This is a genomic window from Colwellia sp. KU-HH00111 (genome assembly GCF_040362745.1).
Classification (GTDB): Bacteria; Pseudomonadota; Gammaproteobacteria; order Enterobacterales; family Alteromonadaceae; genus Colwellia.
Genome location: NZ_BAABWO010000011.1, coordinates 1 through 115343 on the forward strand (window position 1 = coordinate 1; position 115343 = coordinate 115343).

Annotated in this window: 95 protein-coding genes, 2 tRNA genes and 3 pseudogenes (1 of these 100 running past the window's edge); 56 read left to right on the forward strand and 44 right to left on the reverse strand. The window is 38.1% G+C overall.

What is annotated here, in order from left to right:
* Positions 1–100: 100 nt before the first annotated feature.
* A tRNA-Asn gene (locus ABXG98_RS16790) sits at positions 101–176 on the reverse strand.
* 144 nt (positions 177–320) lie between these two features.
* A tRNA-Asn gene (locus ABXG98_RS16795) sits at positions 321–396 on the reverse strand.
* A gap of 485 nt (positions 397–881) precedes the next feature.
* On the opposite strand from ABXG98_RS16795, the gene ABXG98_RS16800 reads away from it, so the two are divergent.
* Both ABXG98_RS16800 and uvrB read left to right on the forward strand, forming a co-directional pair.
* Positions 882–2270: an MATE family efflux transporter gene (locus ABXG98_RS16800; RefSeq protein WP_353539857.1), complete on the forward strand. Its 1389-nt coding sequence runs from the start codon at positions 882–884 to the stop codon at positions 2268–2270.
* Complete coding sequence (uvrB, locus tag ABXG98_RS16805) at positions 2267–4294, forward strand: excinuclease ABC subunit UvrB (RefSeq protein ID WP_353539858.1); 2028 nt, start codon at positions 2267–2269, stop codon at positions 4292–4294. The genes ABXG98_RS16800 and uvrB overlap by 4 nt, the downstream gene beginning before the upstream one ends.
* 67 nt (positions 4295–4361) lie before the next feature.
* On the opposite strand, the gene ABXG98_RS16810 is transcribed toward uvrB, so the two are convergent.
* From ABXG98_RS16810 to queC, 3 genes are all read right to left on the reverse strand, one after another.
* The gene (locus ABXG98_RS16810) at positions 4362–4574 is read right to left on the reverse strand and encodes a hypothetical protein (protein WP_353539859.1); all 213 of its coding nucleotides are present in this window, start codon (positions 4572–4574) and stop codon (positions 4362–4364) included.
* A gap of 177 nt (positions 4575–4751) precedes the next feature.
* Positions 4752–5702, reverse strand: coding sequence for an ion transporter (locus tag ABXG98_RS16815; protein WP_353539860.1), 951 nt, complete (start codon positions 5700–5702; stop codon positions 4752–4754).
* A gap of 22 nt (positions 5703–5724) precedes the next feature.
* The gene (gene queC, locus ABXG98_RS16820; RefSeq protein ID WP_353539861.1) at positions 5725–6384 is read right to left on the reverse strand and encodes a 7-cyano-7-deazaguanine synthase QueC; all 660 of its coding nucleotides are present in this window, start codon (positions 6382–6384) and stop codon (positions 5725–5727) included.
* A gap of 90 nt (positions 6385–6474) precedes the next feature.
* On the opposite strand from queC, the gene queE reads away from it, so the two are divergent.
* Positions 6475–7146, forward strand: coding sequence for a 7-carboxy-7-deazaguanine synthase QueE (gene queE / locus ABXG98_RS16825; RefSeq protein WP_353539862.1), 672 nt, complete (start codon positions 6475–6477; stop codon positions 7144–7146).
* 25 nt (positions 7147–7171) lie between these two features.
* Here queE and alr read toward each other — a convergent pair whose 3' ends face one another.
* Complete coding sequence (alr, locus tag ABXG98_RS16830) at positions 7172–8254, reverse strand: alanine racemase (RefSeq protein ID WP_353539863.1); 1083 nt, start codon at positions 8252–8254, stop codon at positions 7172–7174.
* A gap of 184 nt (positions 8255–8438) precedes the next feature.
* Between alr and murQ the strand changes: the two genes are divergently transcribed.
* Both murQ and ABXG98_RS16840 read left to right on the forward strand, forming a co-directional pair.
* Positions 8439–9365 carry an N-acetylmuramic acid 6-phosphate etherase gene (gene murQ / locus ABXG98_RS16835; RefSeq protein WP_353539982.1) on the forward strand — a complete coding sequence of 309 codons (927 nt, stop codon included), beginning with the start codon at positions 8439–8441 and terminating at the stop codon, positions 9363–9365.
* Positions 9366–9375: 10 nt separating this feature from the next.
* A complete protein-coding gene (locus ABXG98_RS16840) occupies positions 9376–10590 on the forward strand; it encodes an exo-beta-N-acetylmuramidase NamZ family protein (RefSeq protein ID WP_353539864.1) in 1215 nt (404 codons plus the stop codon).
* Positions 10591–10663: 73 nt separating this feature from the next.
* Here ABXG98_RS16840 and ABXG98_RS16845 read toward each other — a convergent pair whose 3' ends face one another.
* A complete protein-coding gene (locus ABXG98_RS16845) occupies positions 10664–11116 on the reverse strand; it encodes a hypothetical protein (protein WP_353539865.1) in 453 nt (150 codons plus the stop codon).
* Positions 11117–11316: 200 nt separating this feature from the next.
* Here ABXG98_RS16845 and ABXG98_RS16850 point away from each other — a divergent pair, with 200 nt between their 5' ends.
* Entirely contained in the window at positions 11317–11709 is a 393-nt protein-coding gene (locus tag ABXG98_RS16850) for an OsmC family protein (RefSeq protein WP_353539866.1), read from the forward strand.
* Between the two features lie 146 nt (positions 11710–11855).
* Complete coding sequence (locus tag ABXG98_RS16855; protein WP_353539867.1) at positions 11856–12518, forward strand: response regulator transcription factor; 663 nt, start codon at positions 11856–11858, stop codon at positions 12516–12518.
* Between the two features lie 23 nt (positions 12519–12541).
* Here ABXG98_RS16855 and ABXG98_RS16860 read toward each other — a convergent pair whose 3' ends face one another.
* On the reverse strand, positions 12542–16066 hold the full coding sequence (locus tag ABXG98_RS16860) for a hybrid sensor histidine kinase/response regulator (RefSeq protein WP_353539868.1): 3525 nt from the start codon (positions 16064–16066) through the stop codon (positions 12542–12544).
* Between the two features lie 246 nt (positions 16067–16312).
* Here ABXG98_RS16860 and ABXG98_RS16865 point away from each other — a divergent pair, with 246 nt between their 5' ends.
* The 9 genes from ABXG98_RS16865 (at position 16313) to ABXG98_RS16905 (ending at position 26760) form a co-directional block, all read left to right on the forward strand.
* Positions 16313–17353 (forward strand): DcaP family trimeric outer membrane transporter, encoded by a 1041-nt coding sequence (locus ABXG98_RS16865; RefSeq protein ID WP_353539869.1) that lies wholly within the window; start codon positions 16313–16315, stop codon positions 17351–17353.
* Positions 17354–17475: 122 nt separating this feature from the next.
* A complete protein-coding gene (locus ABXG98_RS16870) occupies positions 17476–18273 on the forward strand; it encodes an ABC transporter ATP-binding protein (RefSeq protein WP_353539870.1) in 798 nt (265 codons plus the stop codon).
* Positions 18273–20258 carry a long-chain fatty acid--CoA ligase gene (locus ABXG98_RS16875; RefSeq protein WP_353539871.1) on the forward strand — a complete coding sequence of 662 codons (1986 nt, stop codon included), beginning with the start codon at positions 18273–18275 and terminating at the stop codon, positions 20256–20258. Before ABXG98_RS16870 ends, ABXG98_RS16875 begins: the two co-directional genes overlap by 1 nt.
* Positions 20255–21148 carry a branched-chain amino acid ABC transporter permease gene (locus tag ABXG98_RS16880; protein ID WP_353539872.1) on the forward strand — a complete coding sequence of 298 codons (894 nt, stop codon included), beginning with the start codon at positions 20255–20257 and terminating at the stop codon, positions 21146–21148. Before ABXG98_RS16875 ends, ABXG98_RS16880 begins: the two co-directional genes overlap by 4 nt.
* A 45-nt stretch (positions 21149–21193) precedes the next feature.
* Complete coding sequence (locus ABXG98_RS16885) at positions 21194–22267, forward strand: branched-chain amino acid ABC transporter permease (protein WP_353539873.1); 1074 nt, start codon at positions 21194–21196, stop codon at positions 22265–22267.
* A gap of 176 nt (positions 22268–22443) precedes the next feature.
* Complete coding sequence (locus tag ABXG98_RS16890; protein WP_353539874.1) at positions 22444–23703, forward strand: ABC transporter substrate-binding protein; 1260 nt, start codon at positions 22444–22446, stop codon at positions 23701–23703.
* 208 nt (positions 23704–23911) lie between these two features.
* Entirely contained in the window at positions 23912–24733 is an 822-nt protein-coding gene (locus tag ABXG98_RS16895; protein ID WP_502901568.1) for an ABC transporter ATP-binding protein, read from the forward strand.
* A 116-nt stretch (positions 24734–24849) separates the two neighbouring features.
* Positions 24850–26100, forward strand: coding sequence for a phenylacetate--CoA ligase family protein (locus ABXG98_RS16900; protein WP_353539875.1), 1251 nt, complete (start codon positions 24850–24852; stop codon positions 26098–26100).
* Positions 26101–26265: 165 nt separating this feature from the next.
* Complete coding sequence (locus ABXG98_RS16905) at positions 26266–26760, forward strand: PaaI family thioesterase (RefSeq protein WP_353539876.1); 495 nt, start codon at positions 26266–26268, stop codon at positions 26758–26760.
* A 16-nt stretch (positions 26761–26776) separates the two neighbouring features.
* Here ABXG98_RS16905 and ABXG98_RS16910 read toward each other — a convergent pair whose 3' ends face one another.
* The 4 genes from ABXG98_RS16910 to ABXG98_RS16925 form a co-directional block, all read right to left on the reverse strand.
* Positions 26777–27553, reverse strand: a complete 777-nt coding sequence (locus ABXG98_RS16910) for a substrate-binding periplasmic protein (RefSeq protein WP_353539877.1) — start codon at positions 27551–27553, stop codon at positions 26777–26779.
* 100 nt (positions 27554–27653) lie between these two features.
* Entirely contained in the window at positions 27654–28580 is a 927-nt protein-coding gene (gene rlmF / locus ABXG98_RS16915) for a 23S rRNA (adenine(1618)-N(6))-methyltransferase RlmF (protein WP_353539878.1), read from the reverse strand.
* The gene (locus tag ABXG98_RS16920) at positions 28580–29056 is read right to left on the reverse strand and encodes a DUF2947 domain-containing protein (RefSeq protein WP_353539879.1); all 477 of its coding nucleotides are present in this window, start codon (positions 29054–29056) and stop codon (positions 28580–28582) included. The genes rlmF and ABXG98_RS16920 overlap by 1 nt, the downstream gene beginning before the upstream one ends.
* 202 nt (positions 29057–29258) lie before the next feature.
* On the reverse strand, positions 29259–29765 hold the full coding sequence (locus ABXG98_RS16925; protein ID WP_353539880.1) for a GNAT family N-acetyltransferase: 507 nt from the start codon (positions 29763–29765) through the stop codon (positions 29259–29261).
* Between the two features lie 193 nt (positions 29766–29958).
* On the opposite strand from ABXG98_RS16925, the gene ABXG98_RS16930 reads away from it, so the two are divergent.
* The 14 genes from ABXG98_RS16930 to ABXG98_RS16995 all read left to right on the forward strand — a co-directional run bounded on the left by ABXG98_RS16930 (position 29959) and on the right by ABXG98_RS16995 (position 48420).
* On the forward strand, positions 29959–30666 hold the full coding sequence (locus ABXG98_RS16930) for a TetR/AcrR family transcriptional regulator (protein WP_353539881.1): 708 nt from the start codon (positions 29959–29961) through the stop codon (positions 30664–30666).
* Positions 30659–32146 (forward strand): efflux RND transporter periplasmic adaptor subunit, encoded by a 1488-nt coding sequence (locus ABXG98_RS16935; protein ID WP_353539882.1) that lies wholly within the window; start codon positions 30659–30661, stop codon positions 32144–32146. The genes ABXG98_RS16930 and ABXG98_RS16935 overlap by 8 nt, the downstream gene beginning before the upstream one ends.
* Positions 32143–35301: an efflux RND transporter permease subunit gene (locus tag ABXG98_RS16940; protein WP_353539883.1), complete on the forward strand. Its 3159-nt coding sequence runs from the start codon at positions 32143–32145 to the stop codon at positions 35299–35301. The genes ABXG98_RS16935 and ABXG98_RS16940 overlap by 4 nt, the downstream gene beginning before the upstream one ends.
* 21 nt (positions 35302–35322) lie before the next feature.
* Positions 35323–35772: a cytochrome c gene (locus ABXG98_RS16945; RefSeq protein ID WP_353539884.1), complete on the forward strand. Its 450-nt coding sequence runs from the start codon at positions 35323–35325 to the stop codon at positions 35770–35772.
* A 147-nt stretch (positions 35773–35919) separates the two neighbouring features.
* Positions 35920–38997 (forward strand): D-2-hydroxyglutarate dehydrogenase YdiJ, encoded by a 3078-nt coding sequence (gene ydiJ, locus ABXG98_RS16950; protein ID WP_353539885.1) that lies wholly within the window; start codon positions 35920–35922, stop codon positions 38995–38997.
* A 77-nt stretch (positions 38998–39074) separates the two neighbouring features.
* Entirely contained in the window at positions 39075–39332 is a 258-nt protein-coding gene (locus tag ABXG98_RS16955; protein ID WP_353539886.1) for a hypothetical protein, read from the forward strand.
* Positions 39333–39471: 139 nt separating this feature from the next.
* Complete coding sequence (pheS, locus tag ABXG98_RS16960; protein WP_353539887.1) at positions 39472–40467, forward strand: phenylalanine--tRNA ligase subunit alpha; 996 nt, start codon at positions 39472–39474, stop codon at positions 40465–40467.
* 12 nt (positions 40468–40479) lie between these two features.
* Positions 40480–42903, forward strand: a complete 2424-nt coding sequence (gene pheT, locus ABXG98_RS16965; RefSeq protein WP_353539888.1) for a phenylalanine--tRNA ligase subunit beta — start codon at positions 40480–40482, stop codon at positions 42901–42903.
* A 3-nt stretch (positions 42904–42906) separates the two neighbouring features.
* Positions 42907–43200, forward strand: coding sequence for an integration host factor subunit alpha (locus ABXG98_RS16970; RefSeq protein WP_353539889.1), 294 nt, complete (start codon positions 42907–42909; stop codon positions 43198–43200).
* A 166-nt stretch (positions 43201–43366) separates the two neighbouring features.
* Entirely contained in the window at positions 43367–45154 is a 1788-nt protein-coding gene (locus ABXG98_RS16975; RefSeq protein ID WP_353539890.1) for an ABCB family ABC transporter ATP-binding protein/permease, read from the forward strand.
* 8 nt (positions 45155–45162) lie between these two features.
* A complete protein-coding gene (locus ABXG98_RS16980) occupies positions 45163–45780 on the forward strand; it encodes a DUF1415 domain-containing protein (protein WP_353539891.1) in 618 nt (205 codons plus the stop codon).
* Between the two features lie 9 nt (positions 45781–45789).
* Positions 45790–46449 carry a LysE family translocator gene (locus ABXG98_RS16985; protein ID WP_353539892.1) on the forward strand — a complete coding sequence of 220 codons (660 nt, stop codon included), beginning with the start codon at positions 45790–45792 and terminating at the stop codon, positions 46447–46449.
* Between the two features lie 87 nt (positions 46450–46536).
* A complete protein-coding gene (locus ABXG98_RS16990; protein WP_353539893.1) occupies positions 46537–47370 on the forward strand; it encodes a hypothetical protein in 834 nt (277 codons plus the stop codon).
* Between the two features lie 117 nt (positions 47371–47487).
* Entirely contained in the window at positions 47488–48420 is a 933-nt protein-coding gene (locus ABXG98_RS16995) for a glucosaminidase domain-containing protein (protein ID WP_353539894.1), read from the forward strand.
* 4 nt (positions 48421–48424) lie between these two features.
* Here the strand turns inward: ABXG98_RS16995 and ttcA are convergent, their stop codons facing one another.
* The 12 genes from ttcA to ABXG98_RS17055 all read right to left on the reverse strand — a co-directional run bounded on the left by ttcA (position 48425) and on the right by ABXG98_RS17055 (position 59855).
* The gene (ttcA, locus tag ABXG98_RS17000; RefSeq protein WP_353539895.1) at positions 48425–49318 is read right to left on the reverse strand and encodes a tRNA 2-thiocytidine(32) synthetase TtcA; all 894 of its coding nucleotides are present in this window, start codon (positions 49316–49318) and stop codon (positions 48425–48427) included.
* A gap of 150 nt (positions 49319–49468) precedes the next feature.
* On the reverse strand, positions 49469–50407 hold the full coding sequence (gene uspE, locus ABXG98_RS17005; protein WP_353539896.1) for a universal stress protein UspE: 939 nt from the start codon (positions 50405–50407) through the stop codon (positions 49469–49471).
* A gap of 158 nt (positions 50408–50565) precedes the next feature.
* A complete protein-coding gene (fnr, locus tag ABXG98_RS17010; protein ID WP_353539897.1) occupies positions 50566–51285 on the reverse strand; it encodes a fumarate/nitrate reduction transcriptional regulator Fnr in 720 nt (239 codons plus the stop codon).
* Positions 51286–51363: 78 nt separating this feature from the next.
* Positions 51364–52083: a sulfite exporter TauE/SafE family protein gene (locus tag ABXG98_RS17015; protein WP_353539898.1), complete on the reverse strand. Its 720-nt coding sequence runs from the start codon at positions 52081–52083 to the stop codon at positions 51364–51366.
* Positions 52080–52292 (reverse strand): cbb3-type cytochrome oxidase assembly protein CcoS, encoded by a 213-nt coding sequence (ccoS, locus tag ABXG98_RS17020; RefSeq protein WP_353539899.1) that lies wholly within the window; start codon positions 52290–52292, stop codon positions 52080–52082. Before ccoS ends, ABXG98_RS17015 begins: the two co-directional genes overlap by 4 nt.
* 48 nt (positions 52293–52340) lie before the next feature.
* Positions 52341–54800 carry a heavy metal translocating P-type ATPase gene (locus ABXG98_RS17025; RefSeq protein WP_353539900.1) on the reverse strand — a complete coding sequence of 820 codons (2460 nt, stop codon included), beginning with the start codon at positions 54798–54800 and terminating at the stop codon, positions 52341–52343.
* Between the two features lies 1 nt (position 54801).
* A complete protein-coding gene (locus ABXG98_RS17030; protein WP_353539901.1) occupies positions 54802–55308 on the reverse strand; it encodes a FixH family protein in 507 nt (168 codons plus the stop codon).
* Between the two features lie 187 nt (positions 55309–55495).
* A complete protein-coding gene (ccoP, locus tag ABXG98_RS17035) occupies positions 55496–56536 on the reverse strand; it encodes a cytochrome-c oxidase, cbb3-type subunit III (protein ID WP_353539902.1) in 1041 nt (346 codons plus the stop codon).
* Positions 56529–56732 carry a cbb3-type cytochrome oxidase subunit 3 gene (locus tag ABXG98_RS17040; RefSeq protein ID WP_353539903.1) on the reverse strand — a complete coding sequence of 68 codons (204 nt, stop codon included), beginning with the start codon at positions 56730–56732 and terminating at the stop codon, positions 56529–56531. The genes ccoP and ABXG98_RS17040 overlap by 8 nt, the downstream gene beginning before the upstream one ends.
* A 4-nt stretch (positions 56733–56736) precedes the next feature.
* A complete protein-coding gene (ccoO, locus tag ABXG98_RS17045; protein ID WP_353539904.1) occupies positions 56737–57393 on the reverse strand; it encodes a cytochrome-c oxidase, cbb3-type subunit II in 657 nt (218 codons plus the stop codon).
* A gap of 11 nt (positions 57394–57404) precedes the next feature.
* Positions 57405–58829 carry a cytochrome-c oxidase, cbb3-type subunit I gene (ccoN, locus tag ABXG98_RS17050; protein WP_353539905.1) on the reverse strand — a complete coding sequence of 475 codons (1425 nt, stop codon included), beginning with the start codon at positions 58827–58829 and terminating at the stop codon, positions 57405–57407.
* Between the two features lie 357 nt (positions 58830–59186).
* Positions 59187–59855: a Crp/Fnr family transcriptional regulator gene (locus ABXG98_RS17055; protein WP_353539906.1), complete on the reverse strand. Its 669-nt coding sequence runs from the start codon at positions 59853–59855 to the stop codon at positions 59187–59189.
* A 157-nt stretch (positions 59856–60012) separates the two neighbouring features.
* On the opposite strand from ABXG98_RS17055, the gene ABXG98_RS17060 reads away from it, so the two are divergent.
* A complete protein-coding gene (locus tag ABXG98_RS17060; protein WP_353539907.1) occupies positions 60013–60501 on the forward strand; it encodes a hypothetical protein in 489 nt (162 codons plus the stop codon).
* A gap of 51 nt (positions 60502–60552) precedes the next feature.
* Here the strand turns inward: ABXG98_RS17060 and ABXG98_RS17065 are convergent, their stop codons facing one another.
* Together ABXG98_RS17065 and gloB are read right to left on the reverse strand one after the other, a co-directional pair.
* Complete coding sequence (locus ABXG98_RS17065; protein ID WP_353539908.1) at positions 60553–62199, reverse strand: lytic transglycosylase; 1647 nt, start codon at positions 62197–62199, stop codon at positions 60553–60555.
* 77 nt (positions 62200–62276) lie between these two features.
* On the reverse strand, positions 62277–63101 hold the full coding sequence (gene gloB / locus ABXG98_RS17070; RefSeq protein WP_353539909.1) for a hydroxyacylglutathione hydrolase: 825 nt from the start codon (positions 63099–63101) through the stop codon (positions 62277–62279).
* 82 nt (positions 63102–63183) lie between these two features.
* On the opposite strand from gloB, the gene ABXG98_RS17075 reads away from it, so the two are divergent.
* On the forward strand, positions 63184–63957 hold the full coding sequence (locus ABXG98_RS17075; protein WP_353539910.1) for a class I SAM-dependent methyltransferase: 774 nt from the start codon (positions 63184–63186) through the stop codon (positions 63955–63957).
* Positions 63958–64014: 57 nt separating this feature from the next.
* Here ABXG98_RS17075 and ABXG98_RS17080 read toward each other — a convergent pair whose 3' ends face one another.
* From ABXG98_RS17080 to ABXG98_RS17095, 4 genes and pseudogenes are all read right to left on the reverse strand, one after another.
* Positions 64015–66606 carry a TonB-dependent receptor plug domain-containing protein gene (locus ABXG98_RS17080; protein ID WP_353539984.1) on the reverse strand — a complete coding sequence of 864 codons (2592 nt, stop codon included), beginning with the start codon at positions 66604–66606 and terminating at the stop codon, positions 64015–64017.
* Positions 66607–66663: 57 nt separating this feature from the next.
* Positions 66664–67008, reverse strand: a pseudogene (locus ABXG98_RS17085) (STN domain-containing protein); the annotation flags it as partial.
* 9 nt (positions 67009–67017) lie between these two features.
* Positions 67018–68199: a FecR family protein gene (locus tag ABXG98_RS17090; protein ID WP_353539911.1), complete on the reverse strand. Its 1182-nt coding sequence runs from the start codon at positions 68197–68199 to the stop codon at positions 67018–67020.
* On the reverse strand, positions 68196–68798 hold the full coding sequence (locus ABXG98_RS17095) for an RNA polymerase sigma factor (RefSeq protein ID WP_353539912.1): 603 nt from the start codon (positions 68796–68798) through the stop codon (positions 68196–68198). Before ABXG98_RS17095 ends, ABXG98_RS17090 begins: the two co-directional genes overlap by 4 nt.
* A gap of 263 nt (positions 68799–69061) precedes the next feature.
* Here ABXG98_RS17095 and ABXG98_RS17100 point away from each other — a divergent pair, with 263 nt between their 5' ends.
* A complete protein-coding gene (locus tag ABXG98_RS17100; RefSeq protein ID WP_353539913.1) occupies positions 69062–69820 on the forward strand; it encodes a Nif3-like dinuclear metal center hexameric protein in 759 nt (252 codons plus the stop codon).
* Between the two features lie 64 nt (positions 69821–69884).
* Here the strand turns inward: ABXG98_RS17100 and ABXG98_RS17105 are convergent, their stop codons facing one another.
* On the reverse strand, positions 69885–70193 hold the full coding sequence (locus tag ABXG98_RS17105) for a hypothetical protein (protein ID WP_353539914.1): 309 nt from the start codon (positions 70191–70193) through the stop codon (positions 69885–69887).
* A 468-nt stretch (positions 70194–70661) separates the two neighbouring features.
* Between ABXG98_RS17105 and ABXG98_RS17110 the strand changes: the two genes are divergently transcribed.
* The gene (locus ABXG98_RS17110; RefSeq protein ID WP_353539915.1) at positions 70662–73355 is read left to right on the forward strand and encodes an EAL domain-containing protein; all 2694 of its coding nucleotides are present in this window, start codon (positions 70662–70664) and stop codon (positions 73353–73355) included.
* A 76-nt stretch (positions 73356–73431) separates the two neighbouring features.
* Here the strand turns inward: ABXG98_RS17110 and ABXG98_RS17115 are convergent, their stop codons facing one another.
* The 4 genes from ABXG98_RS17115 to pdsR form a co-directional block, all read right to left on the reverse strand.
* Positions 73432–73626: a hypothetical protein gene (locus ABXG98_RS17115; protein ID WP_353539916.1), complete on the reverse strand. Its 195-nt coding sequence runs from the start codon at positions 73624–73626 to the stop codon at positions 73432–73434.
* A 227-nt stretch (positions 73627–73853) separates the two neighbouring features.
* The gene (locus ABXG98_RS17120) at positions 73854–75497 is read right to left on the reverse strand and encodes a SulP family inorganic anion transporter (RefSeq protein ID WP_353539985.1); all 1644 of its coding nucleotides are present in this window, start codon (positions 75495–75497) and stop codon (positions 73854–73856) included.
* Positions 75498–75538: 41 nt separating this feature from the next.
* Positions 75539–77749, reverse strand: a complete 2211-nt coding sequence (pdsS, locus tag ABXG98_RS17125; protein ID WP_353539917.1) for a proteobacterial dedicated sortase system histidine kinase — start codon at positions 77747–77749, stop codon at positions 75539–75541.
* Complete coding sequence (pdsR, locus tag ABXG98_RS17130; protein ID WP_353539918.1) at positions 77742–78458, reverse strand: proteobacterial dedicated sortase system response regulator; 717 nt, start codon at positions 78456–78458, stop codon at positions 77742–77744. The genes pdsS and pdsR overlap by 8 nt, the downstream gene beginning before the upstream one ends.
* Positions 78459–78670: 212 nt before the next feature.
* Here pdsR and pdsO point away from each other — a divergent pair, with 212 nt between their 5' ends.
* Positions 78671–79483, forward strand: a complete 813-nt coding sequence (gene pdsO, locus ABXG98_RS17135) for a sortase-associated OmpA-like protein PdsO (protein WP_353539919.1) — start codon at positions 78671–78673, stop codon at positions 79481–79483.
* A 62-nt stretch (positions 79484–79545) separates the two neighbouring features.
* On the opposite strand, the gene ABXG98_RS17140 is transcribed toward pdsO, so the two are convergent.
* From ABXG98_RS17140 to ABXG98_RS17150, 3 genes are all read right to left on the reverse strand, one after another.
* Complete coding sequence (locus ABXG98_RS17140) at positions 79546–82590, reverse strand: EAL domain-containing protein (RefSeq protein ID WP_353539920.1); 3045 nt, start codon at positions 82588–82590, stop codon at positions 79546–79548.
* Between the two features lie 251 nt (positions 82591–82841).
* A complete protein-coding gene (locus ABXG98_RS17145) occupies positions 82842–84578 on the reverse strand; it encodes a thiamine pyrophosphate-binding protein (RefSeq protein WP_353539921.1) in 1737 nt (578 codons plus the stop codon).
* 41 nt (positions 84579–84619) lie between these two features.
* Positions 84620–86272, reverse strand: a complete 1653-nt coding sequence (locus ABXG98_RS17150; protein ID WP_353539922.1) for an FAD-binding dehydrogenase — start codon at positions 86270–86272, stop codon at positions 84620–84622.
* A gap of 76 nt (positions 86273–86348) precedes the next feature.
* On the opposite strand from ABXG98_RS17150, the gene ABXG98_RS17155 reads away from it, so the two are divergent.
* Entirely contained in the window at positions 86349–87374 is a 1026-nt protein-coding gene (locus tag ABXG98_RS17155; RefSeq protein WP_353539923.1) for a LuxR C-terminal-related transcriptional regulator, read from the forward strand.
* Positions 87375–87381: 7 nt separating this feature from the next.
* Here ABXG98_RS17155 and dinG read toward each other — a convergent pair whose 3' ends face one another.
* On the reverse strand, positions 87382–89526 hold the full coding sequence (gene dinG / locus ABXG98_RS17160; protein ID WP_353539924.1) for an ATP-dependent DNA helicase DinG: 2145 nt from the start codon (positions 89524–89526) through the stop codon (positions 87382–87384).
* A 100-nt stretch (positions 89527–89626) separates the two neighbouring features.
* Between dinG and ABXG98_RS17165 the strand changes: the two genes are divergently transcribed.
* Entirely contained in the window at positions 89627–92020 is a 2394-nt protein-coding gene (locus ABXG98_RS17165; protein ID WP_353539925.1) for a DNA polymerase II, read from the forward strand.
* Between the two features lie 795 nt (positions 92021–92815).
* A complete protein-coding gene (locus tag ABXG98_RS17170; RefSeq protein WP_353539926.1) occupies positions 92816–93538 on the forward strand; it encodes a hypothetical protein in 723 nt (240 codons plus the stop codon).
* Positions 93539–93832: 294 nt separating this feature from the next.
* On the opposite strand, the pseudogene ABXG98_RS17175 reads toward ABXG98_RS17170, so the two are convergent.
* Positions 93833–94393, reverse strand: a pseudogene (locus ABXG98_RS17175) (IS91 family transposase); the annotation flags it as partial.
* Positions 94394–95368: 975 nt separating this feature from the next.
* Between ABXG98_RS17175 and ABXG98_RS17180 the strand changes: the two are divergent.
* Both ABXG98_RS17180 and ABXG98_RS17185 read left to right on the forward strand, forming a co-directional pair.
* Positions 95369–98695, forward strand: a complete 3327-nt coding sequence (locus ABXG98_RS17180) for an MHYT domain-containing protein (RefSeq protein ID WP_353539927.1) — start codon at positions 95369–95371, stop codon at positions 98693–98695.
* A 22-nt stretch (positions 98696–98717) separates the two neighbouring features.
* Positions 98718–99713, forward strand: a pseudogene (locus ABXG98_RS17185) (response regulator).
* 172 nt (positions 99714–99885) lie between these two features.
* On the opposite strand, the gene ABXG98_RS17190 reads toward ABXG98_RS17185, so the two are convergent.
* A complete protein-coding gene (locus ABXG98_RS17190) occupies positions 99886–100071 on the reverse strand; it encodes a type II toxin-antitoxin system RelE/ParE family toxin (protein WP_353539928.1) in 186 nt (61 codons plus the stop codon).
* 108 nt (positions 100072–100179) lie between these two features.
* Positions 100180–100419, reverse strand: a complete 240-nt coding sequence (locus tag ABXG98_RS17195; protein WP_353539929.1) for a type II toxin-antitoxin system ParD family antitoxin — start codon at positions 100417–100419, stop codon at positions 100180–100182.
* Positions 100420–101864: 1445 nt separating this feature from the next.
* Here ABXG98_RS17195 and ABXG98_RS17200 point away from each other — a divergent pair.
* On the forward strand, positions 101865–102404 hold the full coding sequence (locus tag ABXG98_RS17200) for a hypothetical protein (protein ID WP_353539930.1): 540 nt from the start codon (positions 101865–101867) through the stop codon (positions 102402–102404).
* A gap of 191 nt (positions 102405–102595) precedes the next feature.
* The gene (locus tag ABXG98_RS17205) at positions 102596–103084 is read left to right on the forward strand and encodes an AAA family ATPase (RefSeq protein ID WP_353539931.1); all 489 of its coding nucleotides are present in this window, start codon (positions 102596–102598) and stop codon (positions 103082–103084) included.
* Between the two features lie 137 nt (positions 103085–103221).
* Here ABXG98_RS17205 and ABXG98_RS17210 read toward each other — a convergent pair whose 3' ends face one another.
* On the reverse strand, positions 103222–103812 hold the full coding sequence (locus tag ABXG98_RS17210; RefSeq protein ID WP_353539932.1) for a Maf family protein: 591 nt from the start codon (positions 103810–103812) through the stop codon (positions 103222–103224).
* Positions 103813–103970: 158 nt separating this feature from the next.
* Here ABXG98_RS17210 and yceD point away from each other — a divergent pair, with 158 nt between their 5' ends.
* The 14 genes from yceD to ABXG98_RS17280 all read left to right on the forward strand — a co-directional run bounded on the left by yceD (position 103971) and on the right by ABXG98_RS17280 (position 114911).
* Positions 103971–104483 (forward strand): 23S rRNA accumulation protein YceD, encoded by a 513-nt coding sequence (gene yceD / locus ABXG98_RS17215; protein WP_353539933.1) that lies wholly within the window; start codon positions 103971–103973, stop codon positions 104481–104483.
* 47 nt (positions 104484–104530) lie between these two features.
* The gene (gene rpmF / locus ABXG98_RS17220; RefSeq protein ID WP_353539934.1) at positions 104531–104701 is read left to right on the forward strand and encodes a 50S ribosomal protein L32; all 171 of its coding nucleotides are present in this window, start codon (positions 104531–104533) and stop codon (positions 104699–104701) included.
* Positions 104702–104785: 84 nt separating this feature from the next.
* A complete protein-coding gene (gene plsX, locus ABXG98_RS17225; RefSeq protein ID WP_502901569.1) occupies positions 104786–105796 on the forward strand; it encodes a phosphate acyltransferase PlsX in 1011 nt (336 codons plus the stop codon).
* A gap of 43 nt (positions 105797–105839) precedes the next feature.
* Positions 105840–106802: an ACP S-malonyltransferase gene (fabD, locus tag ABXG98_RS17230; RefSeq protein ID WP_353539936.1), complete on the forward strand. Its 963-nt coding sequence runs from the start codon at positions 105840–105842 to the stop codon at positions 106800–106802.
* Between the two features lie 54 nt (positions 106803–106856).
* Positions 106857–107603: a 3-oxoacyl-ACP reductase FabG gene (fabG, locus tag ABXG98_RS17235; protein WP_353539937.1), complete on the forward strand. Its 747-nt coding sequence runs from the start codon at positions 106857–106859 to the stop codon at positions 107601–107603.
* A 175-nt stretch (positions 107604–107778) separates the two neighbouring features.
* Positions 107779–108012: an acyl carrier protein gene (acpP, locus tag ABXG98_RS17240; RefSeq protein WP_353539938.1), complete on the forward strand. Its 234-nt coding sequence runs from the start codon at positions 107779–107781 to the stop codon at positions 108010–108012.
* Positions 108013–108145: 133 nt separating this feature from the next.
* Positions 108146–109381, forward strand: coding sequence for a beta-ketoacyl-ACP synthase II (gene fabF, locus ABXG98_RS17245; protein WP_353539939.1), 1236 nt, complete (start codon positions 108146–108148; stop codon positions 109379–109381).
* A 143-nt stretch (positions 109382–109524) separates the two neighbouring features.
* Positions 109525–110337 (forward strand): aminodeoxychorismate lyase, encoded by an 813-nt coding sequence (pabC, locus tag ABXG98_RS17250; RefSeq protein WP_353539940.1) that lies wholly within the window; start codon positions 109525–109527, stop codon positions 110335–110337.
* Complete coding sequence (gene mltG / locus ABXG98_RS17255; RefSeq protein WP_353539941.1) at positions 110330–111355, forward strand: endolytic transglycosylase MltG; 1026 nt, start codon at positions 110330–110332, stop codon at positions 111353–111355. Before pabC ends, mltG begins: the two co-directional genes overlap by 8 nt.
* Positions 111356–111384: 29 nt before the next feature.
* Positions 111385–111852 (forward strand): OsmC family protein, encoded by a 468-nt coding sequence (locus tag ABXG98_RS17260; protein ID WP_353539942.1) that lies wholly within the window; start codon positions 111385–111387, stop codon positions 111850–111852.
* Between the two features lie 235 nt (positions 111853–112087).
* Entirely contained in the window at positions 112088–112723 is a 636-nt protein-coding gene (gene tmk, locus ABXG98_RS17265; RefSeq protein WP_353539943.1) for a dTMP kinase, read from the forward strand.
* 1 nt (position 112724) lies between these two features.
* Positions 112725–113696: a DNA polymerase III delta subunit-related protein gene (locus ABXG98_RS17270; protein WP_353539944.1), complete on the forward strand. Its 972-nt coding sequence runs from the start codon at positions 112725–112727 to the stop codon at positions 113694–113696.
* Between the two features lie 22 nt (positions 113697–113718).
* Positions 113719–114045 carry a PilZ domain-containing protein gene (locus ABXG98_RS17275; RefSeq protein WP_353539945.1) on the forward strand — a complete coding sequence of 109 codons (327 nt, stop codon included), beginning with the start codon at positions 113719–113721 and terminating at the stop codon, positions 114043–114045.
* Positions 114046–114143: 98 nt separating this feature from the next.
* Positions 114144–114911 (forward strand): TatD family hydrolase, encoded by a 768-nt coding sequence (locus ABXG98_RS17280; RefSeq protein ID WP_353539946.1) that lies wholly within the window; start codon positions 114144–114146, stop codon positions 114909–114911.
* A gap of 414 nt (positions 114912–115325) precedes the next feature.
* Here ABXG98_RS17280 and ABXG98_RS17285 read toward each other — a convergent pair whose 3' ends face one another.
* A protein-coding gene (locus ABXG98_RS17285; RefSeq protein WP_353539947.1) for a cation:proton antiporter domain-containing protein crosses the window boundary here: on the reverse strand, positions 115326–115343 show its 3' portion. 1566 nt of this gene lie beyond the right edge of the window; only the last 18 of its 1584 coding nucleotides appear in the window; its start codon lies off the right edge, out of view — the gene reads right to left on this strand; it ends in the stop codon at positions 115326–115328.

Here is a 115343-nt window from a genome sequence, read left to right on the forward strand (position 1 = left end):
CTGGGAGCTGAGCTGCTGGGGAGTAAACTTTTTTGTCAGCAATTTTCTTTAGGCGAAAAAAACCTACATAAAGTAGGTTTTAATTCTTACCGAAGTAATGTGGCTCCCCAAACTGGGCTCGAACCAGTGACACATGGATTAACAGTCCATCGCTCTACCAACTGAGCTATTGGGGAATAAACTTTTACTTGAGCGTGTAATAACTCATTTTTACAATGTAGCTCCCCAAACTGGGTTTGAGAACCAATCAGCGACACATGCTATTATTAGAGAGTACAGTCCATCGCTCTAACGCATTGTATTTGTCGCCAACAAAAATGTGGCTCCCCAAACTGGGCTTGAACCAGTGACACATGGATTAACAGTCCATCGCTCTACCAACTGAGCTATTGGGGAATTGCTTTTCTTTCGATTAGCGCGTTAACCAACTTGGCTAACGGGGCGGAATATTAAAGACCTGTTGCCAATGTGTCAACACAAAAATAACAAAAAAAACATTTTTTTGTGCGTTTGCTTAAATTCCGTTCATTAAAGTTATTTTGCCAGCATTTATTGATAGTTTTATATGCACCATGCGTTTTATAAAGATAAAGTGGTGCTAAGCTCTAGTTATCCACGAAAGTTGTGGATAACTATGTTAGTTATTTTGTAATAAGTCATTACAGGCTCGTTTTATCTAGCGTGTAGACAAGTCAATAGTTAATCTTTAAATATTTTATTTCCTTTAGAATTAGTTGCTTACGGTATTTTTGTTGTTTTATTGATTGTTTGGTGTGATTTTTAACCATAAGGATATTTGCTGTGCATTTCTTATGGTTTTGATTACAATAGAGCTCGCTTAACACTAAGTTTTTCACTCTTCACTTTTATAAAGTTTATTAATGACATCAATTAAAGTAACAAAAACTAAAAAACAGCCGGTTAACTTACTTAAAGACCCGGTTGCAGATACCATTAAAAGAATGACCATCCCAATGATCTATGGCATGGTTTTATTAATGACCTTTAACCTCATTGATACTTTTTTTGTTAGTCTTCTAGGAACACAACCCTTAGCGGCGATTAGTTTTACTTTTCCTGTTACTTTTACTGTCATTAGTCTCATGATAGGTTTAGGAATAGGTACCTCAGCAGTAATTGCAAAGTTTCTGGGCCGTGATGATCACAGTGCAGCCAAAGATTCAGCAACTGCTGCTATATACCTAGCTGCAATCATTGTAGTTTGCTTATCTTTTGTGGGTTATTTGTTTACTGATGAACTGTTTACACTTCTTGGTGCTAAACCCTCATTATTACCCTTGATTCATCAATATATCGATATTTGGTATCTTGGTAGTGTTTGCTTAATTGGTCCTATGATAGGTAATGCTGTATTGCGCGCTTCTGGCGATACAAAAACACCGAGTATTGTTATGGGAAGTGCAGGACTCATTAATGCCATACTTGACCCTGTGTTTATTTTTGGTTTTGGACCAATCCCTGCTATGGGCTTGCAAGGAGCAGCCATTGCTACCTTTATTTCATGGCTGTTTGGTCTAGTTTTTGTTTTAACCATTTTAACTAAACAGAAAAAACTAATTCATACCCACTTGTTACCTTTTCGTCAGTTAGTCCGCTCATGTCGCGGTATTTTGAAAATAGGTTTACCTGCGGCAGGTGCAAATATGTTAACGCCAATAGCTGCTGCTATTATGACGGCCATTGCTGCGAGTTATGGTGAATCAGTGGTCGCTGGATTTGGTGTCGGCTCTCGTATTGAGTCCATTGCTTCACTCGTGCTGTTAGCTATGTCGATGACCTTACCTCCCTTTATTAGTCAAAACTTTGGTGCTGGTTATATGCACCGTGTTGAGCACGCTTATAAAACATCAATTAAATTTGTTTTAATTTGGCAAGTGCTTATTTACGTGGTGCTCATTATTGCTGCGCCTTGGATTGCGGCCGCTTTTGCTAAAGAGCAAGATGTTGCAGACGTGATAGTGCTATTTATTTGGATTTTACCTTTGGGATATGGGTTTCAAGGCGTCGTTATTTTAACCAATTCTTCATTTAATGCCTTGCACAAACCATTAGTTGCCTTAGTGTTAAGCATTGTTAGGCTATTTGTATGTTATGTGCCACTGGCTTATTTAGGCAGTTATTTTTATGGTTTACACGGTTTCTTTGTAGGTGCACTTATAGGAAATGTAGTGATGGCCGCCATTTCTTATCGTCTTTTTACGAAGCAATTTGTCGATGACAGTTTAATGGTTAAGGAACAATTATCTTGAAAGAAAATGTTTTCAAAGCAAACAACGTCAGATCATTAACTCTGGAATCTAGTTACACGCCTAGTGGTGATCAACCAACAGCAATTAAGCAATTATTAGAAGGTATTGATTCAGGTTTAGCTCATCAAACGTTATTAGGGGTTACTGGCTCAGGTAAAACATTTACCATTGCTAATGTTGTTGAAAAGCTCAATCGTCCAACTATGATGCTAGCGCCAAATAAAACGTTGGCTGCACAACTTTATGGTGAAATGAAAGAGTTTTTTCCAAATAATGCAGTTGAATATTTTGTTTCTTATTACGATTATTACCAACCAGAAGCTTATGTGCCTACTACCGATACCTTTATTGAGAAAGATGCTTCGGTAAATGAACATATTGAACAAATGCGTTTGTCGGCGACTAAAGCGCTGTTAGAACGCCGGGACGTTATTATTATAGCATCGGTGTCAGCTATTTATGGCTTAGGCGATCCTGATTCTTATTTGAAAATGATGTTGCATATCAGTGTAGGCGATATCATTAACCAACGTGACATTTTGCGCCGCTTAGCTGAGTTACAATATCAACGTAATGATGTTGCTTTTGCTCGGGCTACTTATAGAGTGCGTGGTGATGTCATTGATATTTTTCCAGCAGAATCAGATCGTCTTGCCCTGCGGGTTGAGCTATTTGATGAAGAAATTGAACGTATCAGTGAATTTGATCCTCTAACTGGGCAGGTTGAACGAACCTTAGCGCGAGTTACTGTCTATCCTAAAACCCACTATGCTACACCCCGTGATAGAATTTTAGCAGCAGTAGATAAAATCAAAGTAGAATTAAAAGAACGATCTCAATACTTAAAAGACAACAACCGTTTGGTAGAAGAGCAACGCATTAGTCAGCGCACTCAATTTGATATTGAAATGATGACAGAGCTAGGTTACTGCTCAGGAATTGAAAATTACTCTCGTTATTTATCTGGACGTGAGCCAGGTGAAGCGCCGCCCACTTTATTTGATTATTTACCTGACGATGGCCTACTTATTATTGATGAATCGCACGTTACTGTGCCACAAATTGGCGCTATGTATAAAGGTGATAGATCTCGAAAAGAAAATTTAGTGCAATATGGTTTTCGCTTACCATCAGCACTAGATAATAGACCAATGAAGTTTGATGAATTTGAGTCATTGTCCCCGCAAACCATCTATGTATCAGCTACACCTAGTAATTATGAAATTGAAAAGTCCTCAGGTGAAGTCGCGCAACAAGTTGTCAGACCAACCGGCTTATTAGATCCGCAAATTGAAGTGCGAGATGTCGAAACTCAAGTTGATGATTTGTTATCTGAAATAAACAAACGTTTACCGTTAAATGAGCGGGTATTAGCCACTACTTTAACTAAGCGTATGGCGGAAGATTTAAGTGAGTATTTGGATGAACATGGCATTAAAGCACGCTATATGCATTCTGATGTTGATACAGTTGAGCGTGTTGAAATCATTCGCGATTTCCGTTTAGGTAAGTTTGACGTATTGGTTGGTATTAACTTGTTACGTGAAGGTTTAGATATGCCAGAAGTCTCCTTAGTGGCTATATTAGATGCAGATAAAGAAGGCTTTTTGCGTTCAGAGCGCTCGCTAATACAAACCATAGGCAGGGCAGCGCGTAATATCAATGGTAGAGCTATTTTATATGCAAGTAAAATCACCAAATCTATGCGTAAAGCTATTGATGAAACAGAGCGACGTAGAGAAAAGCAGCATCAGTTTAATGTTGACAATAATATTAAACCCAAAGGTGTTATACGCAAAATAACTGATGTTATGGACGTTGGCTCTTTTAGTAAAGCAAGTGAATTAGATAAGGTTGCAGAGCAGCATGCTAGCTATCAAGCACTATCAACCAAAGAGATCGATGAGAAAATTGATCAGCTCGAAAAAACTATGTACAGCCATGCACAAAACTTAGAATTTGAACAAGCTGCGGCAATTCGAGATGACATTGCAAAATTAAGAATTCAGCAGCTAGCTACTTAGCTTAGCCGATTAAGAACGAAAAATAACGCAGAGGTGAATAGTTACTTTTGCGTTATTTTTCGTGTGATTACCTTAATTCAATCATAGTGTGGTGACCAATAATTGTTGCAATAGCCTCACTATTGCAGTTTTTTAATTGGCTGACATCTTCAATAATATCATCTTGAACATCTACAGGGAGCAGTAATAATTGCTCAAGATAAAGGTGTGCTTGTGCTTCATTATTTGCATCAATCATTTGGCCTAAGCATCTTGCTTGGTCTTTGAACAGTGTACTCATAACAATACCCTTAATAATTCTTCGAACACGTATTAAGTGTAGACGGTCAACAGAGTTGGGTTATATAAAGATTGTCTTAAAAAAAAGTCAAAGGAAGATAATATTCTATAGTATTATTAGTGATTGAAATTCAGGCTTTTAACACTTATAGAATCTTTAGTTAGTTATAGAGTGAATTTATTTACCACAGTGAGGGCACTTGGTACTTTGCTGTCCTTGTTTTATTTGCGCAATACTTTTTTGTAGTTCTTCTGGGTCAATTTCTAATTGTTCAGCCAGTGTTGCTAATGTCTGGTATTCATTTATGTCGATATAACCATCATTTAACACGCCTTGGATATGTGAGTCTAAATCTTCTTTACGTTCTCTTAGTTCTTCGCTAAAACGTGCCGCTAGCATCGCAGCAGGTAGTGCAACCAAAACGACACCTATAAACATAATAAAGGTAGCGATTATTTTGCCAATTGGCGTAACAGGTACTACATCGCCATATCCTACTGTTGTCATGGTGACGACTGCCCACCAAAAAGACTGTATAATGCTACCAAAAGCTTCTGGTTGAATTGTGCCTTCAATCGTATGCATTAAACTGGCAGCGATAATCACTAAAAACAGCATCACTAACATAGCCGCTATGATACTTTTTGAGTCTTTAATCATTACTGAAACAAAAATATTAAAGCCTTTAAAGTAATGGGTTAACTTTAATAACCGTAATACTCTGATTAAGCGTAATGCCCGTAAATCCATAGCAAAGAACATGGCAATAACAAAAGGTAATACCGAAATTAAATCAATTAAGGCGATCGGTGTAAAAATATATTTTAACCTTGCTTTAAAGTGAGACAGTTTTTGGTATTCTTCAGCTTCTACACAGCACCAAACCCGGCAAAGGTATTCAAAACAAAACAGTGACAGCGAGATTAACTCAATAAGGATTAGTGCGTTTTTATATGAATGATAAAAATCTTGCTCTGTTGCAAGAATGGCTGCCATGACGTTCACAACGATCAGCAAAATTAAAAGCCAAGTAATAATTTTTGCCGTTAAACTTCCCCCAGTTTCGCTTTCTAATAACTGATAAGTTCTATAGCGTAAATTCACTGTTTCATTTTGTTGATCAAACATAATGCTACTTTTTTGGTTAGGATTATTGTTCGTATGCTATGGGGTCGGTTATTTTATTCTCAGCAAATGCTTCGAGTCTTTCTTGGCATGCGCCGCATTTACCGCAGGCTTTTTCTCTACCATTATAACATGTCCAAGTATTGCTATAGTCTAATCCCATACTTAGCCCGTCAGTTAAAATAGCCGTTTTATTGACCGTTAAATAAGGACTGAAAATATCGACACTTTCATAATTGGCAATTTGACAAACATCATTCATTTTTTGCACAAATTCAGGACGACAATCAGGATAAATGGCGTGATCACCACTATGAGCGCCATAATAGACTTGAGCGGCACCGACTGAAACTGCATAACCAACGGCTAAAGATAATAAAATCATATTACGGTTAGGTACTATGGTTGATTTCATATTATCGGCTTCGTAATGCCCTTCAGGAATATCAATATTGTCTGTTAATGATGATCCCGCTAATAATTGGTTAATAGCAGATATATCAATAACCTTGTGTTTTACTTTCAATGAAGCACAAACATTTCGAGCACAGGTTAGCTCCTTCACGTGACGTTGGCCATAATCGAAGGATAATGCGAATACTTCTTTGCCATCTTTTAATGCACGGTTTAGTACGGTGAATGAATCCATTCCGCCAGAATAGATCACAACAACTTTATCAGTCATTTTTATTGTCTCTTAGGGTATAATAGTCAGTGTACTTTAATATCAAGGTATTTTACTTGAATACCCTCTTAGGCAAAAGCATAAATTAAAATGATTCTATATAAAATCAATGAACTATTTGAAACCATACAAGGTGAAGGCTCGTTTACTGGCCAACCATCCATTTTTATCCGTTTACAAGGCTGTCCGGTGGCTTGTGCTTGGTGTGACACAAAACATACTTGGGACATAGCTTTATCTGATGAAGTGAGTCCTGATGCTGTGTTAGCTAAGTCACAAGAAACATCACAATGGGCTAATTTTTCAGTGGCAAACATACTCAGCCTAATTGCTGAACGTGGTTACCAAGCTAAACATATAGTGCTTACCGGTGGCGAGCCTTGTATGGTCGATTTAACGCCATTGTGCAACGCCTTTGAACAGCTAGGTTATACCACTCAAGTAGAAACTTCTGGTACCTTTGAAGTCAAGGTCTCTAGTAAGTGTTGGGTGACAGTATCACCTAAAATAAATATGCGGGGAGGTTATGCTATTCTGCATAGTGCTATGCACCGCGCTAATGAAATTAAACATCCAGTAGCAACAGAGCAGCATGTCGATGATCTTAAAGCGCTACTTGCAGAGCACCGTATTACTAACACCCCTATTTATTTGCAGCCCATTAGCCAAAAAGCCAGAGCCACTGAGTTAGCGATTGAAACTTGTATTGCAAATAATTGGCGTTTATCAGTTCAGGTTCATAAATATCTAGGGATAGAATAGGGTCTGTCTTTAAAATTAGGCGTTATTATTTTATGTAGGTTTTTGGAACGCGAGCCGAGACTCTAGTAAGTAATTCATAGTGAATGGTCTCCATATAATCGGCTACCGTTTCAATGGGTAAGTTTTCACCCCATAATTCCACGGTATCGCCGAGTTCGACATTAGCAATATCACTAACATCGACAGTAATCATATCCATTGATACTCGACCAGCGAGGGGGGCTAGTTGTCCGTTAATAAACACTGGCGTGCCTGCTTTGGCATTTCTCGGGTAACCATCAGCATAGCCTATGGCTATGGTAGCGATAATAGAAGGTCTGCTAGCTTGCCATTTTTCACCATAACCAACACAGTCTCCTGTTTTAATCTGTCGCAAACCAATGATGCATGATTGCAACGTCATCACCGGGCTTAATTTTACTGGTAAGTTGCATGTGGGTATTGGGCTGGCGCCATATAATGCAATACCAAGACGATTATAATCACCGTGGCTTTGGGGCCAGTTTAAAATTCCTGCAGAATTGGCTAAGCTATTTTTAAGGCCGTAAGCTTGGTTTATTTGAGCTAATGATTTTATTTGTGAAGATGTTTTGGGGTTGCCCAATTGCTCCGCATTAGAAAAATGCGTACACAGCACCATGTTTTGCAATTGTTGGTTTGTAAGTTGGGCTAAAATAGCATCAGCATGCTCTGGTGCAATACCTAACCGATTCATACCAGTTTCAATTTTAAGCCATATTTTACCGGGGTAGGGTGAGGGCTGTTGATTCAACCAAGAAATTTGCCCTAAATTGTGAAACATTAGCCAAAAGTTGTGGTTTAATGCGAGGGAAATATCATCTTCAGATAATGCACCTTCTAAAATCAAAATGGGTTGAGTGATCCCGGCTTCACGCAAAATTATTGCTTCATCGATAAAAGCGACAGCAAATGCAGGCACATAAGGGGTTAGGGTTTTGGCTACTTCAATAGCACCATGACCGTATGCATTTGCTTTGATCACGGCAATTGTTTGACTTTGTGGTGCTAAATTAGCGAGACCATTATAATTACTCACTAACGCTGGTAAGTTGATAATTGCAACGGTTTTTCTTGAATGATAGTTCATAGAATAATTTGATTTTTGAACAGCACTACATTTATTTTCAGTGTACCATGTTTCATAGGTTATAAAATTGTTGCCTGAGATTTTTTTTAAACAATTAATCATGGGTTATTTATCATTAATAGCTCAATATATATGCATATTGAGCTAGTCACATGTTTAAAGGTTAACTATGACAACATCATCGATGAATACACAGTCTCAATTAATTGATGAATTAAAAAATATTGCTACCGAGGCGCAAAATCAAGATACGTTAGATATTGATTTACTTGATTCTATGGGCATTTTAGAAAAAATTAATGCTGAAGACCAAAAGGTGGCTGGCGTAGTAAAGCGCATTATTCCTGACATTGCTAAAGCTGTAGATAAAATTGTTGAAGCATTTGCTTGTGGGGGGCGGCTTATATATCTTGGTGCAGGTACTAGTGGTCGGCTTGGCGTGTTAGATGCAGTAGAGTGTCCACCGACATTTAGCGTTTGTGAGCAACAAGTGATTGGTATTATTGCTGGTGGTGATAAAGCAATATACAAAGCGGTTGAAGGGGCAGAAGACAACCAACAATTAGCTATTACAGACTTAAAAGCGATAAATCTATGTAAAAATGATGTATTGGTTGGTATTGCTGCCAGTGGTAGAACCCCCTATGTTATCTCTGCAATGCAATATGCAAAATCAGTGGGAGTGACAGTCGTTGGTATAAGTTGTAGTGAAAACAAAAAGTTTGCGCTAGCCAATGACATTAATCTCTGCGCTGTGATGGGGGCAGAGGTTTTAACAGGCTCTACACGAATGAAGTCAGGCACGGCACAAAAATTAATATTGAATATGCTCAGTACTGCTAGCATGATACGTTCAGGTAAAAGCTATCGAAATTTAATGATTGATGTGAATGCCAGCAATGAAAAGCTATATGCTAGAGCGGTACGCATTGTGATGCAAGCAACTGATTGTAACTATGAATGTGCTTCACAAGCATTAATTCAAGCCAATAATAACGCTAAATTAGCAACGTTAATGATATTAACAGGCCTAGATGTAGCTGAGGCTAAGGCCAGTTTGACAACCAATAATGGCTTTTTGCGAAAAGCGGTTGAGCAAGCTAACAATTAAGTCAGTTTTTATGAGATTATTCTTCACAAAACAATTTGCTCGGCTCATGGTGGCAATCTTAATCAGTATACCGTTATGTACTTTTAGCCTTGAAGTGAATGCAAATAAAACTGTGGTAGCAAAACCAAGCCAGGGAATTATTGTTGGCGCAGAGCAGGTATCATCTTATTTGCCAAGCTTGCAAAATAAACGTGTTGGTTTAGTGGTGAATCAAACGTCAATGGTGGGTAATGAACACTTAGTTGATGTACTTATTGCTCATGATATTAATGTGAAAATGATATTTGCTCCAGAGCATGGTTTTCGTGGTAATTATGATGCTGGCGAGAAGTTTAGCTCGAGTATTGATAGTAAAACCGGTGTACCTTTAGTGTCTCTTTATGGAAAAAGCCGTAAACCAGCCGCTAACCACATGGCAAACCTTGATGTGATAATATTTGATATTCAAGATGTCGGGGTTCGATTTTATACTTATATCAGTACAATGCACTATGTGATGGAGGCCGCAGCTGATGAAAACGTAGCTATGATGATATTTGATAGGCCTAATCCTAATGGTGCTTTTGTCGATGGCCCCATCTTAGAGCCTGAATTTAGCTCCTTTGTTGGCATGCACCAAATTCCTTTACTGCATGGAATGACCGTGGGCGAATTAGCGTTGATGTTCCAAGGGGAGTCATGGCTAAATACAAAAAAACACCTTGATTTAAGTATAGTTAAGGTTAAAAACTATCATCGAACTTTGCCTTATAGCTTACCGATAAAACCCAGCCCCAACTTACCTAATGACACCGCTATTCGTTTATACCCTTCACTTGGTTTTTTTGAGGCAACCCCCGTGAGTATTGGCAGAGGTACAGACTTTCCTTTTCAGGTGATTGGCCATAATAACATTGCGCTTGGCGACTTTTCTTTTATGCCTATTTCAACACCAGGAGCAGCACTAACACCCAAGTTAATGAATAAGATGTTGCACGGTCAAGATTTACGTAACTATCAGGTTGGTGGGCTCGATTTAAGCTTTATTATTCATTGGCACCAGGCATTTAAAGCGAAAAATATTGAGTTTTTTACCCGTCCTGATTTTATGGACAAACTTAGCGGCACAGATAAATTAAGAAAAGCAATCACAGCCGGAAAAACAGCACAAGAAATTAAACGCAGCTGGCAAAAGCAATTAGTAAACTTTAAAAAGGCAAGAACAGCGTATTTATTGTATTTATAAATGGCTAAATTAGCTATTGGCGAAAATAACCAAGACATTGCGCATTGTTGAGTGAGTAAAGGTTAGTTAAATATTAATGTAATACCCGCTTTCTTAACAATATACACTGTGTTTTGCCAACCGATGCTGCGACTTGTAATTGGGTGACCTCTTCTTTATTAAAGTGCGAATTTGAAACGATAACCGCCGAACAGTTGCCTTGGCATAGTACGGATTTAACACGTTCTAAGTTGACATTTGTATTAGTATCTACAGGGTGTTTAAAATTCACCATTAACACTTTTGTAGCATCAATATCGTGTGTTTTAGCGAGCAGTTCAATTGAACTTTCTTCAGGGTTGATAAATAAAATCCATTTTTTTTCTAATTTATGCTGTAAACAAACATGCGCATACTGCGTTGATAGCTCAACGTTGTTAGTTACTTTTGTATGTTTTATCCAATTTGCATTAACTTGCTCAGTATTGTTTTTAGAGTTGCTTATTTTGTTTATGTTGCTGATGTTATTAGTGTTTTCATTAAACATAACGATTTCCTTTGAATAAAAAATTAACCAAAATAGATATACTGTATAGATGTACAGTATATCTATTTTGGTTAGTATTCAAGCATTTTTATTAATTTGTTTAATCAGGTTGTTAATAATGATTGTTGCTTGTAATATTAGATTATACTAATATATGGTGAGTTGGTTTTTAATCTTGATAATGATGAACGGGTTATAAAATGAAAATTGAAGTTAGTTTATTAGCAGGACAACAGTTACAAGCAAGTTTTGGCGAACATAACATTACCAGTGATCAGGCGGTTGCAGTAGGAGGAAATGCTGAGCACCCGGAGCCTTTTACTTACTTTTTAGCAAGTATGGCATTATGTGCGGCGTTTTATATGCGTAAATTTTGTCAACAACGTGACATTAGCACGGAAGGTTTAAGCGTGGCGCAACTCAGTGAAAATGTTTGTGAGGAAGATTCTTATAAGAAAAAAATTACGCTTGAAGTCACTTTACCTGACAACTTTCCTAAAAAATATCGTAAGGCAATTGTCGCTGCTGCCAATACTTGCACGGTCAAAAAAGTGATTCAAGCTATGCCTGAATTTGAAATCACATTGGTTTAGATCCTCTGTAATGATTAAAAGAGGGAATTGCTAAATCTCGCTAGCAGCTTGGTACATACTTTGGTATTGTGTAACCCATAATAAAAGTTTACATCTAACCCAACTCGGCACGCTTTTTTAAATTAGCCAAGTCAAGAGTAAAAACTATGTTTGAAAACATGAAAATAGTATTAGCAGATGATCATCCGCTATTTCGCCAAGCATTAACGATAACGTTAAAATCTAATTTTAACGGTGTTGAAGTGTTCGAGGCCCAAACTATACCAGAGTTAGAGCAGCACTTAAGTGCTTCTAGTTGTGCTGACTTGTTATTACTTGATCTTGATATTCCCGGGGCGCAAGGGTTTAATAGCTTAATTACTATTAGACGCTCTTATCCTGATTTGGGGGTTGTAATTATTTCTGGTTTTGAAGATAAAGAAACAATACACAAAGCCATGCATTTAGGAGCGGCCGGCTTTATACCAAAATCAACCCCAGTACCAGAGATGGTTGTAGCGATTAATGAAGTCATCAATGGTAAACTATGGACACCTGATGGAGAGTTTACTAATAATGAACAAGCGAGTAATGCAGATGATAAAATTGCATCATTAACACCTAAGCAACATAAAATTTTATTGATGTTTGCTGATGGTTTATTAAACAAACAAATCGCATATGAACTTGGGTTATCTGAGTCGACCATTAAAAGTCATGCGAGTACTATTTTTTTAAAACTTGGCGTTCGTAATCGCACTCAAGCTGTTATTTTACTCAATGAACTACAACTTAATCAAAACACGTTTGGGCAACCTGCGGACACCTAATCACACTATCTAATAACTAAGCGTTACAGTAGGTGAGAATAATTTTTCTCTAGTTCTTTAGTGAGTAATGAACTCATCAGTGCCCTAAGTGCTATGGGTTTAATTATTTTTCGCAAATATCCTACGTCTGCTTGTTGTGCTAGTGATTTCAGTTTTTCATCCGTTGTTGCGCTAATCAGTATTGCTGGTAATGAGTGCTGGCTCATCGCTCTTATTTGTTTAATTAGTGCGATACCATTTATGTTGTCGTCAGTGTATTTTGCTTGGCCGTATAGCTCTGTATCTTGTGGGCTGCCTGTTAATTGATAATCAACTAATAAAATATCAATACTATCTTCGTGTTTTGCATAAATATCGCGTGCTTGTTTTGCATTGATAGCTGTATAAACTTGGCATTGCCATGCGGTGAGTAGTTCAGTCATTCCTTGTAATATTGCTTTTTCATTATCAATACACAGCACGCCAACACCGTTCAAATTCATCCTAGCGGGTGGTGTAGATATATTCTTGATGTTGGGAGGATCGCAAATAGGAACATTTATGCTAAACAAACAACCATGGTTTTCTTGCGATTTCAGGTTAATTTGATGCTTGAGTAAACAGGCTAAACTCTGTGCGATGTTAAGGCCTAAACCTAAGCCTTTAGGGCCAATTGCATTACTAGAGTTTAATTGAGTAAACTGCTCAAACACTTGCTGTTGTTTGTCTTTTGGTATTCCTGGACCATTATCAAAAACTTGAATTGATAACTCATTTCCTTGTCTGCGACAACCCAGTAGGACTTTGTTAGGATGGGTTTTGTCGTCAGTATGGGCATAACGAAATGCGTTACTGAGGAAGTTTTGGATAATCCTTGCTAGTAGTGTGATATCACTAGCGATATATAATTTACTCGTTTTACAATGAAACTCTACTTGATACTCGTCAGTTAATGCATTGAACTCACTGGTAAGCATAGTAAATAGAGCTTTTACTTCGATAGCAGCAATGTTCGGAGAAATATTACCGCTTTCAATACGGGCAATTTCATTAAGATCGAGCAATAAGCTATTTGCTATTTCTAAAGAGTTATCTATTTGTTTGATTTGTTCTCGTTCTTCATGGCTGACTTTTGAGCTTAATGAAATTGCCGATGAAAAAAGTCTCGCCGCAGATAAGGGCTGTAATAAATCATGACTACAGGCTTTTAGGTACTGACTTTTTTTTAGGTGGGCTTGTTCAGCTTTAGCTTGAGCTTGAGCTAGTTCACAGTTGGCTAGAGCCAGCTCTTTATTAGCTTGCTCTAGTTCAGCCGTTCGAAATCGAACTCGCGATTCTAGATCGGTATTTTCTTCTTTTAGTACTTTTTCCGTCTGGCGATAGATGGAGATATCGGAGAATATCATCACGAAACCACCTCCAGGGATAGGGTTACCTTCAATACGAATAGTTTTACCATTCTTTAGCTTGTATTCAGAATTATGCTTGCTACCGGCTTTAATAAATTGAATACGTTTCTCTACTTGGCGTTCAATATCTTCAACAAAATAGCCTTGTTGGCTCAAATTAAAGTGGATTAGCTGGCTGGCAGGACAGCCAATATAAATGAAATTTTCAGGATAATTAAATATGTCGAGATATTGTTTATTCCATGCCACTAATTTTAGCTCGCTATCAATAACCGATATTCCTTCACTTACATTCTCGATGGCACTTTGGAGTACAGTACGACTAAACTCAAGTTGTTGGGTGGAATTATCTTCAACCAATTTAGCCACTTGTTCAAAAGCCATCCCTCGACCACTAACGGCAAAAGAGGTGACTAATTTTGCTGAAGCAGAGCCTAATACTCGGGCAAGGGTATTTTCTGCATGAAATAGAATAGCTTCATTAAAGGCTTTGTTATTTTTAGCGTATCGGGCATTGTGAAACTCACGAAAACACTCATTAGCCTTTTTTTTACCAATAAATCTAGCCACTAAAAATTCAAGTTCAACAATATCCACTTTGGGTTGAATAGGTAAACTCCATTGTGCTTTTTTTCTGTCCTTGTAAAAGAATTTACTTTGCATTTGTTCCCGAATGCTTTGTCTTGTTAATAAAGACACCAGAAACAGCGCAATTATATTAACGAGTAACCCAATGAGCGTTATCACTGTGGTGCCGGGTAAATCACTGTGTGCTAGGGGATGAGTGTAAACGCCAAGTTGTGGTAACAGATTAAATACTATCCAAATAATAAAACCGCAGCTAATTCCTGAAAGTACACCTGCTAAGGTTGCCTTTCGCCAGTAGAAAGCAGCAAATAACGCTGGGCCAATTTGTGCGATTGCGCCAAAGGCAACTTCGCCCAATGAAGATAAGGTATCAGGTGGAGATAGTAATAGTAATCCGTAACTTAAAAATACAACGACTAACACTAGTGCTTTGCGAATTAATAATAATTGTGATTGAAAGTGTTTGAAATCATGATTAGGTTGGCGAGCATACTTAAACATCAAAGGAAAAACAATTTCATTACTTAGCATAGTACTTAAAGCGATGGTCGAGACAATGACCATAGAGCTAGCGGCTGACACTGCACCTAAAAAAGCAAACAACGACAACCAAACATGACCATTTAGAGCGGGTAAGAAAAGTACATAGGCATCAGCCTGAAGTGAATTACCATAGTTTAAATTACCGGCTAAGCCTAAAGGACCGGCAAAAAAGGCAAAAATCAATACATATAATGGTAATAGCCAGCGGGCATGAGCACTATTTTTTTGCTCCTTAATTTCAACAAACATGACTTGAAATTGTCGAGGTAAGCATAAAAAAGCAGACATAACGATGATCAGCATACCGAACATGCCAACAAGGCTACTAAACTCAAATTGCTTTGATAAATCAAGTTGATTCTTAGATGACTCCCAAATTGTCAATGGCGTATCATAAATAACGAAACAAACAAATAAACCTACCAGCAAAAATGCAATTAGCTTTACCAGCGACTCAAAGGCAATGGCAATCATTACACCCGGATGACGCTCGGTTATATCTATAGTACGAATACCAAAAATGATGGTAAAAACGGCGAGAATAATACTGACAATTAAGCCTAGTTGCCAAATAGGTAAATCAGGTGTTTCTTGTAAAATTTGGTAGGAAAAAATGATAGCTTTTAGTTGCAGCGCAATATAAGGCATGGTGCCAATTAAGGCTGCTAGGGTGATAATTACCGCTAAATTTTGTGATTTACCAAAGCGTGCCGACAATAAATCAGCAATAGAGGTTATTTTAAGCTGTAAACTGGTTTTAATAATGCGTTGAATAAAGGGCCAAGCGAAAACAAACAGTAAAATAGGCGCCAAGTAAACCGAAATATAAGTAAACGAATGATTGGCTGCTTGGGCTGTGGTACCTAAAAATCCCCAAGAAGTACAATAAACCCCTAAGGACAACGCATATATAATCGTTTGCTGTTTGGTTTTAAGTTTATGTCTGTATTTCCCCCCTAAATGGGCGATAAGAAATAATAAACCAATGTAGCCAATGCTTACGGTAACCAATAACCAATTTGAAAACATACCTGTCTCTGTAAACCTTATTCTTAACGTAAATTTATCATAGTTTTTTACTAAAAAACGCCTCCATTTCTAAAACTTAAGTACTAGTACTTGTATTTTTTCTCTAGCTACGACTAAAGGACTAATTCTGGAGTGCTAAGTCTTATTGCCGATTGTGTCATTTGCGTACTGGATTATTATGAATTTGCAAACACAGAACATCCATGAAAATAAAAACACCAATAATATAAGAAGGGGATACAGAAAATGTTTAACAAAAAAACAAAAAAATTATTACTCGCTTCCAGCTTACTTGCTGCCACGAGTGCAGCTAACGCCGGTTACGATATAAAACTATCTGACCAAGATAAAATTTCTTTTGGTGGTTATATTAAAGTTGATGCACGTTATGTTGATGGTGATGTTGCCTATAGACCATTTTGGATTGGTACAGGAACAAAGCTAGAAGAAAGTGCATCGCAATTTAACCTTTATGCCAATGAAACCCGTTTTAACATGAAGTATAGCCATGGTGATGTCATGGGCTTTATTGAAATGGATTTTTGGGGCGGTGGCGGTAATGAAATTGTCTCTAACTCAGCAAATCCTCGTATTCGACACGCATTTATTAAATACAAAAACGTACTGGCTGGCCAAACTTGGACAACCTTTATGAATACCAGTGCTATTCCTGAAACTGCTGATTTTGCTGGTGCTACCACAGGTTTAGTGTTTATTCGTCAAGGCCAAGTACGCTATACCGCTGGTAACTTCCAAGTGTCTGTTGAAAACCCTGAAACATGGGGTGGTGATACAGCTAATGACAGTATGCCTGATGTGGTTGCGCGTTATAACATGAAAGGTGACTGGGGTAACGTTTCGGTATCTGCCCTTGCTCGCCAATTAAACACCACCTTAGGCAACACAGAAACCGCTATTGGCGCTTCAATTGCTGGTCGCATTAAAACCTCAGGTAAAGATGATTTTAGATTCCAAATTCACCAAGGTGAGTTAGGTCGTTATGTTGGTGCTGCATTTGCTAAAGATGTTGTTGGTGAAGAAGTTGAAGAAACCACAGCTTATCTTGCCGCTTACCGTCATTTCTGGAATGAAAGCTTAAGAACAACGGTAATGTATGGTGCCGCTGAAGCGGATGTTTCAGGTGCTGATCGCAGTCAGTGGAGCGTTAACTTGTTTGATAATTTAACCAAACAATTATCAGTAGGTGTTGAATTTGGGCAGTTCATTATGGACGACCAAGATGCCGATTCAAACTACGCACAATTGTCATTGAAGTATGTTCTTTAGTTATTTTCAAGGGCTTTAACACGTAACAGTTCCCATTTTGTTTGTTACGTTTTTGGAGGGGGGAGCTCCCCCCTCCCTTTTTATAACGCAAATATTATATTTATTAATTTAGGAGTGTGAGTATGACTGAGTCAATACTCAAAGTAGAGCATATTTCTTTAGCGTTTGGTGGTGTAAAAGCCCTAACAGACGTGAGTTTTGAAGTTCCCCGTGGCTCTGTATTTTCTATTATCGGGCCAAATGGTGCTGGTAAAACCTCCATGCTTAACTGTATTTCCGGTCGTTATCGACCTAATTCTGGAAATATCATCTTCAATGAAAAAAATGTCACTAACTTACGTCCGAACGATAGAGCTGATCTTGGGATGGGACGTACGTTTCAAAACTTAGCCTTATTTGGTCATATGACGGTTTTAGACAACATTATGGTTGGCCGTCACCATTTATTGAAAAACAATTGGCTAACTGGGCCTTTATATTGGGCATCACCGGCACAAACCGAAGAACTTGCTCATCGTAGATATGTGGAAGAGATTATTGACTTCTTAGAAATTTCTCCAATCAGAAAATCAGTAGCAGGTACCTTGTCTTATGGTTTACGTAAGCGAGTAGAGTTAGCTCGAGCCATGGCATTAAAACCAGAATTAATTCTGCTTGATGAACCAATGGCCGGTATGAATTTAGAAGAAAAAGAAGATATGGCGCGTTATATCCTCGATTTAAACGAAGAGTTTGGTATTACCGTCGTCATGATTGAACATGATATGGGTGTGGTTATGGACATTTCACACCAAGTTATGGTGCTTGATTTTGGTAAAAAACTGATGGCAGGCTTACCTGATGAAGTCATGGCTGATCCTCATGTTAAACGTGCTTACCTTGGTATAGAAGATGATGAAGAAGTAAAGGAGGCAAGCTAATGTCAAACTTACAAACGGCCAATAGTGTAACGACTAGTGATGATTTTGAAATGGGTGAACTAGATACCTTTCCTAAGATTTTAAGACACAACGCTAAAAACTGGCCAAATGATATTGCAATGCGTGAAAAAGAATTTGGTATTTGGAATGAGTTTAACTGGCAAGAATATCAAAACCGCGTTAAGTGGCTTTCGCTAGCACTAAGAAAGCTAGGGGTACAACCTCAAGATGCAATTGCCTTGTTAGGTGATAACCGCCCAGAGTGGGTGTGGGGCGAAATTGCTGCCCATGCGATGAGTTGTTTCTCTATCGGTATTTTCCAGGATTCATTACATGAAGAAGTGGTTTACTTACTCAACAAAAGTAATGCAACAGTAGTTATCGCTGAAGATGAAGAGCAATGTGATAAATTACTCGAACTTGGCGATCAAATACCCGACGTAAAATTTATCATTTACTGTGATCCTCGGGGAATGCGTAAATATGATGACAAACGCTTAATCAGCATAGAAGATATTTACAAGCAAGGTAAAGAAATAGAAACCTTATCTCCTGAGCTTTATGACTTATATGTAGACTCAACCCGTGCTGAAGATACTGCCATTTATTGTACAACATCAGGTACAACTTCTAAGCCTAAAATCGCTTTTTTAGGAGGTGGTAATTTCGTTAAACACTGTAGTTCTTACTTGCGTGCAGACCCTCGGCAACCGGGTGACAATTATGTGTCAGTTTTACCTTTGCCTTGGATCATGGAACAAGTATATGCCGTTGGCCAAGCATTAATTTCTCGCCAAATCGTTAACTTTGTTGAAGAGCAAGAAACATTGATGGCAGATCTACGTGAAATTGGACCCAGTTTTGTGTTGTTAGCCCCTCGCGTGTGGGAAGGTATTCTTGCCGATGTTAAAGCCCGAATGATGGACTCAACACCGCTCAAACAAAAAATATTTGATTATGCATTTAACATTGCAGAAAAGGCGCAAGCTCAAGGAAAACGTTCAAAGCTAGCCGACTTTCTGCTGATGAATGCCTTAAAAGATAGATTAGGTTTTACTTATTTAAAATCAGCGGCCACCGGTGGGGCAGCTATGGGGCCTGACACCTTTAGATTTTTCCAAACAATCGGGGTTCCGCTGCGTCAACTTTATGGACAAACAGAGTTATGTGGTGCTTACACAGTTCATGAAGAACATGATGTAGATTACGACAGTGTAGGGGTTGCCTTTGATAGCGCTGAAGTAAAAGTTATCAATGCTGATAAAGAAGGCGTTGGTGAGGTTATCGCGAAAACGGTGGGTATGTTTACGGGCTATTTAGATAATCAAGAAGCCTATGACGAAGATGTGATTGACGGTTGGATGCATACTGGTGATGCTGGCTACTTTAAACCATCTGGTCACCTAGTCATCATAGATCGTATTAAAGATCTTGCTAAAACCAGCAATGGTATTCAGTACTCTCCGCAATACATTGAAAACAAATTAAAGTTCTCATCCTTTATTGGTGAGGCGGTAATTTTAGGTAAAGATAAACCTTACTTAAGTGCCATTATTTGTATTCGCTTTTCTATTGTTTCTAAATGGGCTGAACAAAAAGGCTATGGTTTTACTAACTATACGAGTCTCTCTGCTTTACCTGAAGTTTATGAACAACTTAGCAAAGAAGTAGAGAAAGTTAATGCAACCTTACCTGAAGCTCAAAAAATTAATAAGTTTATTTTGCTCTATAAAGAGCTTGACGCTGATGATGGTGAATTAACACGTACAAGAAAAGTACGACGTACGGTTATTGCTGACAAGTATGGCGATATTATTCAGTCAATTTATGACAATAAAGATATGGTTGATATCGATACAGTTGTTACTTTCCAAGATGGTGGTAGCTCACGTATTCAAACCAAACTGAAGGTGGCTACGGTTATTGAAAATGACGGTAGTGCTGTTTCATCAGCAGTTAAGCAAACGCAGAGGAAAGCATCATGAATTTTGAACTCTTAGCTCAACTAATTGTTAATGGCCTAATTGTTGGCTTGTTATACGGCGTTATTGGTATGTGTTTTGTACTAGTTTACAAATCGACACAAATTGTCAACTTCGCTCAAGGTGAATTTTTACTGATTGGTGCATGGGTTTGTTGGGCATCACTGATTTATTTAGAGTTACCTTTCTTTCTAGGTTTTATTGTCTCCCTTGCTTTTATGGCTGCGTTTGGTGTGCTGCTGCAAATGATAGTGCTACGCCCTATGATTGGTGAGCCCATTATATCCGTGATAATGGTCACGATTGGTCTTTCAATTTTCTTCCAATCGTTAATGAAATGGATATTTGGTGTTTCACCACAAAGCTATCCGCAAGTGTTTGATACTCAATCTATTAGTATTTTGGGGTTAAATATTGAAATGGCCTACTTAATGAGTACGGTAATAGCGTTAATAATCATGGTTGCCTTCTATTTATTCTTTAAACACTCTAAACATGGTTTAGCCATGCGAGCTACGGCCTTTGACCAACAAGTATCGCAAAGTTTGGGTATATCTGTTAAGCAAGTCTTTGCCATGAGTTGGGGCATTGCAGCAACAGTTTCAGCTACTGCGGGTATAGTAATTGGCATGGTTAATGGTGTTTCAGATTCGCTTTCTATTATGGGCATTAAGGTATTCCCTGCGGTAATTTTAGGTGGTTTAGACTCAATTGTTGGTGCAATTGTTGGCGGTATCACTATAGGTGTGTTGGAAAACTTAGCCGAATTTTTTGATAGCCAGTATTTACACATTGGCAATATGTACGACATCGCACCATTTTATGTGTTGTTAATTATTCTTTGGTTCAAGCCCTATGGCTTATTTGGTACTAAAGACATTGAGCGTATATAAGCGCATTTTAACAAACAAAAATCAGCAATTATTTAGGAGTGATTTATGTCGAGTTTAACCATGCGACCGTGCGGAGATTTTCGCACCAGCTATAAACAAGATAATACAATTTTTGAAACAAAAACTATCCGTTGGGTAACCATCTTTACCATCATCGCATTGTGCTTTGCACCGTTATTGGTTGATGGCTATTTTATTACCTTATTAATTCAAATATCTTATCTGGGTATTGCCGCCTTAGGATTAAACATTTTGGTGGGGTATACCGGGCAAATATCCCTAGGTCATGGGGCATTCTTTGGTTTTGGCGCGTTTGCTTCAGCTTGGCTTAATACCAGTTTTAATATTCCTGTGTTTTTATGTATACCGTTAGCGGGCTTCTTAACCATGGGTGTGGGCATGATGTTTGGTGCTCCAGCCGCGCGTATTAAGGGCTTGTATTTAGCCATAGCAACTTTAGCTTCACAGTTTATTATTGAAGATTTCTTTGCTCGTGCTGAGTGGTTCTCTGGTGGTGCTGCAGGCTCTATGGCAGACCCTATTTCTTTATTTGGTTTTGTTTTTGATACTGATCAGAGCTTCTACTACGTTGCACTGTTTTCATTAGTATTTATGTTTATTTGGGGTTGTAACCTAATGCGTAGTCGAGATGGCAGAGCTTTTGTTGCCGTTCGTGATCATTATTTATCAGCTGAAATTATGGGGGTTAACCTTAACAAGTATCGTTTACTTTCATTTGGTATTTCATCTTTTTATGCTGGCATTGGTGGTGCTTTATATGCCCACTATTTGGGTTATGTGTCGGCAGAGGGGTTTACCATTATGATGTCAATTCAATTCTTAGCAATGATCATTATTGGTGGAATGGGCTCAATTAAAGGAACCCTGATGGGCGTTATCTTCATGGTGTTCTTACCTGAAGTTTTAGAAAGTGGCGTTGGCCTAATGAAAATGACCGACTGGGGCAATATTCCTATGGTGGTTGATGGTTTAGCGTATATAAAAGAAATGGCAATTGGTTTGGTCATTATTGGATTTTTAATTTTTGAACCTGAAGGGTTAGCTCATCGTTGGGCGCAAATTAAAAACTATTGGAAATTCTATCCATTTGCTTATTAAGCCTTTGAACAAAGGGTTAGTGAGTAGGGAGAATAAAGCGCAGTTAGTTAAATGGGGAACAGGATTGAACTAACTGTGTAATGTAAAAAAGTAATTATAACAATAACGTTTCCCTTTATTACCTAGTTATATCGGTAAAAAGGGAAAATAACTAAATAACAAGTTGAGGAATTCACATGAGAAAAGTTATCAATAAAAAATTATTACTAAGTTCAGTTGCTGCGAGTATTGCGTTAAGCGTAACGAGTCAAGTTCAAGCTCAAGACTCTGTTTTTGTAGGTCATTTAGCTGATATGTCAGGTCCAACTGCTTTTGTTGGTAAAAACTACGCTGATGGCATCCGTGACTCACTTGCTTATATTAATGCAAATGGTGGTATTAAAGGCACTAAACTTGAGTCAGAAACTATTGATTATGCGTACAAAGTTCCACAAGCTATTGCGGCATATAAAAAATGGAAGTCGCGTAAAAAAATGGTTGCGATGCAAGGTTGGGGCACAGCTGATACTGAAGCGTTAATTTCGTTTGTTGCCCGAGATAAAACCCCAGTGTTTTCTGCTTCATATTCTGGTCACTTAACTGATCCTACCGGCAAAAATCCGCATACAAAAAAACCAGCACCTTATAATTTTTTCTACGGTGCATCTTATTCAGACGCTTGTCGTGGTTTAGTACAGTGGGCGGCGGATGATTGGAAAAAGAAAGGCGCTAAAGGCCAACCTAAATTTACTCATATTGGCGCAAACCACCCATTCCCTAACGCACCAAAAGCAGCATGTGCTGAGTATGCAACTGAGTTAGGTTTTAATGTGTTACCACCGGTGGTTATTTCTATGAAACCAGGTGACTTTAAAGCACAGTGTTTAAGCATTAAAAGCTCTGGTTCAAACTATGGCTATATTGGTAATTTAGGTGGCTCTGTTCTGTCACTTGTTAAATCATGTAATACCGTAGGCGTTGATATTCAATTTATGTCAAATATTTGGGGCGGCGATAAAAATGTATTTAAAGCAGCAGGTGAGGGCATCAAAAATTACATATTCCCAACTATGACACCGTTTTGGAATGATGATGTACCAGGGATGAAGTTAGTACGTGAAATTTCAAAAATGTCAGATAGCTCTGGTAAAAAAGAGCGCGTTCATCACTATATGCGCGGTGTTTGTTCAACCTACTTTATGAAAGAAGCGATGGAATGGGCGAAAGATAATGGCGGTATTACTGGTGAGAATGTCAAAAAAGGTATGTATGCTAACAAAAATTGGGTGCCAAAAGGACTTGAAGGCGTATGTTTAGCGGCAAATTGGACCCTTGAAGATCACCGAGGTATTAACCAAGTGAACATTTATAAAGGTAATTATAACGGCGGCGATATTAAAATTGAGCAAGAGTCACAAGTTACGCTCAAACGTCGTGATGATTGGTTAGGTTACTAATTGTTAACTGTTTAGAAATAGCAGCGGCGTGATCGACTTAATGTGTTATTTCGATTAATTCGCTGCAAGCAAGCAAGCAATGAAGCAATAGACAACTGATTTTTTACAAATAAAAGTTGTCGTTGCTTACATGTTGCTAAACCCATTATTGAGAAGGTCGATACTTACGCTCTTAGTCGATAAGTATTGGGCTCAACGGAGTATAAATATGTCACAGGCGGCAGTAAAAATTCAAACAGCCTCGCCAATGTTATCAGTTAATAATATTGAGGTGGTTTATGACGAAGTTATTCAAGTGCTTCGAGGCGTATCATTAGACGTTCCAGAAGGTGACGTAGTGACCTTGCTTGGCCCTAATGGTGCGGGTAAGTCTACAACACTAAAAGCAATATCAGGTTTACTGCGTAGTGAATATGGTGAAGTCACTAAAGGTGATATAACCTTTATGGGTGAACGTATTGATACTAAAAATGGTGAAGATGTTGTTCGAAGTGGTCTGATACAAGTGATGGAAGGTCGTCGAATCATCGAAGATATGACCTCGATTGAAAACTTAAAATTAGGTGCTTATACCCGTAATGATTCACAAATCAACCAAGATATTGAAATGGTATTTAATTATTTTCCAAGGCTAAAAGAGCGCACAGGTTTAGCGGGTTATCTATCGGGAGGTGAGCAACAAATGTTGGCCATTGGCCGTGCATTAATGGCACGCCCTAAAATGATTTGTTTAGATGAGCCATCTATGGGCTTATCGCCATTACTCGTTAAAGAAGTGTTTGGTATAATTAAAAAGATCAATCAAGATCAAGGTATTACTATGTTGATCGTTGAGCAAAATGCTAACTATGCAATTAAAGCTGCAGATTATGGCTACATTATGGAATCAGGTAAAATTGTACTTGATGGTACCCAAGAGCAGCTATTGAGCAACGAAGATGTAAAAGAGTTTTATTTAGGTGGCGGCAATGAAGAGCGCAAAAGCTTCAAGAACTTGAAATCGTATAAACGTCGTAAACGTTGGTTATAAAAAACGCTAAATATTATCGCTAATACTTTACTCTATAAATAGGGTGCTTCCACAATAAGTTATTAATTTACATATGGTTACCATTAACCACTTGCTTTCTAAATTAACGAGTTATCATGAAAAATTTTTTTTACGAACGAGAGTGTCAAAATCCGCAATTACGTGAGCAGTCTCTTTTGGCACGTTTACCCGCTTTTATTAATTATGCCAAACAAGAATGCCAGCATTATGAACAAATTTTACAACATATAGATGCTGAAGAAATCACAACGCGAGCATTGTTGGCTCAATTGCCCATTACGCGCAAATCAGATTTATTAAAGCTTCAGGCTAAAAATGCTCCTTTTGGTGGGTTAAATGCTAAAACTGCAAATATAAGTCGAGTGTTTCAATCACCTGGGCCTATTTATGATCCTGAAAATACAAGTGATGATTGGTGGCGAATGGGACAAGCTTTTTATTCTGCAGGGTTTAGAGCCGGTGATGTTGTTCAAAACTGCTTATCCTATCATTTAACTCCTGGTGGTTTCATCCTTGATTCAGGTGCTAGAGCCTGTGGTTGTTTGGTTGTTCCTGCAGGGCCAGGACAAACTGAGCAACAACTAGATATCATTGAGCACTTAAAACCTATGGGGTACAGCGGAACCCCGTCTTTTTTAAATATTATACTTGATAAAGCAAAAGCCGAGCAGCGCGACATCTCCAGTATAACGAAAGCTCTATTGACCGGAGAGGCTCTACCCAAAGCACTAAGGCAAACGTTTAGTGATGCAGGTATAGAAGCACTTCAAGCATATGCAACAGCTGATATAGGGTTAATAGGCTTTGAATCTCAAGCGGATGATGGCTTAATTATTGCCGAAGACTTATTAGTAGAAATAGTCCGACCGGGCACATTAGAGCCGGTTGCCGATGGTGAAATTGGTGAAGTGGTCGTGACTAGTTTTAATGTCGACTACCCCCTGATTAGATTTGCTACCGGGGATTTGTCTGCTGTGAAATCAGGAGAAAGTGCTTGTGGTCGAACAAATATGCGTATCAAAGGCTGGTTAGGTCGTGCTGATCAGACTACTAAGGTTAAAGGTATGTTTGTTCACCCACAACAAATTGAACAAGTTCGTCAAAGTTACCCCGGTATTGCTAAAATGCGTCTATCGGTCAGCCAAGCTAATTATAATGATCAAATGCACTTACAATGCGAATTTGATACAAGCGCGCTTACGGAAGCTGAAATTGATACCGCTAGTGAAAATATCAGCTCCAGTTTAAAAAAAATCACCAAACTAACAGGAACTGTTGAGTTTGTTGCCTTAGCATCATTAGCTGATGATGGCAAAGTGATAGATGATCTTCGTCCTGTTGATTAGTAAATATTATGAGAGGTTGGATGTTTGTCCAATAATCACATAGTGAAATAGTTAAATAAATTCATCCCTGCATAGTATAGCCAAACCAGCTTGAGCTTGGCTCCAGTAATTAAACAGGGTTATAAACTTGTCTAGAGAACATCATCATTAATAAAAGGAATACTTATGAAGCAAAAGGCATTTCAAGATTGTTACCCAGAAGAGCTGAGTCATTGTTTTGGTTGTGGAAAAAATAACAAGCAAGGCCATCAACTGAAAAGCTACTGGCAAACTATTGATAAAGAAACAGCATTAAATAGTCGCACTATTGCGCATCATACCCCCAGTGAGATCTATACTGCTATCCCAGGTTTTGTATATGGTGGCATGATTGCCTCACTCATTGATTGTCATGGCACAGGCAGTGCATCAGCTATGGCTTATTTGTCTCAAAACCGTGAAATGGGTAGTTTGCCCGCGTTGCGGTTTGTTACTGGTGCCTTAAATGTTAGCTATTTAGCGCCAACTCCCCAAGGTGTAGAGTTAGAGTTGATAGGAGAGTTTAGTGAAGTCAAAGAACGCAAAATTATTGTTGATATAACTTTATCAGCCAATGACGTTATTTGTGCAAAAGGTCAAGTTATTGCGGTGCTCATGCCTGCTAGTATGAGTCAGTCGTGATACTTAATAAACTAACTTATTTTACTTGTTTTATATCACCGGTCCATTTGGATAGAATTTGTTGATAAGTTCCATCTTGATGAACCATGTCCAAATTGGTTTTAAGTTTATCAATAACGCTTTTATCCGTGTTGATGTTACAAGCGAGATAAAAATTTAGTGGTAAACTTTCAACCTCAATAACTCGCTGAAGTAGCGACATAGAAATTCCAGCAAGTTTGGCCCTGTGTGGGATGGTAATATCATCGACTACTATAAAGTCAATTTCTGGTCGGGTAACCAGTAAATTTATCAATGATTCTGAATGATGAAGCACATAGAGATTTTTGTCTTCTGTCAAACCAATATTTAACATGCCGGTATGAGTGACATCTGCTTTATTGACAGCAGTGGTGTATTTTTTTAAATCCTCAAGGGTGGTTATTTTACGTCCATTTTCATTACTTTTTAACGCATAAACAACCGCATTCGTTTTTTCAGTGATTGGGCCAATCCAGCTAAATAATGCTTCACGACTGGGTATTTTAGCGATAGAGAAAATACAGTAATTACTTTTCTTTAGAGCTATATTGTAAGTTCTCACCCAAGGGTAGCCATGCAAAGTATAACTTATGTTGGCACGGTTAAATACTTCACTAACAACGTCAACGGCAAAACCTGTTACAGATGAATCATGATGGATCATTTGATAAGGAGGTAAATGCTCTGTTACCAAGGTTATTTGAGATTGGTCAGCTAAACAGTGCTTACTAACACATAGTAAGGTAATTATGACAGGTAGTATTATTTTCATTCTTTGCATACAGAGCTAAGGTTTGCCAAATCAGTATTCTAAGTATTCTACGGTTTAGCATACCCTGTTTAACTGATACCGTCTATTGCTGCTATTATAATCACAGGTTAGTATCAAAAAAGCTCCATGCAATAAAACGGCTAATCTTCTGTCCTTGCGCCATTTTTATTACCTTAAACTGTGATACTTTGGCTTTTTTAAGGCTAAGCTTTATTTTAGAGAGATGATCTTTATTTGAAACTAAACAAGTAAACCATAATACTTGTTTATGAAAGCCAATACTTTCTTTAATCATTTGTCTGATAAACGCTAATTCCCCCCCCTGACACCAAAGCTCGGCACTTTGTCCACCAAAATTAAGGGTATTCTTATTAAAATTTTTAGCAGATTTATTTAAGTTGTGCCATTTGCGTGTTGTACCCGCAGTAGCGTCATCTATGGACTTGTGAAAAGGGGGATTACACAGAGTTAATTGATAAAACTCTCCGGCTTTAATAATGCCTTGAAAAATGTGCTTAGCGTTTTCCTGCAATCGGCACTGTACTTTTTTAGTAATATGGCTATTAGCGCTAACATTGACAGAAGCCGTTTTGACTGAAACGGGATCAATATCAGAAGCAACAAAGTGCCAGCCATATTCTGTAGCTCCTAAAATAGGATAAATACAGGTAGCACCAGTACCAATATCAAGTACCTTAACTTTACTCGGCATGTTAATAGCGGCTAGATTAGTAGCCGAGTGCTTTAAGAGATCAGCCAAATAATGAATATAATCAACCCGACCAGGAATGGGGGGGCATAAATAGCTTTGGGGGAAGTCCCAATGGCTGATGCCATAATAAGATTTCAACAGGGCGCTATTTAAGGCTTTTACCGCCTCGCTATTACTAAAGTCTATGGTTTCCTTTTGGTTGAATTCATTTTTTTTAATGAGCACTGATAAAGCAGGATAAGACTTTATTAAGCGAGTAAAGTCGTAACCGTGGCGATGTTTGTTACGAGGGTGCAAGGCTGTTTTGGTTGTCATTATTTAGGTTTTTCGCCAATTTTAAAATAGCCATTACTGGTAAACTGTACTACTTGTTGTCGTTTTTTCCCCATTAGGATAGGGCCATCATCCATAAATAGAAAATTTTTCCAACACCGTTTAAATGTTGTCCAAGTGGTTTCGATTACATTATCTCTAGCGCTACAGTAATAAACAACCGTATTATTATCCCATGCTAAATGATTGCTGATTAATTCAGGTAGACTGGACTCATTACTATCCCAGATACCTTCCCATTTTCCTTGCTCTTGCCAGTTACTTTTATCAAACGGCCAATCTCCTTTTTTGAAAAAATCAGGATGATCCACTTGCCGACTGATAAAGGTATCCCAAACCACATTCGCGCGCTCTTTAGTCATGGGTTTTATATTGGCTAAATCGCTTTGGGCAATAGGTAAACTTTTATGTTTAAAGATCCAAGCATTTTTTAACTGTTCTAGTGGGAGGTAACTCATCAATTAGGCTCTGATTTGGGAATGAAAAATATAGGGTATGTTGATCTTTCAATTGTGAATTATACTTAGATGTTAAAAAATTAATAGATTAACTAATTCAATAGAGCAAATAAAAGCGGATTTAAATACAAAAATTACAAACAACATTGTTTGTAATTTTTTAACAAGTACCACTTTGAAGTCGAGAGTGCTTATCTGTTGTTCATACGTTATATTCATAAAGGTTATTTTCTAAACCATTAAACTCCATTGTACTTTTAAAAGTAAACCCCATTTTTCTCAATAACTTATTTGAAGTTAAGTTAAGCGGAAGAGTAACAGCCAATATTGTTGTTAAGTTATGAGTGTGAATTTCTTTTTTTATGATAAATTCAGTCGCTTCTGCGGCATAACCGTAACCACAAAATTCAGATAAAAAAGCAAAACCTAGATCAGGGAAATCTAGCGTTGATCGTTTAAGTAATCCACACATTCCAATAGGTTGGTTAGTTTTACTTACGCTAACGATATAAGTACCAAAACCAAATTTTTTATAACTTGAAATTGGCCCCTTGTTAATATAATTAACGGCGTCCTGGGTTGTTCTTACATTTTTATCACCGATAAATTGGATAAAAGATTGGTCATTCAATAACTGAATAATAAATTCAGCATCATAACTATTAATCTGTCTGACAGTTAACCTCTCGGTTTCACCGATTACATCCATAAAAAGTCCTTGGCTATTTTTTACTAAATATACTGTATCAGTTTGACAATTGAAAATTATTCTTTTGCCAAGCCAAGCCAAGCCAAGCCAAGCCAAGCCAAGCCAAAGTTAGCATATTTACTTTTCTTTACTTGATCAATTAAAGATTATACTATTTAATTAATCGGTTGATTAATTAAATGGGCGTAGGCAAATGACAGCAGTAAATTTAACGAAAGGTCGGCCAATAGATATAGATAAACAAGCTATTCAAAAGGGTAAATTATTAAGCTCGGCAGAAGTACTACTTGCCGAGAAACCCTATGCTAATATCTCTATCAGAGAAATCGCATCACACTCAGGTGTTAACTCCGCGATGGTGAGTTATTACTTTACTAATAAAGAAGGTTTATTTATCGCTTTACTGGATGAAATGTCGAAAAAGCATTTTGTTGTCATGCAAACTATCGCTAATTCACCGGAGCCAATAAAGACGTTCATAGAGACAATATTAACCATGTTAAATAAGCATAAAGGGTTGGCGCGTTTAATCCACGATGAGTTTTTAGCAGGAAACTCTATGTTAAGTAATGCCTTTATCGATAAATTCCCTCGAAAAATGGCAAGTTTTATACCTCAGTTGATCAAAAAGCATACCTCAATTGAAGATGAGCGCACGGCTAAGTATGTTGCCTTTTCTTTGGTAACTATGCTGATTACCCCATTTATCAATAAGTCAATTCGTCAACAAGCTTGGGGAATTAGTGATGAAGAGCTCAAAAGCCCGCTTTGGGCTGAGCATATTTATCAGCAATTTATTTTTGGCTGTCAGCGATTTGAACACAATATAGCGATAAAAAAAGATGTTTCCCTTGAGGGTTTTGCAGGGGCTAAGTGTCCCAAAGGAGCGGCAGATGAATAAACTCGAACAGCCAAAAAGCAAGGTGATGTTAACTAAAAAGATTGTTTTACCCATAATCGCCTCAATCGGCTTAATTATCATGATTGCCATTATCAAACTTCAACCTAGTATGAAACATGAGCTAGCAACCTCTGTGGTCACCCCGGTTAATTATGTGGAGGTTATCTCGCATGTTATCTCGCCACAAATTATTGGCTTTGGCGTGATAAAACCGGATGTTTCACTGCAAGCCAAAGCTGAAGTTTCTGGGCGCATCACTTATATTCATCCCAAACTTAAAAAGGGAGAGATATTTGATAAAGGCACTTTATTATTGGCAATTGACGATAAAGATTACTTATTACAATTAAAGCAGGCGCAAGCTGACTTATTAGTAAATAAAGCCAATTTGCAAGAGATGACGCTGACCATTGCCAATAATAAGCTTGAGCTAGACTTAGCATTAGAAAAATTACAGGTGAGTGAAACAGAATATGCGCGCATGCAAAAGTTAAATAAAACTGGCGCTGTTTCAAAATCATCACTCAACGCAGAAAAGCAGAATTTGCTCAGACAAAAACAAGAAGTACAACAACTAGAAAATAAAAAAACGACTTTACCTTCAATGCTTGAGGTAATGAAAGCGCAACTAGAGATCGCAAAGGCAAAACTTGAAAAAAGCCAACGAGACCTTGCTCGTACTAAAATTGAGATGCCCTTTAATGGCAGGATCAGTAATGTTTACACTGAACTTAATCAATATGTAAGTGCAGGGGGGCTGGCAACAGCTGGACAGTTATTTGATGCCTTTAGTTTGAATAAAGTGATTATAAACGCGCAATTTCCGTTGGCACAATTTCGTTTGTTTGCACAAAATTTCAATACCAATACCAATACCAATACCAATACCAATACCAATACCAATACCAATACCAAAGTAACTGCGAGTAATGATATCCCCTTCAAAATGAAATCTGTGTTGCAGTCACTAGGTTTAACCGTGATGGTTGAAGACCCAAGTGGTTTTTTTAAGCCTTGGCCAGCCAAAGTAGAGCGCTTTAGTGATAATTTAGACGCTAAAAGCCGAACAGTTGGTTTAATTGTTAGTGTTACCGATAGCTATAAAAATATTCTTCCTGGCAGCAGGCCGCCATTGCTTGAAGGTATGTATATGAAGGTGGTGTTATCAGGAAAACCCAAACCAATGCTAACTTTGCCTCGGTTCGCACTCCATGGTAATGAGCTGTTTATGGTCAATAAACAGGACAGATTGCAACGAGTTATGCTTGAGCAATTGCAATACCATGGTGATTTATTACTGATTGAACCTGCAAATTTAAGTGCAATTAAAGCGCAAGATAAAGTCATTACCTCAGATGTGTTCCCTGCGGTAAATACAATGCCTGTCCAACCCATGCTTGATCAGAATGTGAGTAAGCAAATGGCACTATGGTTAGGTGCTGAATCAGCAAATGAATATAAGGCTGGAGAAAAGTTATGATCCGTTTTTTCTCGGTTCATCCAACCGCTGCTAACTTATTAATGATGATATTACTGGCGATTGGCTTGCTTACACTGCCGCAAATCAAACGAGAAACATTTCCGCAGGTGAAAGCGTATTCAGTACAAGTGCAAGTACCCTATCCGGGTGCAACTCCGTTAGATGTAGAACAAGGGATTTGTTTAACCTTAGAAGATGCGCTTGATGGTATTAGTTTTGTTGAAGAAAAAACATGTCAGGCCCGGCAAAATATCGGCATCATGACGGTAAAAATGTATGAACAAGGTAACTTTACCAAATTTTTAGATGATGTTAATAGCGCTGTAGATGGTATTAGTGATTTCCCAACTGAGGCAGAAAAAGCTGTTGTTAGTGAAGTGGGGCGTGTACAAAGTGTTATCTCAATAGCCCTCACCGCGCAATTACCACGCGCTGAATTAAAAACGCTAGCAGAGCAAATTAAGCAGCGGTTATTGCGTCATGACAACATCCCTTTAGTGGATATCCAAGGATTTTCAGACCGTCAATTGTTAGTCTCTGTGCCTAGTTACAATATCAGGCGCTATGGATTAAGCATGCAAGATATTGCGAGTATTATTGCTAAACAAGATGTTGATTTACCTGTAGGCACTATTGAAACTCACTTTCAAGAAACGCAGTTACGTTTTTCTGATGAACGAAGAACCGCAGCAGATCTAGCTAGCATTGTTGTAATGAGTGGGGCTAATGGTAACGATGTTTTGTTGGGCGATATTGCTAAAATCAGTGACACTTTTGAACTTGCCGAAGAGAAACTCAGCTTTAATGGCCAAAATGCGGCTGTTCTAGCCATTAGTAAAAACACCACCGATGACAGTCTACGTGTGCTTGAAGCAGTTGAAGAAATGTTGATAAAAGAACGGGAGCGATTACCTAAAAATGTTGGATTAACACTAACCCAAGATGCAACCAGCATTGTTAAAGACCGAATAAAACTATTATCTACAAATGCTTGGCAAGGCTTGATTCTGGTTTTTGCGGTAATGTGGCTGTTTTTCACTTTCCGCTATGCTTTTTGGGTGGTTATGGGCTTGCCGGTCTCTTTCCTTGCCAGTATGTATTTTTTAAATCATTTCGGTATCTCTATTAATATGTTTTCCATGGTCGCGTTATTACTGTCATTGGGCATTTTAATGGATGATGCTATCGTTATCTCGGAGTCAATCGGCAGCCAGATTAAAAAAGGTTTGTCGCCGGTGAAAGCATCTATCGAAGGCACTAAAATTGTGGCTCGTGGGGTTATTTCTTCATTTTTAACTACCGCCTGTATTTTCACTGGATTGATTTTTATTGAAGGTGACTTAGGACAAGTACTCAAGGTAATTCCAATTGTGTTACTAACGGTTATCTCAGTATCACTCATTGAAGCATTTTTGATCTTGCCACACCATTTGAATCATTCATTGTCTAAGGTTGATACAAAGGCTGCCTCGCCTTTTCGAGTTAAATTTAACTATCAATTTGAACGATTCAGCGATAAAACCGCTAACTTGGTTAAGCAACTTATTCGTTTTCGCTATGCCTTTTTAGGGGGTGTGATCGCATTATTTTTAGTTTCTCTGAGTATGTTAGTTTCAGGTGTTTTAAAGTTTTCTGCTTTTCCTAATATAGAAGGGGATATGGTTCAAGCACGTATTTTAATGCCTTCAGGTACACCATTAAAACAAACTGAAGCGGTTGTTAAACAATTACGATCAGCCTTAGATAAAACCGCAGAGCATTTTCAGCAGTTTGAACAAGCCCCTCTTATTCGTGCGATCAGTGTTAGCTATAATGAAAATGATGATGCCTATGAGCTTGGTCCACATTTAGCGACTATCAAAGTGGACTTACTCACAGCTGAATCTAGAAACACTAGTACTCAACCATTTATTAATTATTGGCGTGAGGCTGCAGGAGTAATTGCGCAGGCACAGACAATATCGTTTAAAGAGCCAGTAATAGGGCCCAGTGGTAAGGCGATTGAAATTCGCATTAAAGGTGATGATTTTGCAACATTATCAAAAGCCTCGTTTGAATTGCAACAGTGGTTAGCCGGATATGATGGCGTTGATAATGTGTTTGATGATTTGCGGCCAGGCAAGCCCGAGTTTTCTATTACGTTAAAGGCTGGTGCTGCAAATCTTGGAATTGATGCGCAAACTATCGCCAGTCAAATGCGAAGTGCATTTCAGGGCATTAAAGTGTTAGAAACAAATGTCGGGTTAAACACCTTTGAAGTTACCGTAAAGCTTGCCTCAAGCTCTCGTGATGAATATCTTGATTTTGATACTTTTCCAATTGTTCACCCGCAAACTAATGCGGTTATTCCATTGACCAGTGTTGCTAATGTCCAATCATCAAGAGGTTTTGCTCGAATTAGTCGAGTTAATAATCAACGCACCGTAACAGTTTATGGTGATATTGATGTCGATGAAAATAATACTAAACAAGTGCTAGCAGATATTAGTCAACGATGGTTACCTCAATTTGAGCAAAAATACCCTGAATTAACGTTGAACTATGAAGGTGAAATTAAAAATGCTGGCACCACACAATTGTCTATGGTGCGCGCTTTTGTCGTTGGCTTGTTTGGTGTATTTGTACTGCTTTCATTTCAATTTAAAAGTTATGTTGAACCCTTCGTTGTGTTAGTTGCTATTCCCTTAGCCTTAATAGGGGTTATCTGGGGGCATTTAATCATGGGCTTACAATTTACCATGCCTTCGATGATGGGATTTATTTCTTTGGCTGGTATTGTTGTTAACGATTCTATTTTGTTAGTCGAATTTGTTAAAAAGCGCGTTCAGACAGGTTTAACGGTTCATGAAGCAGCAGTTAAAGCAAGCCGTGATCGCTTTAGAGCGGTATTGTTAACATCAATTACAACGATTGCAGGTATGACACCATTGTTATTTGAAACCAGCTCACAAGCACAAATATTAATACCGTTAGCTACTAGTATTGTCTTTGGTATTGCAACATCAACCTTGTTAGTTATATTTGTTATTCCATGTTTATACAGTGTATTAGAAGATTTTGGTATTGCCAAAGCAGCGCAGCCTAAGTTAGCAGAGAGTCAGCTAACAGTGCATGAAGCTAAAAACAGTTTACCCGTAAATAACCCAACAATATAAAAACAATTACTGGAGAAAATAATGGTTACCTTAAAAAAAACACTCGTCATCAGTTCGCTTTTGGTTTTAACGGGACTTAGCAATACATTACAAGCAAATAATACTGATCTAATACAAGCTAAAGAAGGAAGTTTAAAGCAAGTAATGCAGGGCTTATTAATAGATACGCAACAACTAACCAAAGCGATGTTAATGGAAGACTTTAAAACCATTGAAACCTTGGCGAACAACATTGCCAACCACCCTAAACCTAGTTTGGCAACCCGTATGACCTTGATGAAAGCAATGGGTAAGGAAATGGCAAACTTTAAAAGTAATGACGATGTCGTCCATGGCGCAGCCGTTGCCATGGCTAAAAATGCTAACCAGCAAGACCTTAAAGCCATAGCAGAAAATTTTCAAACCATGATAGGCGGCTGTATTAGCTGCCATAGTGAGTTTAAAACTAAAGTGGCAGCCATTTTAAAATAAATTATTATGCTCTAAGCAAAGGCACTAGTAATAAAATAGTATTAATATTTCTTTAAAATACTATGACTAGTGCCTTGCTATAGCTAAACAATTAATTTTGCCGTGGTATACTCCATTTAACTCATCATTGTTTACAGAAAAATATTCATGCTACCGCGTATTGATCATCAAACTCACCTTACCCCTCTTTATGATAATTTTGTTAGTGCATTAAAAGCGAAAACTTTCACCGGCGATATTAATGCCAGCTACAGTGCGCGTTTAGCGGTTGCTACCGACAACAGTGTTTATCAACAGTTACCGCAATTAGTCATTCATCCACGTAGTCAACAAGACATAGTAGTGTTGGCACAAACCGCAAGTGAAGCACACTTTAGTGAGATTAAATTTAGTGCCCGAGGCGGCGGCACTGGAACTAACGGCCAAAGTTTAACGCCGGGGATTATTGTTGATTTATCTAAGTTCATGAATAAAGTGCTAGAAATCAATGTGGAAGAAAACTGGGTAAAAGTTGAAGCGGGCGTGGTAAAAGATCAACTAAACGACTATTTACGTCCCCATGGGTTTTTCTTTGCCCCCGATTTGTCAACCTCCAACCGCGCTACAATTGGCGGCATGATAAATACCGATGCTTCAGGTCAGGGCTCGTTAGTTTATGGTAAAACTTCCAATCATGTACTGGCGCTGACATCGGTACTAGCTAATGGTGATGTACTCAATACCGAGCCGATGACAATGGCCCAAGCACAAGATTTAGCCAAGCAAGACAGTAGTCATGGCCAAATAACCAGACAAGTGCTCGCATCAAGTGTTGATAATCGCGGCCTTATTTTAGAAAAATTTCCGCGGTTAAACCGTTTTTTAACGGGCTATGATTTAGAAAATGTACTCCAAGATGAAGAAAATACCTTTGATTTAAGCCGCTTGATCACCGGCTCTGAAGGCTCATTAGCGTTTGTTTGTCAGGCCAAACTAAATATCACGCCAATTAGCCCTGCAAAAACACTCATTAACATCAAATATGATAGCTTTGACTCAGCGCTGCGCCACTCACCATTTTTAGTCAATGCCAAAGCAACGTCTGTAGAAACCATAGACAGCAAGGTACTTAATCTCGCTAAGCAAGATATTGTTTGGCACAGTGTCAGTGATTTGATAACCGATGTACCTGATAAAGTGATGGATGGTATCAATATTGTTGAGTTTAATGGTAGTACCGTTGAAGCACTGGCTGTGCAAGTTGAGCTATTAACAGCAGGGTTAGATGAAACTATTGCTAACCAAGAAAGCGGAGTTATTGGCTATCAGGTGACTTCTGATTTAAGCAGTATCAATAAGCTTTATGCAATGCGTAAAAAAGCAGTTGGACTTTTAGGAAACACTGACGGAAGTCAAAAGCCATTAGCTTTTGCCGAAGATACTGCGGTACCTCCTGAAAACCTTGCAGATTTTATTGCTGAATTTAGAGCGTTACTTGATAGCTACAACTTGCACTATGGCATGTTTGGTCATGTTGATGCAGGTGTATTACATGTTCGCCCCGCTCTTGATATGTGTGACCCTGAGCAAGAGAAGTTGCTTAGAACCTTATCTGATGAAGTGGTAAAACTGACCGCTAAATATGGCGGTTTAATGTGGGGAGAACACGGAAAGGGTTATCGCTCTGAGTATGGGCCTGAATTTTTTGGTGAAACACTATTTACTGAATTGAGAAAAATCAAAGCGGTTTTCGACCCTAAAAATAAAATGAATCCTGGAAAAATATGTACTCCACTAGATTCAACTGAGCAATTAGTTAGTGTTGATGATACCAAACGTGGCTATTTTGATAGACAAATACCATTAACAGTTAAAGATTCATTCAACGCGGCCATGGACTGTAATGGCAACGGACTATGTTTTAATTATGATGCTAGCAGCCCGATGTGTCCGTCGAGTAAAATAACTAAAGATCGTCGCCATTCTCCGAAAGGTCGTGCTGGGTTAATGCGTGAATGGTTACGCTTATTAGAAAAACAAGGGGTGGATGTTTTATCACTAGAGCAAGACATTAATCATTGGTCAGTGAAAAAGTTGCTTGATAGTACTATAAGCAAATTTAAAGTCACTTTTCTTGAAAAAAACGACAACAAAGATGATTTTTCTCATGAAGTAATGGCAGCAATGCAAGGCTGTTTAGCCTGTAAAGCCTGTGCTAGTCAATGTCCAATTAAAGTAGATGTACCTGACTTTAGAAGTCGCTTTATTAACCTCTATCATTCACGCTACCCTAGACCACTAAAAGATCATCTAGTGGCTAATGTAGAAATTTTAGCGCCACTTATGGCGAAAGCGCCAAAGCTGGTAAATCGAATTTTAAGCCTGAAAGCTTATGACAAGTTATCAGAAAAAACCATTGGCTATGTTAATACTCCTTTACTAAGCGTGCCAACGTTACAAAGCCAAGTCAAACAAGCAGGGTTTTCTGGTTTTGATTTAACCAAGCTACAGTCATTAACCGACAAACAACGTCAAGGATATGTACTGATTGTCCAAGACCCTTTTACCTCGTTTTATGATGCCAATACAGTACAAAGCATGATGACACTAATTCGTAAACTTGGTTTAGAGCCTATCTTACTGCCTTTTAAACCCAACGGTAAGGCACAACATGTTAAAGGTTTTTTAGCGCGTTTTGCTAACACAGCTAAATCATCAAGTGAGTTTTTAAATCAATTGGCAACATTGAATATTCCCATGGTAGGTATGGATGCTTCAATGGTGCTTTGTTATCGTGATGAATACGCGAAAATTTTGGGCGAAAAGCGTGGTGATTTTACTGTGTTATTAGCGCACGAATGGTTACTGACATTTATCAAAAATGATCCCAGCTTTAACCTTGAAAATAACCTCACTCAGCCTAGCTATAAATTATTTGCACATTGCACAGAAAAAACGGCTTTAGCAAATAGCGAAAACGAGTGGGTTGATATTTTTTCATATTTTGGTCTAACCCTAGAAAAAGTCAGTGTCGGTTGTTGTGGTATGGCTGGAACTTATGGCCATGAAAAGTCGAATTTAGCAAACTCGAAAGGGCTGTTTGATTTAGGTTGGCAACCTAAATTGGCATCATTGTCTACGGAACAAATTTTAGCGACAGGTTTCTCTTGCCGTTCGCAAGTTAAGCGTTTAACTGAGCTAAAGGCTAGACACCCCGTTGAGGCATTAGTTGCAATTTTAAAGTAAGTTTGATGTACCACAAACAATTGTTATGATAACAAGCCTATAGTGACTTTAATCGTTGATTAAAGTCACTATAGCTTATGTCAGAGCAGCGTTTAATTCAGTTATTAAAAATATCTATTGTTATCGGCTTATGTTTGATTTTAGTCGGTATATACCTACATAACTTCAGCGACTATATGCACTCGCTAGGTATTAAGGGTATTATTATCAGTGCTGTTTTTATCGCCTTTGGTCTGATATTTTCCTTGCCGACCAAAATGTATTTAACCTTCCTGCTTGTTAAACGTGAAGCAGAACAACAAGCAAGTTCAGATAAATCTATCGATAAAGGTTAAAAACTTACGCTAAAACCACTATTTTCCCTACATAAACATTGTTTTTCGTGTAAAATCATCTGCATTTTTTAAGTCTATTTACTAAACAATTATTTTATCAATAAAAATAAGTGTTTTTAGTCCCGTTTTAGAGGAAATCATGAGTTTAGACACCACCACTATAGATGGCATTGTAGCGCAGGCACAAAGTGCTATTCGTGAAGCCACAGATCCCAATACACTTGATCAAGTACGGGTTAATTTTTTAGGAAAAAAAGGGTTATTTACTGAGCAAATGAAAGGCTTAGGAAAACTACCTAAAGAAGAAAAACCTAAAATGGGTCAAATCATTAATATTGCCAAGCAACAAGTGCAATCACTATTAACCGAACGTGGAGAGTTACTGCGCGCTGAAGAAATTGCTAAAAAGTTGGCTGGGGAGTCAATTGATGTAACCTTACCCGGTCGCGGCACACAACTCGGTGGTTTACACCCGGTGACACGCACAATAGCGCGCATTGAAAGCTTTTTTGGCAATTTAGGTTTTGAAGTCAAAGCAGGCCCTGAAGTAGAAGATGATTATCATAACTTTGATGCGCTGAATATTCCTGAGCATCACCCAGCACGTCAAGATCATGATACCTTTTATTTTAATCCCAAATTAGTGTTGCGTACACAAACCTCAGGAGTGCAAATTCGCACCATGGAAGTGGAAAAACCACCCTTGCGTATTATTTCTCCGGGCAAAGTATATCGTAACGATTATGATCAAACCCATACGCCAATGTTTCATCAAGTAGAAGGGTTAATGGTTGATAAAGATGTTAGCTTTACTCATCTAAAAGGTATTTTGCATGACTTTTTGCATCATTTTTTTGAGGAAGAAGTAGAAATTCGTTTCCGTCCATCCTATTTTCCTTTCACTGAGCCGTCGGCTGAAGTTGATATTATGGGGAAAAACGGTAAATGGTTAGAAGTACTCGGTTGCGGGATGGTGCACCCCAATGTACTTAAAAGTGTTGGTATAGATCCAGAAGAATATACAGGCTTTGCCTTTGGTATGGGCGTAGAGCGTTTAACTATGCTGCGTTATGGCGTAAATGATTTACGTGCATTCTTTGAAAACGATCTTCGCTTCTTAAAACAGTTCAAGTAGGAAATACCAAAAATGAAATTTAGTGAATCTTGGTTACGTGAGTGGGTAAATCCTGCACTTTCATCTGATGAATTAACTCATCAAATCACCATGGCTGGTCTTGAAGTCGATGGCGTAGATCCCGTTGCGGGCGAATTTAGTGGTGTTGTTATTGGTGAAGTGGTTGAATGTGGCCCACACCCTGATGCTGACAAACTACAAGTAACCAAAATTAACCTTGGTGATTATGGTGACGGAACATTAGTCGATATTGTTTGCGGAGCGCCTAATTGTCGGGCGGGATTAAAAGTTGCTGTTGCTACAGTAGGTGCTGTATTACCGGGTGATTTCAAAATTAAAAAAGCCAAATTACGAGGTGCACCATCATTTGGTATGCTGTGCAGCGAGTCAGAAATTGGTTTAAGTGACAGTTCAGATGGTATTATGGAGTTAGCCGCAGATGCTCCTGTGGGTACTTGTTTGCGAGAGTATTTAGATTTAAATGATGTCACTATTGATGTTGACTTAACCGCAAACCGTGGCGATTGCTTGGGCATTAAAGGCTTAGCACGCGAAGTCGGCGTGCTTAACTCTCTTTCAGTATCAGAAGTTGCAATAAGCTCTGTAAAACCAAGTATCGATGATAAACTTGCTATTACCATTGATGCGGGTGAAGCCTGTCCTCGTTACTTAGGTCGTGTTATCAAAGGAATTAACTCAACAGCGCAAACCCCCTTATGGATGGTAGAAAAGCTGCGTCGATGTGGTACACGTTCAATTGATCCGGTTGTTGATATCACTAATTATGTGTTATTAGAGCTTGGTCACCCGATGCATGCATTTGATTTAGCAAAAATAGATGGTGGCATTAGCGTACGTTATGCGAATAAAGATGAAAAACTCACTTTACTCGATGAAAATGAAGTGACGCTTAACGAACAAACGTTAGTTATAGCTGATGCACCAGATCAAGGCTCGAGTAAGGCATTAGCTATTGCTGGTATTTTTGGTGGTCTTGATTCTGGTGTAACAAGTGCGTCAACGGATATCTTTTTAGAAAGTGCCTTTTTTGCTCCGTTAGCTATTTTAGGCAAAGCACGTCAATACGGTTTACATACCGATGCATCACATCGCTATGAGCGCGGTATTGATCCAACCTTACAGCATGAAGCAATGGAGCGTGCAACAGCGTTGTTATTAGACATTGTTGGTGGTCAAGCTGGTCCGATTGTTGAGGCTAGATCTGATGAAAACATTCCTCAAACTAAAGATGTTAGCTTACGTCGCGAAAAACTCGACAGTCGCATTGGTCATTATATTGAAGACGACAAGGTATCTGAAATTTTAACGCGCTTAGGCTTTGATGTTACTGAGAATGGTGAAGGTGATAACAAAGTGTGGCAAGTTGTTGTTCCCGCTTACCGCTTCGACATCAAAATTGAAGTTGATTTGATTGAAGAAGTTGCGCGCATTTTTGGCTATAACAATATTCCTAATATTGCTCCCAAAGCAACGTTAAAAATGGTTGCACAAAAAGAAGCTAACCTTTCTTTAGCTAAACTAAAACAAACATTGGTTAATCGTGATTATCAAGAAGCAATTACTTATAGCTTTGTTGATCCTAAAGTACAAAGTTTACTGCACCCAAATGAAGAAGTAATGACATTGCCGCATCCTATTTCATCTGAAATGTCTGTGATGCGTTTAAGTTTATGGACAGGTCTATTGCAATCGGTTGCTTACAACCAAAACCGTCAACAAGGACGAGTGCGTTTATTCGAAACAGGCTTACGTTTTGTACCTGATGAAACCGCTGAAAATGGCGTTCGTCAACAAAACATGATTGCTGGTGTTATCAGTGGTCAACGCGTTGATGAACATTGGGATATGGAAAAAGCAGCTACCGACTTTTATGATATTAAAGGTGATGTAGAAGCGTTACTCGCTTTAACTGGCGATGTGAGCGGATTTGAATTCTCAAAAGATGAAATTTGTGCTTTACACCCAGGGCAAACAGCAAAAATTACTAATGCGGGACAATTAGTGGGTTATGTTGGTGCCTTACATCCTGAATTAGAAAGAAAATTAGGATTAAACGGAAGAACATTAATTTTTGAGTTATTGTTGACTGAAATTTTAGCGCAAAAAATCCCTGAAGCCGTTGCTATATCTCGCTTCCCTGCCAACAGAAGAGACCTTGCAGTAGTAGTAAAAGAAGATGTGGATGCAAAAAAAGTACTACAACTTATTGAAAAGGTTGGCGGAAATCATTTAATTGATCTAAACTTATTTGATGTATACCAAGGTCAAGGTATTGAAGAAGGTTATAAAAGCCTTGCCATAGCCTTAGTATTACAGGATACGCATAAAACGCTTGAAGAAAAAGACATCACAGATGTTATTGATCGAGTCGTTGATTCCTTACAAACAGAGTTGAATGCATCACTGAGGGACTAAGCAATGGCGCTTACCAAAGCAGAAGTAGCAGAACATTTATTTGAAAAAGTTGGGCTAAGCAAACGCGACGCAAAAGACATGGTTGAAATCTTTTTTGAAGAAATTCGTGAAACACTAGAAAGTGGTGAACAAGTTAAACTTTCTGGTTTTGGCAATTTCGACTTGCGTCAAAAGAGCGAACGTCCAGGCCGTAACCCAAAAACTGGTGAAGATATTCCAATTTCTGCCCGTAAAGTGGTCACTTTTAGACCCGGGCAAAAATTAAAAAGCCGAGTTGAAGATGGTAACAGCGAGTAAATAACCCGATTTTTATTAATTGACGTGATATGCTAGCTAAGCTATTAGCTAGCCTCGAAAATTAAGCGCTAATCAAGGTTATATAAAACACACTATCGTTGGGCGTTAGTGTGTTTTTTGCTTTTTAAAATTTACGGTTTTTCTAACCCTCTACCTGAAGTACTTTATGCGCCGTTCTAGCTACCCTGAACACGAAGTAACCACTTTGAATTGGCAAGCTTTCAAGCTGATTCTACCTTATTTGTTTGAGTTTAAAGTACGTATTGTGTTGGCAATTTTTTGTTTGGTATTAACCAAAATTGCTAGTGTGTATTTACCTTTTATCTTAAAAGATATAGTTGATACGTTAGATGCTAAAGCGCCAGAAAAATTGCAAACCTTAGTCGTGCCTTTAGGTTTAGTAGCGGCCTACGGATTAGTAAGATTGTCGATTGTAGTTTTTGCAGAAGTGCGCGATACCTTATTTGGTCGAGTTACCGAACGTGCTATTCGCCGGATAGGTTTGAACGTATTTCGACATTTACATCAACTAGATTTAGATTTTCATTTAAATCGTCAAACAGGTGGCTTATCGCGAGATATTGACCGTGGCACTTCTGGTATTAGTTTCTTAATGCGGTTTATGGTGTTTAATATTGTGCCAACGCTGCTTGAAATAGTAATGGTGGTTACCATTTTGTTTGTTAATTATGGTGTGTGGTTCGCCCTAATCACCTTAGGCTCAATTGTCGCCTATGTCGCCTATTCTGTTTATGCCACAGAATTGCGAACAAGGTACGTGCGTGCTGCTAATGTTGCGGACTCTTCGAGTAATACGCGTGCTATTGATAGCTTACTCAATTATGAAACAGTTAAATATTTTACCAATGAAGACTATGAAGCCAAGGCTTATGATCAGCAGCTAAGTACTTGGGAGCAGGCTAAAATAAAAAACCGCTTGTCACTGTTTGCTTTAAATGGAGGTCAGGCGTTTATTATCTCAATTGCTATGACCTCAATGTTGGCGCTTGCGGCTGTACATGTTAGTGAAGGTAAAATGACGTTAGGTGATTTTGTCTTAATTAATGCCTTTATGATGCAGCTGTTTATTCCACTTAACTTTTTAGGTTTTGTTTACCGCGAGATCAAAGGCTCGTTAGCCAACATTGAAAACTTATTTGGTCTGCTAGATAAAACACCCAAGGTTGTAGATAAAGCTAATGCCAATAGATTAACTTTAACTAAAGCGGAAATTGCTTTTGATAACATTGGCTTTGCATATAACCCCAATAGAGCCATTCTTGATAATATCTCCTTTACAGTTAAGGGCGGTGAGAAAGTTGCGGTAGTGGGCACAAGTGGCTCAGGCAAATCAACTTTAGTCAAACTGTTATTTCGTTTTTATGATGTTGATTCTGGCAGTATTACCATTGATGGGCAAAATGTTAGTGATGTGACTCAACACTCCCTTAGACAACATATTGGTATCGTACCGCAAGATACCGTGCTTTTTAATGATACTTTGTTTGCTAATGTTAATTATGGTGCTCCTGATGCGAGCAAAGAACAGGTTATGCAAGCTATTGAAATGGCGCATTTAAACAAGTTTGTTACTAGCTTGCCTGATGGCATTGAAACCATGGTGGGTGAGCGTGGTTTAAAGCTTTCAGGTGGTGAAAAACAACGTGTTGCCATTGCAAGAACCATTTTGAAAAACCCGCAGATACTGGTGTTTGATGAAGCGACATCATCCTTGGATAGTCAGTCAGAGCAAGCGATTTTAACTGCAATTAATGAAGTAGCACAAAACCGTACTACTTTAGTTATTGCCCATCGTCTGTCAACCATTGTTGATAGCGACAATATTATTGTTATGGATGAAGGTGAAATTGTTGAACAAGGTAATCATCAACAATTACTGGCATTACAAGGGAAGTACAGTAAAATGTGGCAATTACAGCAGTCAGCTAAGTAACGTTATAGATGAATACTATTAATACTAAAGCCAGTAAAAAAGGCGATGGTAATCTTGAAAGTCATGCGGTGTTAGCCACCAAACAATGGTTGCAAGAAATTGTCATCGATCTTAATTTTTGTCCTTTTGCTAAGAAGGAGTTTGTAAATAATACCATCTGCTACCACGAAACTGAGACAGAGCAAGTAAAAGCTGCTTTGCATGAGTTAATTGAGCAATGTCGCTATTTACAAGCGCATGATGAATTAGAAACTACCCTGATCATCTACAACAGTGGTTTTCGCAGTTTTGAGCGGTATTTAGACTTGGTTGATTATGGTAATGAGTTGTTAGTAGACTCGGGCTTCGAAGGTATATTTCAGCTAGCAAGTATGCATCCTGAGTACTGTTTTGCCGATGAAGACTTTGATGATGCCAGTAATTTTACTAATCGTTCGCCATTTCCTATTATTCATATAATTCGCGAAGCCAGTATGGCGAGAGTGTTATCTGTATATTCTAAACCGGAGAAAATTCCAGAAAATAACATTGCTTTAGCTCATGAGAAAGGCGCTATTTTTTTTCAGGAAGTATTAGCTCGAATTCAACAACAGGGCATTTTGCCTCATTCAGTCGACCACAAATAGAAGTTTTTTATGTCTTATTTAGAGCAGTTTTTTCTTATCGCAGTTGTCCATTTATTAGCCGTTGCTAGCCCTGGGCCAGATTTTGCGATTATTTTAAAACAAAGTATTCGTTATGATCGTAAAATAGCAGTTTATACAAGTTTTGGCATTGCTACCGGTATTTTATTGCACGTTACTTACTCGCTGGTTGGAATAGGGTTGCTAATTGCCAGTGACGAGCGTTTATTTACCGGGCTTAAATATATTGCGGCGAGTTACTTTTGTTATATAGCTTGGCACAGTTTAAGAGCAAAAAAAACTGAGCCAAGCCAGCAAGAACAGCAATCTAGCGGTGACGAAACGAGTGAACAAAACGGGGATTATCCATCGATTAAAAAAGCATTTTTTACTGGTTTTTTGATAAATGGTTTAAATGTTAAAGCAACCTTGTTTTTTGTTAGTTTATTTTCAGTTATTATCGCACCAGACACGCCTTTTGCCATAAAGTTGAGTTATGGTTTATATATGACACTAGCGACCGCTGCTTGGTTTGTGTTCCTTTCTTATTTACTCACCCACCCTAAAATTCGCTATTTTTTACAAATTAGAGGTTATCTGCTTGATCGGGGGATGGGTGTTATTTTGTTATTACTTGCAGTGCAGCTTATATTAAGCGATTTAAACACATGATTGCGTTGTAAACATTTCAGATGCAATTCGGGTATAATACCGGTTTTATGTGCTAGGCTCTCGCTAAAGTTTAGAAGGATTATTAGTTTGTCAGAAAAAATAACTATCGTACAGGTAGGCGGTAACATTGAAAGTGCACTTAAGGGTGAATACCAAATCAATGTTAAGGCCATTTTAACTGAATCTTGGCAACAAACGCTAAAGTCTCGCCTTGCAATCAATTTAGGTTTGTTGTTTTCGTTAATACTGGGCATTTTAGTTTCGTTATTGGTCAGTAACTACTTAGGTGGGATTGAGTCGGTATTAGCTGATCCAGAAGCGAGTATGTTACTCAATGTCGTGGTTACCATTGCCGTTTGGCCATTTATTGCTGGTGTTGAAATGATGGGGGTTCTAAATGCTGTGGGCTTGAAAACAGCCCCTAAAATGACCTTTGGGTTCTTAAAGCGAGCAAGTTGGGTGGTGTTATGTGCGCTGTTGACATCCATATTAATTAGTTTAGGTTTTCAACTTTTTATTTTACCCGGCATTTTTCTTGCGGTGACCTTATCTTTGACCATTCCATTGGTGATTGAAAAGAAAATGACGCCAATGAAAGCGATTGTGTTGTCAATACAAACCTTACGTTTTAAATTCTTGTCTCTGTTGGTGTTATATTTTATTTTACTTTTATCATTGCTGGTGTTGATTTTACCGCTAGCATTATTGCTAGAATCAAGCTTTGCACCCTTAGGAATTATGATCTTTTTGTTTGGCTGCTCTTTTCTTGCACCCTTGTTTTACAATGTAAAAGGCATAGTATATCGTGAGATTTTTGGGGTGAGTTTAGCCACTAATGGTGGTGTTGATAACACTTCAAGTGCAACTACTGATAATTCAGTACAAGATAATACTGATTCTGATGATACATTTTCCGCGTAAAATGAATTTACAATCAGTGAAATTAACTCTGATACTTTGCTTTAATCGCAATAGTTTACGTCACATTAACATAAGCCGCTATAGTCAAAGCCTGTATAGCTTGATATGGGATTTTTTATGAAAAGCACACAATTGATCAAGCTGGTTCTTTCGTTAGTTGTCACGTTGGCTATGATAGCGCCATTTACTTTCTTAAAAGAAGACATAGTAGCTACAACCGTTGAATTACCATCAACAACTCCGCTAGAACCATTGGGAAAAGAAATTGCGCTAAAAGTAAAACCACTGGCAACTATGGCACCTAGGACTAAAAGCAAACCAGTAGTTAAAAAACTGCCGGAAAACCCTTTGCATCAAATGACTTTGCCTGATTTTGCTGCCATTTCTGATACCAAGCAAAAAAAGAAGCACTTTTTTAACTATATGAAGCCTGCGGTAAATAAGCAGAATCAGCATCTACTTGCACAACGAGCTAAACTCCTTCAATGGCTAGATAAAATAAATCAAAAGCACACTTTAACTAAGCAAGAGCAACAAGCGTTAGCGCAATTAACGAGCAAGTATAAAGTGAAAAAACACGCTTCAGTCTTAGTACAATTACATGAATTACTGTTACGTGTTGATATTGTGCCTATGCCTTTGGTGTTAGTACAAGCGGCTAACGAGTCAGCGTGGGGCACTTCACGCTTTTCGCGTATAGGTTTAAACTTCTTTGGCATTTGGTGTTATACCCCAGGTTGCGGCATGGTACCAAATGGTCGCACTGAGGGTGATAAACATGAAGTTGCGGCTTTTAAGAGTTTAGACGACGCAGTTGCTCACTACTTATACAATATTAACTCTAATAAAGCCTATCGTGTTTTTCGGACAATCCGCGCTGAATTACGTGAACAGGGACACGAATTAAGCGCTGAAATACTTGCAACAGGTTTGTTACCTTACTCTGAGCGAGGAGCCGATTATGTTATTGAAATCACTAATATGCTAAGACATAACCGGCAATACTTAACAGAGAATAATGATAGACAACCAATAATTGTTGCTGAATAGCTGATTAAACGTTAGTCACATCAATAAAAAGCGATTCATCGATATTGGTTGAGGAAACCGTTTCACCAGAAAACTCATAGGCTGCTCTTTCTTCAGTTCTATCAATTGTTAAGTTGGAAAAATCAAAAAGGTTGGTATCTGCGAGTTGGCTCAGGCTGATGTTTTTAAGTGATTTAAAAATATTTTCCACACGTCCGGGGACTTTCTGCTCCCATTCGCTGAGCATGGCTTTAACATTTTGTCGTTGTAGGTTTTCTTGTGAGCCACATAAGTTACATGGGATAATTGGATATTCTTGAGCGCTGGCAAATTCAATAATATCTTGTTCTCTACAGTAGGCAAGCGGCCTAATGATAATGTTTCTGCCATCATCTGATCTTAGTTTTGGTGGCATCGCTTTAAGCTTCGCACCATAAAACATATTAAGAAACATGGTTTCGACAATGTCATCCATGTGGTGACCAAGTGCTATTTTTGTAGCGCCAATACTCTCGGCAAATGAATACAATGTGCCTCTGCGTAATCTAGAGCAAAGACCACAGGTGGTTTTTCCTTCAGATATTTTTTCTTTTACCACTGAGTAAGTATCTTTGTCGACGATATAATATGGGATACTTAGCGACTCAAGGTAGTGAGGCAGAACCTCTTCTGGAAAACCAGGTTGTTTTTGATCCAAATTTACCGCAATAATTTTGAAATTAATCGGTGCTGCTTTTTGCAATTTTAATAAAATATCCAACATGGTAAATGAATCTTTGCCACCACTGATGGTTACCATTACCACATCTGATTCTTCAATCATATTGTAGTCAAAAATAGCTTTACCTACATTGCGTCTTAGTTTTTTTTCAAGTTTGATTATATCTAGAGATTGATTGGGTATTTCAGTTACTGACATGATTTTTGTTCAACTCAGTGGCGTTTAATTTGCCGCGCATTATAGGGCTTTTGCATTTTTAACGCTATAAGGTTTTTCAGAACAAAAGAAAAACGGTAAGTTTAACTATTAAGCTTACCGTTGTTCGTGATCTCAATATTCGCCGTCGTGCTATTGCAAGGGTGAAGTATAACCGTCGGGTTTAAGGGCAAGTACGTCACAATTGAGTTGATCAATAACATGTTCAGCAGTATTGCCAATGAGAGCCGCTGAAAACCCTGTTCTACCCACTGTACCCAAAATAACAAGCTCTGCATCAATTTTGTTAGCGACTTGCTCTATTACTGTTTCAGGAAGGCCTTCTTCAACATGGGTGTTAGCGACGCTAATATCAAATTGGTTAGCATGTGAAATCATCGCCTGCTCATGATGTTTATGCATAGTGTCATTATATTCGTTAGCGTTAAACTCAGGAATTTCAATGGCAATATTGACTGGGGTGCCAGGAAAAGAATTCACTAAATGCACATTGGCTTGAATAAGCCCAGCTAGCTGTTTGGCCTCTTTAGTTATTTTTATATTTAACGAGTGATGCTCTTCCTCGTCACTGCCAACATTAAGTGCAGCAAGAATATTTCCATTATTTGGCCATTCATGCTCTTTTACTAGTAATACCGGACAAGGACATTTACGTAGGATATGCCAATCTGTGGGAGTAAAAACCACAGATTTTAATTTATCGTGTTGGTGAGTGCCTTTGATGACAAGATCATAATCATCCTTAATTACACGCTCTATAATGGCTTCAAAAGGACGGTTATGCCAAACTACTTGGCAATTAATCTCAATTGTTGGCTTTAACTCATCAATGATGTTTTGTAACCAAAGTTCTTTATCTTTAATGACAGATTGGCGCATAACATCGCGTTCATCACTGGATAAAATAGTGGTCATTTCGTAAGAAAAATCAAAAATACTCAAAAAGGCGCTTACTTTAACTTGTCTGTCAGTAGCTTTGATGCTGGTCGCTAGATCTATTGCTCTTTTTAACGCTTTTTGTTCATCCGTTGTTGGATCGATAACAACCAATATATTTTGATAAGTTTCCATGATAAATCCCATTGTTATTTGTTTATAAAACTATACTCTAGTTAATTTATAGCAAAGGTTGGGAATTAATGCTTGTTTTAAATCAATTTTCTATGGGTTAGGTAGGCTTTAGATACGCTGATATCGAGGTGTATCGATATCAGCTATAAGGAGGAGAATTATAATTCAGCGCAATCAGTTAATTGATCAATATCTAAAATACTGATTAGCTTGCCATCAACGTTAATTAAGCCGTTTTTGTGAAAGCGGTTCAATAATCGGCTGATAGTTTCAACTGTTAGGCCAATATAATTACCAATATCACTGCGTGTCATAGTTAAGCGAAACTCGGCAGGAGAAAGACCGCGGGCGTGATAGCGTTCGCTTAAGCTCACTAAGAAAGTAGCAACTCGTTGCTCAGCATTTTTTCGGTTGAGCAATGTTAGCATTTCTTGATCAGTACGTATTTCATTACTCATTAAACGTAACACCTGCTTTTTAAGTTTTGGCATAGTGTTAGATAAGGTATCTAAATTGTCATAGGGTATTTCACAGACCATTGACGTTTCAAGCGCTTGAGCAAAGCTTTTGTGCTCTGTATCTGCAATGGCATCAAACCCAAGTAAATCACCGGCTAAATGAAAGCCTGTGATTTGTTCTTCACCTTGTTCATTGACCGTAAAGGTTTTAAAAGTACCGGAACGAATGGCAAACAATGCATGCATTTCCTGACCATCAGTAAAAAGTTTATCGCCTTTATGAATAGGGCGCTTCCGATCAATAATATCATCAAGGGTAGTTAGCTCTTGTTCATTTAGCGTAAAAGGTAAGCAAAGCTCACTGATACTACAATTTTGGCAACTAATGTGCTGTGTGCCAGGGCAACTCTTATTAGGCATGCGAGACTCATCTTTTGAAGAAATAGCTGTTGTAACTTTTAAAGTAGTTACTCTTATTTCATGTATTTGACTATGGTATTAAAACATTTGTTGATATGCAACAATAAAACTATAAATACCTAAAGGAATAAGCACTAAAGCCATTGTTTTTCTAAAAGCCGGCTTGACTAGGTTGTTTTTTATGCTATTGAAGCCGATGGATAAGGTTAATAGTGCAGGTAGGGTGCCTAAACCAAAAAAGAGCATAATACCTGCACCTGTGACGATATCAGCGCTAGCTAAAGCCCATGTTAATGTAGAATAGACTAACCCACAGGGTAACCAACCCCATATTGCCCCTAAAGTTAATGCTTTTGTTGGGGAGTCTACAGGTATGGCTTTTGTTGCTAACGGTGAAATTTTTTGCCACAGTTTTTTACCTAGCGCTTCTACATGATTAAGCCACATTAGCCACTGACCTAAATATAAGCCAAGCAATATAAGAAATAAGGCAGAAAACATTCTTAACCCAGCTAATGGTATACCAATATTTTTGGCGGCAATTGAGCCAGTAAAACCAACAATAGCGCCAATAAGGCTATATGAAGCTATACGTCCAAAATTATAGCAAAAAATCAACGCGGTTTTATTAACTTTTTTGGAGCTAATTTTTTGATTGTTTACTGGAATTTGCTGTGGGTCTTTAATCGTTGTAGGTAGGGCAGAAGTTAGCATAGTCGTAATCCCACCACACATAACAATACAATGTCCTGAGCCAACCAGACCAATTAGAAAAGCGGAGAATATATCGATATTCATTTGCTTGGATTTTCATCCTCAGAGTTATGTCTAATCGCTTTATTCGTTGTTTGTTCAGTGTCACCTTGTTCTTTTTCGTCAAATAGAATACTCATCCCTTGCTTTTCTAGATCATCAAACTGCTCAGTTTTCACCGCCCAAAAAAACAGATAGACCCCAAGGGCTGTTAATAACACCGCGATTGGAATTAAAATATAAATAATGCTCATTACTTTGACTCTTACAATAAACCCCAGCAGACGCTGTAAAGGTTAGCGTTACTTTTTCAGTAAGCGCAGTGAATTGGTAATAACTAAAATAGAACTCGCAGACATACCTATAACAGCTAAATATGGGGTAATAAAACCACTCACAGCTAAAGGTAGCACAATAGCATTATAACCGAACGCCCACAGGTAATTTTGAAAAATGATGCGCTTGGTTTTAGCTGCTATGTTCGCTAAGGTAAGTATACTACTCAGTTTATTATTTAATAAAATAACGTCAGCGCCGCTTTTTGCAATATCAGTTCCACAACCCATAGCAATAGAGACGTGGGCAGCACCGAATACTGGCGAGTCATTAACACCGTCGCCAACCATGGCAACGGTGGCCCCTTGTTCACTTTGTTGTTGCTGTAACACGGTCATTTTATCTTTGGCACTTAAATTAGCATAACACTGAGGTATTGATAACTGTTTTGCTAATTTTTCACAGGCATATTGATTATCACCTGAGAGCATTATCGTGCGGTGACTTTTATTTAATTGCTCAAGGAGGGAGTGCCCGTCAGAACGTATTTTATCAACCAGATAAAAGGCTGCTATGATTTTATCTTCGGCCACTAATAAACAAGATGCATTTAGATACTCAGGCTGTTTTACTTGCGCTTTAGCGTTTAATAGCCAACTTGCTTTACCGATTTTATAGCATTGACCATTGACTGTGCCAATAACGCCTCTGCCAGACAAAACTTTTACCGTGTTGATGGGTAAACTAAAATCACGATACTGAGCAAAAGGCTTAGCTAGAGGGTGCTCGGAGTAGGATTCTAATGCGGCGGCGATAGCTAAAACTTGTGCTGTGGAATAACTATTTATATGCTCAGCATGGTTAATTATATCAACTTTGGCGAGGGTAAACTCTCCCGTAGTTAATGTACCTGTCTTATCAAAAGCATAACACTCGATGTTTGGCATTGTTTCCATTACATGTGCCGATTTAATCATAATGCCTTCATTATTTAATCGTGTTGTTGCACACGTTAATGCCGTAGGGGTGGCTAAAGATAGTGCGCAAGGGCAGGTGGCAACTAATACCGATAAGGTTATCCAAAAAGCTTCTTCAGGTAAGTGTTGCTGCCAATAAATAGCAGTGGCTATCGCGGTTACTAAAATTATAGCAACAAAAAATTGCGCAACCGTATCTGAAAACTGGGCTAGTTTAGGTTTATGCGCTTGTGATTGTTCACTTAAGCGGATCAATTGGCTTAAAAATGATTGGTTGCTAGGCTGCGTTACTTGCACGGTTAGATTACCATCACTATTAATAGTGCCAGCGAATACTGTATCATCAGTGGCTTTATTTACCGGAGTTTGCTCGCCAGTGAGCATTGCTTCATTAATTTGGCTACTACCGCTGATAATTAAACCATCAGCTGGTATCACCTCACCTGGCTTAATTAGCACTAAATCACCTGCGACTAATTGTTTGGCTGCAACTAATAGTTCTTTTGATGCTTCGTTGTTGATTTTAGATTGAGTGTCGTTCACTCGTGCTATTTTTGTTGCTGTCATTGGCATCAGTTTCAATAAGTTGGCGGAAACTTGAGCAGCATGAGATCGTGCTCTAAACTCTAAAAACTTGCCAATGAGTAACAGAAAAGTAAACATTGAAACAGACTCAAAATATACTTCACCTTGTGCGGTCACGGTAGCCCATGCGCTTGCACTAAAAGCTAAAATAATAGCGATAGATACCGGAACATCCATAGACAAACGTTTTATTTTTAAGGTGTTGATTGCCCCTACATAAAAGGGGTAAGCGCCGTAAGATACGATAGGAATTGCTAAAATAAAGCTAACCCAGCGCAAGTAGTACTTATTATGCTCTGCCATACCAGAAAATGCGCCAAAATATAAACCAATAGCTATCATCATAATTTGCATCATTAAAATGCCACTGATACCTAATCGTTTAATAAACACCTTTCCCATTACTTTATTTCGCTGTTCTATTTCATTGGCTTTAAAAGGCAGCGCTTGATAGCCAATTTGCTCGATAGCGTTGAGAATGGCACTCAACTTTATGACGTCATCTTGCCATTTTACCGTTGCGCGCTGGGTGGTCGCATTAACACTGATTGAAACAAGCCCGGTTAATTTAGTTAGTTGCATTTCAATTAACCAAGCACAGGCGGCACAGCTGATACCATCAACGGTTAATATTGCTTCTTTAACTCCATGATCTTGGTAAATAAATTCACTTTGAAGCGCAGCTTGGTCAAGTAATTTATTTTTCTTTAGTTGGGTTGTTAACTGCTCAGGAACTAGCTCTAAACCCTTTTGCGCTGGTTCAGTTCTATATAAATAATATTGTGTTAGGTTATTATCAACAATGGTTTGTGCAACTGCTTGACAGCCAATGCAGCACATAGCTTGTTTTTTATGATTGATAGTAACCGTAAGGTTGATGCCTTGAGGTATAGGCTGATCACAATGAAAACAGGTATTCGACATATTACTGTGCTTTTGTTGGATCAGGAATTATGTCGATAAAATCAGATTGAGGTAAGTAAATGGTCTCTTGAATTTTCCAACTATCGGTGGAATTGTTGTCAAAAGGTGTTAACGTTATTTTCCATTTTCCAGTAATAGTTTTATCAAAAACTTGTCTAAAATAACCATTACCATCGGGGGTTAAGGCTAAATAAAAGTCTTTCTCGGCGAGTGTAGGGTGGAAAAAGCTCACATTAAGTAACGGAAATACCTTTTCAATGCCTGTTGGCTTAATGACAAGTTCATTGTTTGAAAACTTTAACGCAAAGCGCATACCTAACTTTTGCGCTTGTTTCACTTTAGCTACTTGTAAATTAATCGCTTTACCTGTTTTATAGTAATCACCGACCACTAGAGTATCTGCATCAGTATTAGCGATAATATAAGTGGTTATTCCTGCCACAACCGCAGTAAAGGGCAGAATAAAAACTAACCAAGCCCAAGGCTCACGATACCAAGATGTTTTCATAAGGTTTAAATCATTATTCGATTGAATCAAATTGACAGATATTATAGCGTTTTTATGTATTTTGAGCTAGTTTTCTTTATGGGTTTTTTATAATAAAAAACCCTAGTTAACAAGGTGTTAGCTAGGGTTGTGTTTCTTCTGTTAAAGAATATCAGATTGATTATCAATAACGAGGTCTTTTAAACTATCAGTCGAGAGAAAGCGAGTAAACATACGCGCTGATGACATGCACTTTCTCTTCACCTAGAATATCTTTCCATGGTGGCATAACGCCAGCACGGCCATTGCGGATAGATGCTTCAATAGCACGCTGTGAACCACCATACAACCAAATATTATCAGACAAATTTGGAGCTCCCATAGGCAAACCAAGCGCTAAGCTCCCTTGACCATCAGGGCCGTGGCAACCGGCACAAAGACCGAATTTGGCTTTTCCTGCTTTGGCAAGCTCGGCATTAACAGAGCGGCCACTTAAGCTAATCACATAGGCTGCAACTTCTTTAACTCCAGCTTCACCGCCCAAGGCACCAGACCAAGCCATCATACCTGCCGCTATACGACCATTCATGATGGTTTCTTTGATCGCTTCAGGTGTGCCACCAAAAAGCCAATCTTTGTCAGCAAGATTTGGGAAACCCGTTGTACCATGAGCATCTGAGCCATGACATTGTGCACAGTTTTGTATAAATAAACGCTGGCCAACTTTAAGGGCTTCTTTTGCTTGTAACAAATCACTTTGTTGAGCGGTTAATTCCCCTTTGGTATCAAAGTCAATTTCAACATTTTTAGCACTTGCTAAATCTTCAATACTACGAGCAGCGTAGGCTTCAAAAATGGGACCGTATCTTTCTTCAGCATGTGCTACTTCACGATCATACTGAACTAACACCCCTGAATCACTGGCCAAATATTGGGCTGTTTTAGCTTTAGACTCAGCAATATTTAGAATGCCTTGATTCGAGCTTTTCCAACCTAATACCCCTGTCCAGTTTCCTAAACCGTATAGAACAATATAACCAAAAGCCCAAATAATAGTTAATAAGAAAAATGTGCTCCACCACTTAGGTAGTGGATTGTTTAACTCTTCAATGCCATCAAAGGTGTGACCCATTGACTCACCTTCTTCAACACCTGCAAAGTTCTTTAAGCACCAACGCAGTAATAAGTACATACCTACTAAGGTGCCTAGGGTAAGAACCCAAACCCATATATTCCAGAAGCTAGACATTATTAGTCTCCTGTTTGCTATCTGTATCATGATGGCGCGATTTATTTTTTTGCTTTAGTTCATCTTCTTCAAAAATAGAATTTGCAATATCATCAAATGATGCTTTGCGTTTTTTTGAATAGGACCAAACCACGATAATAATAAATAACGCCAATATTAGGAGGGCGAATAACCCTCTAAGTGTTCCGTAATCCATCAGTTTACTTCAAGGCATGACCAAGTGACTGCAAATATGCAACCATGGCATCCATTTCAGTTTTACCCCTCACTGCGTCAGCTGCACCGTCGATTTCAGCCTGCGAGTAGAGTGGAATAGCATTGCCATTCTCATCTTTGTGGCTGCGATTACGGGTTAACCAGTTAAAGGTTTCAAGTTTTTTGGCTGTCAGCTCACCGTCAAGCTTAGTCTCGCTAAGCCACTTAAATGAAGGCATGTTTGATTCAGGCACAACAGAACGAGGATCGATCAAATGGGCGATATGCCAATCATCGCTATAACGACCACCAACACGTGCTAGATCAGGGCCTGTACGTTTTGAGCCCCATAAGAACGGATGCTCCCAGACATGTTCACCAGCAACACTGTAGTGACCATAGCGTTCAGTTTCAGCTCTAAATGGACGGATCATTTGGCTATGACAGTTGCTACACCCTTCACGAATGTAGATATCACGGCCTTCCATTTGTAATGCGGTATAAGGTTTTAAGTTATCAACCGGTGTCGTTGTTTCTTTTTGAAAAAACAACGGGGTAATTTCTACTAAGCCACCAATGCTGATAGCGAAAATGGTAAATAGAAAGAATAAACCTACATTTTTTTCAACACTTTCATGTTTATTTTGAGAATTGTTTTGCATGTTTAATCTCCTTAAGCTTGTTCAACAGCTTTAAGACTTCCGTCTTTAGCGCCGATGGTTTTAAACATGTTATAAGCCATGAGTACAAAACCTGTTACTACTAAAACACCACCAACAAATCGTATAAAGTAGAATGGGTAAGAGGCGGTCAAACTTTCAACAAAGCTATAGGTTAAGGTACCGTCGGTATTCACCGCACGCCACATCAAACCTTGCATTACACCTGAAATCCACATAGCAACGATATAAAGCACAATACCTGTGGTATGTATCCAAAAATGAATATTGATTAACCGTATACTGTACATACGACCTTGATTGAATAAAACAGGAATCAAATGGTATAAGGCACCGATTGATACCATAGCAACCCAACCTAATGCACCTGAATGCACATGACCGACAGTCCAGTCAGTGTAATGTGATAACGCATTAACAGATTTAATTGCCATCATAGGTCCTTCGAAGGTAGACATACCGTAGAAAGATAAAGACACGATTAAGAAACGTAAAATAGGATCATGACGAAGTTTATGCCAAGCGCCAGAAAGCGTCATAATACCATTGATCATGCCTCCCCAAGATGGCAGGAATAAAACCACAGACATTACCATACCTACTGATTGAGCCCAATCAGGTAAAGCGGTGTAATGTAAGTGATGCGGACCAGCCCAAATGTACAAAGAAACTAATGCCCAAAAATGAACTATCGATAAGCGGTATGAGTATACGGGACGTTCAGCCTGCTTAGGGACAAAGTAGTACATCATACCTAAGAAACCAGCGGTTAATAAAAAACCAACGGCATTATGACCGTACCACCACTGCATCATGGCATCAATAGCGCCAGGATAGATAGAGTATGACTTCATCATTGAAACAGGCACTACCATAGAGTTTCCAATATGAAGTACGGCTACGGTAACAATGAAACCACCGAAGAACCAGTTTGCCACATAAATGTGTGAGGTTTTGCGTTTGATGAGCGTACCAAAAAAGACTATGGCATAGGAAACCCAAACAACAGCAATTAGAATATCAATAGGCCATTCAAGCTCAGCATATTCTTTTGATGAAGTATAACCCAAAGGTAACGATATGGCGGCAGACAAAATAACCGCTTGCCAGCCCCAAAAGGTAAAGGCGGCTAATTTGCCACCGAACAATCGAGTTTGACAGGTACGTTGTACTACATAATAAGAAGTAGCAAATAACGCACTCGTACCAAAGGCAAAAATTACCGCATTGGTATGTAATGGACGAAGACGAGAGTAGGTTAACCATGGTGTATCGAAGTTTAATGCAGGCCAAATTAATTGAGCCGCGATAAGTACACCTACAAATGTACCAACGATACCCCAGATTACAGTCATTACAGTAAATTGACGGACAACGTTGAAGTTGTAGTCTACTGCTGACGTATTACTTATGGTCATGTTATGAATTCCGCAGTGTTGTTATGAATAAAAGCAGTTTTTGTTAACGATAATTCTATTTTTAGTAGAAAAAATAAACGACAACAAAACTATTTTCGTGTGTTTCTTTACTAGTGTTGATATATGTCACAAAAGTAGGGCTAAAGGTGTCATATACAAGGTAATTTTACCCTTTGAGCATGATATAAATCAACCGTGGTTACTATTTATATTTGACATGGATCAATGTTTCCCTCACTTAACCATAATAGCCTTGTGGATATAACTACTTTTTTTGAGACTTTAGTCGTACATTGTCGAAGAAAAAAACGAATAAAAACCAATCGTTTATTATCACTTAACAAGATAGACTATTTATTAGAAATCAGCCAACTTGGTAAGTTTATCTATTTCAATAAGCTGAATTTTTTTGCCATCAACTTGAATCAATTGCTCTTTTTGAAATTTTGAGAAAACTCGACTTAATGTTTCACGCCTTAAGCCTAAAAAGTTTGCGACCTCATTTCGACTTAGCGGCAAGTGAATTGAGTCGTCACTACCGGTATAACTAGCGTTTCTTTCGATAATATTTAATAAAAATGCCGCTAATAAACTATCAGCTGATTTTTTACCAATATAAGCTTGAAAGTTACGTTGTCTGACATGGCTTTGTCGACTGAGTAATTCAATAAAATTTTGTTGAATAACCGGCACTAATTTACCACAAGCACTCATTTGCTCAATGGATACTTTACAGACCGAGCTGTCACCAATGGCAACAGCAGTATAATTGTAGGTTTTCAAATAGAGTGCATCTTCTCCAATAAGCTCGCCAGGAAAGCGTAAACCAATAATATTTTCATCATCGCCATCATTTTGCTGACAAAGTTTAAAGATACCTGAGCTTACAGCATACATATCCGTTAGGGGGGTTGATTGTTGAAAGAGTACTTCACTGTTCTTTGCAACAATTCTGCGGTGTAAATAACTGTCAGCTAAATCAATTGATTGATTTAAGGCTGTCACAGGCTGACAAACTGAATTCATGGAGCAATCACCACAATTCACATAATTATTTTTGTCTATTTTTGATTTACTTTGACTAGGCACAATTATCACTTACTTGTTAACATACTTATATTCAGGCTAATTAGTTTAAGGGAGTCAGGCGATAATAACAATTGCTTGAACGGAGAAATTTATAATGATTAAATTTACTGTGGTACTACTATGTGCGCTGTTGATCTGTGCTTGCGAGCCAGTTGAACAAGCACACATTAAAAAGAATTTGGATGAACCACCGAGTTTTATTTGCTTATCAAGCCAAAATGAATGTGAACTCAGCTTCGTTTATGGTGATTTTACTCTTCATTTTTCAGGACAAGTTGATCATGGAAGAATAAAAACAGAATTACCTTTTAGTATTGCATTGAGTTTTGTGCCAAGCGAAGCAAGTGTTCAAATAAAGCGTATCTCTAGTTACCTTGAAGGAGTTGATATGTTTATGGGTAAAATACCTATATTTTTCGAACAAAAAAAAACAGTTGAAAACCATTGGATTGCTCACTCACTACTTGCTAGTTGCAGTGAAGAAATAATGACTTGGCGCCTTTGGGTACAGGTCGAAATAGTGAAGAACGGACAAGTTGAACAGCAGCAGTTTTTTATCGATTTTGATAGTCAGCGTTTATAGTACTAGCAGCGACTTAATCGCTGCTGTTTGACTAATGCTATTGGGCATAGATTAAATATTATTAGTTACATCAACCGATAGTTTCAATTTTTGCCCAGGTTGCAAATATTCACTGCGCTTTAAGCTATTCCATTGCTCAATATCACTAATGCGGACATTAAATTTACTGGCAATTCGGGCGAAAGAATCACCACGACGAACTTTATAGGTAATATTGCGCATTACTGCTTGCTCGATGTTAGCGCTGGCTCTTGCGGTGTTAGCTCTTTTGTTTGATGATGCAGGCTTTTGCCAAATGACTAGCTTTTGCCCTAATTTTAGAGTGTCGCGTGGGGCAAAGCCATTCCATTTTGCAATATTCTTGCTGTTAACTTTGTAATGTCTGCCAATATCCCAAAGGTTGTCACCTGCTACAACCGTATGGGTTAATTTAACGCCTTTTTGCGGTCTAGCCTGTTTTTTTGCTATTCGTTGATCTTGAGAGAGAATGTAGTTATCAAGCGATTTTGCCGCTACAGGGATGAGTAAATGCTTTCCTGCTCTGATTTGATTATTTTTAATACCGTTGACTTGGCTAATTAAATCAATACTGGTATGAAATTTATTGGCAATAAAACCTAAGTTATCACCGCTTTTAATTTTGTAACGTTGCCAAGCTAAACGGTCATTTTTATCAAGTTTTGCTAGACTTTGTTCAAAATGTTTAACTTTATGTTTAGGTAACACCAGTCGGTGTGGCCCCTTAGGATCGGTCGACCAACGGTTAAAGCCCGGGTTTAACCGTTGCAATTGAGCCAAAGATAGTTCAGCTAAACTTGCAGCTTTTGCTAAATCTAATTGTGATTTTATGTTTACTTGGCTAATAACTTCTTCATTGGCTATTTCATAAAGACTTAAATTAAATTGCTCAGGTCGCTTAATAATATCAGCTAATGCCAGAAGTTTAGGGACATAGGCTCTAGTTTCTCTAGGTAAATCTAACGACCAAAAATCAGTGTTTTTCCCCAGTTTTTTGTTTTTTCTAACGGCTCTTCTCACGCGACCTTCACCTGAGTTATAGGCAGCTAAAGCAAGTAACCAATCGCCATCAAAGAATTTATGTAAATATTTCATGTAAGCTATCGCGCCTGCTGTTGATGCGATTACGTCACGGCGACCGTCATACCACCAGTTTTGTTTCATGCCAAAGCGTTTTCCGGTGCTGGGTACAAACTGCCACATACCAGAAGCTCTACCGTGAGAATAGGCGAAAGGGTCAAAAGCACTTTCAACTATGGGTAATAGCGCAAGCTCGATAGGAACATTGTTTTTTTCGAGCTCTTCAACAATATAATACATAAAAGGCTCAGCGCGTTTAGCAACCCTATCAAGGTAACTGGGGTGTTTAATGTACCAATCTCGCTGAACTTTCAAACGGTTGTTTTCAGGAATATTAAAGGTTAATTGGCCACGAATACGTTGCCATACATCATTACTGGTGGTTAGGGCTTTATTTTTTAATGAAAAGTTAACGTCATCTACTGGGTGAATAACATCAATATTTTCATCTGCCAGCAAGGCTTGATTTATATCGGCTGAAGAAGCGATAAAATCGGGTGTAATGTAAGTGTTTTCAGCTTCAACAGCATTATTTTGAGAAAGTATTGTGCTTTGACAACCACTCAACATAATTAAAGCAGGGAATAAAAAGTATTTCATGAATAACCAATGATAATGTAAAAGGAAATATAAGGGTAATTGCATTTTTTAAGGCAATAACAACCAAGATTAACACGTTAAAATTGGTCTTTCCAGCTTCTAATTGTGGTAAAAACATCAAGGCTGTTGGTTTTAGTACTGGCTTTAAATGCAATGGCGCTCGCTTGTACTGATAACTCCTCACTTCGTAAAAAAGGGTTTATTTGCTTTTCAGTTTCAATGGTGGTTGGAATGGTGGCTTGGTTGTTAGCACGCAGCTGATTTACTTGGTTGTTATAATCAATTAGCGCTTGATTTTTGGGATCGACAGTTAGGGCAAACTTTAGGTTGGCTTGGGTATATTCATGGGCGCAATACACTTGGGTATCATCAGGCAAGTGGGTTAACTTAGTTAATGATGCTAGCATTTGCTTGGCAGTTCCTTCAAACAGCCGGCCACAGCCACCAGAAAACAAGGTATCTCCACAAAATAGTATTGGCTGAGTATTGCACCTGGTAAAATAGGCAATGTGTCCAGCAGTATGTCCGGGTAAATCAATCACCTCTAGTTCAATGTTAAGCGCTGATAAATGTACGGTATGACTTTCATCTAACTTTACATCACAGTGTGGTATAAGCTCATTGGCAGGTCCATATACGGTTAAAGGCCATTGTTTTTTTTGGCAATAATGACGTAATTGATTGATACCGCCAGTATGATCAGCATGATGATGGGTGATCAGGATAGCTGTTAGCACCAGTTGGTTTTTCTCAATAAACGCAATACAACTATCTGCATCACCTGGGTCAACTAACGCTAATGCCTGAGATTCTTTGGAAGTAAGTGCCCAGATATAATTGTCTGAAAATGCCTTGATTGACTGAACATTAACCGCCCATGGAGTTGTTTTAATTGAATGCATTTGTAAGTTCCAACTTGCTTAAGATTATGAGTTAATTATACTGAGTTTATTAATGAAAGCATCAGGCAATATACCCTAAACTATGAAACCTGCTTTAGCCTTTAGACAACCGCATTATCCAAAGTCATGGCAAGACTTGCCTAATGGTCAAGCTATTTTGACCACTATTGAGCAAGCCTTACAACCTTGGTGGCAAAAATTTTTTGGTTATCATTTATTGAAAATAGGGGCGTTAAGTCATGAAGTTTCATGTATTGAAAGCCCGATAAAACATCAGGTAAGTTGTTACGTTAACCGTGCTATTACCGGTGGGCACAGTGATTGCCATGCTAGCATTATTGGTGAATTGGATGATTTACCATTACTTGAACATAGTGTTGATGTTTGTTTATTAAGTCATGCTTTAGAGTTTTCGTTAGATCCTCACCATGTTATTCGTGAAGCAAATAGAGTGATTATCCCTAATGGATATTTAATTATCACGGGCTTTAACCCTCTGTCTCTCGCCGGACTAAATAAACTTGTACCTTATAGACGAAATCATCCACCTTGGAATGAGCATTTCTTTTCACCTATGCGTGTTAAAGATTGGTTACATTTAATGGGCTATGAAATTCTTGCTGATGAGCGTTGTTTGCACAGTGGTTTAGTCGGCAAAATAAATGAAGGTGGTATCACCAACTATTTAAGATCATTTGCGAGTAAGTACCTCACCAGTTTAGGATCAGTTTACATCATAATTGCTAAGAAAAGAGTTTTACCGTTAACACCCATAAAGCCTAAGTGGAAGATAAGAGCTAATTTTAATCCGGTGAAAGTGCCAAGCATGAATGCACATTCAAGCAATAAACAATAAACAAAAAAAGCCGCAATCTGCGGCTTTTTTGAGTTGGTTTAAATGAGCTTAAACCTATTAGAACTTATATTTAGCTTGTGCGTAAGCAAAACGACCTTGACCACTATGTACGTTTACCGCAAAGCCCATAAAGTCATGGTAAGCAAATGGCGGCTCTTCGTTAGTTAAGTTGGTAGCGCCTACGGTAAGTACTAAATCTTCGAAGCCAAAGTAGTTAACAGAAAGATCAAGTGTGGTCATAGAGTCCACATCTTTGTTTAAGTTAAGTGATGCTTCCTGTTCAAAAGAATCGACAAAGTTGATTGCAGCAACAGCGCTGACATCATCTAATATCCAATCAACAGATGCAGTCCAACGCATTTGAGGTTGTTCAAAACCACCTTCTTTGGTGTTTTTATAATCTTCAAAGTTTAATACATAGTTAAGCACATAGCCAAACTTGAACTCACCTGAATCAGTTGCTAATCGGTAACGTAAATCAAAATCAATACCAGAAGTTTGTAAATCACCGATATTTTGATATCCATCATAAATGAAAACAATTTCACCTGGATCATTAGCGATTGCAGTTGGGCGACGCTCAACCACAGTAGGATCCAAACCTAAAGTATTCACTAAGTTTTGTGTATCAGAGTCAATAATATCGGTGATGTCATAGTTATAATAATCAAGTGTAAAGTTTAAATCATCTGTAACATTATAGATTACGCCGAAGTTGTAACTTTTTGATTCTTCTGGCCCTAAATCAGGGTTACCTTCAAATATTGCTGTATATTCTTGTGGCTCACAAGCTCTGTCTTGATTGCCAATTGCATTACATCTAGGTAAATCAATTAGGTTTGGTGATTCATCAGTACGGCCTAAACCGAGTTGGTGAAGCGAAGGTGCTCTAAATGCTGTTCCGTATGAACCACGTATGCTCAAATCTTCTGATGGAGCCCATAAAAATGAAATTTTAGGGTCCGTTGTGGTACCAAAATCACTATATTCTTCATGGCGTACCGCTATTTGAACTTCTAGGTTTTCAAGAAAAGGAATGGCTAATTCACCAAATATTGCCACGTTGTCACGATCGCCATTGGCTTGTGTTGCTTCAGTTCCAAATACCTCACCACGTAAAAATTGATCATCAGGGTTGTCACTAATGGTTTCTTCACGATACTCCCAACCTAGGGCTAAAAACATATCACCATGCTTCATTTCTAGAATAGGGGCTGACGCTTTAAAATCAAACGACTTCATTGTTGACTTACCAAAACGCGTGGTCGTAGTTTCAATAAAATCTAGAGCTTCTTGAGAGTTAAAAGACGGTTCAAATGGGTTCCATAAACCGCTGTCAATTGCTTCTTGCGTGCGACGAGAATTTGGGAACCCATCTACACCACGTTCAATAGAGCTACTTTTTATGTAACTATAAGCCGCTTCCCAACTCCAGTCTTTAAGTTCACCTTGTAAGCCCAATACTGCACGATGGTAAGTCGAGTCAACACGTTTTTCACGGTTTCCTATATCAACGGTTCTACGGCGCATGGTTAAGTCTTGACCATAAAACTCATGTTGTGGCATGTCGGCAAAGGGATGATTGGGGTTGTCACCACTCATAAATAATTCGTTAAAGCTTGGGCTACCTGCACCGCGCACGGTAGATTTAGAGTTTTGACCGTTTAGTTCAGCAAAAGCTCTTAAGTCATCATTGATTTCATATTTACCCATATAGTTCCAGCTAAACCGTTCTGCTGCTGGTATCATGGTCATAGGAGGGGCATAGTCGTAACGACAAAGATTATTAGCAAAATCTCGATCAGCTTCTGGGCACGTGTCAAAACCATACATATCAATTAAACGATTTGATGCATTGTCTGCTAAGGCGATAGTGCCAGGTATACCGGCAGAGCTTCTAAAATCTGTTGCGTCTGGATCGCCAGTGCGAGCAAGTTGGTTGGCTGTTGCCGAGTAGTCTCTGTCTGCATAAAGTACTTCATCACGATTAAAGTATTCTAAAACAAACGTATGACTTGAGTTATCTGTGTTGTTACCAAAAACCAAGTTTACACTTTGTTCTTCACCACCGCCATCAGCGGTAGAGCCAACTTTAGCTGATATTTCGGCTCCTTCAACATCGTCACGTAAGACAATATTAATTACACCGGCAACAGCGTCAGAGCCATAAGTAGCAGATGCGCCATCTTTTAGGATATCTACGCGTTTTATTGCAGAAAGCGGAATGTTGTTAATATCAACAAAAGCAGTATCAATACCTTTAGCAAAAGGGGATACTGAGACACGACGGCCATTTATTAAAATTAGTGTTGAGTCAGCACCCAAACCGCGAATAGACACTGAAGAGCCACCATTGGCCGTGTCATCACTGCTATTAGCTTGAGTGGAAAATGTCCCTTGACCAGAAATTGGAAGTTTTGTAAAAAGGCTAATAAGGTCAGTAACACCCGATTTTTGAATATCATCTTGAGATAAACTAGTTAAGGGTGATGGGCCTTCCATATCAACACGTTTTATATGTGAGCCAGTGACTTCTATTCTTTCTACTTCTTCTGTTTTATTTACATTATTTACGGCTTCTTCTGCACTACCCGTTGAAGAAAAAAGCAATGTAAATATAGTTGCAAGGAGTGTTTTTTGAGATTTCATTTGATCTTTCCCTAATTTGACATTGTAATTGTTATTAGTTGTTAAAGGCTTTATTAAAAAAGCTCTTTTAGCAGAAAGTTCTCCTACAAGGTTGGTGTTTTGCAACAACATAGTTAGCGCTTGTTGAACACTATACTTACCCTGAACCGAGTTTCCTGTTTTATTTTCGACAAGGTCATAAGGGAATAGAAATGATATCTTAGCGATATCGGATATTTTATTGAGAGATTTACCTAATGATTGAACGGGAATATTGAATTCATATTCTCTGTTTATCTTAGAAATTTCTTTTGCTGTCAAACTAGGTGATAGCAAAAAAAGACTCAAAAAAATAATAACTATAAGTGACTTATTAACCTGTCTTTTAATAAGACGTATGAGAAATGAAAATCTACTATTCATATGCGGAATTTAATTTTCTTTAACACGTAATTGAACATGATGGTCATTCAGTTTTTTTACGCTAATACCAAAGCCAGACTCTAATACATAAAATAAGGTATCGGTTTCGCCTACTTGAAATTGTCCGCCAATTCGCATAGATTTTAGTTGAGGGTCGATAACATCAATTTTTATTTGCGTATGACGAGTAACCTCTTGAACAACTTCTTCTAATGACTCGCCAGCAAACACTAATTTACCTTCTTTCCATGACAGAAAGCGAGTTACTTCACTGGTATCAACTTCAATAACATCGCTTAGCTCTTCATCTTCAACAGGGATGACAGTGCGTTGCCCTGCGGTCAATTTACCTAACTTCTTCCTCACATTGGTAGAATGAACCTTAGCATCAACTTTGTTCTCTAGCTGTTGAGTTATTACCGAGCTATCAGAAATTTTAATGGCGCCATAATCATCGGGAATAACCAGTAAACTATTATCAATAATTGCTAATTCAACTGTTCCTTCTGTGACCAGTACTTCAATACTATTTTTTAGTTTATGTACTGAAAATGCTGTGCCAATAGCTCTAACAAGCCTATCATCAGCATAAACCTCAAACGGGCGAGCCGCATCTTTTGCAACTTCAAAGTGGGCTTCCCCTTTAAGCAGCTTTATACGACGAAAAGAGTTGCTATAGTTTACTTGAATCTTGGTGTTTGAGTTTAACCACAAAATCGAGCCGTCTGACATAGTTTGACTTAAGTGCTCTCCCATATCAGTAGAAAATAGAACCCCAGGGCTTTCATTTAGCGGTTGTGAAATAAACACGCCTCCGGCAATCAATACACATAATAATAATGAGGTAGCAGCTGCGGGTAAATAAGTAAGTTTACTTTGTCTAATAAGTGCAGTGATAAAATGAACAGGGGCAGTAACCGGTGTTAGTAGCTTACTCAGTATTACTGACACCCATGATGATTGTTGCATTTCTTGAGGAAGCATCACTGCAGACAGTAAATCCATCTCTTGCCATGAACTAGCCATAGACTTAAGGCATTCACGATGAATGTCACTCGTTGCTACCCATGCATTTAGCTCTTTTATTTGTTTATTAGAAAGCTTTGGCGTATCTTCAAGTAGCACAAGCCATTGGGCCGCTTCTTGGTTAATAATAGTTTTATTGGTAAAACCTTTTACATTACTATTCATAATGCCCCCTCTTTTTTAAAGGATGCATTTTTTTTGTCGACATGAGTGTTTTCATTATTGTATTGTGTAACGGCATCGTGGTAAGCGCACATTCCCCGGGTTATATAGTTGCTAACAGTAATGGTGCTTATATTCATTCGTTTAGCGATATCTTTAGTGGTAAGCCCGTATACTTTGCGCATCACTACTGCTTGTCGGCATTTGTTGGGTAAACCCGCTATAGCTTCACACATAATACCTATTTTTTCTTGTGCTAAGGCGTTATTTTCCAAATTATCAAGCTCAATTGTTGAGTCGACAACATCAATATCCTCAACATACTCATTTAATTGTGTGGAAGCTCGTCTCAAATCTGAAACAATTAAATTTTTGGCAACCCTAAACATAAATGACTTAGGCTTTTGTACTTCCTTTTCAATAGAAGATTTATATGTCCTTAAGAACGTTTCTTGGCAAACATCATCGACATCTTGAGGATTAATGACATAACCTGAAATAAAATATTTTAACGAAGTTCTGTAACGTTTAAATACAGTTAAAATATTTTCAACAGAGCTTTCTTTATTATTATTTTGAGTTGGCTTATTTTTTAAATTCACAATAACATCCGTAAGGTTTTAATTTTAGGGGAACTTAAACCCTGCAAAAAAACACACAATCTTAATACTATTTTAGATTGTAATATCCCATAAAAATTTAGCGTTCACTATATAAGACGTTTGATTAGCCAAAAACTACTAGTTTCAATTACTTCATTGGCAATTGGCTACCTGCTTTTATTAACGTTATATTAGAAATCTCATGTAAACAAGTGAATAATCACGTATCATAATTATATTAACTTCTAAGGTTTTTATCACAAATGAATCGTATTGAATTGGAACACTATTTAGATAACCTATTACAACCAGCTCAAATTAAAGACTATGCGCCAAATGGCTTGCAAATCCAAGGTTGTGAGGAAATAACTAAAATACTGACAGGGGTCACTGCATCACAAGCATTAATTGACAAAGCGATAGAAGAAAAAGCGGATGCGATAATCGTTCATCACGGCTATTTTTGGAAAAATGAATCATATGTCATTCGAGGTATGAAGCATAAACGCATTAAAGCTTTGCTTGAGCATGATATTAATTTGTTTGCCTACCACTTACCATTAGATATTCACCCTAGGTTAGGTAACAATGTACAATTGGCAAATATGCTAAACATTGACGTAACTGGGCCACTAGAAATAGGCAATCCACTCAGCGTTGCAATTCAAGGGCAATTGCCTAAAGCATATACTGGTGTTGAACTCGCCAATGTTATTAATAAGCAACTGCAGCGCACCTGTTTGCATATTGCGCCGCCGTCGAATAAGTCAATTAAAACGGTAGCTTGGTGCACTGGTGGTGGTCAAGACTACATTGAACTTGCAGCAGAGCAGGGTATTGATGCGTTTATTTCAGGAGAGGTGTCAGAAAAAACCACACATATTGCACATGAAATGGATATTCACTTTTTTGCTGCCGGTCATCATGCAACCGAGCGTTATGGTGTTAAAGCCTTAGGTCAACAAATTGCTAAAGACTTTAGTATAGAAACTGTTTTTGTTGATATTGATAACCCTGTTTAGTCAGGGTTAATAGCTGTTTAAGCCAACATTTATGCTCAATGTTGGCTTGTTTTTTAAGTGTTTTTTAATCGCTAGTTTGGTTAGCAAACGTCATTTTGTATCCGCTCGCTGAGCCAAAATCTTTCTCTAATAATATAAATTGGTCTTGGCTGTCTTCATTTAGCGTTATTTCGGTAGATGCTAGAATAAGCTCACTACTATCAAGTTTGCCAACAACATATAATTTATAAGTGTTATTAATTAGCTCAACCTTGCTAGGCGTTGCAAATATCGCAGTTAACGATTGATCCGCAGTTTCAATAATTTCATCACTTCTGACAAAAAAGACCTTGATATAGCTAAAGTCATCGCTATTACAGCCATAAAAGCACATAGATGTAATTAAGCTTAAGCAAATAGCGTTAGGCTTTGTGCTGTTGCGAAAAAAGAGGGGGTACTTTTCATTAGCGTTCCTTTAGTGAACTTGATTTTAATAGATAAATTTAGGTCGAACAAAGCCCTTAACGTTATGACTCATTGTTAACGTTTATAACGAGGTGATTTTGTTGTTACTCGCAGGTAGAGTAGGATTTTAAAAGGAAGTTCACTGATAGGACATAGCTTTACAATTCTTTACTAACTCCTTACAAATCAGTATTAATTTTGTACTTTATCACTATTGTTGATTAATAATGCTATGATTAAATAGCGCTTATTAAATGTTTAGCGCATTATATAAACAAAGATTATAAATACAGATATTACTTAAACAGCAGTGACTTAGGAAGGTTATACAATCGTTGCTTTGGTGTAATACTCTATTGTGTTATTTCAAACTAGCGAATGAAATTGATAGGTTTCGATGATCATCATTAATCCATTAACTACAACCAAACAAGACAAGTATAGGTCGTTAGCCTTTACCCCGCGTGCCATTAGACATTGCTTGATAAGTCTAGCGTTGTTTTTAATCAGCTCTAGTGCTTTTGCTAATGCAGCTAATAGCAATTTTGAGCAAATTTTTTCTAAACACAGTGCCATTATGTTAATTATTGAACCAAGAACGGGTCAAATAATCGATAGTAACATAGCAGCACAACGATTTTATGGTTTTGATAAAAACAAATTATCGCCGGTTTTTATTCAAGATATTAACATGTTGAGTGCAGAGCAAGTTGCCCTAGAAAGAGCACAAGCCAAGGCGGAAAATAGAAATCATTTTGTATTTAGACATAAGGCGGCAAACAATGTGGTTAAAACGGTTGCCGTTTATTCTATTCCCATTGTTTTTCAAGGCAGTGATGTATTGTTTTCAGTTATTCAGGACATTTCTGCTGAAAGGGAATTTCAAGAATCATTATGGCACTATCAAAGTAATCTTGAAGCCTTAGTGGATGAACAAGTCTTTGCGTTAGATGAAAGTAAGAAAGAACGTATACAAATTTTACTGTTTGGTATTCTCTTTTTATCGGCATTAGTTGTAGTGCTGATTATTTTATTAAAACGTAAAAAAATGGTTGAAGAACAAGGTATTGTTCTATCTCAAATAGTCGAACAAAGCCCTGTTTCTATTGAAACTACTGATACTGACGGAGTGATTACCTACGTTAATCAGCGTTTACTTGAGCGCACCGGTTTTAAGGCTTCAGACGTGGTTGGTAAAAAAGCCAGTGTATTAAAATCAGGCATTCATAATGATGATTTATACCGCGATTTATGGGCAACCATTAGTGCCGGTAAGCCTTGGGTAGGGGAGTTATGCAATAAAGGAAAAAATGAAGAGGTTTTTTGGGAACGAGCCAATATTTACCCGCTAAAAAATAGTACAAATACCATTAATAGTTATGTTGCAATGAAAGAAGATATAACTCAACTTAAAGAAGATGAAAAACAGCTACGGTTAGCGTCAACTGTGTTTCAAGCTGCAGCCGAGGCTGTGATGGTGACAGATGCAGACAGAAATATTGTTGCAGTTAATCGGGCTTTCACCTTAATTACCGGGTATGAAGAAGATGAAGTTATCGGAAGAGCGCCAACGCTGTTAAGCTCTGGTCATCATTCGGATGATTTTTATGACAAAATGACTGAGGCGTTAAACATTAATGGTAAATGGCAAGGCGAAATCTGTAATCGGCGCAAAAATGGCGAAGTGTATTATGAGTGGCTCTCTATTACTGTGATTAGAGATAGGCTAGGCCAATTAGAGTCTTATGTTTCAATATTTAGTGATATTACCAAACGGAAGAAAGCTGAAGATAAGATATACCATCAAGCGAACTATGATTCATTAACAGGGTTAGCAAATAGAGATCTCTTTATTGATCGGTTTGAGCAAAGCTTAGCACTAGCAAAACGTGATAAAACAATGCTTGCGGTATTGTTTATTGATTTGGATGGTTTTAAGAATATCAATGATACTTTTGGTCATGCTAATGGCGATGTATTATTAAAAAGTACAGCTGAACGTCTTCAACATTCAGTCAGAACCACTGATACGGTTGCTCGGTTAAGTGGTGATGAATTTGCCATTATGCTTTGTAACGACAATGACGTATATAGTAATGAAAAAGTAGCAGCCAAAGTGCTAAAAACGCTGGCTATGCCTTTTCAGCTATCAGAAAAAGATGCTTATGTTTCAGCTAGTATTGGTATTGCTATTTTTCCTGATGATGGTCAATCTACCGATGAATTGCTAGCCAAAGCTGATAGTGCTATGTATATGGCAAAAGAGAAAGGTAAAAACAACGTACAGTTTTTTACCAAAGAAATGGATACTAAAGCACAGCTAAGAAGAAGCCTAGAAGTTGAATTGCGCACAGCAATTATTAATAATGAACTGGTTGTGCACTATCAACCAATACATGATCTCAAAACTCAGAAAGTGGTTGCTGCTGAAGCACTGGTAAGATGGCAACACCCAACCAAGGGGTTAATCCCGCCGATTGAGTTTATTCCTTTGGCTGAAGATATTGGTTTCATTGTCAATATTGGTGATTGGGTGCTATTGGAAGCTTGTAAACAAGCAAAACTATGGCAAACACAATTTACCTGTTCGCCCAAAATATCTATAAACGTATCAAGTATTCAACTTCACTGTCCTGATTTTATTGATAAATTACAACAGGTGTTAGAGCAAACCCAGCTATCTCCACAATTATTAACCTTGGAAATAACCGAAAGTTACCTAATTGAAAAAGGCGAGCAAACCTTAACAAAATTACAAAGTATTAGGGAATTAGGCATTAGTTTGTCTATTGATGATTTTGGTACGGGTTATTCATCATTAAGTTATTTGAAACGTTTTCCTGTCAATATACTAAAAATAGATCGCTCTTTTATCAAAGGCATTGATAGCAATAGTGAAGATGCAGCATTAGTTTTTGCTATATTGTTAATTGCAGAAAGTTTAGGGCTGGAAGTTGTTGCTGAAGGCGTGGAAAGTAAGGCGCAGTATCAAGTGCTAGCTAATCATAATTGTCAATATGTGCAAGGGTTTTTATTTAGTAAACCCATTGCCAGTAAACAACTTATTGAGTATATGGCAGAAAATACTTAATGAGGGACGAATGAGCAATAGTCTGTATTGCCCATTAATTTGCGCTTATATGCGTGGCCTATGACGTTTTTACAAGCTAGGCTTCTGAACGTGCTTCTTTTGCTTCTAAAGTACAGGCTTTTTCTTCTACGATTAAACCGGCTTCAACGGCATCAATTGCGCGTTGGTCGTGTTTATTTGCAGGACAACCACAAGTATGATCACTAATGTTATGTAAACGAGCTTGCTCTAAGTGCCATTGTGCTACTTTAATATGTTGATCAACATTCATTTTACTTCTCCAGGACAATTTAATATTTATCAGAATGATAAGGCGGTGATTGTAATTAAAATCGTGCTTATGTCTAGAAATATTTATGAATAATATAAACTATTGTTTTATATCAATAGTTATTTTGGTAAAAGATGGTAGCTAAAATAAGCAACTTGTTGATATTGTCATCAACTAAAAAAATTTATCTGGGAAGCTTTCTCATTAAATACTGAATAAAGCAGGGCTTATATACTCAATAACGCTTGTTCTTTGCTGCTGAATAGCTGTTGCGGCCCTAATAAGCTATTGAGCTCAAGTTTGTCTAACGACTGGTTCAAACCATGTTCACCGGTGATAACCAACACCCGTTTACCATTGTTTTGGGTTCTCGTGACCAAGTCTATGATCAATACTGAAGTTGTGGTGCCGATGAGTTTAGCTTGGCAAAGATCGATAATGAGCACGCTAAAGTCCATATTTTCAGTAAACCGTCGCGACAACTCTCTAGATACAGCGAAACTTATTGGCCCATTTATGCTAAGTAGTAAGGTATGTGCTAGCTTATCGGCTGGCACAACTAGGTTGTTTGCACACTTTATTGCCGTGCCTTTAGTAAAACTGATGCAATCTAGCTGCGTACTTGTTAAACGGTCTATAGTGACTAAATTAGCGATAAACATCCCGACTACTACCGCAGTGATTAAATCAACAAATACGGTTAATAACAACACTAGCAACATTAAACAGGCTGAAAACAGCCCGACTTTGTTTATTTTTTTTAAAAAACGCCAATCAATAATATCCAAGCCTACTTTAAGCAACATGCCGGCTAGTACCGAATGAGGTACATATTGAGCGTAGTCTGCGGCCCATAGCGTAATAAATAACAGAGCGATTGCGTGGGTTATACCTGAAAGCGCAGAGTTTCCACCAGCACCTATATTAATGGCAGTGCGCATGGTTGCACCTGCTCCGGGTAGAGCGCCAAAAAGTCCAGCAATACTATTTCCTATGCCTTGGCCGATTAATTCTTTATCACTCAAATGATGTGTTTGTGTCATTGAGTCTGCCACCATAGATGTTAGCAGCGAATCAATAGCGCCTAATACAGCTAACAAAAAGGCAAAGTAGGTAATATCATAGAGCGCGTCAATTGAAAATGACGGAATAATAAGCTCAGGAAGTCCTGTTGGGATTTCGCCAATAGTAGGAATATTTTTATCAGGTAACAATAAGGCACTAATCAAGGTTAAAAACACCAGTGCAAACAAAGGTGCTGGCATAAACCTAGCAAGATTTTTCGGCCAATACGTCATGATAATCAAGGAAGCACCCCCAAGAATAGCGGCGGTAATATTAAGGTAACTGAGGTTGTCTGGTATATTGGTTAGTGCTGATACTGGATTGCTATCAGCACTAAGCCCAAGCAATGGAGAGACTTGTAATACAATGATGATAATGCCAATGCCACTCATAAACCCAGAAATAACCGGATATGGCACCATAACAAAATATTTACCGAGTTTTAATAAACCAAACGCTATTTGAAATAGCCCGGCTAAAATTACGCAGCTAAATGCTAGTGACAAACCATGCTCAGGATTATGGGCAATCATTTGGGTTAGCACTAATGCCATAACAACACTCATTGGTCCCGTAGGGCCAGATATTTGTGTTGCAGTTCCACCAAAAAGTGCGGCAAAAAAACCAACTAAGATAGCGCCATACACACCGGCAATTGCGCCCGCGCCAGATGACACGCCAAACGCTAGTGCCAGTGGCAATGCAATAACGGCCGCGGTTAAACCGCCTGAGATATCACCATAAATATTTTTGCTAAGTAGGGGATTGATTAAATTAATAAACGGGCCTTGTGATTTTGTGGTGATTAATCTTTAGTCAATATAATCATCAAAAGCTATAGGGGATATTAGACTTTGGTGGGCAGCCCAATCCTTAAAGTGACACCATCAGGTGAATAATGATTGGTGGCACTAATAGTTCCGTGATGGAAATGACAAATCAAACGAGCAATATATAAACCTAAGCCCAAATGGGGCTGTGTTTGTTGTTTATTGAGTGATGCTTGTGGGGCTCGCAGTGAAACCATTGAATCAAATAGGCTTTCATTTAATTGCTCAGGCAATAAGCGGCCATTATTGCTTACTAGCAACTCAACCTCTTGATTGTGTTGGTTTAATGCTAGGGTTATTATTTTGTCTTGGCTAAACTCAACTGCATTGTTTATCACTTTATCTAACAGTTGAACAATATGTTCGGGCGAGCCATAAAAAGGCAGTGCATTGAGTTCAGTTTTTAAGATAAAAGTCATCTCACTGAAAACTTGCTGATACCCAGCAATACAGCCACTTACTACGGTTTTTAGATCAAACTCTATTTTTTCTGTGCTTGCTAACATTTGCTCAAGGCGGGTAGCTTCACTCATGTTAGTTAAGATTAAATTTAACGTGTTAATACCTGTTTGAGCGCGTTCAATATAAGGGGATTCTTGGCAATCTTTGTTTGATGTTATTCGCTGTTTTTCAAGCAAAGCAAGATTCTCTAAAGACGTTTTTACTACGGCAATTGGTGTTCGTAATTCGTGAGATAAACGCGAAGACATATTTTCTAAGTAATGGTTGTACTCACTTAACCGGTTAACTGCGGTGGTAAAGCTGCGAGACAAATCACCAATTTCATCATTACTGGTTGAAGCAACCATTTTGCCAATAATGCGCCCTTGTTTATCGATAGCATGTTCTGCTTGGTTTGATAAGTCACGAATGCGTGCAGATATTCGTGTGGCAAAAATAATAAAAGTGAATGCACCGAGTATCATAATAGCCAAAATCACCGAAAACAATTTTTCTAGGGCGCGATTTCGTAAGGTGCGAATGCCGTTAGTCGTTTCTTCAACAATCACCGCTCCTTGTACATTATTATCAATATAAATAGGGTAGGCGGCTGATAATACTAAAGCTTGTTTGTCAGTTGTTAAGCGCCACTGAGACTTAGCGTTACCCGATAAAGCGCTAACGATATGTGCTCCATTCAAATGCCTAGCATCGTAAATTTTGTCAATAAAATCTGTGGGTGGTTTGGTTAATACTTGGTAATACAAAGGCAACAATACTTGCTGTTTAAATTGATACCATAAGTTATTACTTGCATTTGAACTTTTCAGCTCGTTTTTACTTTGCCATACACCGCCGGCTTGTTTTAGCGAGCCAGCGCTTGCTAGTACTCTGTGGTGCTGATCTACCACCCATATACTCGAATTTGTATAACGCATACCGTTAACAATACGCTCGATTTCAGGTGACGGTACGACAATAGTGCCTAAGCTTTCCTGTTGGCTGGGATCTGCCGAGCCAATTGCTGAGTTAGGGTTGTCACCACTAACGTCAACATCATAAAAAGCAAAGGCGATTTTTTCGCCTAAAGCTTCAAGGGGCACACGTAGTTCAATATTGTATCCTTGCGGTGTTACCCGCCAATGGCCTTGTATATGTGGCGCAGGTATGGGCATGGTTTCTGTTGAGTCGATTACTGTAAAAGCTGAAATCCAACCGCTTTGCTTATTACTAATAATAAAGCGATTTAACTGATTGTTTTGATCGGTAAACGATAAGGCTAAATGATCGTTTTGAGTGATGCTTCGACTATTTTTTCCACGAAAGACAAGTTTGTTATCAACGACTTGAAAAAACAAGTACAAGTATTTGTCGTATTTACCCACACTTGCTTTAAAATTTAAACTGGGTACTTTGTCGCTAAATAGTTGCTGGTGGCGATCATAAAAGTGCGCTCTCTGGGAGAAATTTGGCCAGTCTTGGTGTAAACCATCAAGCTGGATTGCTTCAGTTAATTGGTAGCCATATAAATCTTTGCCCTGTTCTACGTTGGGTAAGAAGCTGGCTTGATTATTAAATAAGTTTTTACGTTCATGTAATGCGGTAGCTAGTGCCCTAGCGGTACCCACTAATGTTTGCTCTTGGCCAAAACGTAAATACTTCTCCATTTCCCAAACATATTGATAACCAAACCAAGGTATTACAAATAAGAAACTTGATAGCAATAATAGTTTAGCCCTTAAACCAAAACGTATATGAAAGGCTTTAGTTCTAACGTTACTAGACATGACTACTCATAGTGTCAGTTGGGTTCAACCAACGATAGCCCATACCATAAACTGTTTCGATACAGCCAAAATTGGCATCGGTTTTAATGAATTTTTTACGAATGCGTTTAATGTGCGAGGTAATCGTACTGTCATCAACATAAATTTTTGAGTCCGTCATTAATTGATTACGATTTTTGACATGACCTGGGTGCTTTGCTAATGCATGCACGAGCCAAAACTCAGTAATGGTTAAATCAATTGGCTGACTTTTCCAGCTTATGGTCATGCGTTGACTATCTAAAGTTAATCTACCTGTTTGGGTAATATGTTCCTCGCTAACAGGAAGTTTAAAGGCTTCTTGACGGCGAAATAATGCTGAAATTCGAGCGGTCAAATGTGGCAGGCTAATATCTTTAGTAAGATAATCATCAGCACCAATACGTAACCCTGAAACGGTATCAAAATCATTATCGCGTGCCGTTAAAAAAATAATAGGTAAACTTGCTGACTTTGCTCGCAGTTGCTGACACAGAACGAAGCCACCATCATAGTCCTCATTTAAACCAATATCTAAAATTACTAAATGAGGTAAACGTAATTTAAACGCTTGAGTTGCGCTTTCTTTATCAGCATACGTTTGTACTTGATAACCTTGGCTTCGCAAAACATCAGCATAGTTTTCACGGATAGCGGCTTCATCTTCAACAATAGCAATACGTTTTGACATTTTATTGGTACTTTTCTTCTGGTGGCTTTGTGTGTCGGTTGACTATATCGAAATTTTTACCTGAACGCGCCTTATTTCTCAAATTGTCATATTGTTGCCACAATTGTTCATCAGTTTGCCATGTTCACTGCATTTTAGTGTCGTTTTACTGCGGTTTAATAACGGCTGTCAATCGCTTATTAACCCATATAAATAATAGTAAAGGAAATATGATGAAAACCATTAAACACATTAATACCAAGAAAATGATAATTGCTACGCTAGTAATAACCACAATTGCAAGTACATCGGTATCTGCTTATGAACACGGCAATGAACAGCCGTTAACATTAGAAAATCAACAAAACGTTGCAACCAAAAATGAAAATATTGGTTTTGGCACCGGCGCATTGATTGGCGGCATTGTTGCAGGGCCAATTGGCGCTTTTGTCGCTGGCATGGGCGGTGTTTTTCTTGCTAAATATATAAATGTTAATGATGAAAATGACGCGTTAACTTTGGTGTTAACCGAAAAAACACAATCTAATCAGCGTATTAATACACAACTACAAAATCAATATCAAGCTAGGGTAGAGCAGTTAGAAAACACATATCAACGCCAGCTTATGAAGTTAGAAAATCAGTATAAAAACGCTAGCATAAAACCAGTCGAACAACTGTTGATGAGTTTACAGTTTTCTACGGGCTCTAGTGACATCGCACATCATTATCAAGAGCAAGTGGTGGCACTGGCGAATATTTTAATTAACTCACCGACGATGAAAGTTGATTTATCCGGTTATACCGATTTAACCGGAGCCGCCTCATTGAACCAAACATTATCTCAAGCTAGGGTAGAGTCAGTCAAAAAATTGCTGTTAGCACAAGGCGTAAAGCCAGAACAAATAGCGACCTATGCTTTTGGTGAAGTTGCGCCTGTGGTTGCAAATAACGAACGTGAAGTGAGCTTTTACGATCGCCGTGTCGTAGTAAAGTTACATCAAGAAGAACAGCTAAGCAGTAACCAAATGGTGAATAATCACTAATTAAATATCTCACCAATTAAATCAGTAGGAGCTTGTTAATCGTGCAATACAAATAATCAAGCTTATTCATCTTCACAAGTGAGAACGGGCGTATCAATATCATTTGATAATGCTGAAAACTCGTGTTGCAATGCGACATCAAAAACCTTGACCTCACTGTCATTTTGGTTAAGGTTTTCATTGGCCCAAGCTAGCCAAACTTTGTTGGCTTGGTATGACTTCAGCCAGTTATCAAATTCGTTGGCTGGCATGGGACGTGCGATGCCATAACCTTGCGCTTTGTCACAGCCCATCATTAATAGCATTAAGCCGTGTTTGGTTGACTCAACACCCTCAGCAATAACATCTCTTGAAAAAGATTTTGCTAAACTCAGTACCCCATTAATAATACTGTAGTTGTTAGCATCGTCCAGCATATCAATGACAAAAGACTGATCGATTTTTATGGTATTAGCCGGGAGTGATTTAATATGTGTTAGTGATGAGTAACCAGTGCCAAAATCATCGAGTGCTATTTGAAGTTCAAACAATTCACGGCACATGTTTAATGTCTTATTAATTGCGTTTAAATCACCTAAGACACTACTTTCTAATATCTCAAGTTGAATGTAACGGGTATCTAATTGCTTATACTTAGCGAGTATGTTTTTTAGGTCCTCAATAAAAGTAGCTGATTGAAGGTGAAAAGAGGAAATATTAATACTTACTTCAATGAGTAAACCTTGCTGGTGCCAATGAGCGAGTTGTTTTATCGCGGTTTCAATGACCCAAAGGCCCAATTGTATTTCGACATTTGTACCTTCTACCGTAGATAAAAAACTTCCAGGTGAAATCAAACCATTTTCGGGAGAGAACCAACGTATCAATGCTTCAGCACCGTATACCTCACCAGTTCTCATATTAACTTTAGGTTGGAAGTAAAGCGTAAACTCCCCTTGTTCTAATGCCGTAATAATTTTGTTTAGTTTATGTTGCTTTCTTATTATTTTCTGGTCTTGCTCTTTATTAAACAAACGGTAGCCATTACCACCAGATAGTTTTACTTGATACATTGCGTGATCAGCATGGCGAATTAAAGTGTCTAGATCACCCTGATCATGCGGATACAAGGTCACTCCAGTTGATGCGGTTATTGTATGACAAACACCCTGGTGGACAAAAGGTTGGGCGAGTGAGTAGTGAATTCTGCTGAGAATATCTTCACAGTCAGAAAAAGTACCTACATCATTTAATAATAAGGTGAATTCATCGCCTCCTTGTCTTGATACCGTATCGCCGTTTCTTAAGTTAGACTTGATCCGCTCTGCAACTTCCACTAATAGGGTATCACCAACTTCATGACCATAATTATCATTAATTGGTTTGAACTTATCTAGGTCGATAAAACAAACGGCTAATGAGTTTTTACTGCGATTTGCATGCATAATCGCTTGATTGAAGCGGTCGATAAATAAGGTTCTATTGGGTAATAATGTTAATGCATCATAGTGCGCCATTTGTTCAAGCGTATGATTTTGATTTTTAATTTGAGTGATATCAGAAAACAACCCCATATAATGCAGCGTTTTTCCGTTATTATCTTTGAGTGACGAAATGGTGAGTAGTTCGGCATAGAGCTCACCATTTTTTTTAAGGTTCCATAGTTCACCCTTCCAATAACCGTGGGTCAGCAGGCATTCCCACATATCACGGTAGAATTTTTTATTCTGCTTTTTCGAGTTCAATATATTGGGATTTTTACCTAATATTTCAGCACGTTTATAGCCGGTGATTTTACAAAAAGCGGGATTTACATCAATAATAGTGCCGTCAGTTTGTGTAATAAAAATTCCATCGTGGGCTTCAATAAACACTTGTGCAGCTAATTTTAATTGCTCTTCATTTTTTTTGCGTTCGCTCATCAGTAGGTCAAACTCTTTCGCCATGACAGCAATCTCATCCTGCCCAGAGATATTAAGGCGCTTATTATCATTTTCTCGAGTGCGAGCTGTTCTCATAAAGTCAGCAATGTATATAATTTTATCAACCAATCGACCTTTAAGCACTTGGGTTAAGGAATAGACAATAGCTAAAACTGCCAAGATACAGAGCGTATAGAAGACTAGCGGTGTTTTAAATTTTTGGTTTTCTGCCATCTCTAAAGTAATGATATCGGCTATAATGGTTGAGCTGACTTGATGTAAGCGCTTAAGGCGATGAGTAGCTAATTGCCACCATAAATCTGATGATAGTAATACCTCTTGATAGTAGGCACTCTGTCGACTTTGTGATATTGGAGCAACAGCAGCAGTCATTTTTCTATGATGTTTATCAAGCATTTTTAGCGTTGATTTTTGATATTGTTGAAATGTGGCGCTATTTGTTTCGTTATTGGCTGCTAACATTAAAGTAGAATGTTTTTCAGAGGCTACATTATAGAACCGTGTCAATTCAGCCTGTTGCCTAGCGATATGATTAACAATATTGATTAACATATGGTTATCTATAAGTTCTATACTGTGCGTGCTATTGTTGAGCACACCATAAATTAAACCACGCTCTATTGCCGCATATTCTTCAACCCCTAAAGCATAAATTAGCGATGAAACGTTATCGTTTGTTTGTTGTTTAGTCACCATAGCGTGGAGCACATTGATTTGCTGTAGCAATTGAGAAATTAAATCGCTGTAAAATTCAAAATAATTATTGTCTACTTGGTTATCAACACTGACATGAATAGCACTAAGCTTTTCAAACTTACTGACAATTTTCTCAAAGCTTCTCGTTGTTTTTTTTGATAAATAATGCGGCGGTAACAAAAAAGTTGCTGAAACCTTTGAATAGGCGGCTAAAGTGATTTTGCGTTGCTGGGCAAGTTGCAGTTTAAAGCTTAGATCGTTAATAGACATAGCACCTGCGCTAAGGCCTCTTTCTTTTTGCAGGTTATAAACGACCACCACAATGTTCTTAATAACCTGAGAAAATTGTAATGCATGTTCTGTTTGTTCTAGTTTTTGATATCTATCATAAATTGTGATACTTGCGAAAAACAGCAAGGTGATAATAGGTAAAACTAAAAAAGCATTGAGCTTTGCACTAATATTACTTTTATAACTAAAATCAAACACAGCTTAACCTTCACAAGTTGAATAAAACGCTACGCGTAGCCAGTGACTTGTTGCTATGACTCTTAACTAAACCACTGGTTTGGGGGGGGTATTGAAGAAAATTATTATTATTTTGCTTTGGGAGAGTGATTACTCATTCCGTTAAGTTGTGGTCAATCCTTCGTTAACTAAGCCATGATACGTTATTTTTTTTACCATGGCTGTTTGAAATATGGACAAAGTTGTGATTTAGATCAAAAAGCAGTGTAATACTACCCTGTCATTTTTCTCACTAATGCTCTACCTACCATGCGTACTTTCGTGGGTAGTGGCATACGATTTAAATTAGTTTTAACCGCACCTTCGGTAAAAGCAGTTGCCTTTGAATAGTCTATGTTGATATCTAAAATCACCGTTTTGTTATTTGAAGCTAATGCTCTTGCCTGGCTTAAACCTGTTTTGATATCTTGATTGTTTTCTATACGAACATACTCCGCGCCTGTCGCCATGGCTAAACCTTTCAACTTAGTTTGAGGCAGAACGGTACAGGTTTTACGGTTATAAGGTATTTGTTGTGCTTGGGCAATTTGCGACAGCTCACCATCATTAAAAACGCCGATCACTAAGCCTAGGTTTTGAGCAACTGCTGTCGCTAGCTCCATGGCTGTCATCATAAAAGCGCCATCGCCAACAATGGCGTGCACCTCGTTGTTTGGTTTTGCCATTTTTACTGCAATAGCTGCGGGTGTGGCGTATCCCATGCAATTAAAATCGGTAGGTGAAATAAAACCGTAAGCACTGTGAATAGGCATGAGCTCTGCGGCTAAAAAGGTGTGATTGCCATCATCTACGATGAGGTGAGCATCGTCATTGAGCTGTGCTCTGAGTTCATCAAAATACAGGGCAGGGTTCACTTTGTTTTTTGAGTCATGCTGATACCAAGTATTGCGGTAGGCTTGTTTATCAGCGGCAATTTGGTTTGCGAGCGAGCTTGAATCTTTAGCTGGCCCTATTGATTTAAGGGCACTTAATAATTGCTGGCAAATGAGTGCTGAGTCACCTTCAATTGCAATAGCAGTTTTAAAATTTGCATCAAATACTTTTGGGTTGATATCGATATGAATTAACTTCTCAGGTAATTGCCCACCAAAGCTACCGGTAGCAATTTCACCAAAACGTGTGCCTATCGCCAACACACAATCTGCTTTGTTAAAAGCATTTTGCGCTGCGGGCACCGCGGCTGGCCCAAAGCAAAAACCTGTATGCAAAGGGTGGTTTGCAGCAAAGGCACTAATCCCTTGCATCGTGGTTGCAACTGCGCCACCAATTTGTTCGCTAATGGCTATTAACTCAGTACTTGCATGAACGGCGCCCCAACCAACAAACATTACTGGGTTCTGTGCTTGCATTAACATTTGTGCTGCGCTTTGTATTTGCTCGAGCGTTTTGCTTGCTAAAGGGGGCAGTACGGGCGTTTGATACTTTGGCAAGTGCTCAATTGGGGCTTTATCAAGTTGTAAGTTAACGGGTAATTCAATAAATACAGGCCCCGGCTCACCAGAGGTAGCGATATTGTACGCTTGATAAATTGTCTCAATGACCTCTTCATGGCGATTAATTTTAAAGGCGGCTTTGGTAAAACCGGCCACTAATTTAAGCTGATCCATTTCATGGAGTTGATAATCAAATTTTGAATCATTACGGATACCGCCAGTAATAACCAACATAGGAATACCATCAAGGTAAGCTTCTGCAACTCCGCTTGCTGCGTGGGTAACACCGGCGGCGGGTACAATCACTAGGGTGCCAATAGAGTCAGTTACTCGGCTAATAGCATCTGCCATAAAAGCGCCATGACCTTCATGCATCACTAAACTCGGCGATATCTGCTCTGAGTTATTTAACTCATCGTAAAGCTCTGTGTTATGGACACCGGGAATGCCAAAAGTAAATTTTACGCCAATTTGCTCTAACGCGAATCGGGTTAACCATGCAGCAGTTTTTTTCATTTTTTAGCGTCCTTATGTCTGAGTTTTTTGATGTTATATGTCTATTTATTAGTAGTGATGGCTTTTGCTGCTTGTTGTGCAGTCAGTAGACAGCCAGCGAGAAACGTGCCTTCAAGTGATTTTTCACCATTTGCACCACCGCCGCCAAAGCCAGAAGCTTCACCTATTGCGTACAACCCATGAATGGGCATTGTGTTTGCATCAACAACTTGCGCATTTATATTTGTTTGAATACCTCCTAAACTTTTTCTGCTAATTAAGGCAACTTTTATAGCGATAAGTGGGCCGTGTTTTTTATCTTGAATAGGGTGAGGTTTACAGGTACGTAACTTGTCTGGCCGCCATTTTCTAGCTTGTTCAATGCGTCTTATTTGGTCGTCATTCCATTGCGAAGAAGGTCTAGCTAAAATCGCATCGTAATCATCTAAAGTTTGTTGTAAAACATTGAGTTTAATGGCTGTGGTTGCTGTTAACTTGTTCATGCTAGTCGTTAACTCACTGACCGAATTAGCAACGATAAAATGATCACTTTCTTGCTGCATTTGTTTAACTAATCTGTGATTACCAAGCAATGTTTCTTTTAGCATAGTAAAGAATTTTTTGTCGCGGATCATTGGATTATGTTCAGCGCCTGATACGGCAAATTCTTTACTGGCTATCTTCCAATTTAGCACTTGCCATGCATAGCCTTGTGTTTGCTCGCACATACGTCGGCATAAGTCATTGGTGTCAAAACCTGTTACTAGTGGCTCTGGGCCAATACGTTTACCGTTACTGTCTAACCAAAGTGCAGATTTACAAGGGATCAAGCTTAATCCTTGTTGCTTAAATGTTGGTGTTGGGTGCGGAATTCCGGCAGCATAATTCCACATTTTATCTAAATGGGTAATATTGCCGCCAATATTGCTAACTTCATCGTGCATAGCGCCATCACAACTTGGGTGCGTGCCATTAAGCATATTGTCTGGAGCTGGGGCAAAGCGTTTCGGCCAGTTTTCTTTTACTTTTGCTAAATTTCCAGTAAAGCCGCCAGAGGCAACAATGGTATTTTTAGCGAAATATTGCGTATGGTTGCTATCTTGACAACCAATTACGCTATCTTGTGATTTGAGCAACTGGCTAATTTTACAGTTAAAGTTAAAATGAATGTTTGTATCTTTAAAGGGGGCGATGGCGTCAAGCATTTTGTTCACAAGCTCAAGCGAGGTTCCCCACATAACATGATAACGTGGCACTGAGTTACCGCCTGTGCTACCACTAGAGCTCCCTCCAGCATACAAACCACGTTCAACCCAGTTGACAGCAGGTAAAAATTTCACGCCGAGTTTTTTGACATAACAATAGATATCTTGATAGCTTTGTTTAACGTAAAGCTCTGCCCATTGTTTTGGCAGAATATCGCTATCGGTAAAGTTGGCAAACCCATACCAGTCTTTTAGTGCGATTTCTACGTTGTCGGTAATGCCACTACGTTTTTGCTCAGGAGTACCAATAAGCGCCATGCCACCAAAAGCGCTGCGGGCTAAACCGCCGATCTTAGTTTCATCTTGAGCATCGAGTACTAATACTTGTTTATCCTTCTTGGCTAACTCTAAAGCGGCAGTTAAACCGGCAATACCAGCACCAATAATGATGACATCATATTGTTTTTCTCTATTACTGTTACTATGATTTAGATTTTGATAATCAGACATAAGCATTGCATCTATTAGGCTCTCATAGCATTATCATAGCTCGTCATATTTTTAACGCACTAGTAAAAATTACCTAATGGCTTATACAAAAACACATTCTGTTGAACAATTAAATGAAATGCACTTACCTGCTTTATCACTTAAAAATTTACATCATTTTATTAGTAAGCTATACCTTGCTACCAGTAAAATAGAATTAGCTGAATACCGTGATTGGGCATTAGCGCAATTGCAAAGCCTGATTGCTTTTGATGGGGCTATTTGGAGCAATGGTCACCAACAAACAGAACAGTTTCATAATCATACCTTAGTTAATGTACCTAAATCGTTAACTCAGTCTTTGTTAGAACATTTATCAATTAATCCCATCGTTGATACCTTATTTGACAACTTAGGTGCTCCAGTTGATATGCGCGATTTAATGAGTGATGATGAGTTTTATCATTCACAAATATACCTGAAGTGTTTTCAACCTTTCGGCATAGAAAGAATATTATCTTCTATACACCTTGATGAACGTACAGGCTTGTTTACTGTGCTAACCTTGTATCGTTTTGAGCGTGATCAGCCTTTTTCAGACCAAGACAAACAAATACAGACACAAGTGTTATTTCATTTACTGACCGCAGCTAATCACGCGCTATTTCTACAACTTGAGCATAGCGAGCAAGGTGCAAAGAAAACGCCCAAAAATAGTCATAAGGCGATTTGTGACAAACACGGGTATTTTCATCAAGTACAAAGCAGCTTTATTGATTTAATCGCGCGTAACTACGCGAAAGATAAACAGGTTAAAAATAGTTTATTAAAGTTACCTTTTGCGCTAGACATATCTCACAAGGCTTATGAAGTTGATGGGTTACAAGTTGAGCTAACGCCATTTAATGATTTAATACTGGTTGAAATTTGGCCACAAGGGCCACTTGATAGTTTGTCTTGCAGAGAGCGGCAGATAGTGCAAACCTTGGCACAAGGTTTAACATTTAAAGAAGCCGCGCGCGAATTAGCTTTATCACCTTCTACAGTTTCAAACCATTTATACCGCATATATCAAAAGCTAAATATTGGTAGTAAAGGTGAGTTGTTTAAGTTGTTAGGGTGAAAATAAATTATTTTTCAAACACTCTTTCAAATGGCGGCAAAGAATCAAGTAGTTGCTTGCCGTAACGTTTGGTTACCACGCGCTTATCTAGCAATGTGATAACACCTTCGTCTAGCTCATTACGCAGCAATCGCCCACAGGCTTGTACGAGCTTCTTAGACGTGTCTGGCACCGACAACGACATAAACGGATTACCACCTTTGGCAGTAATATATTCAGCTTGAGCTTGCTCGACAGGAGAGGTTGGCACTGAAAAAGGCAGTTTAGTAATGATTAAGTTATTTAAGTAGTCACCTGGTAAATCAAGCCCTTCAGAAAAGCTTTGTGTACCAAAAATAATACTTTCCTTGTTATCGTCACAATGTTTTTTATGGGTTTCTATAATGTGTTGGCGTGAATGTTCGCCTTGCACTGCGATCTCAAGTTGGTGTTGGTCTCTGAGCGCTTGCGCGACTTTCTGCATTTGCCAATAAGAAGAAAACAACACTAAACTAGCACTGCCTTGGGCCAAGTAACGAGGCAGTTTACTGATGAGTTCGTCAGTAAACTGTACAGCGCTGGGCTCATGAGTCATATTGGCGACTACTAACTGTGCATTATTTTGATAATCAAAGGGAGAGCAAACTTGCTGGTATTGGCTACCATCATTGTTTTTTAATCCCGCTTGAAAGCGAAAGTGATCAAATGAGTTTAATGCTAATAAGGTGGCCGAGCATAACACAGCACCAGCACATTGACTCCAGAGCTTATCTTCAAGGGTAAAACCCACCTCAATCGGTGAAGCGCATAGCAAATAATCTTGACGGGCACTGCCTTTAGTTGGCGCTTGTTGTTGTAACCATCGTGCCATAGGCGCTGCTTTGTCGCTGTCGGTTTTTGCGTACATATGCCACAGTGCTTGCAGATTTTCTAAGCGCTGCAACATAAAACCGGCTTCAGCTAATACTGGCTCAGCGAGATACATTTGGGTATCACCATCTTTGACAGCTTCAATTAATGCACTGTAGAGTTTATTTAAATGGCTTAACGATTTTTTACTCAATTCATTACAGTCTTCTGCCCAATCTTTTAGCGATTTTGGGATAATGCCATTGTCGAAACGATAAACGGGCTCGTCTGGCTTGTTAGTTTGATAGTTTGCTTGGTTAGCTCGGTTATTATCATGATGATTGGGCGTAAAGTAAACACTGGCATTGTTAGTAACAAAAGTCAGTACTTTCTGCATTTCTATTAGCAAATCTTGAGAGTCATCACTAAGCTTTAACGCAGGAGAAATTGCGCGTTGTGACTTGATTAGCTTTGCCATTTTGTCGCCAGTTTCTCTCAATTTGGTTAGCCAGTCGATAGCCCCACGTAAGGTAATGCTTGCACTTGAGTGATCGCGCGTCACTTTGGGTAAATGATGTGCTTCATCAATCACGTAAAAGGTTTCATCTGGCGTTGATAAAATTCTACCTCCCCCTAATTCAAGATCTGCTAATAGCAAACTATGATTGACCACAAGCACATGAGCTTGCTCCATAGTTTCGCGTGCTTTATGAAAGGGACAATGCTGATGATCAGACAAGGTTTTTAAACAACTATGCTTGTCACTTTGTACTTGAGACCAAATATGGTGGGCAATAGGGCTTTTCCATGAATCTATGTCACCATGCCATGAGCCATCAGTTAATGCTTTATGCATGGCATTTAAGGTACGAATATCATCGGCTTTAGGTTTTTCTGCAAAGGTAAAACCCGCTTGAGGAGAATCAGTAGCGACTGCTTGAGTTAACTTTTGTCTACAAACATAGCGTTGCCTGCCTTTTACTAAGGCAAAGTCGAACGTTAGCCCCGCATTTTTTTTCAGAAAGGGTAAGTCTTTATCTACTAACTGCTCTTGCAGTGCAACGGTAGCCGTTGAAATACATACTTTTTTGTCTTGAGCGAGAGCTAGCGGAATAGCGCCTAAACTATAAGCAAGGGATTTTCCTGTTCCCGTTCCAGCTTCTAAGGTGATTATTTTTCTGTCTTTACTGTACTCACCTGCAAGTGTTTTTGCGATTTCGGCAATGAGTAACGTTTGCTGTTTGCGCGGATTGAAATTAGGTAAGTTTTCGCCAATAGCCTTATATGATTGACGGATCACTTGTTTTAACTTGTCAGTTAACATCTGGCAGCAGTTTCCAAAAGGGATTTAATAAAGTACACTGCTGTATATAATAACAGGTTCTCTGTTTTTCTCCTTATAATTATGTAAAATTTTTACAAATATGCAAACTACCTTGTTACAACCAATCAAAAGTGGTTTTTTGTTAAGCCGCCAAGTACAAGATAATGGCAATCGCTTACAGATAACACTGTGGTTAAAAACAAGTGAGGGGGCTAAAAAACTGGTTATTCATAATGAATTGGCGTTGTTTTTTGTTGAACAAACTCAAGTTAATGCAGCCACACAGTTGTTGCAGCAACAAGGCATAACTCTAGTGAAGCAGCAAGCGTTATCGCTAAAAACGTTTGGTCAAAAGCCGGTGCATGGTTTTTACTTTTCAACGCTTGCGCAGTTTTATCGCGCTCGTGATTGTCTTAAGTCAAAACAAATTAAATGTTATGAAGATGATATTCGTCCTGACGATAGATATTTGATGGAGCGTTTTATAACTGCGGACATTGATTTTGTTGAAGACCAACAGGTTAAATGTAGGAAATCTTCTCAAGAATTAGCGATTCAATTGAGTATGTTATCGCTTGATATTGAATGTTCAATGACAGGCGAACTTTATTCTATCGGTCTTTATGCGAACAACGAATGTGAAATTAAACGCGTATTGATGATAGGAGAGCCTCAAGCGGATGCAGAGCCTTATATTATTTGGCTAGATAATGAGAAACAGCTACTCATTGAGCTTATTAATCAAATTGCAACCATAGATGCCGACATTTTTATTGGTTGGAATGTCATTAATTTTGACTTTCGTTTATTACAAAAACGGATGGACATTCATCAGGTAAAGTTTGCTGTAGGTCGTGATGCTAGTGCTCCAAGATGGCGGACAAATAGTAATAACAGCGAACAACAATTTATTGAAATAGCCGGGCGGGTTGTACTTGATGGTATCGATTTATTGAAAACAGCCACCTACAGTTTTCCTAGTTTTTCTCTCGATAATGTTGCAAAAACGCTATTAGGATTAAGCAAGAAAGTGGTTGATGTTGATAATAGAGTTGCAGAAATAACGACTAATTTTTTACATAATAAACCAGCCTTAGCCGCCTATAATTTAGAAGATTGTCGATTGGTATGGTTAATATTTGAGAAAACACAATTACTAGAATTTGCACAGCTCAGAGCACAGTTAACCGGCCTTGCTATTGATAGAATTGGTGGCTCGGTTGCCGCATTTACCAATCTATACTTACCTAAATTACACCGCAATGGTTACGTGGCACCTAATATGGGCGATGGTCAATCAACGCTAGTTTCTCCTGGTGGCTTTGTTATGGACTCTGTTCCCGGACTTTATAACAATGTTTTAGTGCTGGATTTTAAATCGCTATATCCCAGTATCATTCGCACTTTTAAAATTGATCCTATGGGATTAATTGAAGGAATGCAGCAAGTTGCAGATGATAGCAATACAGAAATGCAAAGCGCTATTAAAGGTTTTGATGGTGCTTATTTCTCAAGAGATAAACACTTTTTACCTGATATTATCACCTCGCTATGGTTAGAGCGCGATAAAGCCAAGCTACAGAAGAATGCAGCCTTGTCGCAAGCGATAAAAATTATAATGAACAGTTTTTATGGCGTTTTAGGCTCTACCGGTTGTCGATTCTTCGATCCGCGCTTATCCGGCGCTATCACTAAACGTAGCCATGAAATATTAAAAACCACTACAGCTTGGATTGAAACCAAAGGTTACCAAGTCATTTATGGCGATACTGATTCTATTTTTGTGCATGTAGGCAATGAGCAATCGGCTATTCAATGTATGACTTTAGGAAAAGAACTACAGGATTTTATCAATAAAAAATGGCAACGTTATATCGCCGATGAATTTCATTTATCTTGTGAATTGGAGATTGAATTTGAAACGCATTTTACAAAGTTTTTTATGCCAGCCATTCGTGGCCAAGAAATGATTAAAGGACAAAAAAATATTGGCACAAAAAAACGGTATGCGGGCATTGTAAATGGCAAGTTATTGTTTAAAGGGTTAGAGACTGTTAGAAGTGATTGGACTGAGTTAAGTAAAAATTTTCAGCAAGAGCTATATCGACTTATTTTCAGTGAACAACCTATTGAAGATTATATTAATTGTATTATCAACGAATTAAGGGCAGGGTTACATGATAGTAAGTTAGTCTATAAGAAAAAGATCAGACGAAAACTAACAGACTACGTAAATACACCGCCCCATATTAAAGCAGCAATAATTGCTAACAATAAGCTTATAAACAAAGGTAAAAAGCCAGAATATCAACATAGAAAAACCATTTTATACGTTATGACACTTGAAGGAGTACAGCCATTAGCGTTTAACGAACACACCCTAGATTATGATTTTTACATTGAGAAACAACTAAAACCAATAGCAAATGATATTTTACCTTTTATTGCTAAGGATTTTGAATCTATTGCAGGCAAACAATTAGGGTTGTTTTGATTGGTTTATTTTTTATGTGATAACTTTTTTTGTGACAGTTTCAAATAAATACATCGAATATACGTTTTAGTATTAACAGGTTACGAGGTGCTTGATTCATTGCTTTAAGTTTATGTGGGGGGCTGATAACTTTAAAAATAACATCGCAAATTTATTCTGACACTAGCGCAATGAATTACGCCCTACAGGGCTGCAAACTAATGTAGGTTAGAATTTATTCTGACATTGGCGCAATGAATTACGCCCTACAGGGCTGCAATCTAATGTAGGTTAGAATTTATTCTGACACTGGCGCAATGAATTACGCCCTACAGGGCTGCAATCTAATGTAGGTTAGAATTTATTCTGACACTGGCGCAATGAATTACGCCCTACAGGGCTTCAATCTAATGTAGGTTAGAATTTATTCTGACACTGGCGCAATGAATTACGCCCTACAGGGCTTCAATCTAATGTAGGTTAGAATTTATTCTGACAAATAGAACATCAAAAAGCTACCAAGGTAATACGGGATATCGAAGACATATACAATAATTGAGGCCCCCATAATAATTTTATTTATTTTTTTCACTGTATAAAAATCAGTTTTATTCAGAATAATACCAATTGCATAAAAAAGGATTTAACCAACCTTTCACTCGTCAACCAGTTAAAGGGTTTAGCATTAAGTTATTGATGAAACAATGTAATTAGCGTATTGTAGGTTTTGAAAAATTCATGAAAGAAGGATGAACTTCATGTTTAAATATGAAGGTTATCCTGCTAATAAAGCTATTAGGCAACTAAGGAAGTCTCATGACAATCTGCCCCAAATGTAGTTACGAAAGACAAGAAACAGACATCAACCCAGAGTGGGAATGTTCCTCGTGCGGTGTGGCATATGTAAAAGCTCAAAATATGACTCCCCCAAGCAAAAAACGTCCACCTGAAAGTAATGCTAAAGAGGTTAGGCCTGAAATTAACAGTAATTTAAAAGTTCAGTTGTTAATTGTTGGCTTTATTTGTCTTGTTTTAGGTTATTTTGCTGGACGAGAACACCTAAAGTACGAGGTGAGATCTTCTATGCAAGGAGCTTTTTCAAGCATTAAAAATGGGTTTTCCTCCAACAATGAAAAAAGCTTTATTGAAGAAAAAGTAGCAGATATTAAAACTGCTTTAAAACCAAAATTCGTTTCCCCTACAATTTCAAATAAACGTTTTGAGAAACAAAAATACGATGAAAATATTTGGTTTGATATCACATGGGACACATCTGAGCTTAAAAAACCTACTAGAGCTATCAAAGGTATATTGATCTTTGCTGATATATTTGGTGAATCTAAATTTCAAATTAAGAAAACTATAAATGAACCTTTATCTCCAAACCAGCCTATGACAGAAACAGGTGTTGGATTCGATTTTAATCAATTTAAAGATTCTCATAAATGGATGTTATCAACTGATTTAAAAGATATGACTTTTAAATTTGACGTTCAAAATATTATTTACACAGACGGAACATCTGAATCATACGAATAGTTGCCTAATAAATAAAGGATAGGTTGCGCTTGCCGCAACTTAATCCTGTTGTTGAACAAGCCCGTTGTTGATGTGTACTCTTTATAAGTAAATAAATAAAACTGAGGTGGGGTGTCTCTTTGCGGGACTTTCTAGCTGTTGTTTTCAAGCTGAGTCTGCCTACTATCACTCAGTTTAGTTGAGCAATATCGTCTCGTAACTTTTTTTGTCACTTATTTTTCGCTTATAAATAAAATCCTCACTCAGTGAATATGCTGGGCGCAACAATTGTGTTTGCTTAGGCACGTCCTTGTTCTAAATCGGGTAACCAATAATCACACTCTGCGCCCGCCGCATCAGGTATAGGGTCATGTACGCTTTACATTGAGGGCAGCAAACCCCTTGTTTGGGGGCTGGAGCTATGGGCGGCAATACCACGTGAAGCATTAACTGTAAGCGCTTTAATGTACGTTTAGCATTCCCGTGTAAAAACCCATAATTGCGCGCTCGTCGAAACCCTTTAGGCAGTACATGTTGCAGTACGCGCCATAAAAAGGCGGTAGCGTGCTCAGTGATGGTTTTATACTGCTTGGTTTGACTGTCTTGGTATTGAAACGTTACTTGGTCATGGTGTATTGATAAGATATTGTTTTCATTAATCACCCCACGATAAAGATAGCGCGCAAGGTAGGTTAATGCACTGTCACCTTTGCCCACATGATGACAGTCAGCCACCCATGAGGTTGGGGTGTTAGTCGGTAGATAATACCCCGAGTCGCACAGCAGTGCGATAAATTTACCACGAAACACCTTGGCCAGGTTATCGGCGTTAAACAGGTACTTGCCTGTTTTTGGTTGCCACTGTTTTTTTGTTTTATCAAATTAAATAAGCAAAGTTAAACAAAATTAAATAAGCCACCCTTAATTACTCTAAGCAAAAGTTAAGAGGGCGTTTAATGTTCCTTGTCAGAATAAATTCTAACCTACATTGTTGAGTTGATTGCTTGTAACAGAATGAATGCTAACCTTGGTACCTAATTGGTGTTCTCTTTGTCAGAATAACAATAATCTGACAATAGCCAGTTGATAACAATTTCGTTTAGCCGTTTTACTTAATTTGCACTTGCTATGTTCATCAACACCGTGAATACTAAATTTAATTTGGCTAAATCGATGCCAACTGCTTTAATTGGATGCATATGGACTCTCCTTTTATTGAATGTTTTAACACCTTTCAATACGTCACATAGATGCCGTTTTGTCAGAGGAGTCCATATCATTCGTTATGTGCTATTTCAAATTTATCTGCTACTATAACTAAGATCCGTTTAAAAATTAATTGGGGACTATTATGAAAAAATGTAATAAGAAAAGCATAGGTGTAAGTCTGCTATGGGCTTCTGCAATTTTGTCGTCGGCTATTCTTGACGCCCCGCAATTACTCACGCTAATACTTTTACCTGCCTTAGCCTATATGTCATTAATCCTTATAAATAAAGACCAACAAACTTAATATTACTTTTATTTAATTGGTTTGGTGTACTTTTCACATAATAAATAGAGGATAGGTTGACAGGCGGGCACTTGTTCCATTTTTATTCATCATGGTTAGCTTAACATCAAGCCTAAACATTAACGCGAGGACCTAGCTGGAAAAAATTGTCAAAATAATGTTGTCTAATTATTATTAACAATTTTTCTGTGTTATTGTTGTAAAATACGATAAAAAATCATTTGGATATAGCATTAATTTGGTTTTTTATAGTGTGTTAAAGTGATTTAAAAATTTTAACACACTCCTTGTCTAGTATTCTTTATATTTCAACTACTAAGAAAAGTTAATGTTTATTTATGATGAAATCTTATTTTGAGCTTTTCCAGTATTCTGACTCAAATCTTCTAATGGTTTCAGAATATAATCCCTTCCTAATTGTTTTATCCATTCTTATTGCAATATTTGCTTCTTATATGGGGTTTCAAGTTGCTGCTCAAGCGAGTAAAACGACTTCTTTACGTAAACATGTTTTTTTATTTATAGGCAGTTTAGCTTTAGGGTGCGGTATTTGGTCAATGCACTTTATTGGTATGTTAGCTTTAGAGCTTTGTACTGCTGTGTCGTATCAATTTGATTTAACTGTGTTGTCTGTATTACCGGGAGTGTCAGCTTCATGGGTGGCTTTGAATTTAATTACACAAAAAAATATTAAAAGTGTTCAATTAATTATTGGGGGTGTGCTGGTTGGTGCAGGAATTGGCACAATGCATTACATTGGTATGGCAGCAATGGAAATGGCACCCTTACTTCGCTACGATTTTAGCATGTTTGTGGTATCAATTTTAGTAGCTGTTGTTTTGGCCATAATATCTCTTTGGGTAAGATTTGGAATTGATACTGTAGGGAAAATTAAGCTAAATAAAACACTAAAAGTTGTAATATCAAGTTGCGTAATGGGGATGGCTATTTCTGGAATGCATTATACAGGCATGTTAGCAGCTCGATTTGTTTTACCACCAGGTTTTGAGCTGTCTAAACAAACTAATGATATTTCTTTTTATTTGGCCCTTGGAATAACCACTACGACTGTTTTTATTATTTCAGTGGTTTTAGCTGTTAATTTGGTTTTTAGATATAAAGATATCTCAGCGAAAGCACTGCAAAGCGAGAGACGACTTTCTGCTATCATGGAAACAGCTGTTGATGGAATTATAACCATTAATGCGAAAGGAATTATTGTTAGCGTTAATAAAATGGTGACAGTATTATTAGGTTGGCAAAGTGAAGAATTGTTGGGTAAAAATGTAAAAATGATTGTACCTATGCCATATCAACATGATCATGACCAATATATAGAAAATTACTTACAAACAGGAGTTGCCAAAATAATTGGTAAGGGGCGTGAGGTGGAAGCCTTAACAAAAAGTGGTGAAAAAATACCTATGCGCCTTGGTATTGGACACGTTAAATTAAATGATCAACATATGTTTGTTGCCTTTATTTCTGATTTACGCGATAGATTGAAAATGGAATCAATATTACGTGAAAATGAAACAAGAATTCGTTCGCTGTTAACTAATATCCCCGGAATTGCATATCGTTGCATTGATATACCTGGTTGGCCTAATTTGTTTATTAATGATGAAGTAGAAAAAATAACAGGATACCCTGCACAAGATTTTTTGTTACCGGATCCTAAACGAAGTTTAGGAGATTTTGTTCACCCAGATGACTTTAGCATCATAGAAGCGGCAGATTTACGTCATCCTAACGGTTATCAACTTGAGTTTCGATTTATTGATCGATATAACACCGTAAAGTGGATGTTGGGCTATGGTCGTGCCACAAAAGTAGAAGACAGTGATGATTACTATCTCGATGGTTTTATTATGGATATCAGTGATCGAAAGAAAATGGAATCTGACATGGTGGAGGCCAAAAATAAAGCTGAAAAAGCTGCCGAAACACGTGCATCATTTTTAGCTAACATGAGCCATGAAATTAGAACACCAATGAATGCTATTATTGGTTTTAGCGATATTCTTCTAGATAGTGATTTAAATAATAACCAACATAAACACCTTAATACAATTAATCAATCAGCTAAATCATTATTACATATTTTAAATGATTTGTTGGACAGTGCTAAATTAGAAAAAGGGAAGTTTCAGCTAGAATTAAGAGATTTTTCATTGGTTGAAGAAATTGATGCAGTTGTGTCTACCCTTTGGTTAGAAGCTCAAAATAAAGAAATTGTTATTAATCTAAGTATCAGCCCTAAAGTTCAAGGTTATTACAATGGTGCGCCTGATAGAATTCGACAAGTATTAACTAATTTATTAGGCAATGCGATAAAATTTACAGAACAAGGCACTATCGATATTAAAATAGATGCAATAACTGATGAAATGATTCAATTTGTAATAAAAGATACCGGCATAGGTATGACTTCTTCGCAATTAGATACCATTTTTGATGCCTTTGCTCAAGCAGATGAATCCATGAGTCGACGCTTTGGAGGAACAGGACTTGGTACAACAATAAGTAAACAGCTGGTTGAATTAATGGGCGGCAGAATTAAGGCGACTAGTGAAGAAGGAGAAGGGAGTGAGTTTAGTTTTACCTTACCTTTAAAACCAATTGAAGCTATGGATAAAGGACCAGAAGCTCACAACTACAAAGCATTGCCAAAACTTAAAGTACTAGTTGTTGATGACATTGATCAAAATATTGAATTACTTTCTTTAATACTCAAACGCCAAGGACATAGTGTTTTTGAAGCAAGAGATGGTGAACAAGCGCTTTTACAGTTGGAGAATAATGTCATTGATGTGGTATTAATGGATATTCAAATGCCTGTTATGGATGGATTAACTGCAGCTAAGGTACGCAGACAGTTTGAATTGGACAATGCTATAAAAAGAGTCCCTATAATTGCATTAACCGCGAGTGTACTACCACAAGATAGACTTTCTGCTGAACAAGCTGGTATGGATGGCTTTGCTAATAAACCTATAGATATACCAAAACTATTCAATGAAATATCTAGTGTACTTAACTTACAGAATAGCTCCGTAGATACGGGGGGGTTGGTTGATAAATCGACATTGAAAATAGATATTGACACTGGCATCGCGTTATGGGGCTCAAAAGCTAATTTATATGCTGAAATAGGCCGTTTTATTGAACATGCAGAAGTGGAATTGTTAACACTTAATCAATATTTGGTAGATGAAAACTGGCAAGAGTTAGCACATTTAACGCATAAATATAAAGGCAGTGCCGGTAATGTTGCTTTGATAAGCCTTATGGAGATGATTGAATCGTTAGAGTTGTCAACGCAACAACGTAATGTTGTAACCAGCCAAATAAACATTGCAAACATTACAGAAGAATTTACTATTATCAAAAATTGCTTGAATACAATGAGTGATGAAGACAATAAAGTCCTTCCAACTGCTCTCCCTAATAATGATGGGCGTAACGAAGCGTTAATTGATATTTTACGAAAGCTTGAATGTTGTGTCCAAAATAATGAGTTTGATGAGGATCTCTTAGATGAACTTCAGTCTTTAAAAACTGTTAGGCCCAAAGAAATAGATCAAATTATCAATAAATGTAATGACTTTGAATTTGAACAAGCGAGTACATTAGTAAATTTATTACTAAGTAAATTGAGCTAATCAATAGGTGATGGAAGAAGTGATGGAGAAAGAAAAACCAGATAATCGGCAACTTTTGTTAGTGGTGGACGACGAGCCAGCTAATTTGCGTGTACTCAATCAAGTATTAAATGATACTTATAAATTGGTGTTTGCCAAAAGTGGTCAATAAGCCTTGCGCTTGGTAGAAAAAGAGCGGCCAAATTTAATTTTGCTTGATATTATGATGCCCGAAATGACAGGCTATGACGTGTGTGAACAATTAAAAAAAAATATTGAATTTAAATCTATTCCTATAATTTTTGTTACTGCGTTGAGTGATCCAACTGATGAGGCTGAAGGGTTAAATCTTGGTGCTGTTGATTACATATCTAAACCGATTTCACCTTCGGTGGTAAAGGCGAGAGTGAAAACCCATTTATCCTTGGTTGATGTTGAAGAACTTAAAAAAAGTAGATTAGAAGTTATACATCGTTTGGGGCGTGCTTCAGAGTATAAAGATAATGAGACGGGTATGCATGTTATGCGTATGAGCCATTATTCTCGTGTTGTGGCTGAAGCGTATGGTTTTTCAAAAGCGAATGCTGATAACCTTTTTAATGCTGCGCCTATGCATGATATAGGCAAAATAGGTATTCCTGATAGTATAATGTTGAAGCCAGGAAAACTAACAGATGAAGAGTTCTCTATTATGAAAAAGCATCCTGAAATAGGTGCGGAAATATTAGGGGAGTCAAATTCAGGCTTAATTGCGCTAGCTAAATTAGTGTCACTAACACATCATGAAAAATGGGATGGGACGGGTTATCCGAACCAGCTCAAAGGTGAAGATATACCAATAGAAGGAAGAATTGTTGCTTTAGCGGATGTTTTTGATGCATTAACTAGCATACGCCCTTATAAAGATGAATGGCCAATAGAAAAAGCGATGGCATACATTCATAGTCAAAAAGGTAAGCATTTTGATCCAGAGTTGGTCATATGTTTTGAACAACAACTCGATAAAATTTTGGCAATTAAAGAACAATGGAAGGATTGATTTTTAGCTTCAGCAGTTGAGGTAATTTATAAAGTCTTCACCTAAATATTTACATTGCACACTAATGTTTTAGTATGTAATTTGATTATGGGTGGCTTGATAACTGATAACTCTGGGTGGCCTGATAATTCTGATAACTTGTAGCCTGATAACTGGTGATAACTTTGTTTTTCTAAAGAGCTGAGTTAACATCCATACTTTTGTGTAATATTCGCACTATATAAATCTGATTATTTTTATATCCTTTGTAATAAATTACATGACTTGCTTGAGGATATTTACTGTAACTTTCTCTAATATAACCACAGTTGATACCTAGTTCTGGTTTATCAGATAATATGCTAAACGTATTATCCAATACCTTTAAGTAATCATTCCGCTGAGAACCCCCCCCAAGTTATTTGGGAATATTTAGCTATTTTCATTAAGTCTGTTTTGGCTTTCGAAGATAATACAAACTTATTCATTAATGGTTATCTTTATCTAATTCTGTCAATAAGCTTTCATAGCTGTATTCAGCAACACCGCTTTGTTCGCCCTGAATTAACATGTTACGTAAATTTAAAAGTTTAGCTTCTTGATCTTCCAATGCTCTTAACCCAGCTCTAACAACTTCACTTGCTGAGCCATAGCGACCAGTGTTAAGTTGTTGGTTTATAAACTGATCAAAATGTTCACCTAGTGTCACACTTGTGTTTTTAGCCATAATTAAAAATCTCATAAGTACCTATATATAATACATTATGGTATAAAAAATATAATAAATAAAGGATAGGTTGCGCTTGCCGCAACTAAATCCTTTTGTTGAACAAGCCTGTTGTTGCTGTGTACTCTTTGTAAGTAAATAAATAAAATTGCGTGGGTTGTCTCTTCGCTGTGTTTTCTTGTCGTTTTTTTCAAGCTGATTCTGCCTACTATCACTCAGTTTAGTTGAGCAATATCGACATGTAACTCTTTTTTGTCACTTATTTTTCGCTTATAAATAAAATCCTCACTCAGGAATAGTTATCAGGCCACCCATGATAAATTTTTTATACTGTATAAAAATCAGTTTTGTTCAGAATAATACTATAATAGTTATCAGGCCACCCATGATAAATTTTTTATACTGTATAAAAATCAGTTTTGTTCAGAATAATACCAATTGCATGAAAAAAGGATAACCTTCATGTTTAAACATGAAGGTTATCTTGCTAATAAAGCTGTTATATTTTTGTTAGGTTATGAAGCTAGCTGAATCTAAAGTCCCCCAATTATTAATCATCTGTTTATATGGCGTTTTTGTTCTAAATGTCATTGATATATTTTATCTAGATAGAGCTAATTCAATCCAAAGTATTGGCTTTGTTCTGACTTTAATTATCCCTGTGTTCTTTTCAATGTACTTAACTCGTAAGGATTTCACCTTAACTAAAAAATCGATGCTTTGGCATACTTTTATTATTGTAGTTGTTTGTCCTTTAATATTTATCGTTCATATTGCACTAACACTATAAATTCCTGTAAGGTGTTGTAAATAAAAATATAATAAATAAAGGATAGGTTGCGCTTGCCGCAACTTAATCCTGTTGTTGAACAAGCCCGTTGTTGATGTGTACTCTTTATAAGTAAATAAAATTGCGGAGGGTTGTCACTTTGCGGTGTTTTTTTGTTATCAAAGTTATAAAAAGTTATCAGGCCACCCATAATTACTCTAAGCAAAAGTTAAGAGGGCGTTTGATATTCCTTGTCAGAATGAATTCTAACCTACATTGTTGAGTTGATTGCTTGAAACAGAATGAATGCTAACCTTGGTACCTAATTGGTGTTCTCTTTGTCAGAATAACAATAAGTTATCAGGCCACCCATAATTACTCTAAGCAAAAGTAAAGAGAGGTTTAATATTCCTTGTCAGAATGAATTCTAACCTACATTGTTGAGTTGATTGCTTGTAACAGAATGGATGCTAACCTTGGTAGCTAATTGGTGTTCTCTTTGTCAGAATAACAATAATCTGACAATAGCCAGTTGATAACAATTTCGTTTAGCCGTTTTACTTAATTTGCACTTGCTATGTTCATCAACACCTTTCAATATGGCACACAGATGCCGTTTGATCAGGGAGTGCATATCATTCGGTATATGTTTCTCTTGCATAGGTGTTAACTATAAATGAATCGAGTATTTAAATACGAAACTCCTGCATGGGGCGCTAAACTAATATGCTTGATATACGTTCTAGTATCCGGTGCACTTTTTCTAACTTACGCTACTTATGAAAGTTGGGCTGACAACTCCCCAAGGGGATTTAAGTATGCCTTCTTGATTTTAGGTTTGGTATTCTTAGTTGTATCACTCAAGCCAACAAATTGGAAAGGCTGGGTATATTTTACAGCTGACGATAACGGGATACATTTTCCATTAGCATCGTCGTCGAATGAAGAGCCGACATTCTTCGATGTGAAATGGGAGAATGTCGGCAACATTAAGCGTGAAAAGCTTTATGGTGGTGTTTATGGAATTTCAATTGAGTTAAAGATTTCTCAATTGGAGGTTGATGCTTATTTTAGCAATGTAGCCAGCACAAATAAAATTTTGGGATTCAATCAAATGAGAGATGATTACTTTGTGATTGCATATGCTAATAACGCTTTTCAAAAGTTACCTGAAGTCGTCAATCAACTAATTAAAATAAAGGATGCAAACATATAGTAATACCATAAATTTGGTTAAATTTTTCGCTGAATGGGAAAGCACTTAATCAAGTTGTTGAACAAGCCTGTTACTGCGCACCCTGTAAAAGTAAATGAAACTGAAGCAGGCTTTTCTGATGCTGTACTTTTACAAGGGGCAAGTCGTGTTGGGATGTTTCTAAAAGCTCGTTATGCACTTAGGGGGTAGTTTTGAGTAAAATTGTTATCTTTGGAAATTCGGGGTCTGGTAAGTCAACACTAGCAAAAGAGTTGGCGTTGAAACATAACTTAGCCCATTTAGATCTTGATACTGTGGCATGGAAACCTATTTCGCCACCAGAGCGTTTGCCTATTTCAGAGTCAGGTAAATCGATAAATGATTTTTTATCAACAAGAAGTCACTGGGTTGTTGAGGGTTGTTATGCTGATTTATTATCACTTGTCATTGAGCAAGCAGCCGAAGTCATTTTTCTAAATTTACCCGTTAATGCATGTATTGAAAATGCTAAAAATCGTCCGTGGGAGCCTCATAAGTATGAAAGTAAAGAGGCTCAGGATGCAAACTTAGAAATGTTAATCGATTGGATAACAAAATATACTGCGCGACAAGATACCTTTTCAAAGGTTGCACATGAAAAACTGTTTGCAGATTTTCAAGGAAAAAAAACCATGCATGTGTCGAATAATCAATTTAGATAAACGGGTGCACTGATAGTTTTTAGCATTGAGCCCACACCAGTGCACATGTTTCAATGCGCACGGGCGGCTCTTGCACTAAAATGGATTATAATTGTCCTATTCGCTTGTTTAGGCTAATAGCATAAGCACAACAAGATCTAGCTCTGCTGCGCTAAAACATCAAGGCCGTGAGTTTTTAATAAAGTAACAAGCTTAATTAAAGGTAAGCCAATCAGAGTATTTGGGTCATCACCTTCAAGTCTTTCAAACAAACAGATACCTAACCCTTCACTTTTGAAGCTGCCAGCACAGTTGTAAGGTTGTTCTGCGGTTAAATAGTTTGCTATTTCCGCCGAAGAAAGCGGGTTAAAATGAACAACAAAAGGCTCTACTAATGAAAGGGCTTTATTGTTAGTTGTATCAAATACGCATAAGCCAGTATAAAAGGTAACGCTTTTGTTGCTGAATTTACTCAGTTGTTTGACCCCATTGTCAAAGTTATGGGGTTTACCCAAAATTTCACCGTCACACACCGCCACTTGGTCTGAGCCAATAATAAGTGCATCGGTGAACTGAGGTGCAACTGCCTTGGCTTTTTCAATGGCTAAACGCTCAACTAAGGCTTGCGGCGTTTCATTGGGCAACGCACTTTCATCAATATCAGGTTTTGCACAATCAAAAGGTAAGTTAAGTTTTTCTAAGATGTTTTTGCGAAAAGGGGAGGTAGAGCCTAAAACTAAGGTTTTCATGAGGATCCTATAAATGTAGAATAATTGTTCTGTTGTGATGAACAATTAAGCAAAAGCTATTCAATAACTGCTATTATAAGGGCAATCCGTAGATTTTAAACGAAATATGCTAATTTTCTTTTGACACTTGCCTCTAGGGGCTTTATTATGCGCGCCTTATGCAGAATCTTAAACTTCCGATAACAATTAGTCCAACCCGAAGCGCGCAACGTAGACTTGTGTGTGAAGGTGTTTTTAATCTATCGGAAATGACTAGACTGCTTGCTGTTAGCGAAATGCGCGGCGAGCATGTTCAGGTTAGTGTTAAGTTTGATGTGGATGAACGTGGTTTGACAGTAATGTCTGGCACAGCATCGGCATTAGTTGCATTAACTTGTCAGCGGTGTAATGAACTTTTTGATACTGAGTTGAAAGTAGATTTTACTTTTAGCCCAGCAAAAAATGAAGAAGCCGCGATGAATATTCCATCATATTATGATGTGGTAGAATTAAATGAAGATGGTGAAGTAAACTTGCGAGAGTTAGTGGAAGAAGAGTTAATACTCATGATCCCATTAATTCCAAGGCATGAACTCAAAGACTGCCCAGCCGATGCTGACAGTGTTTGGGGTGAATTGCCGGAAGAGCTTGAGCAACCGAATCCATTTGACGTATTAAAACAACTCAAATAGTTAAACCGCAGTTCGCAGTTAACTAATAACCGATTTAGGAGTAACTCATGGCAGTTCAAAAAAGCAAAAAGTCTCGCTCAAGACGTGGCATGCGCCGTTCACATGATGCTATAACAACAGAAAACTTATCAGTAGATCCAGTATCAGGTGAAACGCATCGTCGTCACCATGTAACAGCTGATGGCTTTTACAAAGGCGTTAAAGTAATCGCTAAGTAAGCGACTTTACTTTAAGCATCTATTTTAAGCTGTTGAATTTTAAGCTTGAATAGTCAAAGAAATTTAACCCTAGCGTTAGATGTTATGGGGGGCGATCAAGGCCCCCTAGTAACGATCTCTTCTGCAATAATGGCAATTAAACAACTGCCTAACTTGCATCTCATTCTTTGTGGTGATGAAAATATCATTACGAAAGAATTTGCTCGATTAAATATTTCCAAAGAAAGTCTAGTAAAGCATCCACAATTATCTATTTTTGCTACCACTGAAGTTGTAACTATGGATGATAAGCCAGCTTTTGCACTTCGAACTAAGAAAAACTCCTCGATGCGTAAAGCATTAGACCTAGTACATGAAGGTAAAGCTCAAGCATGTGTGAGTGCAGGCAATACTGGCGCTTTATTTTCAATGGCGCATTTTGTACTAAAAACATTGCCAGGAGTGGAACGTCCGGCACTGATCTCATCTTTACCTACCCATAATGACGACAAACATGTATTTATGCTTGATTTAGGCGCAAATGTGTTTTGTGACTCTCATGTGTTATACCAGTTCGGCGTGATGGGCTCAGTTATGGCTGAACAAGTTGATGGTATAAATAAACCCCGTATCGCGCTACTTAATATGGGGGAAGAAGCTATTAAAGGCAGTGACCATATTAAACAGGCAGCCTTAGAATTAAGTGAAAACGAAGAAATCAATTATATTGGTTTTATCGAAGGTGGTGATATTTTCTCAAACAAAGCAGATGTGATTGTTTGTGATGGTTTTGTGGGTAATGTAGCCCTAAAAACGTGTGAAGGTGTTGCCCGTTTAGTATACGAAAAATCTAGAAGCGCATTTAGTCAAAGTTTTTTAATGAAAATCATGGCTTTCTTACTAAAACCTAGCTTAAAAAAAGTGTTTAAATCGATGAACCCCGACCAGTACAATGGCGCAAGTTTGATAGGATTACGCGGCATTGTGGTTAAAAGCCATGGTAATGCAAATGCCAACGCCTTTTTCTCAGCAATTATCGAAGCGGTGAAAGAGGTAGAACGACAAGTACCTGAAAAAATAAAAAGCTCTTTAGAACAAGGTTTGTCGCCCCAATAATATTTCACAGTATTGTTTATACTAAAAAGAGTAAAAAAATAAAATGCAAAATATATCATCACAAGGCAAATTAGCCTTCGTATTCCCAGGTCAAGGTTCGCAAGCAATCGCTATGTTAGATGACTTTGCCGAAAATGACACGGTACAAAGTACCTTTAAAGAAGCCTCTGATGCTTTAGGTTACGATTTATGGCAATTAGTGGCTCAAGGCCCAGCTGAAAAACTAAACCAAACACATCATACTCAACCGGCATTATTAACTGCCAGTGTTGCTTTATGGCGAGTATGGCAACAAGAGTCTGACGTTAAGCCAACAATATTAGCAGGTCATAGTTTAGGCGAGTATTCTGCACTGGTATGTGCTGGGGTACTTTCACTAACCGATGGTGTTAAATTAGTAGAAAAACGTGGTCAATACATGCAAACATGCGTTCCTGAAGGTATTGGCGCAATGGCGGCGGTTATTGGCTTAGATGATCAAGCCATTGTTGATGCGTGTGCTCAAGCACAAGCTGATGAAGTGGTTGCTGCGGTTAATTTTAATTCACCAGGCCAAGTTGTTATTGCCGGACATAAAGCTGCAGTTGAGCGTGCAGGTGAGTTATGTAAAGCGGCAGGTGCAAAGCGCGTGTTACCTTTACCTGTGAGTGTACCCTCACATTGCGCTTTAATGAGTGATGCTGCCGATAAACTGGCTGTTGACTTAGCTAATATCACGTTTAATACGCCGGTAATTAATGTAGTTAACAATGTTGATGTAGCCATTGAAACCAGTGGTGACGCGATAAAAGCAGCTTTAGTTAAACAATTATATAGCCCTGTACGTTGGAGTGAAACTATCAGCAAACTTGGCGAACAAGGCATTACTCAAATGGTAGAAGTAGGGCCAGGAAAAGTTTTGCAAGGGTTAGTTAAGCGCATTAATAAAGGTATCAGTTGTGTTTCTTTTAACACGCAAGATACGTTAGTTAAAGCAAGAGAGCTGACCCAAGTAAGTGAGAGTTAGATTGCTATTTTAGTTCGATTGTAAAGTTATAATAAGTAAACAATAGGAAATTATATGTTTTCATTAACAGGAAAAGTAGCCCTAGTCACTGGCGCAAGTCGTGGTATTGGTAAAGCTATTGCGACACAGCTTCAATCATTAGGTGCAACGGTTGTTGGCACTGCAACCTCAGAGCAAGGCGCGGAAAAAATTTCAGAGTATTTAAATACAGGCTCAGCACAAGGTATGGGGCTAGTGCTCAATGTGACGAGTGATGACTCAATTGCCGCCATGTTTTCGGCTATCAATGAAGCCTATGGTGGCGTTGATATTTTGGTCAATAATGCCGGTATTACACGTGATAACTTGTTTATGCGTATGAAAGACGCCGAGTGGAGTGACATCATTGATACTAACTTAACGTCGGTATTTAAAGTAAGCAAAGCGGCAATACGCCCAATGATGAAAAAGCGTAATGGTCGCATAATTAATATTGGCTCGGTTGTTGGCACTATGGGTAATGCGGGCCAAGTAAACTATGCTACGGCTAAAGCTGGCTTGTTAGGTTTTACTAAATCATTGGCACGCGAAATTGCTTCACGGGGTATTACCGTAAATACCATAGCACCTGGTTTTATTGATACCGATATGACACAGACGTTAACCGATGAACAAAAAACAGGCATTTTTTCACAAGTTCCGGCAAACCGTTTAGGTAAACCTGAAGAAATAGCCAGCACAGTTGCTTTTTTAGCGTCTGATGCTGCTGCTTATATAACCGGTGAAACAATTCATGTAAATGGTGGTATGTACATGGTGTAAGCCTTAATTTTAAAGGCTTTTAAAACTTCTATTATGATGAGTTTATAGTAAACTAATTGTTTTTAAGAGGTTAGACCACTTAAAAAAAATAACATGGAGCTTGCATGGCGAGCTGTTGACGAATAAACTACACGCAATTTGATAAATTGCACTTTCAGTAAGTAAAGGAAAAAAAATGAGTACTATCGAAGAACGCGTAAAAAAAATAACTATTGAGCAACTAGGTGTTAGTGAAGCAGAAGTTAAAATTAATTCATCTTTCGTTGATGATTTAGGTGCTGATTCATTAGACACTGTAGAATTAGTAATGGCGTTAGAAGAAGAATTTGATACTGAAATTCCTGACGAAGAAGCTGAAAAAATCACTACAGTGCAAGCTGCAATTGATTACGTTAACGCTAATCAGTAATTGCTGACTAGTCATTATTGATTGCATTGTAAAATGTAGTCATCAATGTAATTAAAAAAAGGCGGTATACTTATCATTTAAGTGGCCGCTTTTTTTGTATCTCCTATTTGACTTTTTATGAGGTAGAGAAGCGATGAGACGTGTTGTAGTTACCGGTCTTGGTATGCTTAGCCCATTAGGCAATACACCTGAGGCAACTTGGGAAAACTTATTACTGGGTAAAAGTGGCATCAGTAATATTGAACATTTTGACACAACAGAATACAGCACTAAGTTTGCCGGTTTGGTCAAAGACTTTGATGCACAAAACTATATGGAAAGAAAAGAAGCCAAAAAAATGGATCTTTTTATTCAGTATGGGGTTGCAGCAGGTGTAGAAGCAATTAAAGACTCAGGTCTTGAAGTGACTGAAGAAAATGCACCACGTATTGGCGTTGCTGTTGGCTCGGGCATTGGTGGTTTGGGCTTAATTGAACAAAATCATGAAAAAATGATAAAACTAGGTAGCCCGAAGAAGTTATCACCTTTTTTTGTGCCTTCAACTATTATCAACATGATTTCTGGTCATCTATCCATAATGTTCGGCCTTCAAGGTCCAAATATTTCAATTACCACAGCCTGTACCAGTGGCGTGCATAATATCGGTCATGCTGCTCGCATGATTGCATATGGCGATGCAGACGTCATGGTTGCTGGTGGTGCTGAAAAAGCCTCTACCACCTTAGGTATGGGAGGTTTTGGTGCCGCACGTGCACTTTCAAGGCGTAATGACGACCCTCAAGCAGCTTCTCGACCATGGGATAAAGACCGTGACGGTTTTGTTTTGGGCGATGGCGCTGGTGTAATGGTGGTTGAAGAGTATGAGCATGCTAAAGCGCGTGGTGCTAAAATTTATGCTGAATTAGCTGGTTTTGGTATGAGTGGTGATGCCTATCATATGACATCACCGCCTGCAGATGGCTCTGGTGGTGCTCGTGCTATGCAAAATGCATTAAATGACGCCCAGTTAAATGCTAGTGCTATTGGCTATATTAATGCACATGGCACATCGACGCCTGCTGGAGATATTGCGGAAACTAACGCGGTAAAATCAGTATTTGGTGACGATGCTTATAACGTATTGATGGGCTCTACAAAATCTATGACCGGGCATTTATTAGGGGCTGCTGGAGCGATAGAAGCCATTTTTAGCGTGCAAGCTTTAGTTAATAATGCTGTGCCGCCAACAATAAACTTAGATAATCCAGGTGAAGGTTGCGATTTAGATTATATCGCAGGCGCCGCTCGTGATATTAATTTAGATTATGTGTTGTGTAATTCATTTGGTTTTGGTGGTACTAACGGCTCATTGATTTTCAAAAAGACTTAAATCATTTAACACTTGAAATCATTCGATTAAGCCTGAATACTTAGCATCTGTGCTATTGTATTCAGGCTTTTTGTTTTTATGGATTTATCTTTTATCAATGGGTGTTTATTTGAATTGTTCTTTATTACTGATGTGATATCACTATGAAATATTGTTTAGTTAATGGCAAACCTCAACATCAGATCGACATTGAAAACCGAGGCCTTGCTTATGGTGATGGTTTATTCACTACAGCAAAAATTGTTAATGGTCATATTCAATTCTTATCTGCACATATCACTCGTCTGTTGATGGGGTGTAAAACATTAGGTATGGTGCCACCGGTTCAAAACGAACTAGCCAAGCAGTTAACCACGGTAGCAGCAAATTATTCATCTGCAGTACTGAAAGTGATCATCACGGCAGAAAGTGGCGGGCGAGGTTACGCACGGGCAACGAGTAATGATCACGACTTGATTATCATGGTGCATGATTATCCTAGTCACTATGATGATATGGCCAATACAGGAATTAACTTAGGGCTAAGTCAACAACAAATAGGACTTAACCCCATGCTTGCGGGGTTAAAGCATTTGAATAGGCTTGAGCAAGTGTTGTTAAGAGCAGAGCTTTCATCGCGCTCAGAAGATGACTTGCTCGTGACCAACCTCCACAATGAAATTATTGAAGCAACAAGTGCCAATGTGTTTTTTATGATAGATGGGCAATTACAGACTCCAGATGTCAGTCAAAGTGGCGTAAATGGTATTATGCGACAAGTTATTCTAAGTCAATATCCAAACACATTAGTTAAATCATTAACTTTAAATGAAATTGCTGATGCACAAGCAATGTTTATTTGCAATTGTGTGATGGGTGTCATGCCAATTCGTCGTTTCAATAATCGTGCACTAGCCATTGAACAGGTCACAGTGATTCGAGACTCCCTGAAACCAACAGAGAGTTTGTATGATTAACACAACGATAAAAAAGCTTGTACTAACGGCATTACTGGGTTTTGTTGTTATCGTATTGTCATTTTTGTTGTTACTCGAAAAACATATACAACAACCTTTACCTATCAGTAAACCGCAGCTATTCACAGTAGCTAAAGGCAGTTCAGTTAGTACTTTTGCACAAACGTTAGTTAACCAAGGCTGGGCTGATGGTCGCTTTTGGCTAAGAGCATATGCACGTTTATATCCAGCCAAAGTACAAATTAAAGCAGGTACTTATCAGGTGCCAGCTCACAGTAACTTACAAAATTTACTTGCGTTAGTAGCCAGTGGTAAAGAACACCAGTTTCAGTTAACGTTTGTTGAAGGCACAACGTTTAAGCAATGGCTGACACGATTAAAAAGTCAGCCGCAGTTGACGCACAGTTTACAATCTTTACCGGTTGAAGTTATTGCTAAGCATTTAGGAATTGATCAGGCTAATCCTGAGGGCTGGTTTTTTCCTGATACCTATGCTTTTACTCAAGGTACAGATGAGCTTCAATTACTTCAACGAGCCCACAGTGCAATGCAGACTACATTAAGCAAACTGTGGCAAACTAGAGCGAGCAGCTTGCCTTATGAATCACCGTATCAAGCCTTGATTATGGCCTCAATCATTGAAAAAGAAACGAGCTATCTACCCGAGCAGCCATTAATTGCCTCAGTTTTTATCAATAGGCTTGCTAAACGAATGCGCCTACAAACCGATCCTACCGTGATTTATGGGCTTGGTGATCGATATCAGGGTGATATAACCCGTGCGCACTTAAGAGAAAAAACACAGTATAATACCTACAGAATAAACGGTTTACCACCAACACCTATTGCTATGCCGGGATTATCAGCTATTAAAGCGGCGCTTAACCCTGCAACGAGTAACTACTATTATTTTGTTAGCACAGGTGATGGAAAACATGTTTTTAGCACCACCCTAGCTGAGCATAATAAGGCGGTGAGGGCTTATTTGGCAAAGCAAAAATCAATAAATAAAGATTAAATTTTAGACTTTTATGGAGATTTCTCGAAATGTCTGAATATTTCGCGACAGTAAATTGGATTAGACAAAGCACTGAAAATTATATTGATAACAAATATAGCCGAGGACACCAGTGGCAATTTGATGGTGGCATCACGGTACAAGCATCATCATCTCCTCATGTTGTACCTTTGCCTTATTCAATTGAAGAAAATGTAGATCCAGAAGAGGCATTTGTGGCATCACTGTCTAGTTGCCATATGCTTTTTTTCTTATCTATTGCTGCAAAGAGAAAGTATATCGTGGATGCATATAGTGATAGCGCCGTTGGGCTGATGAGTGAAGATTGTGATGGCAATATCGCCATGACTCAGGTTACGCTAAAACCTAAAGCTATTTTTTCTGGTGAGAAACTACCGACGCTAGCGCAACTTGAGAAAATGCACCATCAAGCCCATCAGCAATGTTTTATTGCCAACTCAGTGAAAACAAAAGTCATAACCGAAGTTATTTTATAAACATTAGGGGTCTATAATGAAGTTAGCTGTATTGTCTGATATTCCCCGTAATAATTAGTTTGTCACGCTAAGGTTAATCAGCAAAGTAAGAAATTTTAAAGTAACGGAGAATAATTCAAAAAATTTAATGTTGTTGTTGTTATTAAAGCTAGATACTATTGCTTCAAATTAGCATTTTATGTCAATAAACTTTAGTTTCAACAGCAAGTTTAAAGTCGTTGAGTATGAGAAAAATATGAATAAAGGGTTTATGGTTGTCTTTGATGGCAGTAATGGTGCAGGAAAAACCACTGTCATCAAAAGTGTTGAAATGTATCTGTTATCAAAAGGATTTGATGTTTTGTTAACTAGAGAGCCGGGAGGTACTCCCATTGGCGAAAAAATCCGCGAGATTATTTTAGATCCCGCTACGCCTGAAATGTCATTTATGACAGAGCTGATGCTATTTGGCGCTGGTCGTGCTCAGCACATACAAGAGAAAATAACCCCAGCGTTGGCACAAGGGAAAATTGTAATATCTGATAGGTTTGATGCTGCCACTTTTAGTTTTCAACACTTTGCACGTGGTATTGATTTAGATACTATAGTTAAAATCAATGATTTAGCACTAGCTGGTTTTAGTCCCAATATGAATATTATTCTTGATTTAGACCCCGTTGAAGGTTTAAAAAGGGTACAGAGTCGTGGCGAAGGGCTAGACCGTTTAGAAGATGAGAAAGCTGACTTTTTAATCAACGCACGTAATGGTTATTTAACACAAGCCCAACAACATCCGGATAAATTTTCAGTGATCGATGCATCTCAATCTAAAGAACAAGTTTTAGCCGACGTTATTGTGGTTATTGATGCATTACTTGCAAAGCATCAATAGCATGAATGATTGGTTGATTTCACACCGACAGCTACTCAGTCGTCAATATCACGATGATACCTTGCCTCATGCTATCATATTCAATGCGGTAACGGGTGCTGGTAAATACAAGTTAGCCCAGTGGTTAGTGCGGTTGGTTAATTGCAGTGAACCACAGACAATCGAAAATGCCGGAGTTCACTATCAAGTTGGTTGTGAGCAGTGTAAATCATGTTTGTTGCTTAACAGTAATACATACCCTGATTTTCTGTCTTTGGTGGCAGAAAAAAATAGTTTAGGGGTTGATGATATTCGACGGGCTAATACTTTTTTACAAAAAACTGCGCATTTAGGTAAATACAAAATTGTGCTCATTGAACAGGCACAAATAATGACACATGCAGCAGCAAATGCATTACTAAAAACCTTAGAAGAGCCCAGTGAAAATAGCATAATTGTGTTGTTAACCAATGATATTGATAGACTATTGCCCACGATTGTGAGTAGGTGTAGGGTGTTAAATATTAGGCCGAATGTAGGCCAGGCGTTGCTGCAGAGTTTATCTGAACAAAGTTATAGTCTTGATACAAACAGCCTTGAAACAAGTACCCCTGAAAATCAACATTATATAAACTTAACTCAACTACCTGAATTGACCGACCCATCAACAAATCAAGCATTTCATGATGTTAAGCAGTGCTATATCAATGTTCTTAAAGGTGAAAAGGCTGAAGCAACATTGTTACAACAGTTATTAGATAATGAGCATGCACTAAGGTGGTTAGAACAAATAACTGTAAATTTACTGCGTGAACGCCATCTTAATGCTGCAAATTTGGACGAACGGTATACGATTAGCACAACTCTGCTTAATGCGCTCTATTGTGCTATAATCAACGCTAACAGAATGATAAAATCCTACACACAAGCCAATCAGCAGTTTGTTTGTGAGCAACTTATTATGGTGATAAGTGAAGAGGTTGAACAAACCTAGGTTAAGGATCGGGAGCGCAAGTTTGATTCCAATTAATATCGAATTTAAAACAGAACATGATCTTTACTTGGCTTATATGCCGTTTTTAAAAGAAGGGGGATTATTTGTTCGTACCGCTGAACCTTTTGACTTAGGGGAGGAAGTTGAATTAAATATTTTGTTGCCAGACTCTCTTGAGCCATCACTTGTTAAGGGGGTTGTCTGTTGGTTAACCCCTATAGGGGCTCAAAATGGCACACCAGCAGGTGTCGGCGTTACTTTTACCGTTGATCCTGATAAAATGCGTCACCAAATTGAAAAAGCTATTGCCCGTCAGCTAAGCTCAGCAGAGCCAACCTTAACCATGTAATTTTTACTACAATTCGTTTATTATTTTTTATTGCCATCTTTTGATAGCTCTATAGATTCTATAAGGGCTTTTTTACTGTTTTATAATTGGAGTTTCAGTTGTTTATTGATTCACATTGCCACTTAGATCGTTTGAATTTATCACTTCATCACAATAACCTCGCCAATGTTGTAAAAGCTGCAAGCGATGCCCAAGTAAATACGCTTTTGTGTGTTAGCGTCACGTTAAAAGACTTTCCTGCAATGGCAGAGCAAACAAAAGCATTTAACAATGTGCTATTGACCTGTGGTATGCACCCCCTAAATCAAGATGATGCGGTGGATGTAGAACAGTTATTACAGTTGGCTGATAATCCCCGTGTTATTGCTGTAGGTGAAACCGGTTTAGACTATCATTACGCGCCTGAAACTAAGGCATTGCAGTTAGATTCGTTTAAAAAACATATCAAGGTGGCTAAAGCCTTAGATAAACCGTTAATAATTCATACCCGTGATGCAAAGCAAGACACTTTAGATATGTTGCGAGCTGAAAATGCAGCGAGTGTTGGCGGTATATTACATTGCTTTACAGAATCTTGGGACATGGCAGAGCAAGCATTGGCACTTGGTTTTTATATTTCCTTTTCTGGCATTGTTACATTTAAAAATGCCGCTGCATTGAGAGAAGTAGCTAAGCTTGTACCTGATGATAAGTTTCTAATTGAAACGGATGCGCCTTATCTAGCGCCAGTGCCTCACCGAGGAAAAGAAAACCAACCCGCTTATGTTGTTGAGGTCGCTAAGCATTTAGCCAGTATTCGTGGCCAATCTGTTGAAACCATTGCTAAATTGTCTACAGACAATTTTAATCGCCTTTTTAAACGGTAAAGGTTAACGATTTTTTTGATAAAAAAAACCCAAACGGTTGAGGTTTGGGTTTAAAAATGGCTCAAAGGGGTTTGAGCCTTGCGCTAATAAGCGTTGAACACGACTAATAAACAATTTCGTACATAACATCTATGTACTTTTATGCAGCGAGCATTATAAACAAGAATTACAGTGTTGGTTTTATGTCAAACGTTCCGACTCTGTACCTTGGTTGTATTAATTAAGTGTAGTGCAAGTTTTTATAAATGCGAACTATTTTCAATAAATTTTTTTGTCTATACTTTCAATTGCTTACTGCCAATAAATGTTTAAGGGTTTGATTTTTGATATTTCAAGGCGCTTTTAAACACAGGTTTGTCAGGGGTTGTGAAGTGGTTTATCACAAGCTAAGCACAGGATATCCACAGTCTGTCTTTAACTATTTAAGCCGTT

Coding starts and splice junctions, on each gene's coding strand:
- dinG (WP_353539924.1), bottom strand. CDS start 89,526: ATGTTAACTGACAAGTTAAAACAAGTGATCCGTCAATCATATAAGGCT.
- ABXG98_RS17105 (WP_353539914.1), bottom strand. CDS start 70,193: ATGTGCTTTTATGGCTGTAATAGCGATGACTTTAGCTATATCAAGGTC.
- ABXG98_RS16980 (WP_353539891.1), top strand. CDS start 45,163: ATGAATACTATTAATACTAAAGCCAGTAAAAAAGGCGATGGTAATCTT.
- ABXG98_RS16890 (WP_353539874.1), top strand. CDS start 22,444: ATGAGAAAAGTTATCAATAAAAAATTATTACTAAGTTCAGTTGCTGCG.
- pdsS (WP_353539917.1), bottom strand. CDS start 77,749: ATGTCTAGTAACGTTAGAACTAAAGCCTTTCATATACGTTTTGGTTTA.
- ABXG98_RS17270 (WP_353539944.1), top strand. CDS start 112,725: ATGAATGATTGGTTGATTTCACACCGACAGCTACTCAGTCGTCAATAT.
- pdsO (WP_353539919.1), top strand. CDS start 78,671: ATGAAAACCATTAAACACATTAATACCAAGAAAATGATAATTGCTACG.
- rlmF (WP_353539878.1), bottom strand. CDS start 28,580: ATGACAACCAAAACAGCCTTGCACCCTCGTAACAAACATCGCCACGGT.
- ccoN (WP_353539905.1), bottom strand. CDS start 58,829: ATGACCATAAGTAATACGTCAGCAGTAGACTACAACTTCAACGTTGTC.
- mltG (WP_353539941.1), top strand. CDS start 110,330: ATGATTAACACAACGATAAAAAAGCTTGTACTAACGGCATTACTGGGT.
- fabG (WP_353539937.1), top strand. CDS start 106,857: ATGTTTTCATTAACAGGAAAAGTAGCCCTAGTCACTGGCGCAAGTCGT.
- pdsR (WP_353539918.1), bottom strand. CDS start 78,458: ATGTCAAAACGTATTGCTATTGTTGAAGATGAAGCCGCTATCCGTGAA.
- ABXG98_RS16840 (WP_353539864.1), top strand. CDS start 9,376: ATGAGATTATTCTTCACAAAACAATTTGCTCGGCTCATGGTGGCAATC.
- ABXG98_RS16995 (WP_353539894.1), top strand. CDS start 47,488: ATGAAAAGCACACAATTGATCAAGCTGGTTCTTTCGTTAGTTGTCACG.
- ABXG98_RS17150 (WP_353539922.1), bottom strand. CDS start 86,272: ATGTCTGATTATCAAAATCTAAATCATAGTAACAGTAATAGAGAAAAA.
- tmk (WP_353539943.1), top strand. CDS start 112,088: ATGAATAAAGGGTTTATGGTTGTCTTTGATGGCAGTAATGGTGCAGGA.
- ABXG98_RS16920 (WP_353539879.1), bottom strand. CDS start 29,056: ATGAGTTACCTCCCACTAGAACAGTTAAAAAATGCTTGGATCTTTAAA.
- ABXG98_RS16850 (WP_353539866.1), top strand. CDS start 11,317: ATGAAAATTGAAGTTAGTTTATTAGCAGGACAACAGTTACAAGCAAGT.
- pheT (WP_353539888.1), top strand. CDS start 40,480: ATGAAATTTAGTGAATCTTGGTTACGTGAGTGGGTAAATCCTGCACTT.
- ABXG98_RS17080 (WP_353539984.1), bottom strand. CDS start 66,606: ATGAAATCTCAAAAAACACTCCTTGCAACTATATTTACATTGCTTTTT.
- ABXG98_RS17115 (WP_353539916.1), bottom strand. CDS start 73,626: ATGAATGTTGATCAACATATTAAAGTAGCACAATGGCACTTAGAGCAA.
- acpP (WP_353539938.1), top strand. CDS start 107,779: ATGAGTACTATCGAAGAACGCGTAAAAAAAATAACTATTGAGCAACTA.
- ABXG98_RS17165 (WP_353539925.1), top strand. CDS start 89,627: ATGCAAACTACCTTGTTACAACCAATCAAAAGTGGTTTTTTGTTAAGC.
- ABXG98_RS17065 (WP_353539908.1), bottom strand. CDS start 62,199: ATGAAATACTTTTTATTCCCTGCTTTAATTATGTTGAGTGGTTGTCAA.
- fabD (WP_353539936.1), top strand. CDS start 105,840: ATGCAAAATATATCATCACAAGGCAAATTAGCCTTCGTATTCCCAGGT.
- rpmF (WP_353539934.1), top strand. CDS start 104,531: ATGGCAGTTCAAAAAAGCAAAAAGTCTCGCTCAAGACGTGGCATGCGC.
- ABXG98_RS16865 (WP_353539869.1), top strand. CDS start 16,313: ATGTTTAACAAAAAAACAAAAAAATTATTACTCGCTTCCAGCTTACTT.
- ABXG98_RS17100 (WP_353539913.1), top strand. CDS start 69,062: ATGAATCGTATTGAATTGGAACACTATTTAGATAACCTATTACAACCA.
- ABXG98_RS16845 (WP_353539865.1), bottom strand. CDS start 11,116: ATGTTTAATGAAAACACTAATAACATCAGCAACATAAACAAAATAAGC.
- ABXG98_RS16935 (WP_353539882.1), top strand. CDS start 30,659: ATGAATAAACTCGAACAGCCAAAAAGCAAGGTGATGTTAACTAAAAAG.
- ABXG98_RS16880 (WP_353539872.1), top strand. CDS start 20,255: ATGAATTTTGAACTCTTAGCTCAACTAATTGTTAATGGCCTAATTGTT.
- ABXG98_RS16800 (WP_353539857.1), top strand. CDS start 882: ATGACATCAATTAAAGTAACAAAAACTAAAAAACAGCCGGTTAACTTA.
- ABXG98_RS17200 (WP_353539930.1), top strand. CDS start 101,865: ATGAATCGAGTATTTAAATACGAAACTCCTGCATGGGGCGCTAAACTA.
- ABXG98_RS17055 (WP_353539906.1), bottom strand. CDS start 59,855: ATGAATTCAGTTTGTCAGCCTGTGACAGCCTTAAATCAATCAATTGAT.
- ABXG98_RS17260 (WP_353539942.1), top strand. CDS start 111,385: ATGTCTGAATATTTCGCGACAGTAAATTGGATTAGACAAAGCACTGAA.
- ABXG98_RS16875 (WP_353539871.1), top strand. CDS start 18,273: ATGTCAAACTTACAAACGGCCAATAGTGTAACGACTAGTGATGATTTT.
- ABXG98_RS17210 (WP_353539932.1), bottom strand. CDS start 103,812: ATGAAAACCTTAGTTTTAGGCTCTACCTCCCCTTTTCGCAAAAACATC.
- ABXG98_RS16855 (WP_353539867.1), top strand. CDS start 11,856: ATGTTTGAAAACATGAAAATAGTATTAGCAGATGATCATCCGCTATTT.
- ABXG98_RS16945 (WP_353539884.1), top strand. CDS start 35,323: ATGGTTACCTTAAAAAAAACACTCGTCATCAGTTCGCTTTTGGTTTTA.
- plsX (WP_502901569.1), top strand. CDS start 104,786: ATGGGGGGCGATCAAGGCCCCCTAGTAACGATCTCTTCTGCAATAATG.
- fabF (WP_353539939.1), top strand. CDS start 108,146: ATGAGACGTGTTGTAGTTACCGGTCTTGGTATGCTTAGCCCATTAGGC.
- ABXG98_RS17075 (WP_353539910.1), top strand. CDS start 63,184: ATGAAACCTGCTTTAGCCTTTAGACAACCGCATTATCCAAAGTCATGG.
- ABXG98_RS17170 (WP_353539926.1), top strand. CDS start 92,816: ATGACAATCTGCCCCAAATGTAGTTACGAAAGACAAGAAACAGACATC.
- ABXG98_RS17155 (WP_353539923.1), top strand. CDS start 86,349: ATGGCTTATACAAAAACACATTCTGTTGAACAATTAAATGAAATGCAC.
- ccoS (WP_353539899.1), bottom strand. CDS start 52,292: ATGAGCATTATTTATATTTTAATTCCAATCGCGGTGTTATTAACAGCC.
- ABXG98_RS16870 (WP_353539870.1), top strand. CDS start 17,476: ATGACTGAGTCAATACTCAAAGTAGAGCATATTTCTTTAGCGTTTGGT.
- ABXG98_RS16985 (WP_353539892.1), top strand. CDS start 45,790: ATGTCTTATTTAGAGCAGTTTTTTCTTATCGCAGTTGTCCATTTATTA.
- ABXG98_RS16955 (WP_353539886.1), top strand. CDS start 39,075: ATGTCAGAGCAGCGTTTAATTCAGTTATTAAAAATATCTATTGTTATC.
- ABXG98_RS16860 (WP_353539868.1), bottom strand. CDS start 16,066: ATGTTTTCAAATTGGTTATTGGTTACCGTAAGCATTGGCTACATTGGT.
- queC (WP_353539861.1), bottom strand. CDS start 6,384: ATGACTGATAAAGTTGTTGTGATCTATTCTGGCGGAATGGATTCATTC.
- ABXG98_RS16815 (WP_353539860.1), bottom strand. CDS start 5,702: ATGTTTGATCAACAAAATGAAACAGTGAATTTACGCTATAGAACTTAT.
- ABXG98_RS17060 (WP_353539907.1), top strand. CDS start 60,013: ATGATTAAATTTACTGTGGTACTACTATGTGCGCTGTTGATCTGTGCT.
- ttcA (WP_353539895.1), bottom strand. CDS start 49,318: ATGTCAGTAACTGAAATACCCAATCAATCTCTAGATATAATCAAACTT.
- murQ (WP_353539982.1), top strand. CDS start 8,439: ATGAATACACAGTCTCAATTAATTGATGAATTAAAAAATATTGCTACC.
- ABXG98_RS16940 (WP_353539883.1), top strand. CDS start 32,143: ATGATCCGTTTTTTCTCGGTTCATCCAACCGCTGCTAACTTATTAATG.
- queE (WP_353539862.1), top strand. CDS start 6,475: ATGATTCTATATAAAATCAATGAACTATTTGAAACCATACAAGGTGAA.
- ABXG98_RS17090 (WP_353539911.1), bottom strand. CDS start 68,199: ATGAATAGTAATGTAAAAGGTTTTACCAATAAAACTATTATTAACCAA.
- pabC (WP_353539940.1), top strand. CDS start 109,525: ATGAAATATTGTTTAGTTAATGGCAAACCTCAACATCAGATCGACATT.
- ccoP (WP_353539902.1), bottom strand. CDS start 56,536: ATGTCTAGCTTCTGGAATATATGGGTTTGGGTTCTTACCCTAGGCACC.
- ABXG98_RS17025 (WP_353539900.1), bottom strand. CDS start 54,800: ATGTCGAATACCTGTTTTCATTGTGATCAGCCTATACCTCAAGGCATC.
- ABXG98_RS16925 (WP_353539880.1), bottom strand. CDS start 29,765: ATGGATGTAATCGGTGAAACCGAGAGGTTAACTGTCAGACAGATTAAT.
- yceD (WP_353539933.1), top strand. CDS start 103,971: ATGCAGAATCTTAAACTTCCGATAACAATTAGTCCAACCCGAAGCGCG.
- ABXG98_RS17030 (WP_353539901.1), bottom strand. CDS start 55,308: ATGAAAACATCTTGGTATCGTGAGCCTTGGGCTTGGTTAGTTTTTATT.
- ABXG98_RS17145 (WP_353539921.1), bottom strand. CDS start 84,578: ATGAAAAAAACTGCTGCATGGTTAACCCGATTCGCGTTAGAGCAAATT.
- uspE (WP_353539896.1), bottom strand. CDS start 50,407: ATGGAAACTTATCAAAATATATTGGTTGTTATCGATCCAACAACGGAT.
- ABXG98_RS17110 (WP_353539915.1), top strand. CDS start 70,662: ATGATCATCATTAATCCATTAACTACAACCAAACAAGACAAGTATAGG.
- ABXG98_RS16810 (WP_353539859.1), bottom strand. CDS start 4,574: ATGAGTACACTGTTCAAAGACCAAGCAAGATGCTTAGGCCAAATGATT.
- alr (WP_353539863.1), bottom strand. CDS start 8,254: ATGAACTATCATTCAAGAAAAACCGTTGCAATTATCAACTTACCAGCG.
- ABXG98_RS17180 (WP_353539927.1), top strand. CDS start 95,369: ATGATGAAATCTTATTTTGAGCTTTTCCAGTATTCTGACTCAAATCTT.
- pheS (WP_353539887.1), top strand. CDS start 39,472: ATGAGTTTAGACACCACCACTATAGATGGCATTGTAGCGCAGGCACAA.
- ABXG98_RS16905 (WP_353539876.1), top strand. CDS start 26,266: ATGAAGCAAAAGGCATTTCAAGATTGTTACCCAGAAGAGCTGAGTCAT.
- ABXG98_RS16900 (WP_353539875.1), top strand. CDS start 24,850: ATGAAAAATTTTTTTTACGAACGAGAGTGTCAAAATCCGCAATTACGT.
- gloB (WP_353539909.1), bottom strand. CDS start 63,101: ATGCATTCAATTAAAACAACTCCATGGGCGGTTAATGTTCAGTCAATC.
- ccoO (WP_353539904.1), bottom strand. CDS start 57,393: ATGCAAAACAATTCTCAAAATAAACATGAAAGTGTTGAAAAAAATGTA.
- ydiJ (WP_353539885.1), top strand. CDS start 35,920: ATGCTACCGCGTATTGATCATCAAACTCACCTTACCCCTCTTTATGAT.
- ABXG98_RS17015 (WP_353539898.1), bottom strand. CDS start 52,083: ATGAATATCGATATATTCTCCGCTTTTCTAATTGGTCTGGTTGGCTCA.
- ABXG98_RS16895 (WP_502901568.1), top strand. CDS start 23,912: ATGTCACAGGCGGCAGTAAAAATTCAAACAGCCTCGCCAATGTTATCA.
- ABXG98_RS16975 (WP_353539890.1), top strand. CDS start 43,367: ATGCGCCGTTCTAGCTACCCTGAACACGAAGTAACCACTTTGAATTGG.
- ABXG98_RS16930 (WP_353539881.1), top strand. CDS start 29,959: ATGACAGCAGTAAATTTAACGAAAGGTCGGCCAATAGATATAGATAAA.
- ABXG98_RS17040 (WP_353539903.1), bottom strand. CDS start 56,732: ATGGATTACGGAACACTTAGAGGGTTATTCGCCCTCCTAATATTGGCG.
- ABXG98_RS16885 (WP_353539873.1), top strand. CDS start 21,194: ATGTCGAGTTTAACCATGCGACCGTGCGGAGATTTTCGCACCAGCTAT.
- ABXG98_RS16970 (WP_353539889.1), top strand. CDS start 42,907: ATGGCGCTTACCAAAGCAGAAGTAGCAGAACATTTATTTGAAAAAGTT.
- ABXG98_RS17195 (WP_353539929.1), bottom strand. CDS start 100,419: ATGGCTAAAAACACAAGTGTGACACTAGGTGAACATTTTGATCAGTTT.
- ABXG98_RS16910 (WP_353539877.1), bottom strand. CDS start 27,553: ATGAAAATAATACTACCTGTCATAATTACCTTACTATGTGTTAGTAAG.
- fnr (WP_353539897.1), bottom strand. CDS start 51,285: ATGCCTAATAAGAGTTGCCCTGGCACACAGCACATTAGTTGCCAAAAT.